Consider the following 113689-nt stretch of genomic DNA (forward strand, 5'->3'; position numbering starts at 1 on the left):
CAGGTGCCACGCGATGCGAGGAGTCTTGTAATCATGACGGTGACCGACCCAGCGGTGGTCCCTGAAGTTGTGCTGGAGGCCGACGGCCTCACCAAACACTTCCCGGTACGGCGTGGTCTCCGGGACCTGTTGACCCGCGACCGCAAAGTCGTGCACGCGGTCGACGACCTGACCCTGACGCTGCGCCGCGGCCGGGTGACCGCGCTGGTCGGCGAGTCCGGTTCGGGCAAGTCCACGGTGGCCCGGCTGCTCGCCCAGCTCTACCGCCGCACCGACGGAGACGTCCGCCTGCACGGCCGGTCCGTCGAGGTCCACGGCGGTCGCGCCTTCCGGGCGTACTGCCGCCAGGTGCAGATGATCTTCCAGGACCCGTTCGCGTCGCTGAACCCGACGCACACGATCCGGTACCACCTGACCCGCGCACTGAAGATCCACGGCCGGGCCGGCAAGAACTCCGCCGAGCTCGAGGAGAACCTGCGCAACCTGCTGGAGCGCGTCCAGCTCGTTCCGCCGGAGCGGTACCTGGACAAGTTCCCGCACGAGCTGTCCGGTGGTCAGCGGCAGCGCGTCTCGATCGCCCGCGCCCTCGGCGCCGATCCCGAGGTGCTGCTGGCCGACGAGCCGGTCTCGATGCTCGACGTATCGATCCGCCTCGGCATCCTGAACCTGCTGCGTGATCTGAAGGAGCGGCTGAACCTGGCCATCCTCTACATCACCCACGACATCGCCTCGGCCCGCTACTTCGCCGACGAGACCATGGTCATGTACGCCGGCCGCATGGTCGAAGGCGGTGACTCCGAGACCGTCACCCAGAACCCGGCACACCCGTACACGCGGTTGCTGATCGAGAGCGCGCCCGACCCCGACCGCCTCGACCGGGTCGGCGATCTCCGCGCCCCGGAGGAGCGGGGCACCGGCGAACCGCCGAGCCTGATCGCTCCGCCGACCGGTTGCCGGTTCCACCCGCGCTGCGTGCACGCGATGCCGAAGTGCTCGACGGAGCTGCCGCCCAGGTTCGAGCTGCCGATCGTCGACAGCGGACAGAGTCACTGGGCCGCGTGCTGGCTCTACGAGGAAGGAGCTGCCAAGTGAAGTTCCTTCTGCAACGCATCGCGTTCTACCTGTTCACCGCATGGGCAGCACTGACGATCAACTTCTTCATCCCGCGCCTGATCCCCGGTGACCCGGTCACCTCGCTGATCAACAAGTACCAGGGCCAGATCAGTACCGAGGCGATCCAGTCGCTCTACGTCCTGTTCGGCCTCGACAAGAACGCCAGCATGTGGAGCCAGTACGTCGACTACTGGGGCCAGGTGTTCCGCGGCGACCTCGGGTTGTCGTTCACCTTCTTCCCGACCCCGGTCATCGACATCCTGCAGCAGAGCCTGCCGTGGACGATCGCCCTGGTCGGCCTGACCACGCTGGCCAGCTTCGCGATCGGCACCGGACTCGGCGTCCTCGCCGGCTGGCGGCGCGGTTCCTGGCTCGATGGTCTGCTGCCGGTGACGACGTTCCTCTCGTCGATCCCGTACTTCTGGCTCGGTCTGCTGGCGATCACGCTGCTGGCCGGTCCGGACAGCATCTTCCCGTCGTCCGGCGGTTACGAGCCCGGCCTGGTCCCGGGCTGGACTCCCGAGTTCATGGGCAGCGCGATCCAGCACAGCCTGCTGCCGGCGATCACGATCCTGATCTCCTCGGTCAGCGGCTGGATCCTCAGCATGCGGAACATGATGGTGACGGTCGCCTCCGAGGACTACATCACCGTCGCGCACGCCAAGGGCCTGCCGGAGAAGCGCGTGATGATGAGCTACGCCGCACGCAACGCGCTGCTGCCGAACGTCTCCGGTTTCGCGCTGTCGCTCGGCTTCATCGTCGGCGGCACGCTGCTGGTCGAGATCGTCTTCTCCTACCCCGGTATCGGCTACAACCTGTTCCAGGCCGTCGGTTCCAAGGACTACCCGCTGATGCAGGGTGTCTTCCTGGTCATCACGCTGTCGGTCCTGGTCGCGAACCTGATCGCCGACGTCGCCTACCTGATGCTCGATCCCCGCACCCGGAAGGAGGGCTGAGATGTCCGCACCCACCAGCACCGTCACCGCGGTCAGCCCGGAAGGCCCGGTCGTCGAGGCCAAGCCGGCCAAGCGCCGCCGGTTGCGGTTCGTCGCCAACGGCAAGGCCGCGACCGGCCTGATCACGCTCGGCTTCTTCTGCCTGATCGCGATCATCGGCCCCTGGATCGCGCCGTACGACCCGTCGGCGCGGAGCAACGACCTGATCCAGCCGCCGTCGTCCGAGCACTGGTTCGGTACGACGCACCTCGGTCAGGACATCTTCAGCCAGATGCTCGTCGGCACCCGGGGCGTGATGTTCGTCGGCCTGCTGGCCGGTCTGGTCGCGACCGCACTGTCGATCCTGATCGGGGTCAGCTCGGGCTTCCTCGGCGGCGCGGCCGACGAGGGTCTGTCCGCCCTGTCGAACGTCTTCCTGGTCATCCCGGCCCTGCCGCTCATCATCATCGTCGCCTCGACAATCCCGGGCGCGGGTGACCTGATGGTTGCCCTGGTCATCGGTTTCACGTCGTGGGCCTGGGGTGCTCGGGTGCTCCGCGCCCAGACGCTGTCGCTGCGCCGGCGGGACTACGTCGAGGCCGCGCGCGCCACCGGTGAGAGCACCTGGCGGATCATCACCGCCGAGATCATGCCGAACCTGACCGCGATCATCGCCTCCAGCTTCGTCGGTACCGTGATCTTCGCGATCATGTCCGAGATCACCCTGGCCTTCATCGGGATCTCGACCATCTCCGAGTGGAACTGGGGCACCATCCTGTTCTGGGCGCAGAGCCAGCAGGCGCTCGCCCAGGGGGCCTGGTGGTGGTTCGTCCCGGCCGGTCTCGCGATCGCGATCCTCGGCACGGCGCTGTCGCTGATCAACTTCGGGATCGACGAGTTCGTCAGCCCGCGGCTGCGCAGCAGCGGTCACACCCGGCTCAAGACCAAGGACGGTCACTCGGTCCGGATGCGCGTCGGCTTCACCCCGGTTCTCGGCACCAAGGCGGTTCCGCCGACTCCCGTCGTACGGAAGAAGGTGGATGCAGCATGAGCGGCAAAGAGCCTGTACTGGAGATCAAGGACTTCAGCGTCGACTACGGCCTGGGCGACCAGGGCGTGCAGGCGGTCCGCGATGTCACGCTGACGCTGCATCGTGGTGAGGTGCTCGGGCTCGCCGGTGAGAGCGGGAGTGGCAAGTCCACGCTCGCGTACGGCGTCACCCGGCTGCTTCCGCCACCCGGGGTGATCAGCGGTGGTTCGGTCATCTACCACCCGCCGGGCGGCGACCCGTACGACGTGATGACGCTGACCGACCACGAGTTGCGGGCGTTCCGCTGGGCTGAGACGTCGATCGTGTTCCAGGGGGCGATGAACTCGCTCAACCCGGTGCACAAGGTCTCCACCCAGATGCTCGACGTGATCAAGGCCCACGAGCCGGACCTGACTCCGCAGGCGCGGATCGCCCGCGCGCAGGAGATGCTCAAGCTGGTCGGCATCTCCGCGGACCGGATGGACGCCTACCCACATCAGCTGTCCGGCGGTATGCGGCAGCGCGTGATGATCGGTATGGCGCTCGTACTGCAACCGCAGGTCGTGATCATGGATGAGCCGACCACCGCGCTCGACGTAGTGATGCAGCGGCAGATCCTGGCCCAGCTGGTCGAGTTGCGTGAGCGGCTCGGGTTCTCGGTGCTGTTCATCACGCACGACCTGTCGCTGCTGGTCGAGTTCTCCGACCGGATCGCGATCATGTACGGCGGGCGGATCGTCGAGGAAGCCAAGTCAGCCGACCTGTACAAGGACTCGCTGCACCCGTACAGCGAAGGACTGCTGAAGTCCTTCCCGGCGTTGCGTGGCCCGCGCCGGGAGCTGTCCGGGATCCCCGGCTCACCGCCCGACCTGCGCGGGATGCCGTCGGGATGCTCGTTCCATCCGCGCTGCCCGCACGCGTTCGACCGTTGCTCCGACGAGGTCCCGCTGCTCGGGATCCCCTCGGCCCGCAACGACCCCAGCCGGTCCGTGGCCTGCTGGCTCCCCGGCCGGGTCCCGGTCGGTTAAGTCCCTCCTAACCTTCGTGAAAGGCCACACTTTATGAGTACAACGTCCGTGTCGGGGGCGGCCGCAGATCTGATCGCGGGTCTGCCGGCCGACTTCCGCTGGGGTGTCGCGACCTCGTCGTACCAGATCGAGGGTGCGATCGCCGAGGACGGCCGGACGCCGTCGATCTGGGACACCTTCTGCCAGGTGCCCGGCGCGATCGACAACGGCGACGTCGGCGACATCGCCTGCGACCACTACCACCGGATGCCCGAAGACGTTGCCCTGATCAAGAGTCTCGGCTTCGACACCTACCGGTTCTCGGTGGCGTGGCCGCGGGTCCAGCCGCGCGGCAAGGGTCCGGTGAACCCGGCCGGGCTGGGCTTCTACGACAAGCTGGTCGACGAGCTGCTTGCCCAGGGCATCGACCCGTGGGTGACGCTCTACCACTGGGACCTGCCGCAGGAGCTCGAGGACGCGGGCGGCTGGCCGAACCGGGACACGGCGTACCGGTTCGCGGAGTACTCGATGCTGGTGTTCGACGCACTGAAGGACCGCGTCAACACCTGGACCACGCTGAACGAGCCGTGGTGCTCCGCGATGCTCGGTTACGCGTACGGTCTGCACGCGCCGGGCCGCAAGGAGTACCCGGCCGCGATCGCCGCCGTCCACCACCTGCTGCTCGGGCACGGCCTGGCCACGACCGCCATGCGCGAGGCCTCACCGCGCAAGCTGGACATCGGCATCACGCTGAACGTGGCCACGGCGTACCCAGCCAGTGACGCCGAGCCGGACACCGAGGCCGCCCGCCGCGCCGACGGCATGGGCCGCCGGATCTACCTGGACCCGCTGGTGCACGGCCGCTACCCGGCCGACATCGTCGCGGACCTGGCCCTGGAAGGCGTCGAGATCCCCGTCCAGGACGGCGACCTCGAGCTGATCTCGGCGCCGATCGACGTACTGGGCGTGAACTACTACTTCAGCCAGAAGTTCAGCGGGTACGCCGAGGACGGCAGCACGGCCGACGAGAAGGGCCTGCCGATCAGCCGGACCATCCCGCTGGGCCGGCCGAAGACCGCGATGGACTGGGAGATCGTCCCCGAGGGCTTCACCGACCTCCTGCTCAGCATCGCCCGGGACTACCCGAACCTCCCGATGGTGATCACCGAGAACGGCTCAGCCTTCGAGGACACCCCCGACGAGAACGGGTACGTCGCCGACGACGGCCGGACCGAGTACTTCACCACCCACCTGGCCGCCGTCGCCGAGGCGATCAACCAGGGCGCCGACATCCGCGGCTACCTGGCCTGGTCGCTGCTGGACAACTTCGAGTGGGCCTACGGCTACGTCAAGCGGTTCGGCATCGTCCGCGTCGACTACGACACCCAGGCCCGCATCCCCAAGCAAAGCGCCCTCTACCTGAAGGAACTAGCCGAAGCTCACCGCGCCAGGTAGTCGTTGACCGTCGTGCTCATGAACTCGTAAACCCCATGAGCACGACGGTCTACCGTCTTCAAGGTGGAGTTCGGCAGCTTCGCATGGAGCTCCTGAGCCCACCGCAGCGGAATGTTGTCCCGCTCGGCCTGCACGATCAGCATCGGCACCTCGTTGCCGATGACAAGCTCCGGCTCACTCGTGTGGTACCTCCAAAACGCACACGCCAGAAACGTCGCGTGAAACAGCGGCTCGGTCGCCCGAGTCCGCTGCACATCCCGCCAGTACGGCGCCGGCCCTTTCGGCCACCCGTTGTCATTGCACGTGAACGCCACGGACGCGGCGGCGAAGCGGCTGTAGATCGGCGCCGTAGTCAAGTACTGCTGCATCCACCCGTCCAGCTCCGGGGTTGACTTCCCGTCGATCAAGGCACGAACGTTGCGTGCCATCAACTCACGGTCCTTCTCGTCTCCCAGTGCAGACTGCAATGCCCATGGCAGCGTTGCACTATTCACACTCTTGATTCTCTCCACAGCTGCACGGACCTGCATTCCGGTTCGGCCTAGGTGATACTTGTCGTCCCTCCACGCCACCCACGCGGCCCACTCGTCGAACGCCGCCTCCGCGCGCTCGCCGGTCGCGAGGTGGTGGTACTCCGATCCCTCGACATCCGTCACGCTGTCGACGACCATCCGGTCCACCCGCTGCGGGAACAACTGGCTGTAGACGACACCGAGATCCGCTCCCCACGAGACCCCGTAGTACGAGATCTTCTGCTCTCCCAACGCAACCCGGATCGCATCCATGTCCCGGGCAACGTTCCGGATACTTGCGTACGGCAACCGGTCGTCCTTGCATCCGGCCACATACGTCGCCGCCAACTTGCTTGCTCTGTTGAAGTCTTTGCGCGTCAGCGACGATCGGAAGAGATCGCTCAGCCGGACCGGACCACAGTCGACCGGATCACTCGCGCCCATGAACCGCGGGTCGATCCCGATCACGTCGTACTGCTGCGCCACCGCACCCAGCAGCGGCTTCAGATCGAGCGGGTACGTCGTTCCTGGTCCGCCCGGACCACCTGGATTCGTCAGCAGGACCCCGCGCCGCTTGGCCGGGTCCGCCTTCAGACGCGAGATCGCGAGCTGCACCATCCGTCCATCCGGATGCAGGTGATCGAGCGGCACACGCACCGTCGTACAGTCCGCTCCCGCGGCTCGTAATGCCTCGTCGTCACACGGGCCCCAGCGAAGGCCACCGGCGACGGCCGGTGTCAGTCCACCGGCCGTTACTGCGATGGCCACGGCAACCGCTGCTGTTTTCCACATCCTTCGACGGTAGGAACGCGCGCGGTCCGTGTCGGCCGCCGAGGCGCCCGTTCCGGGGTAGCGGCTGCGCTACCGCAGCGGCGGCAGGCTCAGCGCCGGATCGGTCGCGAACGCGAACAGCTGCGCGTCGGTGATCGCCATCTGCTTGGACGAGATCGTCGTGTTGTTGCGGAACACCGGGTCCACCGCGACGTACAGGAACTCCCCGTCCGGCTGCACGTAACTGAACTCGATCATCCGGCCTTGCCGGCCGATCATCCCCGGCCGGCGGTTGGGCAACGTCACCTGCCGGCAGATGACCGGCCGCGATTCGCTCTGGAAGTACGAACCACATGTGTTGCCCGCGGGCTCCGCCGAACGCTCGAGCCCGATCAGGAACATGCCCTGCCCCTTCTCCCCCTTCGCGTTCCAGCCGACCTTGCGCAGGGTTCCGCGGTAGCCCGGCTCGGTGTTGACCTTGAACGGGCCGGTGGCGAAGTTCAAGTGCTTCTTCGACGGATCGAAGTGCTTGTACATCAGTCTCTTCATCAGCCCGTCGAAGCTCTCGGGCTTCGCGGCGGCCGACGGGGTGCTGACCGGCGCCTGCTGGGTGGCGACCGGCGGCTCGAGCTGCGCGGTGTCTTTGAGTACGTCGCTCATCCCGATCGTGGCGACGGCCACCGCGCCGGCCGCGATCAACGCCGTACCACCGGCCAGGAACCGGCGTCGGCGGAGGCGGCGACGACCGGCCGCCAGGTCGTCGGCGACTGCGCGCGGAAGCAGGTCGTCCTGTGCGGCGGCGGCATCGGTCAGTCGCTCCATGAGCAGCTGCTCGTCGATCATCGGTGTCCTCCTACAGCCCGAAACTGGGCACTCAGCAAGTCGTTCAGTCGGGCGAGGGCACGCGCGCTCTGGCTCTTCACGGTTCCGGTGCCGCAGTTGAGGTCGGTGGCGGTCTCGTCGACGGACAGACCGACGAAGTACCGCAGGATCACCACCCGACGCTGACCGAGCGGCAGACTCGCCAGCGCCTCGATCAACGCCCGGCGATCCTCGACCGCGAGCCCTTCCTCCATGACGGGATCGAGCCCGTCCAGCCCGGACTCTTCCCGGCGCCACGGCCGGCGGCTCTCGTCGATCCCCGAGTTCACCAGGATCCGCCGTACATAGGCGTCGAGGTTGCCGTCGCGGTGCACCCGGTGCCAGCCGACGTACAGCTTCATCAACGCCGTCTGGACCAGGTCCTCCGCCTTGTGCACGTCACCACAGAGCAGGTAGGCGATCCGGCGCAGCTGAGTACGCCGCTGAGCGACGTACTCGCTGAACTCCTCGTCCCGTGTTCCTCGCGCCATCCGTTGTCCCCTCACTCATTCCGTCACCGATGAGTACGGAGCGGCCGGGGCAACGGTTGTCAGCCCTTCTGCGTGACCCGATCGAGCGGTGCCGGGGTGAGCGTCTTGTGCGCCCGGAGGTAGGACGCGAAGGTCTCGTGATCAGTGTCGGTGCGGACGGGGTCGGTGTAGTAACTCTTGAACGCTGTGTAACCGTCGGCGCCGATCACCGTGTAGGCGAGCGCGGCGATGCGGTAGGTCTTGGCCGGATCCAGTGACACTCCGTTGATTTGGACGTCCTTGGGATCTACCCGGTCGCCCACTGGCCGGCTTGCGTCGAAGCTGTATTTGACGTTCTTCGACGCCGCGAGTGGCGCGAACTTCACCGTGCCGTTCGGCTGCGTCTGCCATTGCTGCTCGAGTACGGCGTCCAGTTCCGCGCCGGTCAGGCTCACCGTCAGCACCGGGTTGCCGTAGCCGTAGGCATCCCACGATTCGCCCAGCAGCACTCGTCCGTCCGCGTCGCCCGGCTTGTTGCTGCTGGCAACCAGAAGATCACCGCGGAGGGCAGTCGAACCGGTCGCCGGCTTCGCTGCGATCAGCCCGAGGTCGGCCTTGCCGTACCGCTGAGCGGTCCAGAGGTGTACGTCGGCCGCCAGGTCGGCCATCGTGCTCTCGCCGACCGCGTTCGGGGTGCGGGTGAAGTCGCCGGTCACGGTCGCGACCGGTTCGGCGTACTTGCGATCGCCCGCGGCCGACCAGTAGTCGACGATCTTCTGGAGCTGCGGGTCCGGGGTGACATCACGCGTCACCGCGTGGTTGGTCGAGGTGGTCCGGTCGCGCAGCACCTCACCGGTCCGGGGGTCGAGCTGCAGGTTGATCTCGTTGATCAGCCGGCCGTGGTTCGCCGCCTCGACGACCGGGCGCGGGTTGCCGGCCGGGTCGGGGATGCTGCAGTTGAACGCCGCATGCCAGTGCCCGGTGACGATCGCGTCGATCTGCGGAGTCACCCTGCGGGCCAGCTCGATCGCCGGACCACTCGGGTTGACGCAGTTGTCGTACGTCGCCGACGCGTCGGTCCCGCCCTCATGCATGTTCAGCACGATCGCCTTCACCCCACGCCGGGTCAGCTCGGCGGCGGCCCGGTTCGTGGACTCGACCGGGTCAAGTGCCTTCAGATCCGGCTGGTACGACGTACTGCCGACCGGCGCGTCCGGGACGGTCAGCCCGATGAAGCCGACCGGGTAGCTGCGGCCGTGGTCGCGCACCCACCGGATCGTGTACGGCGCGACGATCGGCCGGCCCTTCTGGTCGACGATGTTCGCGGTCTGGAAGTCGAAGTCGGCCCCGTGGAAGCGGCGACCGGTCGAGTCCTTGAAGCAGCTGTCCACGCCGGGCGTCCCGAAGCACTTGCCCTTGGCCATGTGGTCGACCAGGAAGCTCTTCGACACGTCCAGCTCGTGGTTACCGACGCTGGAGAACTCGACCCCGAGCGCGTTCAGCGCCTCGATCGTCGGCTCGTCCGCGTGCGCGTCCACCTCGAACGGCCAGCCGGCGAAGCTGTCACCGTCGGCGAACATGATCGAGTTCCGGTGCCCGGCGCGAATGGTCTTCAGATGCGTCGCCAGGTACGCCGCGCCGCCGACCACCTGGGCCTTCCCGTCCGGCCCCGCGATCGTCCCGCCGTCCGCAGGTGACGGCGGCCGGAGATACCCGTGGAAGTCGGTGATCGAGACCAGCTGAACCGGCACCGGCGCCGGCACCTGCCCGGCACCTCCGGCGGCCGCGGTCCCGCCGCCGAGCCCCACCCCGATCACCACCACAGTCGCGAGCAACCTTGGCATTCTGCGCATTCCTGCCTCCAACGCGGCCTAAGCAAGCGGTTTCCGACAAAGAGGAGACTGCCTCATCATGAACGAGATGTCACTACCAAACGGCTGATCAGCAAACCTGGAAAGAATCCACCGCCGACAGCGCTCTCCCCACCGGCACTCCTGATCTGGTCCAATGTCTGCGTGGTGGCCGGTGGTCCCGCGAAGCCTCCGGCCATCACCCCGCCCGGGCACGCACTATCGTGCGAACCTGATCCTCGGCACCTGCGTTCGCCCCGACGCGCCCCACCACCTCAACCGCCGGAGCAGGCATGATCCCCAGCCCCACCTCCATCACCCCCGACCAGGGCACCTTCACCCTCACCCCGGAAACCCCCATCACCACCGGCTCCCCCGAGCTGACCACTGTCGTCACCCAGTTCCTCGCCGACACCCAGCTCGACTCCCCACACGTGCACCTGACAGTCAGTTCGGAGGGGTTGGACGGCGTACCGGCGGGGGTTCGGGTGATGTTCGGCTCGGAGGGGTTGGCCGACGTACCGGCGGCGGCTGGGATTCGGGCTGATGGTGCGGAGGTGGATGAGCGGTACGGGGTGGAGGTTCGTGCGGATGGGATTCGGGTGTGGGGCGCTTCGGCGGAAGGTGTGTATCGCGGGCTCACCACGCTCCGTCAGCTGATCGCCGTCCACGGGCAGGACATCCCGTGTCAGCGCATCGTCGACGGGCCGCGGTTTGCGTGGCGCGGGCTTTCGTTCGATGTGGTGCGGACGTTCCACCCGCCGGAGACGGTACGGCGGGTGATCGACATGTGCGCGCTGTACAAGCTCAACGTCCTGCACCTGCACCTCACCGACGATCAGGGCTGGCGGTTCGAAGTCGCATCCCGCCCGGAGCTGATCAAGTTCGGCTCACTCGGTGCGATGGCCGATCGCCCGGGCGGTTACTACACCCCGCTCGAGCTCGCCGAGCTCAACCGGTACGCCGAGGAGCGGTTCGTCACGCTCGTTCCGGAGATCGACTTCCCCGGGCACACCGGCGCGGCCTCCCGCGCGTACCCCGAACTCACCACCGAGCTCCCCGGCATCCCGCTGCCGAACGGTGCCACCCTCGAGTTCCACTCACTCGACCCGGCCGACCCCGAGGTCTGGACGTTCGTCGAGGATGTCGTGGACGCGGTCATCCCGCAGTTCCCGCGGTCGGCGTACCTGCATATCGGCGGTGACGAAGCGTGGGGCATGTCCGACGACGCCCACGCCGCGTTCGTCCAACGGGCCGCGGAGCTCGTCCGGGACAAGGGCAAGCGGGTCGTCGGGTGGCAGGAGATCGCCCGGGCCGACGTGGACCAGGCCGACCTCACGCAGTACTGGCTGGACATCCAGGACATCGACGCGATCTCCGAGCGCCCCGAGGTCCCGGAGTTCCTGATCGAGCACCTGGCCAAGGCCAGGCACGACGTACCGAAGGCGCTGGAACGCGGCGGCAAACTGCTCGTCTCCGCCACCACCTACCTGTACTTCGACCGCCCGCACGCCGCTCCGTCCACGGATCCGGAGCAAGAGGAGACCCGAGCCCGGGTCGGCCTCCGCGCCTACCCGCCGGCCACGATCCAGGACGGCATCGACTGGGACCCGGTCGGCAACACCCCCGGTGTCACTTCCGACGATCAGCTCGCCGGCGTCGAAGCCGCCGTCTGGTGTGAGACCGTCACCAGTCGCGACGACCTCGAGTTCCTGCTGCTCCCCCGCCTCCCCGGCGCCGCCGAGAAAGCCTGGTCCCACACCACCCCCACCAACTGGCCCACCTACGCCGCCGCCCTCGCGCGCCAAGCACCCATCTGGCGCACCCGCGGCTGGACCTGGTTCCAGTCCTCCGAAGTCGACTGGGATGTACAGAAGGACTGGTAGTAGGCATCTACGTATACCCGTCCCCACGCCTGAGCCCAGGGCCGGCGACCGCGATTCAGCCACTACTACCCGTTCTTATGTACACAACGAAGGGGCGGACCATCACGGCCCGCCCCTTCACCAAGGCCTCAGCAGGTAGCGGTGGGGGCTGCCCAGTCGGCGCGGTCGTTGTAGCCGCCGTCGCCGGCGTCGCCGACCACGAGGTCGAGGACGCGGACGTTGGTGAGGTCGACGTCGAACGGCTTCGGCGAGAAGCGGTCGACGACCCCGCTGTCGAACAGCACCTTGCCGTCACCGACGACCTGGAACGTCGCCGTGCCACCATCCGGCCCGACGTTGCCCACGACGTCGTCGATCCCGACGGTTCCGCTCAGCCGCGTGCACGCCTTACCCAGGTAGTAGCGAACCAGCGAAGGCGACGCGACACCGATACCGGTCGAGTACGTCGTTCCGGTCAGCTTGATGGGGTTGCCACCACCGACGCTCTCGTCGATGGCCGGTGACATCCAGCCGCTGGTCGCGGTGATCCACTGGTGGTGCGACAGCGGCACGGTCCCATCCGGCGGTACCGGCGCAACCACGACCGGTGACAACGAGGTCGTGAGCCGCTGCACGCCATGCCCAAGAGCCTCGTACGACGTTGTCGCCGTCAAGCTCGCCGTACCAGGCGCGGCATTCGCCGGAAGCTTCACCGTGAAGCCGAACGTCGCCTGCTTGCCGCTAGCAATCAACACTGGGGCCGTCGTCAACGACTTCACCGTCCACCCGGTACCACCGGCGAGAGTCACCGTCGGCTGAAGCACCGGAAGCAGGCCGTCGTTGCGAACGGCAACCTGCACGGTCAGTTCGTCGCCACCGGCAACCACCGGCGCCACGCCCTCAGGCTGGACGTCCGTCCCGACCTTCGTGACCTGCGGAATCCCGGCCGTCACATGCGACGCACCCGGCAGACCCAACGCCGGTGAGACCCGGAAGAGCGCCGTACCGTGTGCCGGTACTGCCGCACTGATCGTGCCCGCACTCTCGGTGACCTTGTTCGTCCACGCGTTCTTCAGCGTGAACCGTGCGCCGGACAGCCCAACCGCCTGGGCGGTCGTGGTGATCGTCTTGGCGCTGTCCCCACGGTTCAGAAGCACGACGGCACGGCTGCCATCGGCCAACCGCTTCACCCAGGTCTCCGTCGTACCCGCTGCGCCGACCCGAACCGCCTGCACCGCAGCCTTGTCCTGGTTGATCGCCAGTACGTCGGGATCGGTCAGCATGGAGACCGTGGTCGCGCTCAGCTTCCGCACGTCGCTCCCGATCACCAGCGGCGCAGCGGCGACTGCCCACAGCGTCAGCTGGGAACGGAACTCCTCGTCCGTCATCCCCAGCTCCGGGGCCAGGTAGTCCGGGTCGCTGAACGCGCCCGGCTTCACAACCTCCGGGTGCCGCGCGTTCGCGTCGTAGTTCCGCAGCACGTCCTTGAACTTGATGTCGCCCTGGAAGCCGACGTCGGTGTAGGTCCGCCAGGACTGAGCGATCCCCGGTGCGTACGACCAGGAGTTGATCGACTGCTGCGACTCGGGGTAGTTGCCCCAGTCCGGCGAGGTCACCGGGTTGCAGAGGTTGAAGATCATCGGCCGGCCACTCGCGTTGTTCCGCAGTGCCTGGGCAAACTCGGTGAAGACCGTCTTCGGATCGAGGTCCGCCGCGATCCCGCACAGGTAGTCGACCTTCACGGCGTCGAACCCCCACGCGGCGAACTGGTCGGCGTCGCGCTGGTAGTACCCGCCGCTGCCGAGCCCGCACTTGCCCGGGATGAACGGACCGGCGTCGGTGTAGATGCCGGCCTTGAGACCCTTGCTGTGGATGTAGTCGACCAGCGGCTTCAACCCGTTCGGGAACTTCGCCGGGTTCGCGACCAGGTCACCGGCCGCGCTCCGCGACTGGTCGGCCTGCCAGCCGCCGTCCAGCCAGACGATGTCGTAGCCGGCCTTGGCCAGGCCGCGGCTGACCAGCGAGTCGGCGACCGACTTGATCGTGTCCTCGGTGAAGTCGCCGCCGAGGCCGTAGTAGGTGTTCCAGCCCTGGTACGGCGTCGGGCTGAGAACCGGGGCAGCTGTGGCCTGAGCCGCCACAGCTGCGGTCGTGGTGGTGGCGAGCGCGGCGGCCACCAGGGCAGCCGCGATCACCCCACCCAAAAGTCGCTTCATGTGTCTTCCTTTGCCGTTGAGCGGAACGGGGTCAGTCGAGAACCTCGACGACCAGACAGTGCGAGTCGGCGGTGCCGTCGAGCAGGACACCGACCTGCAGCAGGTAGCTGCCCGGGAGGGTCTCGTCACCCACCCGGTAGTTCTTCGCCGGGTCGAGCCCGGCCAGTGGGACCCTCAGTGGCCGGGTCGGCAGCGTGCCACGCACATTGCCGTCGCCGGTCTCCCACAGAAACACCACGGACCGCCGCGGACCGACGTACTGGACGCCGCTCCGCAATCCGTAGACCTTGCCCTCCGCAACGATGTCGCGGATGTCCTTGTACTGCTCGATGTTGCGCGTCGCCGTCTTCAGCTGCTCGTCGGTCCAGCGGGAAAGGTCCGCACCGATTCCCAGTACGCCGGCCATCGCGACGTGGAAGCGGAAGTCGAGGGACCGTTCGCGGCCGTCGTGGGTGCCTTCGGCATCGGTCACCCAGGAGCTCATCAGATGCGGCGCGAACCCGGTCCGAAAGCCCTGCTGGATCCTGAGCCGATCCAGCGGGGCCGTGTTGTCACTCGGCCAGAGCGTGTCGACGCGTGCGGCCATCCCGAGGTCGACGCGTGCACCGCCGCCGGCGCATCCTTCGACGAGTACGTCGGGATGCTCGACCCGGAGCCGGTCGAGGATCGCGTACAGGTTGGTCACCACTCGGCCGTCGAGGTCGCGACGTTGGTCGCCGCTGTCCAGTCGCGGCCGGTTCGCATCCCACTTCAGATACTTGACGTCATACGTTGACAACAGTTGATCAAGTGTTGACCACACGAATGCAGTTACGTCATCACGACTCAAGTCCAGTAATAGCTGGTTCCGGATCAGCACGGGCTCCCGATCGGGCGTCCTGAGAATCCACTCCGGATGCTCCGCAGCCAGCCGCGACCGTGGGTTGACCGACTCGGGTTCGACCCACAGCCCGAAGTCGAGGCCGAGCTCCTTCAACTGGTCGATGAATCCGTCCAGCCCGTTGGGGAACTTGCCCGGATCAACCTCCCAGTCACCCAGCCCGCCCGCATCATCGGTCCTGCCGACGAACCATCCGTCGTCGACCACGAACGTCTCGACGCCGATCCCGGCCGCCTTCCTGGCCAGCTCCAACTGGTGCTCGGCCCGGATGTCGAACTCGGTCGCGAACCACGAGTTGTACAAAACCTTCGGCGTACGCCGCCGCGACCGCGCCCGCTCGTACTCGTGGTACACCCGCGCGAGCCCGTCCGTACCCTCGCCACTACAAGCCCCCACCGCCTTCGGCGACGTCCAAGTCTCCCCCGGCCGCAACTGCAACCCCTGACTGGACGAGACCCGCCCAGCCTGGATCCTCACGGTGCCCGTGGTGTCCGCATCCGCAGTCATCTCCCACGAACCACTCCAAGCCAACTGCACGCCATACGCCACGTCCCCGTCAACCACCAGGTACGGCGAGTACGAGTGCCCCGTGATCCCCTGCGCACTCCCCACCGAAAACCGCCCACGCTCCAACGTGACAGCCGACTGCTGGAACTCGCTGTTCCACTCACCCCACAAGTACTTCACCGTGTTCCCACCAGGCACGGTGAACCCAGCCGACTCATGCCGATGCAACGTAAGCACGTCATCCCCACCGTTGCCGACGGAAACCCACCGCTCCACCGCATCACCCTCGATGCGGTAGTGCAGAGTCAAACGCACTCCTCGCACAACGTCGGCGAACACCAGCTCCAGGCCGCTGCCATCAACCTCGCCACCGGCTCCCCCCATCGAAAGACGGGAGTCGCCCTCATGCCCCGCACCCACCCCCACCCCGGCACCGGCACCGGCTCCCGCCGCGCCCTCACCCCCAGCACCCGCCGCGGCTGCACCTCGCTCGCCACTTACTGCGATTGCTTCCACGAACACCGGTCGGAGCTCGTCGACCCCGTCGGGGCCGCTCACCACGAGGTCGACGGGAGCGGCGTACCGGACCCCGCGGACGGCGTACTCGAGTGGCTCCACATCGGCTCGTGGGAGGAAGTGTTCGGTTCCCACCGGCGCGACTGTCGACGGGCCGTCGGCCACTCCGTGTGGGCCCCAGGCAACTAGTTGGGCCCACTCGCCGTGCGCCGGGACACCGACGACGTACGAGGTGGTTGCCCCACGCAACGTCCAGGTCTTCACTTGACGGCTCCGATCGCCAATCCACCGACGAAGTGCTTCTGGAACCGCAGGAACACCGCCACCGTCGGTACGGCAGCGATCACGGTGCCGGCAGCAATCACGTTCCACGATGACACGAACAGGCCCTGCAGACCCAGCAACGCGGGCGTCACCGGCATCTTCTCGCCGGAGCGGATGACCGTGATCGACCACAGCAGGTCGTTGAAGATCCAGGTGAACGACAGGGCACCAAGCGCCGCGAGAGCCGGCCGGGTCAGCGGCAGGATCACACTCGCGTAGATCTTCCCCGGCCCCGCCCCGTCGATCGTCGCGGCCTCCTGGATCTCCCGCGGCAGATCCCGCATGAACCCGTGCAGCACGAACGTGTAGAACCCGAGCCCGAACCCGACATGAACAGCGATCAACGCAATCAACGTGTCGTAGTACCCGATCAACTCCACGAACCGCGAGATCGGGATCAGCAGAATCTGAGGCGGCAGCAGGTTGCCCATCAGCATCAGCAGCAACACTGTCCGCCGGAACGGGATGTTGTACCGCGCCAGCCCGTACGCCGCGATCGACGCCAGCCCGAGACTCAGCAGCACCGCCGGAATCGTCACCAGCAGACTGTTGACCAGCGCCCGGAACTCGTCCGCGTCCTCCCAGGCCTGCTTGTACGTCGACAACGTGAACGAATGCGGCAGCGAACCGAGCCCGTTCGCCGCGACATCGTCGAAGCTCCGGAACGAGATCACGATCACCCACAGGATCGGCGCGATCCACAGGAACGACACCAGCCCCATCGACACGTGATAGCCGGCCGTCTTCAGGCGGTTCACGATTCCTCCTTGAAGGCGCGGATCAGGTAGCCGAGGATCACGGCCAGAGCGAGGAAGAAGATCACCACGGCGATCGCGGACGCATACCCGAGCTGGGTGGACTGGAACGCGGTCGAGTACATGTAGGTGCTCAGCAACTCGCTGGAGTGATACGGACCGCCCTTGGTCATCGACCACACGATGTCGAAGGAGCGAAGCGAGTCGATCACGATCACCGACAACACGACCGAGTTGACGCCCTTCAACTGCGGGATCGTCACGTAGAGCGTCCGCTGCCAAGCCGACGCACCGTCGACCTTGGCCGCCTCATACAGCGCGGGGTCAACAGCCTTCAGCCCAGCCAGATACAGCACCATGACATAGCCGATCTGACGCCACAGTGCCGGCAGGATCACGGCGTACAAGGCGGTATCGGGATCAGCCAGCCAGGGCCGGATGAAGTCGCCGAGACCGACCCCACGCAGGATCGAGTCGACCAGTCCGTCCGGCTGGTAGAACACGCGCCAGATGAGCGCGGTCACCACCAGCGAGAACACGACCGGCGTGAACAGAGCGGCCCGGTAGATCCCCACCCCACGGCGTTCCCGCTGCAACAGCAACGCCATCCCGAATCCACCGGCCACGCTCAGTCCACCGAACAGCACCAGCCAGATGGCTGTGTTCTTCAATGCCGTCCGGAAGATCGGGTCCGACACCATGTCCCGGAAGTTGCCCAGTCCAACAAATGTCGGCGCCGACAACCCGTCCCACCGAGTCAGCGCCAACCAGAAACCTTGCAACGCCGGCCAGAATACCCACACCGCTTCGATCACAAACGGCACGAAGACGAACACCAGGATGAGCGGCGAGACCTTCCACGGTTTCCTCGCCACTGTTCCCGTCGCTGTGGAAGTCACGCCTTGAAGACCTTCTCGGCCGCGGCCTGCCAGTCCTTGAGGATCTTGTCGATCTGGTCCGGCTTGTCGAGGAACTTGGTCAGCGCGGCGTCGGCCGTGGGCTGTAGTGCGTCGCTCGAGTCCCGGTTGAAGAACTGGGTGAGCTCGGCGGCACCCTCGATCATCGCCTTACCCTTCTTCACCAGCGGCGTGTCCGCGGACTTGCCGTCCGGGTTCGCCGGGATCGCCGTACCGGAAGAGCTCTGGACGTAGATCTCCTGCGCCTCGGCGGTGGCCAGCCAGGTCATGAACTTCTTCACGCCTTCGGGGTCCTTGGCCTTCTTGGACGCGAAGTAGCCGTCCGTCGGCGCCTCTTCGGCGACCGGGACCGCGGGGTCGATGATCGGGAACTGGAAGAAGTCGATGTCGTCCAGGGCGTCCTTCGGCGCGGAGTCCGCGAAGAAGGTGCCGATCAGGAACATGCCGGTCTTGCCGCCGAGCAGCGCGGAGGTCGCCTCCTGGAAGGGGAACGACTTGCCCTTCGGGTCGAAGTACGGCAGCGCCTCCTGCCACTTGGTGAAGACGGCCTTCACCTTCGGGTCGTCGAAGCGGCCGCGGCCGGCCAGTAGGTCGCGGTGGAACGGTGCGCCGTTGATCCGGATGTTCAGGTAGTCGAACCAGGCCGAGGCCACCCACGGGGTGTCGCCCAGGCCGATACCGATCGGCGGAACACCCTTGCTCTGAATGGTCTTGCAGACCTCGAGGAACTCCTCCCAGGTCTTCGGCGGGGTGACACCCCACTTCGCGAAGTTCGACTTGCGGTAGAACATGCCCCACCAGTAGTAGCTGGTCGGCACGAAGATCTTCTCGCCGGAGCTGCTGGTCGACAGCGTCTGCATCGCCTTCGGGTAGTTGCCGAGGCCCTCCCACACACTCGACACGTCGAGCAGCAGGCCCTTCTTCGCATACGAGTCCGCGACCGATCCGGCGTACCAGGTGTAGACGTCCGGTGGGTTCGCGCTCGTCAGGTACGTCGGAAGCTGGGTCCGGTAGATCTCGGACGCGACCGTGTTGAGCTTGACCTGGGCGCCGCCGGTCTTGTTGTACGCGGCAACGAGTTTCTCCATCGCCCCCTTGGCCTGCTCGGCCGACAGGTTGGACTGCAGCGAGAGCTCACCAGTTGCCCCGCTGCTCGCGCCGCCGCCAGGACTGGGTGCCGTGGTGGCACATCCGGGCACGAGAGCGGCCGCGCCGAGCACGCCGAGTCCCTTGAGGAAAGTACGTCGATCTGCTGCCAGACCCGTCATGCCTGAACTCCTGAGATCTGCTCGACCAGCGTGCCAGTCGAGGGAGTGGTGTGTTGCCGACGATCTTGCGGCGAGCGATCCCAAGTGTCAATATTAATTCGTAAATTACGAGCAAATAGCTTGACGTGATCACCTGATCACGATCAACTGATGCCTCGTTCATCGTTGGAGGAGCGCTGCCCACGTGCTTGGGTAGAGCTGACTTCGGAGGAGGCACACGCGTGCGGCTGGCTGGGCGGGTGATCGTGGTGACCGGAGCCGCGTCGGGAATCGGCGCGGCGTGTGCCGAACGTGCCCTGAGCGAGGGCGCTTCGGTGGTGCAGGTCGACATCCACCCGTCGAAGGAAGTGCCGGGCAAAGCGCTCAGCGTGGTCGGTGACGTCACGTCGCCTGACACCTGGGCCGAGGTGGTGAGCCGCGGCCGCGACGAACTCGGGCCGATCGACGGGTTCGTCAGCAACGCCTACATCTCCGACGTACGACCGGCCCACGAGATGACGCCGGTGTCCTGGCAACGGCAGCTCGACGTGAACCTCAGCGCCGCGTTCCTCGGCTTCCGCGCCCTGTACGACGATCTCGCGGCGCGCCAGGGTTCCGTCGTACTGGTGTCGTCGGTGCACGCGTTGGCCGGGATCCCGGGGCACGCGGCGTATGCGGCGAGCAAGGGCGCGTTGGTGGCGCTCGCTCGGCAACTGGGAGTCGAGTACGGCGGTTCGATCCGGGTGAACTCGGTGTTGCCGGGGCCGATCCAGACCGCCGCGTGGGATCGGTACGGGCCTGAGGACCTGGAGCGGAGCGCTCGTGCGACCGCAGCTGGGCGGCTCGGACAGCCCGACGAAGTGGCGCAGGTGGTTGCGTTCCTGCTGTCGGCGGAGGCGTCCTACGTCACCGCCGCGAGCATTGTGGTCGACGGCGGCTGGTCAGCCGCCAAGGATTCGGCATGAGGGAGAGCTCTGTGGCGGGGATTCAGCGGGGACTGCACGGGCAGATCGTGGAGGTGATGGCGCAGCGCATTCTGTCGGGGACGATCCCGGAGGGCGCGACCATCAACGTGCCTGATCTGCAGGCCGACCTGGGGGTCAGCCTGACCGCGGTCCGCGAGGCGCTGAAGGTGCTGACCGCCAAAGGGCTGGTGGACGCGCGGCAGAAGCGCGGGACGTTCGTCCGCCCGCGAACGGACTGGAACCTGCTCGACCCCGACATGATCCGCTGGCACTTCTCCGACTCCGATGTGCGGCCGGAGCTGCTGGAGGAGCTGCACGAAGTACGCGGGATCGTCGAACCGGCGGCCGCACGGTTGGCCGCCGTACGGGCTCAGGACTCGCATCTGGAGGCTCTTGACACCGCGATGGCGGCGATGGAGTCGGCCACCGACGACCACGCCGCCGTGGCCGCGGACCTCGCCTTCCACCGAGCGTTGCTGGCGGCAACGGGTAACGAGCTGCTGACCAAGATGGAAGTGATCATGGAGACCGGCCTGGCCGACCGAGACCGCCTTGTCCACAAGGTGAAACCGTCGGACGACCCGGTGCCGAGCCATCGTCGCGTCCTGGAAGCGATTCGCGCGCACGACCCGGTCGCAGCCGAGCAGGCGATGCGCGAGCTGCTGGCCAAGGCCGCTGAAGACCTCCACGAGGTGCGCGGCTCATGAAGGTCGAACGCATCGAGACGTTCCTTGTTCCGCCACGCTGGTTGTTCTGCCGGATCGAGACCAGCGACGGCGTCGTCGGCTGGGGCGAGCCCGTGGTCGAGGGCCGCGCCGAAGTCGTCCGTACGGCGATCGACGTACTGTCGGAGTACCTGATCGGCCAGGACCCGCTGCAGATCGAGCGGCACTGGCAGATCCTCACCAAGGGCGGCTTCTACCGCGGCGGCCCCGTTCTGAGCAGTGCCGTCGCAGGGCTCGACCACGCGCTGTGGGACATCGCCGGCAAGGTGTACGGCGCTCCCGTGTCGTCCCTGCTCGGCGGCCGGGTCCGCGACCGGGCACGCGTCTACGCCTGGGTCGGCGGCGACGAACCATCCGCCGTAGCCGACCAGGTCGCCGAACAGGTCGCAGCCGGGATGACCGCCGTCAAGATGAACGGCAGCGGCCGCATCTCCCCGTCACCATCAGTTGCCGAGATCAACGACATCGTCGCGCGACTCTCCGCAGCCCGCACTGCACTGGGCGACACCCGAGACGTAGCCATCGACCTCCACGGCCGAGTCGGCGTCGCCGGCGCCCGCCGCATCCTGCACGCAGTCGAAGACCTACAACCAATGTTCGTCGAGGAACCAGTCCTCCCCGAACACATGCTGCACCTAGCCGAGGTAGTCAGCAGCTCAACCGTCCCAGTCGCCCTGGGCGAGCGCCTCTACCACCGCTCCGAGTTCGCAGCCCCCCTGAACGCCGGCATCGCCGTAGTCCAACCAGACGTCTCCCACGCCGGCGGCATCTCCGAACTCCGCCGCATCGCCTCCCTGGCCGACACCCACGGCGCCATGCTCGCCCCACACTGCCCCTTGGGCCCCATCTCCCTGGCCGCCAGCCTCCAGGTCTCCTTCGCCACCCCCAACTTCCTCATCCAGGAACAAAGCCGAGGCATCCACTACAACCTCGCCAACGACCTCACCTCCTACGTCGTAGACCCCACCCCCTTCACCTGGACCAACGGCCACGCCGAATACAATCCCCTCCCCGGCCTAGGCATCACCGTCGACGAGAACGCCGTCCGCGAAGCCGACAAATCCGGCCACACCTGGCGCAACCCCCTCTGGACCCAACAAGACGGCACCTTCGCCGAATGGTGAGCACCCCCGGCGACGCCCCCCACTCCCCCGGGCCCCAGCCCCCGCCCCCGCCCCAGCCATCGGTCGACGGACTCGACGCCAGCCCCACCCCACCTCAGCCACCGGTCGACGGGCTCTGCGTCACAACCCCACGGCCGCAGCGGCGAGAACCACAGGCTGCTGAGTCGGCCGCATCCGTGGCGACCGTGACCATCGACCCGGCCGACGGTGGTAGGTGGACCTCACTCCACCTCGCCGACCGGGAGTGGTTGTGGATCGGCCCGGGACTACTCGACGGACCGCGGACCGGCCACACCACGTTCACGGATGCCGGCGGGCTGGACGAGTGCTTCCCCACGGTCCGCGGCACACCAGACCACGGCGGGCTGTGGAACCAACCTTGGTCCGATTCGGTTGCCTACGAGGATGCCGTTCTCACACGTGCATTCACCGCTGGTGCGAACAGCTTGACCGTCGACTACCACCTGACCGCACCACCCGGCTATCACTTCATCTGGGCCGCGCACGCCTTGCTGGACTGCGCAGTGGACTCCACCATCACCGCCCAACCAGCCGAATGCCGCCTCTACCCCGAAGCGGCTCCACTCCTCGGCAGTTGGCCGACCAACGCACCCTGGGTTGCCACCTCTTGGCCGGCCCTCGGCCTCGACACCTACGGCGAGGCCGACGGTACGGCGGTTGGTGCGGTCCTCGTCGATTGCCCGTCCACCGTCATCCGCGACCGCGGCACCGAGCTCGCCACGAACCTCAGTTGCCCCGGGCAACCAGTCTCCACGGCACTCTGGCGCAACCTCGCCGGCTTCCCGGCCGAGGCGCCGTACCGGAGTCTCGGTGTCGAGCCGATGCTAGGCCGCGTCTTCGATCTGGCCGAGGCCGGTCCGGGCGACGCGGCCGTCGTACCGGCAACCGGTGAGCTGGCCTGGCGGCTGACCTTCTCCGCCAGGCCGGTGTGATGTCAGCCGAGCGGCAGGTCCAGTACGACGTTCGGCACCGTCGTGCTGTTGCTCGTGCGGATGCTGCCGATCTCGGCCGCGGTCAGCGCCCGCTTGTAGATCCGGACCTCGTCCATCGCGCCGTTGAAGTGATGCGCGCCGTCGATCCGCTGCCCGACGAACATCTTGAACGGCCGCCCCGGACTGACCGACCCCGCAGGCGAGGCAACGGACGCGACCTGCGCACCGTCGACCCAGATCGCCAACGTCAGGCCCTTCCGCTGCAGCGCGACGTGATGCCACGCATTGTCGTTGTAGGCCCTGGTAGTTGCCACCGCCGCAGTCTTGCCGCCGGTGGTGATCAGCCCGCGGATCCGGCTGTCCCCCGGCTCGGCCCGCAGCCAGAACTGCGAGAACTCGTTGATGTTGTAGCCCCAGAAGATCGCGTGGTTTCCAGTCGTGGCGTTGTACTTGACCCATGCCATCGCGGTGAAGTCACCGGCACCGACCGCCAGCGATTCGGCGAACGGCAGCTGGATCGCGTCATCGGTCCCATCGAGGTCCCGCGCCTGACCGAACTTCCCCGCGACCGACGTCGTACCGCCGCGCAGGTAGCTGTGGTTACCCAGCCCGGACACATCCGGAGTCGTCGTCCCGAGCGGTGCGTCCGGGTGACCGATGTCGTTCTCGGTGAACCGCGCGAACCGGATCTGATCCCGCGCATCGACCGTACCGCCCTCGTACAGCAGGCCGATCTCACCGGTGTCGAGGATCGCCATGTCGGAGTACCCGGACCAGTCACTGGTGATTCGGGTGCCGTCGGCAACGGACTGCCAGGTGTTCCCCTCGTCGAAACTCGACCGGATCGTCATGTACCGGCGCCGCGCCGGGTCGGCCGGCCCGGCGTGCAGGAGCCGGTTGTACTTGTGACCTTCGTCGACCGCCCGCAGCCGCTGCACCGAGGTCTGCACGACCGGCGTGACCAGTCCGGCGATCGTCTTGTACGGCGCCTCGTAGGTCTGACCGCCGTCGTTGCTGACCGCACTCATCCGGTTCGCGCCGTCCGGTCCGGCGTTGTTGCGAGCCACCGCCAGGATGCCGCCGTCGACCTTCTCGACGACGCTGATCTCCTGCGGGACCGCGCCGTCGCTGCGCAGATCGTTCGCACCCTTGTGCCAGGTCTCGCCCTTGTCGTCGCTGTAGACGAGCTGGGCCCCACCCTGGCCGTCGACGTCGTAGTTCGTCCCAGCGACCATCCGGCCGGCGTGCGCGCCACGGGTCAACTGGATACCGTGCATCGGCCCGGTCGCGTACCAGCTCCACTTCGGGTCGTCGATCTGCGCCCCGATGTTGGTGGCCTTGCTCCACGTGTGCCCGTCATCGACGCTGCTCTGCACGTACGGCGTCCGCGGGCGACTCGTCGTACCGGGGTCCATGGTGGTCAGCAGCACGATCTTGCCGGTCTCCTGGTCGACGATCGGCACCGGGTTACCGCGGGTGGCCACCGCGTTCGGGTCGGCATCCGTCCCGGACAGCACGGTCTTGGCCGCCGACCACGTCCGGCCGTCGTCGTCCGACCGCTTCACGACCAGGTCGATCTCCTGCGAGTCGCCGCAATACGTGCGCCGCGCCTCGGCGAACGCGAGCAGCGCGCCCGTCTTGGTCTTCACGATGGCGGGGATGCGGTAGCAGCCGTAGCCGGCGTCTCCCTTGTTGAACAGCACCGTCTGCGTGATCGCAGCGGGCTGGTTGTCGGCCTCGGCGTACATCGGCACGGTCGGCAGGAGCAGACTGAGCGCGATGAGCAGTGGAAGGCGTTTGGGCATGGGCGGATGCCTCCAAATGAACGGAAAGTAAACAACCTCACAGGTTGCTCAGGCAGTAATTTAGCTTCTTTCAGCGCTCGGAACCAGAGCACATCAGACGTCCTATGTCTTCAGGAGTCCTCATGGACCTGCTAGCCGAACTGCGCCGGCGCACCATCCTCGCAATCATCCGCGCCGACTCCCCCGACCGCGCCCTCGCCTGCGTCGACACCCTCGTCGAAGCCGGCATCACCGCGCTCGAGATCTCCCTCACCACTCCGGGCGCCGTCCAGGCCATCCAGCAGGCCCGGGCCGCCCACAATCCCACCATCCTGATCGGCGCCGGCACCGTCCTCACTCCCGCCCAGGCCGACGAGGTAGCCGCCGCCGGCGCCACCTTCGTCGTCACCCCCGCCATCACCAAAGGCGCCCACCGAGCCGTCGACCTCGGCCTCCCCCTGCTCTGCGGCGCCCTCACCCCCACCGAGGTGGTAGCAGCCCTCGACCTCGGCGCGACCGCCATCAAGATCTTCCCCGCCAAAGTCCACGGCCCCTCCTACCTCCGCGAACTGGCCGCTCCCCTCCCCCACGCCCCGCTGATCGCAGTAGGCGGCGTCGACGCCAAGTCCGCCCCCGAATACCTAGCCGCCGGCGCCCTGGCAGTAGGCGTCGGTTCCCCGCTACTAGGCGACGCCGGCACCGGCGGCTCGTTGGCCGACCTCACCACCCGAGCCCAAGCCTTCCTCGCCACACTCGCCGCCTAGGCGCAGGCACCTCCCCAACCTCCCCGCCCCACCAGCCCACCACGTCAGCTCCACCGCCCCAGCCCCACCACCCCATCACCCCCAGCCTCACCAGCCTCACCACCTCACCACCTCAGCCCCACCACCCCATCACCCCAGCCCCACCACCCCATCACCCCCAGCCCCACCACCCCATCACCCCCAGCCCCACCAGCCTCACCACCACCAGCCTCACCACCTCACCACCTCAGCCCCACCACCCCATCACCCCAGCCTCACCACCCCGCCAGCCTCCCCGCCCCGCCGCCCCGCCCAGCTCAACCACAATTGCGTGCACTGGGGTACACAACATCTCGGCCGCAGCGATCCGCACCACAGCCCACCTCGCCGGCCGCATGCGAACAACCTCACCACTGACCTCGGAGTACAGCGATGACCGACCTGCTCACGATCGGCGAGACGATGGTCTCCCTGCGCACCCCGCGCGCCCTGCGCCTCGGCGGTGACGCCCACCTGTCCATCGCCGGCTCCGAAACGAACGTCGCGATCGGCCTAGCCCGACTCGGTCACACCGCAACCTGGTTAGGTGCCGTAGGCAACGACGAACCCGGCCACCTGATCCAGCGCACCCTCCGAGCCGAAGCCGTCGACACCTCCCGAATGCGCTTCTCCGACACGGACTTCACCGGCTTCATCGCCTTCGACCAACCGTCCCACGACATCACCCGCGTCAGCTACCACCGCCGCGGTTCCGCCGGTTCCACCCTCACCGCCGACGAATGCGTCGCCGCTCTGGAAGCAGTCCAGCCGAGGCTCCTCCACGTCACCGGCATCACCCCCGCCCTCTCGGAGTCGACCCGCGCCGCGACACTGGCCGCCGTACAAGCTGCTGCGGCGAACGGCGTACAGGTCTCGCTGGATGTGAACTACCGAGCCCGCCTCTGGTCCCGCGCGGAAGCCACCGCCCTCCGCGAACTCCTGCCCCACGTCCACACCGTGTTCGCCTCGGACGACGAACTCGACATCCTCACCACCGCCGAAGACCCCATCGCCGACCTTCTCACCACCGCTACCGAGGTCGTAGTCACCGCCGGCGGCAAAGGCGCCTGGTCCCACACGGCAGCCGGCACCCTGCACAGCGCAGCCCTCCCCGTCACCGTCGTCGACAGCATCGGCGCCGGCGACGCCTTCGTCTCCGGCTACCTCTCCGCCACCCTCGACAACCTCCCCGCAGAAGCCCGCCTAACCCGAGCCACCACCTCAGGCGCCTTCTGCGTCACCGCCCTCGGCGACTGGGAATCCCTCCCCACCCGCCAAGACCTGACCCTCCTGACCCAGACCCAAGGCACCGCCCTCCGCTAACCAGGACCCCCACCACCCACCAACCCGCTCCGCCGCCGCCCCACGCTCACCACCAACCCGCCCCGCACACTTACTGGGTGATGGAAGTCCGGACCCCCACGCCATCACAATTGCTCCCTTCACCCGCGCCCCACGCTCAAGCCACGCCAGATCACCCACTTGTGATGGCCTGGCGGTCCGCCTCATCGCCGCGCCACGGCAACGAGGTCGCCCAGGCGATCCACACGGGCCAACGCACCAGCACCGTTTCATGGGTGAACCCACGAGATTGCGGGTTCTGTACTCGCAGGCGGCGGAGAATCCACAACCTGATGGGTGGACCCATCCGATGGCTGCATCCCGCGTGCCGGGTCTAGCTGGTGTGGCTGAAGGCTTGGGCGGGGGTTTGGGCGGCGCCGGTCGCGTAGGACGTCTGGTAGGCGGACTCGCCCAGTACGGCGATCGCGGCGTCGCGGGCCGCGGCGAGTTCGAGGGCGTCGTCGGGGTCGGGGATCTGACCGATCGCGGCGTAGGCGCTGTCGGTGAGGCCGACCATGCGAGCCGCGAGGGCGTGATCCCCCTCGGCGGTTGCGAGTGCGGCGGCGGCAACGCAGACGTAGGGGACGAACGAGTCGTACCCCTCACGGAACACCCGTTCGCGCCCGGCCAGGAACAGTTCGCGGGCCACAGCGAGGTTGCCCAGATGGAGCTCGGTAAATGCAAGATTGTGGTACTCCGAGTTGACCATCTCCGGCTGCCCGAGCGCTTCGTTCAGCTCGATACTCGCCAGATACAACTCGCGCGCCCGCACAAAGTCGCCGGTCATCCGTGTCACCCCGGCAAGCACATGCCGGGGCCGCTCCTCCAACCGCTTGTCCCCCGAACGCTCAGCCACCGCCAGCGCCTCGCGCGCCAGCTTCATCGCGCCCGGCAAATCCTCCCCACGAATCGACACCCGCGACATCGCATAGAGCGCCTCGACCTCTCCAGCAGGATCCCCAACAGCCCGCGCCCGTTCGAGCTCAGTCGTCGCCATCCGCAGTACCTCGGCACTGTCGCCCCGCCGAAACGCCGACCGTACGTCTACCTCGAAGCCCATCCCCCCACGGTATCCGCGAACGCAGCGATCGTTGCGGGCGACGGCGGCAGCACCTGCGTCATCAGTACGGCGCCAATTCCGGCCTCGGGATATGAGTACCAAAGGGTCCCCAGCCCACCACCCCATCCGTACCGCGTTCCAACGACCTGTACGCCGTACCCCCATCCCCCGCCGTCGAGGAAGATCTGCGCCGACGCCCCGGAGCACTGCTCAGCAGTCAGCTGATCGGAGACCATCGCCGCCGCGAGGTCCGGCCGCAGCAGCTCGCCGTTCAACAGCGCGGACACGAAGCGAAGGTAGTCACCAGCAGTCGAGACCAGCCCACCACCGGCGTGCGGGAAGTCCGGCGGCGTCAACCAGTCACTGCTCGCCGCATCGTCAAACACCTCAGTCCCCACGAAACTCTGCACCAGTCGATCCCGCGCATGCTCCGGCACCACAAACCCGGAGTCACGCATCCCCAGCGGCTCGAACAACCGCTGATGGAACAGCTCCGGCAACTCGATCCCGCTGGCCCGAGACAGCAGCACCCCGAGTACGCCGTACGCCAGCTCGTACCGCCAATGCCGCCCCGGCTGTTCCATCAGCGGCAGCTCACCGAACCGCGCGATCCATCGATCCGGATCAAGCGCGACCGTCGAAGGCTTGGGCGGTCCGAGACCCAATCCACCAGCCGCCTCAGCGACCGGACACGACTCCACCTCGAAGGCGAACCCGAACCCGAGCCGCATCACCAGCAGATCCTCAACAGTCGGCGCATGCTCCGCCGGTACCGTGTCATCGAGTGGACCGTCGAGCCGCCGTACGACGCGCTGCCCAGCGAGCTCCGGTAACCACCGCTCGATCGGATCCTGCAGCCCCAGCACCCCAGCCTCAACCAGCTGCAACGTCAGCACCGCAGCCAGCGGTTTGGTCATCGAGCTGATCCGAAACACCGCGTCGGCAGTCAGTTCACCCCCACCCGGCCCATCGGTCCCAGCCGCCACCACCCGGTGCTCGCGACCATCAGTAACACCCACAACTGCCCCGGGCACCTCACCGGAAGCAACCAGCCGATCCGCCAACCCCTGCAGGTCCCCCAGCTCGATCACACTGACTCCGACAGCAGCACGGTCCCCGCCCGGTCGTAGTACGTGATCGTCAGCTCCATGGTGTCGAACGTCCACTTCTCCACCCCGGCCTCGGCCAGTCCGCGCGACATCTCGACGTACGAGGTCACTCCCGTCTCATGCAAGCGGAGATGCTCCACGAACGCTTCCTTGTCGCTGGTCGCGGCGACCTCGAACACCTCATGGGCCGGCTCAGTCACGACCTCGTAGCCGTCCGCACCGCGATGCACCGTGTGCCCATCAGTCAGATACGAATCGCTCGCCAGCACGCCGATCGCGCGAAGCGCCAGCAGATAGTCCTTCAGCGTCGACGCATTCCCGAGCCGGTCATGAATCTCGTTGGTCTGCTCCAAGGTGAACATGCCGACATCATGTCGCGAAGGACAGGTAGTAGTCGTCCGGCTGAGCGTGACTGTCGGCCGCAGGGCCTCCAAATCGGCCACACCTCCTGTCCTTAGCGTCGCGACACGCCGGGTGGCAAGGTCCCAGAGGCGAGCGCGGCCCCAGAGTGGGTGGATGCGTAGCTCACGGCGGGGTTTTCTGGGGATGGCTGTGGTTGCGGCCGCGGGTTCGCGAATGCTGACGGCGTCGGCCGTTGCCGACAAGTACCCGTCGAACACAGCCCTGTACGCCGATCCCGGGCTGGCCGAAGGAGTCGACTACGCACGGCGGTTCCGGCGGCATGGATGGTTCGACGACGACCTGACCCAGCGGATCGGCGTACAGCGGACGGTGATCCTGGCTCCGCACGGCGGTGGGATCGAGACTGGTACGTCGGAGTTGTGCCTGGCGATCGCCGGCTACCACCCCGCGGACCTAGCGACCAGCGGCCAAGTGCACGACTACTGGATGTTCGAAGGTCTGCGCAGCACCGGCAACGGCGAGCTACACGTCACGTCCGCGAACTGCGACGACCACGTCGCGCGTTCCCTGGCAGCCGGCTCACTCAACGCGATCGGCCTGCACGGCTGCAAGGAGTCCCAGGCCGGACTCCCCGACGGCACCCAGGCCGTGCTCGTCGGCGGCCGCAACGCCACGCTCAAGTCGCGGCTCATCACGAGATTCACGGCTGCCGGCGTACGGGCGATCGATGCGGTCAACGTTCCCGATCTGAACGGCGACGACCCGGACAACATCGCCAACCGCACCCTGCTCGGCAAAGGGGCGCAGCTCGAGATCACGACAGCCCTGCGGCTGGCGATGTTCGGCACCAACACCCGGGCCGAGCGCAAGAACACCACGAAGCCGATCTTCTGGAGCTTCGTCAACGCCACCCGCGCAGCGATCGCGGACCTCGAGGCCACTCAGCCGATCACTTGACCGGTAGCTCGAAGAGCAGCTCCAGCCCGTCCTCGTCGTCCCACTGATCGCCGACCTGCACGAACCCGAACTTCGCCACCGTCTCCAACGACCCGACGTTGTCCGGACTGATCGACGCCCGCACCACCCGTACGGCGGGCTCAACCGCAGCCCGATCGAGCAGAGCCTGGAGCATCGCGGTCGCATAACCCTGCCGCTGGTACGCCGGATCGACCGTGTACCCGACCTCCACCATGCCGACGTCATCCGGCGGCCCGTGGAAGCCGGTGTACCCGACCACCTCATCCCCCGGCACAGCGACCACCACCCGCGCAATCCACGCCAGCGCCTCGGGCTCACTCTCGAGCTGTTTCAGGCGGTAGCCCCACAGCCACTTCGCGCGGTCCTCGACGAACAACGCGCCGAGCTCAACCCCGGTCAAGGCCCGGGCCGTCACCAGATCTCCCGCGAGCAGGGCCTCCATCGCCGCGGGCGGCAACTCCACCAACCGAATCTTCTGAGAACTCAAGAGATCAGGTCCCCCTGGGCCTGGATCTCGGCTTCGGGGTCGACCGGGAGGACGATCTTGAACCAGGTCTCCCCGGGCTTGGAGTCCACCCGGAGGTCACCGTGGTGCTTCTTCACGACGATGCGCCAGGAGATGTCGAGCCCGAGGCCGGTGCCTTCGCCGATCGGCTTGGTGGTGAAGAACGGCTCGAAGATCCGGGTCTTGATCTCGGCCGGGATCCCCGGTCCGGTGTCACCGATCTCGACGACGACGTACTGGCCGTCGCGCCGGGTCCGGAGTGTCAACGTGCCCGACCCGTTCATCGCCTGGACCGCGTTGTCGATGATGTTCGTCCAGACCTGGTTCAGCTCCGCGGCGTACGCCGGAATCTGCGGCAGCTCCGGGTCGAACTCCTTCACGACCGTCAGGCCCTCGAGCTTGCCCGACATCATCACCAGCGTCGACTTCAGCAGCTCCCGCAGATCAACGATCTGGTACGGCGCTCTGTCGATCTGCGAGTACTGCTTGGCCGCCCCGACCAGCGTCGAGATCCGCGTGACCGAGTCATCGATCTCATTCATCAGGGACTCGGTGTCGATCGTGTACATCAGCCAGCGGACCGCACCTTCGAGGTACTCGTCGCCGACGGCGGAACGCACGCCCTCCATCCAAGCTGTATCCAGACCGACCGCGGCAAGCACCGGTGCGACATCCCAGCTGTCACGTACACCGTGGTCGTCGAGCCAGTCCGACAGCTCGTCCTCGGCGTCGCTCTGCTCCATCACAGACATGTCGCGCGCCTTGGCCACGCGCTCGACCGCGTCCTCCTGGATCGCGACGATCTTGTGCAGCTTGGTCGCGTCGAGTGTCCCGTCGGCGAGCATCGCCAGCTTGTGCCGCATGCCGGCCACACGCTGCCGCAGGGTCGCCGCAGCGCGGACCGCAGCCGCGGCCGGGTTGTTCAGCTCGTGCGTCAGCCCCGCGGACAGCGATCCGAGAGCCAGCAGCCGCTCACGCTGGCCGATCGTCTCGTTGCTGCGGCGCGTACCCATCACGAAGCCCTCGATCAGGTGCATCGCCATCGGGAACCACGTGCTGATCATGGTGGCCATCGCCTGGGCGTCGATCACGTAGAAGTCCGACGGCTCCAGGACGTACATCGAGGCGTTGTAGGTGTTGCTCTCGTTGTCGCCGAAGAAGGCGTTGAAGGCGCCGGCGTAGACACCGCGCTGGGAGGTGCGGTTGGTCTCCACCTCTTCACCCTGGATCAGCTTGCACATCCGCAACGAGCCGGACAGCAACATGAAGCAGCAGGTGGCCTCGGCACCCTCCTGGAAGACCTGGCCCTCCTCGACGTGGGTGACATAGCCCTCGCGGGCGATCCAGTCGAGCTGCTCGTCGGACAGCGCCTCGAACAGGAACAGCGTGCGCAGCTCGTCCCGCGTCATCCGGCGGAGTTCGCCGGCTTCGGTGTCGGCAGCAGTCATCAGAGCATCTCCAGGTATCGGTGCACCAAGGTCACGGCCATCGCGCCGTCACCGACCGCCGAGGCGACCCGCTTCACGGACTCGGCCCGCACGTCCCCGGCCGCGAAGACGCCGGGCATGCTCGTCTCCAGGTGGTAGGGGTCGCGCTCCAGCGCCCAGCCCGGCGGCCGGCCGCGCAGGTCCGGACCGGTCAGCACGAAGCCGCGCTCGTCGCGCAGCAGGTCGCCGGGCAGCCAGTCCGTCCGTGGGGCCGCCCCGATGAACACGAACATCCACTCCGTGTCCACCTCGCGGCTCTCACCGGTCGCACTGTTGACCAGCGTCACGCGTTCCAAATGATCCGAACCCTTGCAGGAGACCACCTGCGTGCAGGTGTGCACCTCGATGTTGTCGATGCCGGCGATCTGATCGATCAGGTACGACGACATGGTCGCCTCGAGCGAGGGACCTCTGACCAGCATATGCACGCGGGAAGCGTGTTTCGAGAAATAGACCGCAGCCTGACCGGCGGAGTTCGCCCCGCCGATGATGTAGACGTCCTGGCCGGCGCAGCTCGGCCCCTCGGTGGTGGCCGCGCCGTAGTAGATGCCCCGGCCGCACAGGTCGTTCATACCGGGCGCATCGAGCTGCCGGTACGCCACACCGGTGGCCAGGATGACGGAGTGCGCGGAGATCTCACTCCCGTCGGAGAACTTGAGCCGCCGGGCCGAACCGATCGTCTCCAGCCCCACCACCTGGCGGGCCGTCAGCAGCTCGGCGCCGAACCGGACTGCCTGTCGCCGCGCCCGGTCCGTCAGCTGAGCACCGGACACTCCGTCCGGGAAGCCCAGGTAGTTCTCGATGCGGCTCGACTGACCAGCCTGACCACCAGTGGCGACCTGCTCGACCAGAACGGTCCGCAGCCCCTCACTAGCGCCGTACACGGCCGCACCGAGGCCGGCCGGTCCACCACCGACCACTACGAGGTCGTAGAACTCCTTTGCCGGGTTGGTCGCCAGACCGACCTTGTCGGCCAGCTCCGCCTCTGTCGGTGCGACCAGCACCGACCCGTCCGGCGTGATGACCACCGGCAGGGTGGAACCGTCGAGACCTGCGGCCTCAAGCAGCCGCTGGCTCTCGTCGTCGTCCACACCGAGCCACTGGTACGGCACGGCGTTGCGGGCCAGGAAGTCGCGGGCCGCGAAGGACGGAGCGGACCAGCGGTGACCGATCACCCGGGTCTCGTCGGACGACACCGCCGGTGTCGACTTCCAGAGCTCCAGCATCGAGTCGACCACCGGGTAGAGCTTCTCCTCCGGCGGGTTCCACGGTTTGAGCAGGTAGTGGTCGAGATCGACCACGTTGATCGCCTGGATCGCGGCGTCCGTGTCGGCATACGCCGTCAGCAGGACCCGGCGGGCGAGCGGGTAGAGATCCATCGCGGCTTCGAGGAACTCGATGCCGGACATCTGGGGCATCCGGTAATCGGCCAGCAGCAGCGCCACCTGTTCACCCCGGAGCTTGAGCTCCTTCAGGGCGTCCATGGCCTGGGCCGGTGTCTCTGCCCGGACGATGCGGTTTTCCTCGGCATACCGCCGACGGAGGTCACGGGCGATGGACCGGGAAACGCCCGGGTCGTCGTCCACGGTGAGGATCACCGGGCGGGAAGTCGACGCTGTCATGCCTCATTGATACCAGCGAAAACCCACAAATGAGGATCGGTTGTCCACAGGCCCTGGTTCGGTCCACGGGGGCGGGGCGCGGACCGAACCGGGGCATGGGCCTACAGCCGCCGTTACGGGAGGGCTGCGAGGAACGGGGCGTGGTTGTTCCGGAACTCCCAGTTGTAGTACTTGTCCCAGTTGATCGACCAGGTCATCAGCCCACGGAACGCAGGTGAGGTCCCGCCGCGCAGCGTGTAGCCACCGCAGCTCTGCCCCTTGACCAGGCAGTTCACCGCCGCCTGCACGTCCGCGGGAGAGGTGTAGCCGTTGCCTGCGCTGGTCGCGGCCGGTACGCCGAATGCGATCTGATCCGCACGTAGCCCCGGGAAGGTCTGTCCGGTGGTCCCGACCGGGAAGCCGGCCTTGATCATGTCGGTCATCGCGATGTGGAAGTCTGCGCCGCCCATGGTGTGGTACTGGTTGTCCAGCCCCATCACCGGCCCCGAGTTGTAGTCCTGGACGTGCAGGACGGTCAGTGCGTCCCGCATCGCGTGGATCACCGGCAGGTAGGAGCCTCTGCGGTTGTCGCCACCGTTCGTGCCGGGACCGTAGAACTGGTAGCCGATCTGCACGAAGAACGTCTCCGGCGCCATCGTCAGCACGAACTTGGCGCCGTACTTGGCCTTGAGCGTCTTGAGCGCGGAGATCAGGTTCACCACGACCGGTGTGGTCGGGTTGCGGAAGTCGGTGTCGTTCGCATTGAGATAGAGCGAGTGGCCCTCGAAGTCGACGTCCAGCCCGTCCAGACCCCAGCGGTCGATGATCGCGCTCACCGAGTTCACGAACGCGTCCCGGGCACCTGCGGTGGTCAGCTGGACCTGTCCGTTCTGTCCGCCGATCGACAGCAGCACCTTCTTACCTGCGGACTGTTTGGCCTTGATAGCGGCCAGGAAGTCCGCATCGCTCTCGACGTTAGGGCACTCGCTCGCAGGGCAGCGGTTGAACCGGATGTCGCCGGAGGTGACCGAGGTCGGCTCCCCGAAGGACAGGTTGATGATGTTCCACTCACTCGGTACGTCGGCCATCCGCACGTACCCGGAGCCGTTGGCGAAACTCGCATGCAGGTAGCCGATCAGCGCATGCTTCGGCAGCCCGGTGTTGGTGCACCCTGTGGTGGTGGCCGAGGCACCTGCCGTTTTCGCCGACTCCCCCGCACTGTTGTACGCGGCAACGGTGTAGGTGTGGCTGGTGCACGCACCGAGCCCGCTGATGGTGGCCGTTGTACCAGTGACCGTCTGGACCACAGTCGAGCCTTCATAGACCCGATAGCCCGTGACAGTGCCGGTCGAGGCGCCCCAACTCAGCCCGATCGCGCTGTTCGTCGTACTGGTCACCGACGGCGTCCCGGGGACACCCGGTCCACTCGGGTTCGGGTTGCCGCCCGGCCCGTCCAGGTTGATGTCATCGGCCTGGTACGCCGGTTGGCCGTACCAGCCGTGCACGTAGATCTGAGCGGATGTCTGGCTCGCGCCGGTGGTGAACGAGAGGCTCAGCTGGGTGTAGCTCGTGGCCGATGGTGTCCACGTGGAGGAGCCCCCGGTGACTCCCAGATAGACGTAGGAGCCGCGCACCCACCCGGACAGCGAGTACGTCGTACTCGGGAGGACCGTGACTGTCTGGCTGCACTGGGCGAAGTCCGAACTGGACACCGCACCGTTGAGCGCGAAGCCCCCGCTGCGCACCGGACTGCTGACGACCGAGCCACCCGAACAGCTCCAGCCGCTCAGTGAGCCGCTCTCGAAACCCGGATTGGTCAAGATGTTCGCCGCCTGCGCGGTTCGGGCGCCGCCGACGAGCACTAACAGCAATCCGATGACGACAGCGAGGAACCGTGAACGCCAGGAACGCATGGTGGACCTCCCGGGGGCGGATGGGGTGCATTTAGTAGAGAGGCTTAATAACTCCGGGGTCAATGCGCGGACGGTGACGGATTGCCGCCCGTGTCCGATCTCCGCCACGACTACGGTGTCTGCATGAGTGATATCGACTGGGGACAGGGCACATATGAGTCGACTGCTGCGGACCTGGCGCCGGCCGCGCGTGAGCTGGTTGCGGCGGCCCGGATCCAACCGGGGGAACATGTGGTCGACGTCGGCGCCGGCACGGGCAACGCCGCACTACTGGCCGCGGACCTCGGCGCGCGGGTGACGGCTGTCGAGCCGGCGGATCGGCTGAGGGCGGTGATCCAGGCGAACACCGGCGACCGCGACGTCACGTCCGTGAACGGCAACGCCGCAGCCATCCCACTGCCTGATGCGTCGGTGGACGTCCTGCTGTCGAACTTCGCCGTCATCTTCGCTCCCGACCCACAAGCAGCCGCAGCCGAGTTCGCCCGGGTCGCCACGCCGACTGGCCGGGTCCTGCTGACCAGCTGGGTGCCAGGTGGTTTCGACGAGGTGATCGGCATCCTGGTGCGCACCGTGCGCGAGGTCACCGGCTCCGGCGAGGCCATGGAAGGCCGCATCGACTGGCACGACCCCAAGGCCTTGTCAGAGCTCTTTGCCCCGTTCGGCTTCGAGGTCTCCGCCACCGTGCACGAGCTGACCTTCCGCGCCCCCTCCGCAGCGGAGTACTGGACCACTCGGATCGCCCAGCACCCACTCGGAGTCGTGACCTTCCCCTTGCTGGAGAAGGCCGGCCGGTTGGAGGAGGTCCGCGGCCTCGTCCTGGAGAAGATCGCCGAGAAGTGGACCCGCCCAGGAGGTGAGATCGAGCTCCCGGCTCGCTACCTCCTGGCTGTGGCCGCTCGCTGAGGCACTACGGCCCGCAGCTGAGGCAAGGCCACACCTGACCACATCGCGCACAGAGTCCGTCGAGGCCAGGCGCCGGCAACCACACCACGGCCGGCGGCTGGTCACCTGGGCGCGCCACGCTTCGGGACCTGGCACCGGGCTGCGCAGTGCCGCCCTCCGCGCGCGGCGCCTCCGCGTCGGACGACCAGTGCAGCAGAGTCCGGCCGTCGGTGACGTGCACGGCGAGCAGCGCTTCCATGCGATCCCAGCTGGAGGTGCTCGCCCAGGGACCACGCCACCGCAACGCGACGGAGCCGTCGGACCACTCCACCCCCTCGGCCAGCGTGCCTGTCCCCCGGAGCCCGGATGCGTCGGCATGCCGCACCAGCCGAAAGAGCCGAGCCTGCCGCCGCATCGTGTCCATGCCCAAAGACTGCCCACCTGCGACCTGCCCCACCAGGTGTGAGCAGTGGGCTCCCCGAACAGCCCACACCCCAGCAAAACAAGCAGAAGCCGCCCACCGGCCCAGCACCACCGCTTTTGTCGGAGGGGCCTTGTAGGTTCACGACACGCACCGCAACCACCAGGCGTACCAGTGAGCGGGCCGGAGGGCCCGCACCACGAACGGGGGCGATCCTGTGACCGAGACCCGAACCGAAACCGAAAGCCAAGCCGAAACCCGGGCAGCACCCGGCGGGGCGGCGTTCGGCCCGCAGTTGCGGCAGTGCAGGCAGGCGGCCGGCTTGAGCCTGCGCCAACTCGCCGGCCGCGTCGGATACGACCACAGCTATCTGTCCCAGGTGGAGCGCGGCCAACGCCCGGGATCGGCCGATCTGGCGCGCCGCTGCGACGGCGAGCTCGGCACCGGCGGCCAACTCGCCGAAGCCTGGACGCCCACCAAGGCCCGCACCGGCACCTCCGCAGGCCGGCCGGATTCTCTGGACACCGCCTGGCAGCAGCTGGCGTCCGCATTTCCAAGTGCCCTCCGCACTGCGCCTTCGGCTGTGCTTTCGGAAGGGCCCAGTGCCCTCCAGTCCCTCCCCGCGGCGCGGCGGCTGCCGGCGCTGGTGAGCGAGCTGAGCGCACCACCGACCGGCGATCGCTCGGCGCACGACGCCCGGCAGGTGGAGCTCAGCCTGTCGATCGCGGAGACCCTCACCGCATGCGCGCGCGCCGGCGAGGCCAGGCGCTGGTGGTGGGCCGCCCGCCAGCTGGCAGACGCGCTCGGCGAGCCCAGGCTTCGCAGTCTCGCCCGCAGCCGTGAGGCCATCAGCGGGCTGGCTGAGGGATGCGCACCAGCGCACCTTCTGGAGCTGGCCGACGAAGCCCTGGCGCTTGCCCTGCAAGAGCCGGTTCACCCCGGCGAGGTGCTCAGGGCCCGGGCGGCGCGCGCACGCGTCCTCGCCCAGCTCGGTCGAGTCGTCGAGGCTCACGAGCTTCTGCCGGAGGTGCTCAGCCACGCCAATGAGTTGCCCTCGGCAAGCACCGGCGGCGGCCCCACGCCGTACGAGGTGCATGTCGTGGAGGGCAGTGTCTGCGCGAGCCTCGGCTATTGGACGGCGGGCTGTTTGATGTTCGCTCGGGCGCTGGAGCTCTGCCCGGACGAGCGATTGGAGGAGCGCGCTCTGCTCGAGCTGGCCATGGCCGAATGCTTTGCCGGGAGCGGCCAGGGCGCAGCGGCGCTGGCGACCGCACTGCGGGTGCTGATCGAGCTACCGGACGAGTGGCATACGACGTACTTGTATGTCGCTGCGGAGCGAGTTCTGACCGGCGTTCGCCGGTGCGCACCGGCGCTGACCGGCCTGCACGACCTGGAGCTTCTGGTGGCTCGACGCGGGCGGGTCGGCCGCACTGTGGGCAGCGAGTCGTCCTGGGGCCGCCGTCGGGAGTAGCGTGCCGGGGGTGACTGCACAAACGACGGCGAGTGACGTGTGGGACTTCGCAGTGGAGCTGCGGAGTGATCCGGCCAGCGCTGAAGCACGGGAGGCCATCTTGGCCTCCCCGACCTTCGGTCTGACGTTCACCGACCACATGGTGATGGCGAACTGGACGGTCGACCGCGGTTGGCACGACCCGAAGGTGACTGCGTATGCACCACTGCGCGTGAGCCCGGCTGCCGCCGTACTGCACTATTCACAGGAGATCTTCGAGGGCCTGAAGGCTTACCGGCACGCCGACGGATCGGTGTGGGCGTTCCGGCCGGATCGCAACGCCGCCCGGTTCACCGCGAGCGCTCAGCGGCTCGCGCTGCCGCAGGTGCCTGAGGACGCGTTCGTGGCAGCACTCCGCGCGCTGGTGACTGTGGACGAGGTGTGGGTGCCATCGGCCACCGATGGTGAGACCAGCCTGTACCTGCGGCCCTACATGATCGCCACCGAGGCCGCTCTGAGCGTGCGACCGGCTCACGAGGTGCTGTTCGGTGTCATCGCGTCCCCGGCCGGCCCGTACTTCGACACCGGCCCCCGGCCCGTCTCGATCTGGCTGACCACCTCCACCGTCCGTGCGACACCGGGCGGCACAGGAGCGGCCAAGACTGGCAGCAACTACGCAGCCAGCCTCGTCGGCCTGGCCGAAGCCACTGCGAACGGCTGCGAGCAGGTCGCCTTCGTGGAGGCCATCGAGCGCAAGTGGCTCGAGGAGATCGGCAGCATGAACATGTTCTTCGTGTACGCCGACGGCCGGATCGTCACCCCGGAGTTGTCCGGCTCGATCCTGGCCGGCGTCACCCGCGCCTCCGTTCTCGAGCTGGCAGCCGATCTCGGGCACGCGGTCGAGGAGCGCCGGATCTCCGCCGACGAGTGGAAGGACGGTGTCCGCTCCGGCGAGATCACCGAGGTCTTCGCCTCCGGCACGGCCGCCGTCATCACCCCGATCGGCCGCCTGGCCTGGCCCGACGGCGACCTCACCATCAGCGAGGAGACCGGCCCGGTCACGCAGAAGATCCGCGCCGCGCTGCTGGACGTCCAGTACGGGCGGGTGCCCGACACGCGCGGTTGGCTGACACGACTGGCGTAGTACGTCGCCGTTTGTCCGTGGGTGCGGTTAGGTTGATCGCATGGCCAAGGAGAAGTCTCCGGCGATCGAGCTGGAGGTCGGCGAGCGGACGGTCCGGGTCTCGAACCCGGACCGGGTGTACTTCCCGGCGCGCGGCGAGACCAAGCTCGACCTGGTCAAGTACTACCTGTCCGTCGGTGACGGCATCGTCCGGGCGCTGCGGGAGCGGCCGTGCATGATGCATCGGTTCCCGTCCGGAGTGTCCGGTGACAAGGTGCATCAGAAGCGGCTGCCGCATGGTGCACCACCGTGGATGGAGACCGTGCAGGTCAAGTTCCCGCGGTACAACCGGACTGCCGACGAGCTGTGCGTCACCGAGATCGCCCACGTCGCCTGGGCCGTGCAGATGTCGACCGTCGAGTTCCACCCGTGGAACTCCCGCCGCGCCGACACCGAGAAGCCCGACGAGTGGCGGATCGACCTCGACCCGATGCCGGACTGCCCGTTCGACCGGGTCCGCAGTGTCGCCCACATCGTCCACGCAGTGCTGGACGAGCTCGACATGGAGGGCTACCCGAAGACGTCCGGCGGTTCCGGGATCCACATCTACGTGCGGGTCGAGCCGGAGTACGGATTCTCCGACGTACGACGAGCTGCGCTGGCATTCGCGCGCGAGGTCGAGCGGCGAGTGCCCGACGACGTGACCACCACCTGGTGGCGCAAGGACCGCGACCCGAAGAAGCTCTTCGTCGACTACAACCAGAACGCCCGCGACCACACCATCGCCAGCGCCTACTCAGTCCGCGGCAACCCCGAAGGCACCGTCTCGACCCCCATCACCTGGGACGAGATCGACACCGTCGACCCCAAGTCCTTCACCATCGCCACCGTCCCCGCCCGCTTCGCCGACCTCGGCGACCTCCACGCCTCGATCGACGACAAGTCCCACTCCCTCGCCCCTCTGCTGGAGTGGGCCGACCGCGACGAACGCGAGGGCGCGGAAGAACCACCCCCGCCGGAGGAGTAGCCACCCCGTTTCGCTCCCCTGCGGCCGGTAGCGACGAGGCCTCGAAGGTGACTCATCGTGGCGGGTTAGGGCGACCAGCTCGTTATGAGTGACTTTTTCGGCGTATAGGCCCTAAAAAGCCACTCACAACGCAAGCAGGCCGGGTTCCGGTCGTTAATCGGTAACTTTTTCTCAAATAGCGACCAAAAGTTACCGGCCGCAGCGGCGCGCAACCACACCACGCCGTACCAAACAAAGTCAGCGGTCCGCTGATCCCGCCAGTCCGTGGTGCAGGAGGTCGGTCAAGAGATCGACAGCGGTGTCCGGCTCGATAGTTTGGCCGTTGGCTGGGTTGACGACGAGCCAGGTGTAGGCGAAGCCCTCCATCAGGGCGTTCATCGCGGTGATGACTGCGGCGGGGTCGGCCGGTGGGTTGGGGAGCCGGTCCAGGTGGCCGACCATGTGGGCGTCGTCGTCGGCCATGATCGTCTGCAGGCGGCGACCCAGTTCGGGGTCGAGCATGGCGGCCTGTTTCACCGCGATCATCTCCGGCAGATGGTCCTGGTAGAACTGCCAGTACATCGCGACGTGCCAGCGGATCGCCGACCGCTTGCTGAAGTCCTCGTCGTGCGCCGAGTTGTCCAGCACCCGCTGATCCGCGGCCGCGAGCATGTCCTTCAGCAGCGCCTCGAGCAGCTCTTCCTTGCTCGCGAAATGGTTGTAGAACGACCCCGTCGCACGCCCGGCGGCCGCGGTGATGTCGGTGATCTTCGTGTTCAGGTATCCGCGCGCGGCGAACACCTCCCGGGCCGCCTGCTTCAGCGCAGCCTCGGTCCCTGCCGCCCGTTCCCGGCGGCTCGCGGTCTCCGTCACGCCCACCTCCTTGACACCGCACCTTAGCCAGGTTCATAGTGAATCCAGATTCAGTGAATCACAATTCATCCAAGGAGACCACCATGACCGTACTCATCGCAGGCGCCGGCCCGACCGGCCTGACGCTGGCGATCGACCTCGCCCGCCGCGGCCTCGCCGTGCGCATCATCGACAAGGCCACCGAGTTCTTCGAGGGATCCCGCGGCGACGGTCTGCAGCCGCGCACCCTGGAGGTGTTCGACGACCTCGGCGTCGTCGACGAAGTCATCCGGCAGGGAATCGACGGGCCGACGCTCCACATCCATCTCGACGGCATCGAGGTCGACCAGCGCCGGATGCGTGAGCCCGTCGAACCCACACCGGACATCCCCTACCCGAACGGGCGCATGCTCGCGCAGTCCCGCACCGAGGAGATCCTCCGCGCCAAACTCGCCGAGTACGGCGTACTGGTCGAACTGGACACGGCCATCGTCGGGTTCACCCAGGACACGACCGGGGTCCTCGCCGAACTGTCGACCGGGGAGACCGTAGCGGCGACGTACCTGGTCGGGGCCGACGGCGGCGGTAGCTTCGTCCGCAAGCACCTCGGGATTGCCTTCGAGGGGACGACCGACGATTCGATCAAGGTGCTGATCGGCGATGTGGCAGCCGACGGACTTGATCACGAGAAGGGGTACTGGTTCGCCGGTCGGGAGAACCCGATGCAGGGCATCGTGCTGATGCCGCTGGCCGGCGGCGACCAGTTCCAGCTCGCGTCACCGATCGTCGAGGAGGACCGGGAGCCGACTCTCGAGGTTCTGCAGGACCTGATGGACACGTACGCCGGCCCCGGTTTCGCCAAGCTGCGCGACCTGACCTGGGTCACCGTCTGGCGCCCGAACGTCCGGCTCGCCGAACGCTTCCGCGTCGGCCGGGTCTTCATCGCCGGCGACGCCGCCCACGTGCACCCGCCGACCGGCGGTCAGGGGCTGAACACCGGCGTCCAGGACGCGTACAACCTCGGCTGGAAACTCGCCGACGGCCGCGAGGAGATCCTGGCGACCTATGAGACCGAGCGCCGGACCAACGCGGCCCGTGTCCTCGGTATCAGCGCGGACCTGATGCAGAAGCACCTCGACGGCGACGAGTCCGCGTTGGAGCGCGGGGAGAACACCCGCCAGCTCGACATCTCCTACCGCGACCCCGCCGACACCCGCCCGATCACCTCCGGCGACCGCGCCCCCGACGCGGCGCTAACCGATGCCAACGGCAACCACCTCCGCTTGTTCGACCTCTTCCGCGGCCCCCACGAAACCCTCCTCCGCTTCTCCCCCACCACTCCAGCCACTCACCCCCACACCGTCGACCTCGGGCTTGGCGCCTATACCTCCCCCAGCGCTTTCGCCGCCTACCACGCAGCCGACGGCGACGAAATCCTCATCCGCCCCGACGGCTACCTCGCCTGACAGCGTCGGCAAGGACACGTAGTAGTCCCCAGATCGACTGACTTTGGCACCGCCGCACGCTCACTGCCGGATGTACGTAGACACCTACTACGTGTCGTTACCGTCAGGCGATGGTGGTGATCTGGTCCTGGATCGTGAACTGGAGGCCGTCGGCGGCGGCGAGGTAGACGTCCTGGTCGACCAGGTTCCCGTCGAGCCGCATCAGCCCGCGCGGGCTGTCGTAGAAGTGACCGCTGGGCAGGGCAGCGACTGAGCCGATGTCGATCGAACCCGCCACTTCGCCCAGACGCGCCAGGAACCGGATCGCCTCGTAGCAGGACTCGCCCACCGCATTCAGCGCGGGCGCGAACGGCCCGAACCGGGCGTAGTAGGTCCGCGCGAACTCACCGCTTTCCACGGTGTGCGTCCCGTCGAAGTACGCCGCCGCTGCGAACAACCCGTCATTGGCCCCGGCACCAGCGCCGAGGAGCGTGTTCTCCTCGATCGCCGGACTGAGCCGGAGCAGCCGATCACTCAATCCGGCCCGAGCGAACTGGCGGTTGAAGTGCACCGCATCCTGCCCCATCAGCAGCATGATCACGCCGTCGGCCGGCGTCCTTCGCAGCTCATCCAGTACGCCGCGAAAGTCCGACGTACCTAGGGGCACGTACGCCGAGTGGATGATCTCGGAACCCTTGTCCCGCAACGCTTCCTGGGCCACCGCACCAGTCACCCGCGGGTAGATGTAATCGTTGCCCACGACAACCCAGCGCCGCGCGCCGTGGTGCTCGCGCAACCAGGCCGCGGCCGGCAGCAACTGGTTCACCGGGCGCTCCCCCAGCAGGAAGACCCCGGGCGTATCGTCACCGCCTTCGTGCATCGCGGCGAACGCATACACCACCCGCCCACCGATCCGCCGCGCGAGCGCGACTCGGACTGCCGAAATGTGCCAGCCCGCGACGGCGTCAACCCGGCCGCTGTCCACCAGCCGGCCGACCTCCTCCGCAACCACCCCGGCCGGGCGACCGGCATCGACGTACACGAGCTCGACCCGGCGCCCGGCGATGCCGTTGCGGGCGTTCAGCTGCTCGACGGCGAGCTGGCCGCAGGCCAGGCAGGAGGGTCCGTAGAGACCGGTCGGTCCTTGCTGCGGTACGACGAAGGCGATCGAGACCACGTCGGTGCGTCGCACTGTCGCCTCCTCCGCTCGTGGTCAGCCCAGTGTTACCGAATCGGAGGCGGATCTGCGACCGACCGGCTATATTTCCCACCACGTAGACCGGAGGGGGTGCCGTGCCGACCAGCTTGCTACTCCTACTCAAGCGCGCCGAGCGCCGGATCGAGCTCGGTCTGCAGGAGCTCCTCGACGAGTTCGAACTGACCATCGAGCAGTGGCGGATCATGGCCGCTCTGCACGAGGAGCCGGGCCAGCCGATGTCGGTACTGGCGGAGGCCGCCGTACTGCCTGCTGCCAGTCTGACGCGGCATGTGGACAAGCTCGTCGAGCGCGGGCTGATCCTGCGCCGGGTCCACGCGACCGACAAACGCCGGATCGTGGCCGCGCTGTCGCCGGTCGGATCCACGGTCGCGACCCGGGTGAGCGCCGTACAGCGAGAGCTTGAAGCCGACCTCGCGGATTACTTCCAGATGGAAATACACGAACGTAGCGGATCGGCAACACGCCGGTAACACGCGCTTCCTAGGTTCCTTCCATTCGGGTGCATCGCCCGCCGGCAGCGTCGCCGGCCCGCCGGAGCACCACTCGCCCGAAGGTGCCGCCAGGAGTTCCGCCATGTCTGTTGACCCCTCGCTCGACCACCGCACGACCGCTGAACCGACCCAGTCCGCCGCGACCCGCGAGACGCTCGAGGACTACACGCTGCGGTTCGCGCCGCGCAGCTACCGCCGCTGGTCGACCGGCGTCGTCGGCGTCTCCGCGCTCGGCGGTATCGCCTACCTGGCCGACTTCGCGATCGGTGCGAACATCGGTATCGCGTACGGGACCACCAACGCGCTGTGGGGTATCGGCATCTTCGCGGTGGTGATCTTCGCGACCGGTCTGCCCCTCGCGTACTACGCCGCCCGGTACAACATCGACCTCGACCTGATCACCCGCGGCAGCGGCTTCGGGTACTACGGCTCGGTCGTCACCAACGTGATCTTCGCGTCGTTCACGTTCATCTTCTTCGCGCTCGAAGGCTCGATCATGGCGCAGGGGCTGCAACTGGGGCTCGGGATACCGTTGTGGCTCGGGTACGCCGTGTCCACGCTGGTGATCTTCCCGCTGGTCATCTACGGGATGAAGGTGCTGTCGACGCTGCAGGTCTGGACCACGCCGCTCTGGCTGGTCCTGATGGTGCTGCCGTTCGTGTACCTCCTGGTCTCGCACCCGGAGTCGGTGTCGAACTTCCTCGACTACGGTCCGGACGCGAACTTCGGCTCGATGCTGCTCGCGGCCGGTGTCTGCCTGTCGCTGATCGCACAGATCGCCGAGCAGATCGACTACCTGCGCTTCATGCCGCCGAAGACCCCCGAGAACTCACGCCGCTGGTGGACCGCCATGCTGCTCGCCGGACCGGGCTGGGTGATCTTCGGTGCGCTGAAGCAGGTCATCGGGTTGTTCCTGGCCGTCTATGTCATCGCACAGGTCTCCGATGGGGCTGCGATCGCGAACCAGCCGGTGCATCAGTTCCTGGAGATCTACCGCGGCTTCCTGCCCGGGTGGCTCGCGATGACGCTGGCCGTCGTACTGGTCGTGATCAGCCAGGTGAAGATCAACGTGACGAATGCGTACTCAGGTTCACTCGCATGGACGAACTCGTACACAAGGTTGACTCGTCATTACCCAGGTCGACTGGTGTTCCTCGCGATCAACCTGTTGATCGCGCTGGTGCTGATGGAGGCGAACATGTTCGACTTCCTCAACACCATCCTCGGCTTCTACGCGAACTGCGGAATCGCCTGGATCGTGGTCGTTGCCTCCGACATCGTCTTCAACAAGTACCTGCTGAAACTGTCCCCGCTGCACCCCGAATTCCGCCGCGGCATGCTGTACGCCGTCAACCCGGTCGGCTTCGTCTCGATGGGAGTCGCGGCCGGGGTGTCGATCCTGGTCTTCTTCGGTGGACTCGGCGACGGCATCAAGCCGTACTCCCCGCTGGTCGCGATCGGGCTCGCGCTCGTCCTACCGCCGGCGCTCGCCGTACTGACGCGCGGAAAGTACTACCTGCGCCGTACCGACGACGGCCTCGACCTCCCCATGTACGACGAGCACGGCAACCCGTCAGGCGACGTACTGACGTGTCACGTGTGCCGCCAGGACTACGAGCGCCCGGACATGGCCGCCTGCCAGACCCACGACGCCGCGGTTTGCTCACTCTGCCTGAGCACCGACAAGGTCGCCGACCACGTCCTACCATCGCAACCATGAACTTCAGCCCGTCCGACGTCGAGAAGCTGCTGCTCTCCGTGGCCGGCATGGTCGCCCGCGACCGGCTGGCCCGGGGAGTGCTCCTCAACCACCCCGAAGCCGTGGCGCTACTGAGTACCTGGGTCATCGAACGAGCCCGCGAAGGCGCCACCGTCGCCGACCTCATGCACACCGGCCGCGAAGTCCTCACCCGCGACCAGGTCATGCCCGGCGTGGCCGACCTCCTCCACGACGTCCAGATCGAAGCCACCTTCCCCGACGGCCGCAAACTCGTCACTATCCACAACCCCATCATTTAAGGCGGCCGCGATGACAGAGCCGAGTAGACTTAGTCAGGAAGAGCAGGGGACGCACACAGCCGCAGCCGCCCCGATCGACCCCACCACAACACCCGATCCGACCCCACCGGCCGACACCACAGCAACACCCGGCCCGAGCCCAACGGCCGACGGCACCGCAACACCCGATCCGGGCCTAACGGCGGACGCCAGTGCGCCGGGCGCGATCCGCACCCGCCCAGGCACGATGGTGCTGAACGCCGACCGCACTCCCGACGAGCGCTTGCGACTGGTGATCGTGAACACCGGCGACCGCCCCGTCCAGATCGGCTCACACCTGCACCTCCCCGACGCCAACACCGCCCTCGCCTTCGACCGCGAGGCCGCCGCCGGGTTCCGCCTCGACATCCCGTCGGGCACGTCGCAACGCTTCGAGCCCGGCGCCTCGCGTGAGGTGGACCTTGTCGCGCTCAGGGGCGCCCGCCTCGTTCCCGGAATCCAGGTGAAGCGGCATGGTTGAGATCTCTCGGGCTGCCTATGCGGCTCTGTACGGGCCGACTGTGGGGGATCAGGTTCGGTTGGCTGATACCGACCTGTGGATCGCGGTGGAGGAGGACCGGACTGCCGGGGGTGAGGAGGTTGTGTTCGGGGGTGGAAAGTCCATCCGCGAGTCGATGGCTCAGGGGACGGCTACTCGGGCTGAGGGGGCGCCGGACACCGTCATCACGAACGTGGTGGTGCTGGATTGGTGGGGGATCGTTCGGGCTGATGTGGGGATTCGGGATGGGCGGATCGTTGCGTTGGGGCGGGCGGGGAACCCGGATATTGCGGACGGGGTGCACCCGGCGCTCCGGATCGGGCCGTCGACGGATGTGATCGCGGGTGAGGGACGGATCCTGACCGCGGGTGCTATCGACTCGCACGTGCACCTGTTGTCGCCGTCGCAACTGCATGAGGCGTTGGCGACCGGGATCACGACCGTGGCGGGTGGTGGGACCGGGCCTAGCGAGGGTTCGAAGGCTACGACCGTGACCCCGGGTGCGTGGCATCTCGAGCAGATGCATCGGAGCCTGGATGCGTTCCCGCTGAACGTTCTCCTGCTGGGCAAGGGGAACACGGTCAGCGCGGAGGCCCTTGCCGAGCAGGCGCTTACGGGGGCGGCCGGGTACAAGGTGCATGAGGACTGGGGTTCGACGCCGGCCGCGATCGATACGGCCTTGCGCGCGGCCGACGACTGGGGGTTGCAGGTCGCCCTGCATGCGGACAGTTTGAACGAGGCCGGGTTCGTCGAATCGACGCTCGGTGCGATCGCGGGGCGGTCGATCCACGCGTTCCACGTCGAGGGTGCGGGCGGTGGGCATGCGCCGGACATTCTGTCGATCGCGGCGTACCCGCATGTCATCCCGGGCTCGACCAACCCCACCCTGCCGCACACGGTGAACACGGTCGCCGAACACCTCGACATGTTGATGGTCTGCCATCACCTGAGTCCCGACGTACCGGAGGATCTGGCGTTCGCGGAGTCGCGGATCCGCGCGACCACGATTGCGGCCGAGGACATCCTGCACGACCTGGGGGCGTTGTCGGTCACGTCGTCGGACGCGCAGGCGATGGGCCGGATCGGCGAGGTGATCACGCGGACCTGGCAGGTCGCGCACGTGATGAAGCACCGGCGTGGTGCGCTCGATGGTGGGCTGCCGGCCGACAACGAGCGGGCCCGCCGGTACGTCGCGAAGTACACGATCAACCCGGCGATTGCCCACGGCATCGATCATGAGATCGGTTCGGTGGAGGTTGGGAAGCTGGCGGATCTGGTGTTGTGGGATCCCCAGTACTTCGGGGTTCGGCCGCGGGTGGTGATCAAGGGTGGGGCGATCGCGTGGGCCGCGCTGGGTGATCCGAACGCGTCGATCCCGACACCGCAGCCGGTGCTGATGCGGCCGTCGTTCGGGGATGCGATCGGGGCGGAGCTGTCGGTGACGTTCGTGTCGCCCGCCGCGCTGGACGACGGGCTGGCCGGGCGGCTGGGGTTGCGTCGGCGACTCCTCGGCGTACGGCCGACGCGCTCGATCGGGAAGGCGGACATGAAGAACAACTCCGCGCTCCCGACGATCGACATCGACCCCGAGACGTTCGCGATCGCGGTCGACGGCGAGCTGGTCGAGCCCTCCCCCGCGACGGTTCTCCCGCTCGCCCAGCTCTACGCGATGTTCTGATGAGCGTGGTCGCGTTGTGCGGTGATTTTTGGGCGCTATATGACCAAAAATTACCAACTAACGAGCTACCAGCCGCGGGACGGCGACGGCGAGACGGGTTGGTGGGCTCCTGCGCGAAGGAAGACGGCGGTACGGCGGAGGTCGGCCGACTCACCGGTATGGACAGCACGCCCCGCATGTCCGACATGTGCGGTTGTGGGGTGGTTGGGTGAGCTCGGCTGAGGTGGTTGCGTTGATGTTGGCGGATGGGCGGTTGCCGACTGGGGGGCATACGCAGTCGGCGGGGTTGGAGCCTGCGGTTCGGGCTGGGTTGGGGGCTGAGGGCAAGCAGTTGGGGGATGTCGGCGAGTACGCGCGTGACCGGTTGCGGACCGTTGCCCGGGTTGAGGCTGCGGTGGCTGTTCTTGCGTGGTACCGGGCGCAGCCGGACCGCCAGGCCATCACAAGTGGCGAGGGCGGGCCGGCGCAGGCGGGGGCGGGCGGGGAGAGCGCAATTGTGATGGCCCCCAGGTTCGGGCAGCTTGAGTCGGCGTGGGCTGCGCGGACGCCGAGCCGGGCGTTGCGGATTGCGTCGCGGCGGCAGGGGCGTGCGTATCTGCGGCTGGCTGAGCGGGTTTGGCCCGAGACGCTGCGGTACTTGCCGAGGGACGGGGAGATCGCGCGGCCGGTCGTGATCGGCGTGATCGGTGCGGTGACCGGGTTGTCGGCGGAGCAGGTTGCGCGGCTGGTGGCGTACGACGACGCGCAGACAGTGGTCGCCGCGTCGCTCAAACTGCTGCCGGTCGATCCAGCCGGAGCGGTCACCTGGCTGGCCGCGTTGCACGACGACATCGAACGGCTCGTCAACGACGTCGCGCCGCTGACCGACATCGAGAAGATTCCCGCCGGCGGTGCACCACTGATCGACCAGTTCGCCGAGCAGCACGCCATCGAGAGAATGAGGTTGTTCCATGCCTGAGACCACCACGACCCGCTCGTTCCGGCTCGGCGTCGCCGGGCCGGTCGGGACCGGGAAGAGTTCGCTGATCGCGACGGTCTGCCGCGAACTCGCCGACGAACTCCGCCTCGGCGTGATCACCAACGACATCTACACCGACGAGGACGCGCGCCTGCTCCGGTCGGCCGGTGTGCTCGACCCCGAGCGGATCCGGGCCGTCGAGACCGGCGCCTGCCCGCACACCGCGATCCGTGACGACGTCACGCCGAACCTGATCGCGGTCGAGGATCTCGAACGCGACTTCGCACCCCTGGACGTCGTACTGGTCGAGTCCGGCGGTGACAACCTGACCGCGACCTTCTCCCCCGCACTCGTCGACGCGCAGATCTTCGTGCTCGACGTGGCCGGCGGTGGTGACGTCGCGCGCAAGGGTGGACCGGGCATCGCGCGGGCGGACCTGCTGGTGGTCAACAAGACCGACCTCGCCCAGTACGTCGGAGTCGACGTGCCGCAGATGGTCAAGGACGCCGAGGCTGCCCGCAACGGTAAGCCGGTGCTCGCACTCTCCCGGCACGACCCGGAATCCGTGGCGGGTCTGAAGGCATGGGTGCTGGCGATGACCAAGATCGTCCGGGACGGCGGTCACACACCGGTCGACCCCGGTCCGATGGCACCGCATTCACACGTCGACGAGAACGGCGTACTGATCTCGCACACCCATGCCCACTCGCATTGAGGTCGTCGCCGACCCGGTTCGCGACCGCTGTGTGCTGATCACGGATCACCTGTCACCGCGGCGGCTCCCCGGATCGGACGGCGTCGTACGGGTCGCTCTGGTGGCGGCCGGTGCGTTGTTGCTTGCCGGGGATCAGGTTCGGATCGAGGTCGTGGTGTCGGGACCGATCCGCCTCGAGATCGTCGAGACGGCCGGGACGGTCGCGTACGCGATGCGCGGTTCGTCGGCGCGCTGGGATGTGGCGATCGAGCTGACCGACGGCGCGAGTCTGCACTGGTACGGCGAACCGTTCGTGGTCGCCGCGGATGCCAACGTCACGCGATCCACAACCGTGCGCCTGCAACCGGGGTGCACGGCCGAGATCCGGGAGTCGCTCGTCCTCGGCCGGTACGGCGAGATCGGCGGCACGTTGCATACCCAGACCCGTGCGTGGATGGGGCCGGAGCTGTTGCTGGCCGAGGACCTCGACCTCAGCCCGGAGAACCGCACCGGCTGGGCGATCCTCGGTCAGGCCCGCTGCCTCGACACCGTGACCGCCCTCGGCCACCGCCTGCCCGAGGCCCCACACACCCTCCAGTTGGAGGGCACCGGCTCCATCGCCCGCCGCCTCGTCGCTCAGCAGCACGAGAGCGACCTCGGCGCATCGGGCGCGGTGGAGCGGACGTCCATCACCCACTAAGTCGCCGGAACGCCGGCTCGCGTGCCACCGCTGAGCGTGAAGAGCTGCCACGACCGCCGGTTGGTGGGTGGTGGCGGTCCGCCTCCGTGCGCAAAGCGGGCGACGGCAGACCGGGGCGCTCTAGGATCGGCGGGTGCGCACACTTGATTCGGAGGCCGCGTTCGACCTTGCGGTTGAGCTGGCGACCAGTGGTGAACGGCGGATCCTCGGGATCTGTGGGGCGCCGGCGGCCGGGAAGTCGACGTTCGCGGAGCAGCTCGCGGAACGGCTGACCAAGGCGGGGCACGGGGTCGCGTTGGTACCGATGGACGGGTACCACCTGGCGCAGTCCGTGCTCGAGGAACTCGGGCTGGCGGCGGTGAAGGGCGCGCCGCACACCTTCGACGGCGACGGGTTCGTTGCCTTGCTCAAAAGGTTGAAAGAGGCACCCACCGAGCAGATCTGGGCGCCGCGTTTCGACCGCGGGCTTGAGGATTCGATTGCCGCGAGCATCGGTGTTGCTCCCGATGTCAGCCTGGTCGTGACCGAAGGCAACTATCTGCTGCTCGACGAGATGCCGTGGGCAACCATCCGTACGGTGCTCGATCAGTGCTGGTACGTCGAGGTGCCCGAGGAGCTGCGGCACCAGCGACTCGAAGCCCGGCACATGCAGTTCGGCCGCACGCAGGCGGAAGCGCACGAGCGTACCTTCGGCAGCGACGAACGCAACGCCCAGCTGATCGCCGCGACCGCCAAGTCAGCAGACGCAATCGTCGAACTCAGCTGACTCGTTCGATGAAGGCAGCGACGCCGTCCAGGTAGAGCTGCAGACCGAAGTCGAAGTCCTGGTCGCTCTCCTGCTCGAAGTCGCCCACCTCATCGAACACCCCCGCGTCCAGCACCCGCGCCAGCGCAGGCATCTGCCGCGGATCGATCACCCGGGACAGCGTCGCGCCGTACCGGCGGAAGGCGTCCGGGTTGTCGGCGAACCCGGCGGCCAGGTCCATCGCCATCCGGATCTCGCCCTGGACGTACGTGATCAGGCCCATTGCGATGCCGACTTTGGCCTCCTCGGGCAGGCCGGTGCCAGCCAGCGCGCCGAGCGCGGAATCGAACCAGGCCAGGTTGTTCGGCCCGGCCGGCGGCCCGGAGATCGGCAGCTTCGAGTACCAGCGATGCTTGCCGATCGCGGTCAGCACGCCGTCGGCCCAGAACGTCAGCCCGGTCCGCCAATCGACATCGGCCGGTAGCGGCTGGGGGCGCTCGAGCGCCGCGTCCGACATCAGCACGAGCAGCTCGTCCTTGCTCTTCACGTGCCGGTAGAGCGCCATCGTCGAGTTGCCGAGCCGCTCGGCAACCCGCGCCATCGAGACGGCGGCCAGGTCGTTCTCCTCGTCGGCGATCTCGATCGCGGCCCGGACGATGTCGTCGAGGCTCAGCGTCGGCTTCGGCCCGCGCCGCGGGGTCTCCCGCAGTCTCCACATCAGGGCCACGTCGGGCGGCAGCTCGTCCACGGCCTCATTCTAGGGCTTGCGCGACCCCACTGCGTACCTGCTACGCTAATTAGCGTATTCAATACGCAGTAAGGAGGGGATCATGATCGTCGAAGCCACCGGGATCCGGAAGTCGTACGGCGGGACCGAGGTGCTGAGCGGGATCGACCTGGGGGTGCCGGAAGGTTCCGTGCTCGCCCTGCTCGGCCCCAACGGCGCCGGCAAGACCACCGTCGTGCGGATGCTGAGCACGCTGATCCGCCCGGACGGTGGCCGCGCGACCATCGCCGGGTACGACGTCGTCCGGCAAGCGGCCGCGGTGCGCAGCGTCATCAGCCTGACCGGCCAGTACGCCGCGGTCGACGAGAACCAGACCGGCCGGGAGAACCTGGTGATGGTCGGCCGGCTGATGCACCTCGGCCGGGCCGGGGCACACCGGCGTACCGGTGAGCTGCTGGAGCGGTTCGGGCTGACCGACGCGATGGACCGGCGGGTGAAGACGTACTCCGGTGGCATGCGGCGCCGACTCGATCTCGCGATGAGCCTGGTCGGGCGGCCGCGGGTGATCTTCCTCGACGAGCCGACCACCGGGCTCGACCCGGGCAGCCGCTCGACGATGTGGGAGGCGATCGGCGAGCTGGTCCGGGACGGGACCACGATCCTGCTCACCACCCAGTACCTCGAAGAAGCGGATCGGCTGGCCGACCGGATCGTGCTGCTCGACCACGGCCGGATCGTGGCCGCCGGTACTGCCGATGCACTCAAGGCACGGATCGGCGGTGAGCGAGTCGAACTGCGGTTCGCCACCGAACCGGAGCTGCTGAAGGCGATCGCCGTACTGGGAGCAGTGCACGCGGGTGACGTGCTGAGCGTTCCGTCGGACGGTACGGCGAAGCACCTGCACCATCTGTTGGACCTGCTGCGCGACAACGGTCTCCAGCCGGAGCGCGTGTCTGCACACCGCCCCACTCTCGACGACGTCTTCCTCGCACTGACCGCCTAGGAGCTGCACATGTCACACCAGAGTGTTGCCGCCGCACTGTCGGACACGGCGACGATGATCGACCGCAGTGTGCGACTCGCACGCCGCAACGCGGACACGCTGTTCGCAGCGATCCTGCTCCCGCTACTGATGATGGCGCTGTTCGTGTACGTGTTCGGCGGCGCCATCAGCACCGGCACGCAGTACGTGAACTACGTCGTCCCCGGCATCCTGTTGCTCACCACCGGGTACGGCGCCGCGTCGACTGCCATGGCGGTTGCGGACGACATGAGCACCGGCATGATCGACCGTCTGCGCTCACTGCCGATCCGCAGCGTCGCAGTGCTCACCGGCCACGTCGCAGCGAGCGTGGCGCGCAATGCGACGGCGACCGCGATCGTCGTACTGGCTGCACTCGCCATGGGTTTCCGGCCGAACGCCGGCGTCGGTGAATGGTTCGCTGCGATCGGACTGCTGCTTTTGTACGTCGTTGCGCTGTCATGGCTCGCCGCTGGACTCGGGGTGATCGCACGGTCGGTGGAGTCGGCCAGCACGTTGAGTTTCTTCATGCTGTTCCTGCCCTACCTCAGTAGCGCGTTCGTACCGCCGGACACGATGCCTGCCTGGTTGCGGCCGGTCAGTACACACCAGCCGATCACTCCGGTGATCGAAACGGTAAGAGGGTTTCTGACCGGCACACCGGTTGGAAACAACGGCATCCGTGCTCTCGTCTGGTGCTGTGGTCTACTCCTGTTCTCGGTCGTGCTCGCGACTTCGCTGTACCGGAAGCGGACCCGCCGTTGAGCGCACGAAACGCACCGCTCAGCGGACAGCCTTTGGAGAAGCAGCGAAATGGTTCGGACATGACCCTGCCGGATTGTTAATGTCCAAGTCCCCCCCAACGTGTGGAGGTCCCACTCCCCCCGGGACCCACACGGACAAGCGCCCCGGTCATCGACCGGGGCGCTTCGTTTTACCCAACCTTCACAGGCAGTCCGGTGAGACCGCGGGTGCGGATGGTGTCCCGCCAGCGCAGCTCCGGCCGCGGTACGGCGAGAGTGAGACCCGGTGCGTGGTCGAGTAGCGCGTCGATCGCAATCGCCACCTCCACCCGAGCGAGTGGTGCGCCGAGGCAGTAGTGGATGCCGTGTCCCAGTGCGAGCTGTCCACCGGCCGCCCGGGCGAGGTCGAACCGGTCCGCGTCCGGGAAGCGTTCGGCGTCCCGGTTGGCCGAGGCGAGCCCCAGCAGCACGGTCTCCCCTGCTGGGATGACCACCCCGCCGATCTCGAGGTCCTCGAGCGGGAAGCGGCGGATGGCGAGCGGCGCAGGACCGTCGTACCGCATCACCTCCTCGATCGCAGCCGGGAGCAGTGAGCGGTCTGCACGCACGCGCTCCCAGCGACTGCGGTCGTCCAGCAGCGTCAGAGTGGTGTTGCCGATCAGATGCACCACGTTCTCGTAGCCGGCGAACAGGATGAGGAAGATCAGCGACGTCAGCTCGTCGTCGCTCAGCCGGTCCTCCTGGTCGCGTGCTGCGATCAGGTCACTGACCAGGTCGTCTGCCGGCGCCGACCGCTTCGCCTCGATCAGTCCGGCGAAGAAGCGCAGCATCGCCCCGATTGCGGCGCGTGCCTCGTCCGGTCCGGGCGGTGTCAGCATGGTGTCGGTCCAGGACCGGAAGTCGGGTCGCGCCTCGACCGGTACGCCGAGCAGGTCGCAGATGACCGTGATCGGCAGCGGTGCGGCGTACTCCGGGATCAGGTCGGCCGCACCGCGCGCAGTGATCGGTTCCAGCAGGACATCCGCCGTACGACGGATCGGGTCGCGCAGTGCGTCGATCCGGCCGGCGGTGAACGCCTTGGTGACCAGTGTGCGGATCCGGGTGTGGTCAGGCGGGTCCATGTTGAGCAGGTTGGCGTCCAGTGCCGGTGGGAGGCTCAGACCCCGGTAGTTGCCGGGGAGTGCGTGGCGCTTGTCCACGGACAGCCGCGGGTCCGCGAGCGCGCGGCGGACGTCGTCGTACCGGGTGACGAGCCAGGACGGGCTCCCGTCCGGTCCGGCGATGCGGTGCACCGGTCCGGCGGTCCGGAGTGCGGCGTAGGCGGCGTACGGGTCGGCGGTGTCGATCACTGTTTCAAATTATCTGAGGGGTGGTGTCAATTTCCGGGGTGCTGATCCGACGTACCAGTAAGAGCAACCAGAGGAGAGGGTCAGGATGAACGCCACCACCACCATGATCATCACCATGCTGGCCGAGGGAAACCCGGTCTGGTACGTCGCAGCGATGGTGAACATGCGCAGTCACGACGTGTACGAGATCGGCCACGCCGCTGGCTACCCGGACAAGACCAAGCTGCGGTGCGCACTGCTGGCCGCACGACAGGCCGCTTAGGCTGCCTCTGTGGAGCCTGTGAGCGTTGTCGACTATCACACCGCTGGAGAGCCGTTCCGCATCGTCACTGATGGCGGTCCGGTGGTTCCAGGCTCCACAGTCGCGGAGCGGCGACTGACAGCGCAGTCCAGCGCGGCGATCGACGCCGTACGGCTGCTGCTGGTGAATGAGCCGCGTGGACACGCGGACATGTACGGGTGCTTCGTCGTACCGCCGGATGACGCAGGTGCTCATTTCGGGGTGCTGTTCTGGCACAAAGACGGCTACTCGACCGCATGTGGACACGGGACGATCGCCTTGGGCGTCTGGGCAGTCGAGAGCGGACTGGTACCCGCTGCGCGGGATGGCGTGACCGAGGTGGTGATCGACGTACCGTCTGGGCGAGTAGCGGCGCAGGTGACGTGTGCCGGCGGCAGAGTAGTCGGTGTTGCGTTCCAGAACGTGGAGTCGTTCGTGCTGGCTCGTGCGGTGCCGGTAGCGGGCGTCGTCGCGGACATCAGCTTCGGTGGCGCCTTCTACGCGTCGCTGCCAGCGTCGTCCGTCGGACTGACCGTCACACCGGACTGCTACGCCGAACTGATCAAGATCGGCCGCCAGATCAAGTGGGACCTGAACGATGTCGCCGTCCACCCGACCGACCCGCGCCTCAACGGCCTCTACGGCACCATCCTGTACGACGACCTGGGCCCACTGCACCAGCGCAACGTAGCCATCTTCGCCGACGGCCAAGCCGACCGCTCCCCCTGCGGCTCCGGCACCTCCGCCCGCCTCGCCCTCCTCCACGCCGACGGCCTGCTGCCACCCGGCGCTGCCCTACTGCACGAATCAATCGTCGGTACGACGTTCCGCGGCCGCGTGCTGTCCGAAACCCCCACCGGCATCCTCACCGAGGTCTCCGGCACCGCCCACCGCACCGGCACGGCCACCTTCACCCTCGACCCACACGACCCCCTCGGCACCGGATTCACCCTGCGCTAACGTCGGTCCCATGATCTTCATCACCGCGAAGTTCCGCGTGAAGCCCGAGCACGCCGAGGACTGGCCCGCCATCACCGCCGACTTCACCGCAGCCACCCGCGCCGAGCCCGGCTGCCTCTGGTACGACTGGTCCCGCTCCCTCGACGACGCCAACGAGTACGTCCTGGTCGAAGCCTTCGCCGACGACGAAGCCGCCACCGCCCACGTCACCTCAGACCACTTCAAAACCGCCCAGCGCGACCTCCCGCCCCACCTGGTCGAAACACCCCGCATCGTCAACTTCAAAGTGCCACAGAACGACTGGTCAGAACTAGGCGAACTCGCCGTCAAATAGATGTCGGTCGCAGGCACGCAGAGCTACGCCGGAGCCGACGTCCCGAACCTGGTCGCTGCCGCTGTGGAGCTGGCTGTCGAGCTCGGATTCAGTTCGTCTTGCCGCGTCGAGCAGGGGCAGTTGCTGATGGCGCTGGCCGCTGGAGCGAGCGGGGTGATCGGTGAGACCGGTACGGGGTGCGGAGTCGGCCTTGCCTGGTTGGTATCCGGTCGACGTCCCGGCGCACGCATTGTCAGCATCGAACGCGACGCAGAGCGAGCGGAGCGGGTCCGGCAACTCTTCCACGGTGTTGACGACGTGGAGATCGTGACCGGCGACTGGTCTGCCATCGTCGAGCACGCTCCCTTCGACCTGCTGGTGCTCGACGGCGGCGGAAGCCTCACCGACGGATCTGACGTGGACCCGTCACTCCTGCTGCACCCGGGAGGCACCGTGGTGAACGACGACTTCACTCCGATCACGCAGTGGCCGCCCGTCCACGCCGGCGCCGTCGACGCAGAACGCCTCGCCTGGCTGACTCACCCCGGGCTGCTCGCCGCTGAGCTCCGCCTGGCGCCGGACCTCTCCACCATCGTCGCTACTCGCCGGCCCTAGCCGCGGCTTGCTCGATGCGGTCGTAGTTGGCTTTCCACCAGGTGGCGTCGTGGTCGGGGAGGTTGGAGTTGCCGGGGAGCAGGCCGGTTGCGCCGTCCAGGCCCTCGCGGAGGATGTCGGCGTGGCCTGCGTGGCGGCTGGTTTCGGCGAGGACGTGGACGAGGATCGAGTGCAGGGTGACGTCTTGGCGGGACCACCATGGCACGTGGCCTGGGGCGTCGAGGGGTAGGGCGGCTACGGTCGCGTCGGCGTGTGCGCAGACCTGGTGGTAGCGGTCGACGATCTCGGCGCGGGATTCGGCTGAGGTGACCCAGCTGTCGGCGTTGGGCTCCGCGTCGTCGTCCCACCAGGGCAGGTGCTCGGGGAACGGGCGGCCGAAGGTGTCGCCGAGGTAGCGGGCCTCGACGATCGAGAGGTGTTTGACGAGGCCAAGCAGGTTGGTACCGGTCGGGGTCAGTGGGCGGCGGATCTGGTACTCCGTCAGCCCGTCGAGCTTCCAGACCAGTGCGCCACGCGCATCACGGAGGTACTCGTGCAGCATCGCCTTGGGATCAGTCACAGGTACACCTTCTACGATGAGGGCGACATCCCCTCGGTGGAGGTACCCCTTGGTTCGGCTGATTGTTGCCTCACTCAACACGCGTGGCATCCCGCTGCGCGGTTCGCGGCTCGGTGAGCGGTATGCCGCGATCGGTGGGGTGTTCGAAGCGTCCGAGGTCGACGTCGTGAACTTTCAGGAGGTGCTGACGTACTACCACCTCCGCCAGTTGAGGCGGGCGATGCCGGCGTACCGGTTTGCTGCATTCCGGAGGTCGCTGGCGGGCCCGGCGGGCGGACTGCTGACGTTGTCCCGTACGCCGATCGCCCGGACCGGGTACCGGCGTTTGCCGATGCCGGGCGCAGCGGATGCGGTTGGCCTGCCCAGACTGTCGCGGCTGAAGGCATCTCTGAAGGGAGTGTTGCTGACGAGCCTCTCGGGTGTCACTGTCGCCAACACTCACCTGCTGGCCAACTTCGACGGCGACTGGTCCGAGGCGAACCGCTACTACCGACTGCACCAAGGGCAACTCGCAGCACTCGGCCGGACTGTCGCAGCCATCCACGGTCCAGTGATCCTGTCCGGTGACTTCAACATCGCGCGGGACAGCAGCCTGTACGGCGACTTCATCCGCGACACCGGTCTGGTCGATGCGTTCGGGGCCGACTGTCCACCGACGTTCCACGCGTCGTACCTGCACTCGAACCAGACAGCGCACTGCATCGACTTCCTGCTGCTGTCCGATCCGTCGATCACCGTCGAGGCCGCGCAGCTCACGTTCACCGAGCAACTGCCGATGCCGGGCGGCCCTGACTACCTGACCGACCATCTCGGTCTGCAGGTCAGCCTGGTGCTCTAGCGGCTTCGGTCGTCGCCTCGGTCGCGGTTGAGCTTCGCCATCGTCTGGTGCGCGGCCGGCAGGATGTGGTGCTTGATCGCTTGGGCGGCCTTCTTCGGCATCGCTTCCAGCGCGCCTTCCCAGGCTTGCTTCGTCGCGATGAAGACCGGGTACTGACGCTTGCGCGCGACCATGTACTGGCTGAAGACCTCGCAGTCTCGCTCCGTGAAGCGGCTCTCCGCCCGGCCGTCCTTGATCGCCTCGGCCAGCGCGACCATCTTCGGCACGTCCTTCTTCCGGATCACGCCGCCCACCGTTCCGAAGGTGTGCAGCATCGTGCGCGGGTCGAGCGTCGTGAGCTCCTGCCCGAGCAGCGTCGCCTGCCGTGGCTCGAACAGCTCACTCCGCACCGGGAACTGCAACTGCCGGTGCGTCAGGTAGGACCGCTCCGACTCCGGCCGGTAGTCGATGTACGCGTTGATGGTCTCGATGGTGACCGGGAACGGCTGTTGCTTGAGAGACTCGGCATACGCACCGACCTTCGCAGCCTGGTCGCGTGGGATGAGCAGGTCGACGTCCGGCATCCGCTGGGCCGGGTCGTAGGCACCCGGCCGGTTGAAGTCGATCGACGCACCCCCATCGGTGTACGCCGAGACCGCCAGGCTCCCGACGACCGCGAACGGCACACGCTCGTTCTTCAGCCAGGTCTGGATCCGGTCCAGCTCGATGAGGAACTTCTCGCGGGTCTCCTGCGGGTCGACCGTCACCGGTCGGCCTCACCGAGCACATCCCACCAGTGCTGCGACGAGCTCCACCAGCCGTCCGGCGGCGGGCTCACTGCCAGCACCTGCGGCCGGACGTGCTGCTCCGGAGTACAGGCCGCGAAGGGCCCATTGGCACCGAACAACACACTCAGGTTGGGATCAAGGTGCTCACGAATCCACCCCGCCATTCCCCGCACCGGATCGAGCGCCGCAACCTCCCAGGTCCGCCACAGCGCCTCCAGCCGCAGCATGGCCTCGGCGTGATCCCACCAGGCAGCACACCACCGCTGCTCCCCCGACCGAGCGAACGTCAGCACGAAGAACCCATTCACCCAGGACTCCAGATCAGCGAACTGCGGCCGGAACTCAGCCGCCTGCACCGGCGGCTGCCACCCGGACCCCTGCAGCCCCTGCATGGCCATCCGAAGCGCCTTCACATCCTCAGCATCGAGGTCGCCGTCCACCGTCACACTCCCCCTGTCGACATGCCCACACCCTAAGCCGCCAACAGTCCAGGCCGACTACGGTCTCCGGATGGACGTTGACTGGAACGCCGAGGTAGTCGACCAGCTCGAGTCACACTGGCAGGAGCGCCTCCGGCCGCGTCTGGACGGGCTGACCGACGACGAGTACTTCTGGAAGCCGGTCCCGAACTGCTGGACCCTCAGCCGCCGCGGTGAGAGCACCGCCCCGATCTCCTTCGGCGCAGGCGAATTCACCATGGACTACGCCCAGCCCCCGCCCCAGCCGGAGCCGGTGACGACGATCGCCTGGCGGCTGGCGCACTTGTGCGTCGTCTTCGCGTCGACAGGCGGCCTCGGGCGCGCACCCGTCACCGAGTCGACCTACACGTACGCCGGTACGGCGCGGGAGGCGTTGCGCCAGCTCGACGCGGAGTACGACGACTGGATCACCGCCGTACGCGGTCTGGGCACAGCTGGACTCTCCCAGCCGCAGGGGCATCCACCTGCCTTCGCACACGCGCCGCTGGCGAAGAAGATGCTGTACACGAACGTCGAGGTCATCCACCACGGTGCCGAGATCTGTCTGCTCCGGGACCTCTACCTGCAGCAGGTGTGACTGCGCGCGCTACTCGCCCCAACACACAGCCGCGCCACGAGTACGCACTGTGGGGCTACCTCGGCTTTCTGCTGGCGTTCGCGGCAGCAAGGGCGCAAGACCTTCCCTTGACAACAATTATGAGGCTACTCATAATTGAGCGTAGTCGGAATTCCCTTCGCGGGAGCAGCCAAGGAAGGTCATCATGAGCAGCAGCCACGCACAGAACGGCATCATCACCTCGTACGCGAAGGCGCCGGCGCGCACTGTCCAGGCAGGCGGCGTCACCTACACCTACCGCGAGCTGGGACCGAAGGGTCAAACACCCCGACCTCGTCCGCAAGCTCGTCCTGACCGGCACCGGACCCCGGGGTGGCAAGGACATCGACAAGGTCGTCGCCACCACCTACTACGACATCCTGCGCGCGACCCTGACCCGGCAGGACCCGAAGGAATTCCTGTTCTTCAACCGCAACGCCACCGGCAAGCCCGCCGCCCGCGCCTTCGTGCAACGCCTGCAGGAGCGCACCACCGACCGCGACACGGACATCTCGGTGAAGGCGTTCCGCACGCAACTCAAGGCGATCCAGAAGTACGGCCGCTCCCCGACTCCGGCCACGGCGGCATCTTCCAGTACCACGACAAGTTCGCCCCGGTCGCCGTTGACTTCCTCTCCCGCTGACCGCCCAGCACCGCAACCGCACGTTCCCGACCAGGAAAAGAAGGGCACCACCATGAGTACGTCCGCGCAACTTGGCGTGCAGAAGCACCTCACCTCCTCGATTCCACTCTGGGTCCGCACCGACCAACCGCGCCGGACCGGCATGGACTACTGGAAGGGCCCGCACTCGAAGATCATCTCCGCCACCCCCGGCTTGGAGGAGTACCGGCAGATCCACCTGGCCGAGGAGAACCCGGGCCGGTGGCCGGTGACCGACGGAGTGGAGACCTCGATCCCCGTCGACCGCAAGATCGACGGCGTCGCGGAAGTCACCTTCCACTCGGCGCTCTCCCCCCTGCTAGGGCGCAAACAGACGCAGTTGGCCTACCAGGACGAGATCAACGTGTTCCGCCGTACTCTCCTCTACACCGGCCCGCCGAACTCGTCCCGCTGGTACGACGTCGCGGGCCCAGGAGAGACAGTCGGTGCCCGCGCCATGGTCTACCTCCGCCGCAGAGACGGGGCCGGCGCCGGCGAGTTCCGGAAGTTCATCAAGAACCAGCTCGTTCCCGCACTCGCCGACACCGGAGTGCTCAAGGAGCTTCGTACGCAGACGTTCCTGCCCTGGATCGAAAAGCTCTGGGACACCCCGAACGTCGCACACGACAACCCCCACGACCAGCAGTTCCACGCCTCCCTCGTCCTCGGGTTCACCGACGCCGGAACACGCGATGCCTTCTTCACCGGCAACGTGATCGAGGAACTGTCCAACCAGCTCGCACCGCTCGCCTCCGCGATCCATGCGTACGACGTCGACGCCGCCCTCACCTATGTCAAGAACGGCACCATCCTGCCGCACTACGAGCAATAGCCACATCGCGCATCCCTGACAGAAAGAGCGCCACCATGCCTTCCCTCAACGGAGCAGTTGTCCTGGTCACCGGGGCAAACGGCGAGGTCATCGCCAGGGAACTGACCGCCAAGGTCAAGGCCGCACCGAGCGGTCCCATCGAGGGGCTCTACCCGGAACTCCACGACACGAAGGCTCCGCTCGTCACCCGGGAAGAATGAGCGCGGCACCTTGGAGCCCACACGGCCCGAGCCCGCCCACCAGCGGACGGCAGCCATGCCCCTCGCCTCCCGGCGAATCGGACGGCGCGAGCGGAACAAACAAGACAAGCTCCAGCGCATCACTGCCGCCGCCCGAGAACTCTTCGCCGAGCACGGCGTCGACGAGGTCACCACCCAGGAGATCGCCGACAAGGCCGACATCGGCGCCGGCACACTCTTCCTCTACGCCAAGACCAAAGGCGAGCTCCTCCTGCTCGTGCAGAACTCCATCTATGCCGATGCGCTCGCCGAAGGCAGGACAGCGGCCGAGAGCATCGCCGACGTACTCGACGCGGTGATGGCGACCGTCCGCCCGGTCGTCGAATGCAACCGCCAACAGATCGACAACGGGCGGACCTACCTCAGAGAGCTCCTCTTCGGCGACCCCGAAGAACCCCACCACCGCAACGCACTCGGCCTGACCGTCCAGACCGAGAAGGCGATCGCCGACGTCCTCCAGCGGGACGACCGCATCACCTCCGACGACGCCGCGACGCTCGCGCACATCGTCTCCGCGGTCATGTTCATCAGCATGGCGGCGACGATCAACATCGCCAATCCGGTCGACGACGTCGTACAGGAGATCGAAGACCAGGTCCGGCTGCTGCTACCGCGATGACGCCGACGTACCGGCCGCACCGCTTCTTACGAGCTTGCGTTCGAGCGCGCTCAAACTTCTACGTTCGTTGCATGACGAATACAGAGCAAGATCCGACCGCCAGCCGCCGCGCTGTGCTCGCCAAGAGCGCGGCGGTGGGTGCCGCGGCCATCGGTACTGCGGTAGGTACGGCGGCACCGGCGTCGGCGCACTCCGACCGCTACGCCCGAGGTATGGCGGCCCTGCGCCGGATCGGCGGGGAGCGGGCCACCGAGGTGATCGAGTCGCTGCGCGACGTGGCCCCGGACCTCAGCCGTTACGTCGTCGAGTTCGCCTTCGGTGACATCTACGTTCGGCCGGGGTTGACTGCCCCGCAACGGCAACTGGTGACCATCGGCGCCCTGGCCGCCCAGGGCGACACCGCCCCCCAACTCAACTTCCACATCGACGCGGCCTTGCGGGTGGGGGTCAGCCCGGTCCAGATCATGGAGGCCTTGTTCCAGCTCGTCCCGTTCGTCGGCTTCGCCAGAGCACTCAACGCGGTGCGCGTCGCCAGAGAGGTGTTCACCCAGCGCGATATCACCTTCCAGCCGCCGGTACAGACCGATAGGCGTGACCGGTACGAGCGGGGCAAGGAGAAGCTCGTCGAGGTCGACGGCCAGCACGGCCTGGACGTGATCGAGTCGCTGCGTGACATCGCGCCGGACCTCGGCCGTTACATTGTCGAGTTCGCCTTCGGTGACGTCTACTACCGGCCGTGGCTGAGCATGCCGCAGCGTCAACTGGTGACCATCGGCGCGTTGACTGCCTTCGGTGACACCGCCCCTCAGCTCCGGGTGCACCTGGGCGCCGCACTGAACGTCGGACTGAGCCGGGCCCAGGTGATCGAGACCCTGATACACGTTGTGTCCTACGCCGGCTTCCCTCGCGTGCTGAACGCCGTAGCTGTGGCCAGGCAGGTGTTCGAAGAGCGGCCGGATCGACCTTGAGCGCCCGCACTTACAGTCGACCTATGAACGACACGCGCACGCGCACGCGCTCCATCGCGGAAACGGCGGACATGACGGGGCTGACCGCCCACACCTTGCGGTACTACGAACGGATCGGCCTGCTGGACCCGGTCGACCGCGGGCCGGACGGCAGGCGCCGCTTCCGGGAGGCCGATCTGGCGTGGCTGAGTTTCCTGACCCGTTTGCGCATTACCGCCATGCCCATTCGGCAGATGCGGAAGTTTGCCGACCTGCGCCGACTCGGCGAGGTGACCGTCCCGGCGCGGCTTGAACTGCTGTGTCGCCACCGGGAAACCGTTCGGAACCGGATCACCGAACTCACCGCCTGCCTGGCTTCACTGGACGCCAAGATCGACCACTACCGATCGGTGTCGACCTCTGGGTCCACTGAATCTGCAACGTCCTGATTCAGCGCGCATGACGAAGGCCCCCCGACCGGCATACCGCCTGGTCAGAGGGCCTTCCATGGTAGCGGGGGCAGGATTTGAACCTGCGACCTCTGGGTTATGAGCCCAGCGAGCTACCGAGCTGCTCCACCCCGCGCCGCTTTCTTACGTTCGTAAGTCTAGGGGATGGCCGGTGCGCAACCAAATCGGGGGTTCACTGCGCCAGGTAGCGCTGGGTGACCCACTGGGCGACGTGGACGCGCGACGGCATCCCGAGTTTGCGCATCACGTGCCGTACGTGGTTCGTTGCCGTCCACTCGGCGATGTTCAGCCGGTTCGCGATCTGCCGGTTGGTCAGTCCGTTCGCGACCAGTACGACGACCTCCCGTTCGCGCGCGGTGAGCGACGTACCGTGGAACACATCGGCCGGAGTGCGGTTCGAGTCTGTCCGTGTGGCTGCTTCGGTCCAGGCGGGTTGTTCGACCAATCCGGCGTCCTCGTCCAGCAAGGTCGGCAGTGGGAGCGTCTTGCCCGCGATGCAGGCGTTGTCGAAGGCAACTGTTCCCAGTCGTTGCCGCAGGTGCTGCAGCGCGCGGTCGACGTACGTCAGGATCTCCGCGCACGCGTAGCTGTGCGTCTCGGCCCGGATCGAGCCGGCGGCCGCGATCAAGCGAACGGCCGACAGATCTGTCGTCGGACTGCGATGGCCGGCGAGCACCAGGGCCAGCGACTCCAGGGCGAACGGCGTCCCTGGATGGGTCTCCATCTCGACCGCCTCCGACGCCACGGACCAGCAGATCTGTTCGGCCTTCTGCTGGTCACCGCGCCGGAAGGCCATCAGTCCGGCCAGCGCACGGACGCAGAGGGCGTTCCAGTCGTCGCCGTCTTCCTCCAGCAGCGGTAACGCGAAGCTGATCGCGTCATCGATCGCCGAGACATCGCCACGGCGCATCGAAATCATGGCCAGGTCGATGAGCACCAGAGCTGCTGCCCTCGGAGCCTCTACTGCGCGCCACAGCGACAGGCTCTGCTCGCACAACCTCCTGGCCGCCTGCAGATCGCCGCGGAGCCGGGCAAGGTTCCCCTGGCAGTTCAAGGCTGCTGCCTCGCCGGCAACCTCGCCGAGGTCGTGGAAGGCCGCAATCGCACGACGCTGGTAGTCCTCGGCGCAGCCGTACCTCCCGAGCGCAGTCGCCAGTACGCCGGCCGCGTGGAACGCGTCAGCGTTGAGCCTGCCATCCGTGGAGACCGAGCCGTCCCCCAGCGTCTCCTCCAGCATCTGCAGGCCTTCACTCCAGTGGCCCTGGCTGAACATGAACCGCCAGATCCCTGTCGCCAGCGCGAGTGCAGCAGCGGCGTCACCGCGGACACGCAGATGCTGGTACGCCGCTCTGGCGTCGCCCAGGTCTGCCGTCAGCCGGCGAACATACGCAGCGAGTCGTCCGCCATAGAGATCCCGTCCCGCATCGGCGACCAGCCGCAGGACGTATTCCGCATGCCGGTCGCGCACCTCTTGCTCGTCATCGGCGCCCCGGAGCCGCTCGACGCAGAACGCCCTGGTTGTGTGCAACTGATCGAACCGCGGCTCACCATCAGCACCGACCGACGAGGTCAGCATCCCCTTGTCCAGCAGAGCTTCCAGCAACTCGTCGCCGCGAGCCTGAGTCACCTGTACGACGTCCGCCGCGGCCGCCGCGGTGAACTCGCCCGCAAAGACGCCCAGCCTGATCAGTAGGTGGCGCTCCTCCTCGGTCAGCAACTGGTAGCCCCAGAGGATCGCTGCCCGCATGGACTGCTGGCGACGCGGTACGTCGGTCAGTTCGAGGCGCAGGATGTCGATTCCGTCATGCAGTCTGGCCAGCAGAGCAGGTGGACCGAACAGCCGGAGCTTCGTGGCAGCGAGTTCGATGGCCAGTGGCAGTCCGTCGACGAGTCGACAGATCTCCACCACGTCGCCCACGTTGTCGTCAGTCAGGGCGAAGTCCGGTGCGACGGCCCGGGCTCGCTGCACGAAGAGTGCGATTGAGGGGATCGCCGCAATCTCCGCCAGCGGGGCGCGCAAGGAGTGCACCAGTGGCAGCGGCCGGACCGGGTACAGCCGCTCACCGTAGATCTGCAGCGGCTGACGACTCGTGGTCAGCACCCGCAGACCGCGGCAGTGCGACAGCAGGCTGGCCAGCAGATCGGCAACACCATCCGCCACGTGCTCGCAGTTGTCGAGCACCAACAGCAGTTCACGATCCCGCAAGCCGTCATGGAGGTTGGAGCTACTGCCGAACACGGCCCGGCAGGCAGCCGTGACCGCACCGGTGACTTGGCTCGCCTCGGACAGTGATGCGAGCTCGACAGGCCAGGCGCCGTCCCGGAAGCCGGCCCGCACATCGCCGACCACCGCCTGAGCCAGCCGGGTCTTGCCGGTACCGCCCGGCCCGGTCAGGGTCACCAGCTGCGCCGCGCCCTGGACGATCTGCCGCAGTGCGGCGCGGTCGTCGTCACGGCCGACCAGCTGGTTGGCCGGGTGCACACCGGCCGCCCAGGCGGCAGCCGCCGGGCCGATCCGCTCCGAGGAACCACGGCCGACGGTCTGCGGGTCGCCTGGTAGTCCCAAGCCTGCTATGTCACGTTGCCTGGCCACCGGTGCCTCCTAGTCCGAACCCCCGTGCCGGGAAACTCCAACGACCGTTTCATCACACTCGGTGAGGCTAACCCCACGCTCGGTGTGTTGACGAAGTGGACAACCCCCTCTCCAGCAGGCCGTTTTAGGTCATTTCGCCGCGTAGCCGCCGTCGACCAACAGGTCTGTACCAGTGACGAACGAGGCGTCGTCGGACAGCAGGAACAGCACAGCAGCAGCGACCTCCCGCGGTACCGCCATCCGGCGCATCGGCGTCGCCGCCACGAAGTCGGCCACGAACTGCGCCGGCAGGTCCACCGTCATCGGTGTTTCGACCAGGCCGGGTGAGACGGCGTTCACCCGGATCCCCGCGGCCGCGAGCTCGACAGCCGCGGCGCGGGTCATCGCGGCCACAGCGCCCTTGGCCCCGTGATACGCGAACGCAGCGCCGGAGCCGACCAGACCGAACACCGAGGACACGTTGACGATCGAGCCGCCCCCGGCCAGGTGCATGCACGGTACGACGGTCTGCATTCCGAGCCAGGTACCGCGCTGGCTGACATCGACGACCCGATCCCATTCGTCAGCTGTGACACCGGCGAGGCCATGACTCCCGAGGACACCGGCGTTGTTCACCAGCAGCGTGGGATAGCCGAAACACCGACGGGCAGTCCTGGTGAGCATCGACCACTCGCCGGGGTCGGTGACGTCTGCCTTGGCTGCCACGACCCGGCCGGGGAGCCCGGCCGCCTCGATCTCCGCGGCTGCCGCCTCGCACCGACCACCGTCGACGTCAGCAAGCACCACTCCGGCTCCAGCCGCGGCCAAACCCGCAGCCACCGCACGGCCGATGCCGCTGGCCGCACCGGTGACCAGAGCGCTGCGGCCGGCCAGCCCTGCGCCCGCCGTCACGCTGGGGCCTCGTCTGGCAGCCAGGCCAGCGCTACGGCGTACCCGGCGGCATGGCTGAGCGACACCCGCGGCACCACGAGTTTCGCTTGCCGACACCACCGCTCGATCGCACCGGCCAGCGATACCACCGGCGCCGAGGGCGGCGTACGGAGAATCTCGATGCCCTGCCAGGGCACCGGCCCGGGCCATTGCAGTGCTTCGGCGACTGCGTGCTTCGCTGCCACCCGCGCGGCCAGGTGCTCGCCGGCGCGGGCGAACCCTGCGCAGTAGGCCAGCTCTGCGGGGCTCAGGAATTGATGCCACGCATAAGCATCGGTGGGTACCTGGAGGACATAGACAGCTGACATCATTGCCACGGCGTCAATACGACGGATGCGTACGTACCGCCCCAGTTGGCCGCCGTGACCAGTGCGGCACGTCCGGCGGGATCGTGGTCCGAGCTGACATACGGCTCCAGCCCCGGCAACGGGTCTCGCAGTCCCACGATCGGTGGGACCCAGCTGGTGCTCACACTCTCAGCCGCGGCGAGTACTGACATCAACGCAGTAGTGGCGTGGATGTGACCCACCTGGCCGGAGAGGTTCGCCAGTCGAGTCGAACCGGCCGGGAACACGGCAGCCACGGCCCGGGACTCCGCCAGGTCGATCGCGGCGGTTCCCCGGGCGTCGCCGTACACGACTCCGACATCGGACGGCGTCAGTCCCGCGGCGTCCAGCGCGTTGCGGTGACACCGCGCCCAGGCTTCCCCGGATGCGTCGTTACCCGCCACCCGATAGGCGTCCCCGGTACTGGCGTGCCCGCGGACCTCGGCGAGGATCGTCGCCCCGCGCTGTTGCGCGTGCTCCAACGACTCGAGTACCAGAGCGACCGAGCCGGCACCGATTGCGCAGCCGCTGGATTCGCGGTCGTAGGGACGCACGGCATCCGAGGCGAGGATGCCGAGGTGGTCGTAGCCGAGGTGGAGCAGCCCGGTCAGCTCGTCTGCGCTCACCGCGGCCATCACCTCGGCCTCACCTCGCCGGATCAGGTCTGACGCATAGCCGAGACCAGCAACGCCAGAGGCGCATCCGATGGCCAGTGTGGACAGCGGACCCTTGATCTGCAGCGAAAGGCACGCGTGACCGGGCGCCGCATTCATGACCGAGTTCGGGAACAGCCGTGGGTTGACCCGGTGCGGCCCCTCCGTACCGATCGTCTCGGTCAGCTGCGCCACCGTTTCCAGCGGGCCGGTGCACGTGCCGAACACCATCCCGACCTCGGTCGCGTTCTGCCGGGTGATTTGGTACGCCGCGTCGGAGAAGGCGTCCCGCGTCGCAGCCAGCACCAGCGCGCCGAGCTGGTCGAGCCGACGGGCGTACGCGGGATTGATCCAGCGCCGGTAGCCCTGGTCGGAGATCTCCGCCGCTAGCCGGTTTGCGGACTGGCTGGTGTCGATCCGGGTCGCCGGAGCGATCCCGACCGTGCCTGTCCGCAGACCGGTGATCAGGCCCTCACGTCCCAGACCTACCGAAGAAACGACGCCGGCACCGGTGATCACCACCCGGCGGTCCGGCCGCTGCGGTCCTGACTTGAGGGTCCGGCCGAGTACCAGCGAGCAGTTGTTCCCACCGAACGCGAACGAGTTCGAGACCACCACACCGATGTCGGCCGGACGCGATGCGTTCGCCACGATGTCGTACGGCGGGCTGTCGGCCGAGGTGTCGACGTTCACTGTGGGCGGCAGGATCTGTTCGCGCATTGCCAGTGCACAGACCGCAGCCTCCACTGCCCCCGCGGCGCCGAGCGTGTGGCCGACCTGCGACTTGGTGCTGCTCATCGGCGGCACCTTCTCGCCACCGAACAGCGCGGTCACTGCCTTGGGCTCGGAGCTGTCGTTCGCCGGGGTGCCGGTGCCGTGGCCGTTCACGTAGTCGACGTCCGCCGGGGTGTACCCGGCCTGCTCCAGCGCGCGTCGCATCGATCGCAACGCTCCGCCGCCCACTGGATCCGGAGCAGTCGCATGGTGCGCGTCACTGCTCAGCGCATAGCCCAGTACGTAACCCAGCACCCGCGCACCACGTGCTTGAGCCACCTGCGCGGACTCGAGCACCAGGAAGGCGGCGCCCTCCCCGATGTTGAGACCGCTGCTGCGTGAGTACGGCGCGCACGGCTGATCGTCGAGCGCCTTCAGACTGTCGAACCCAGCCAGCGAGAGCATGTCGAGCACGTCCACGCCACCGGCCAGCATCACATCGGCCCGGCCTTCCCGGATCGCGTCCAACGCCCAGCCGATCGAGTTCGCGCCGGCCGCACAGGCGTTGGAGATCACCACCTTCGGACCCTTCAGTCCGAAGGCCGCGCTGACCGCATCGGTCGACGTGTACAGCGGATACACCAGCAGGTGCGACTTCGAGGCGCCGGCGACGCCGTCCCGGAGCAGTTGCCAGTGGTACTGCTCACCGGCGTCGAGGCCGCCGACCGACGTACCCATCGCGATCCCGACCCGGTACGGATCGAACGCCGCGATGTCCAGCTTGGCGTCCTCGATCGCCTCGGCCGCGGTACTCAACGCCAGGCGGATCGCACGATCGGTCCGGCCCCGGCCCTTGACCGGTGGGACCGGGACCTCCGCGACCTCGCCGGAGTACTGGCAGCTCAGCGGCGAGGTGTCCAGCCGCTGGGTCCGGCCGATTCCGCTCGCCGCGTCGCGTACGCCGGCCCAGACCGACTCAGCCCCGGTCCCCAGCGCGCAGGTCATCCCAATGCCGGTAATGGCTACACCTGTGGCGTTCATGTGCTCTCCTCACGCGGGCGGGTTGCGGTCATTCGAGCGGTACGCCGAAGCTGGTGGCGACCAGGAACGGTGCTGCAGTGGTCCGGATCGGCCGGGTGAGCTGCTCAAGGGTGAGCTTGAGACCGGCCGCCGCCACATCGGCGTCGACCCGGGCCGTGCCGATCACCCGGCCGAGCCGGGGTGAGTACACCGCGTGGGCGACGGCACCCACCGATTCGTCCTCCACCACCAGCCAGCTGCCAGGGTCCGGGATCGCCTGCAACCGATCGGAGGCGATCCAGCAGACCGGGCGGCGCGGCGGACCGGCCTCCCAGTGCGCGACAAGAGCATCCTTACCGATGAAGTCGTGACCGAAGTCGACCATCCACTGCAGGCCGACCTCGAACGGCGTCACGCCGGCCGCTTCCTGTTCCAGGTTCGCGAACCGCATCTCCATCCGGCAGACGTTCACGGCTGCCAGACCGACCTGCCGCGCACCGAGATCGACCAGATGCTCGCGCAACTCGTTGCCTGCAGCAACCGGTACGTGCAGTTTGTAGCCGTATTCGCCGGTGACTCCGGTGCGGCTCACCAGGAGCTCCAGTTCGTCGCGCCAGGGCGCCGTGACGAAGCCGGCGTACGAGAGTGAGGTGATCGGGAACGGCAGGAACTTCTGCGCGATGGCAGGCGCCTGTGGGCCCTCGATGCCGAAGACGCAGTACTCGTCAGCGACATCCTGCACGGTCACGTCGTGCGCACCGGTGTTGCCAGCGGCAACCAGGTACTCGGTCGCGGCGGCTGCCTGGGCCGGCCAGATCTCGATCAGGTAGTCGGTGCCGTGGCAGTGGATCAACACCTCGGCCAGCACTGAACCGTCCGAGTTCAGCAGCAGCGCCGAGGAGATCTGCCCCTCGAGCAGGAAATCGACGCTGCGGGTCGACACCTGACTGAGGAAGGCCGAGGCCCCGCTACCGGCGATCCGGAGCAGACCGAGGCCGGTGTAGTCGATCAGCCCGCACGCACTGCGCAGCACTTCGTATTCGGCCACGGTGTCGGAGTAGACGCTCTGCATGGTTCTCCCCTTCATTCGCTGTCACTTCGTTCGGTCACGACGAGCCGGGTCGTCATCACCACGTCACGGCCGACAGACGCCTGGCCGGTCACCGACATGAGGCTGCCCATCCTGGGACCGGTCTGGGCCCGGATGAGCAGCTGGTCGCCGGGCACCACCGTGCGCAGGAACTTGGCCTGCTTGATCTCGGCGAGGTACCCGACCCGCTCCGCGACGTCGGCCACCAGGTCGCCGGTGGCCTGGGTCGCCGCCGCGCTGCCGTAGATCACTGCGGCGAGCTGTGCGACACATTCGACGAGCAGTACACCGGGGTACAGCATCCGGCCGGGAAAGTGGCCGGCCAGCACCGCGTCGGAGGCGGTGACGTTCTTGATCGCCTCCGCCCGTACGCCGGGCTCGACCGAGGTGACCCGGTCCAGCAGGAAGAACGGGTACCGGTGCGGGAGCAACCGTGCGATCTCGTCGGCCGACAGCCCTCCCGGTCGCACGGACGGTGCCGCGGTCACCGATTGCCTGCCACGTAGTCGACGAGACGGTTGAGCGAGAGCAGGCTCTCGGTGTCGTCGTCGGTGATCATCACACCGAACTTCTCCTCCACGGCCATCGCCAGTTCGAGGGTGTCGATGGAGTCGAGCTCGAGTCCTCTGCCGAACAGCGGCTGGTCGTCGCCGATCAGCTCCGGATCCACCGAGAGGCCGAGCCGGTCCACCAGCAGGTGTTTGACCTCACCGCACAGGACCTGCCGAGCCTTTGCGGCTGTCTTCGTCTCTTCCAGCGTTGCCACCATGTGGGCCACTCCTGTCGCGTTGTTGGGTGGGGCGTTCAGCAGGTCAAGCCGCCGTCGATGACGACAGAGGCTCCGGTCACATAGGCCGACTCGGCACCGAGCAGGAACCGGACCACCGGCGCCACGTCCGCCGGCGTACCGATGCGGCCGAGTGGCACTCGTTCCATGAAGGCGCTCAGCTGGTCCTTCGGCATCGAGCGCGTCATCGCGGTGTCGACGAAGCCTGGAACCACCGCGTTGACCCGGATGCCGTAGCTGCCGAGTTCCTTTGCCAGCACCCGGACCATGGCCAGCACACCTGCCTTGGAAGCGGCATAGTTCACCTGTCCGGCAGGCGCGGCCAGGCCGCTGGTGGAGGCGACCGCGACGATCGCGCCAGTACGCCGTACTGCCATCAACCGCGCTGCCGCACGGCAGACCAGGAACGACCCGGTGAGGTTCGTGTCGAGGACGGACCGCCATTTCTGCTCGCCCATCATCAGCGCGTAGCCGTCACTCGCGATGCCGGCGTTGCTGACCAGGCCGTCCAGCCTGCCGTGGTCGGCGCGGATCCGCCGGAACATCCGGTCCACGTCGGTGGGCTCGGCGACGTCGGCCTGGACCAGCTCCGCGTCCGGCTGCAGCTCGCGGACCTGATCGAGTGCTTGCTTGGCCTGCTCTATGTCGCGCCGATAGTTCAGTAGCACCCGGCTGCCGGCGGCGGCCAGGTCCATGGCGACGCCGAGACCGATGCCCTTGGTAGCGCCGGTCACCAGGACCACCTGTCCGGACAGGCTCATGACTGGCTCACCGCCAGCGCACCCAGTGCTTCGCAGCCGGTCAGATGCCTGGCGGTCCGGATCATGTTGCGTCCCAACCCGGTCAGCACCCGGCCGGGGCCGACCTCGACGAACGTGCGCGGGCCGCTCCGGGTCAGTGACGCGACGGTGTCGGTCCAGCGCACCGGCCGGGTGATCTGCCCGCCGAGGAGCTTCCGGTACTTCTCGATGTCATGGACCACACCACCGGTCAGGCTGGAGACGAAGGGCACCCGCGGTGCTCGCAGGTCAGCCGCCGCCAGTAGCGGCGCAAGCTCACGCTCGGCCTCGGACATCAGCGGTGAGTGGTAGGCGCCACCGACCGGCAGCCGCTTCACCCGCAGGGCGCCAGCCGACTGGGCGGCCTCGATCAACCCGCAGACCTCATCGGTTGTCCCCGACACAACCACCTGCCGGGGTGCGTTCAGGTTCGCCATGACCACGATGCCGCCGCCGACGGAGAACCGCGCGCACAGATCGGTCACCTGGTCATCCGACAGCCCTGCGATGGCGGCCATCGCGCCTGGCTGACAGCGTGCGGCATCTGCCATCGCTCGCCCTCGCCGGGCCACGATTGCCAGCGCAGCTTCCCAGCTGAGGCAGCCCGCCGCGACAAGTGCGGCGTACTCGCCCAGGCTGTGCCCGGCGACCGCAACCGGCCGGCAACCGGCAGCGGCGAGCTCGGCTGCCAGCACGCTGGACCAGACGAAGATCGTGAGCTGAGCGGCCTCGGGATCGGCCAGTGTCCGCTCGTCCGCCCGGGTCATCAGCTCGCCGATGGCGACTCCGGTCAGCTGCTCTGCCTGGACGATCAGCTCGCGCGCTTCGACGCCGCAGCGGGCGAGCTCGCGGCCCATCCCGGGCCGCTGACTGCCCTGACCGGGAAAGACGAACGCCGTGGCGATCATCGCGCCACCTCGGCTTCGGTGGCGACCGCCCAGCACAGGGCGAGTTCGGGACCGAGCGCATCGCCGGCGGGCAGGACGCCGCCGGTCAGAACGACCCGGTCGTTGGCCAGCTCTCCCCGGAGGCCGATGGGCCGGACGCCATCGATATCGGCCCTGCCGACGATGATGTCGCGGTAGCACGCGCCGGCCGGCAGACCGCCGACCACCTTGACCACGCACTCCTTGATCCCGAACAGACGGGCCAGACGCGTCAGCTCCGCCGTACCAGGCAGTTGCTCGGCGTCCCATTCGGTGGTGTCGAAAATTCGTCGCAACCACGCCGGACCGGTACGCCGTGCGGCCAGCGCGAACCGTTGCTGGTCCAGCAGGTCGACACCGGCACCGCGCAACCGGCCTGCGGGCACCCGGCAGGCATCGATGGCAGAAATCATGAATTGCTCCCAACACGCGCTAGATCGGGGGGCGGGGCTCGGCTATTTACCTTCCGAGCAGTTGCTGGCGCGGGACAGGATGGAATGCTAGGAATCGCTTCGGCGCACTGTCAAGGAATACACCTATGGCTGATTCCTGTCAGCTGGAAAATGCCCGCCAGGAGATAGCAGGGATCAGCCATGGCGGGTTCGATTGCTTGACACCCCGACAACCCGGACACCAATCTTGGCGCAGCCGCCACGGCCGGCAAATTGTTGAGAGTCGCACCACACGAGATTTATGGAACTTCTTTCATTTTCTCACAATCGAGCGGAAGGAAACGGCCTATGCCGCGCTGGGTCGAGACTGCGCCCCGGATCATGCGCCAGGCATTCGTGGAGACGAGTGTCCGGGTGCGCTGGTCCGAGTGCGACTTGCAGCGCCATGCCTACTACGGCAACTACATGACCTGGTGCGACCTGGGCCGCGAGGCGTTCGCCCTGGCCGCCGGCGTCGACTACCGGGACTACCTGGTCACCACCACCGAATTCCACATCCGATTCCACACACCCGCCCACTACCTCGACGACCTGCTGATCCGGACCTGGACCGCGCCGCTCACCATCCGCCTGGACTGTCATTACGAGATCTACCGCAAAACCGGTGGGCAACTGATCGCCGAGGCGAAGTCACAACACGCACTGGTGGACCCGCAGAAAGGACTTCGCCTGACCGGCCCGGCGTCCTGGCACGAGAAATTCGAGGCATTTCTCGAAAATAGGAAGGCTTCGTTATGAATGAGCTCCCGACCGATCAACTGGCCGCGCAATTGCGCGGTGAAATCGTCATCCCGGGTGATCCCGGCTACGAGCACGCCCGGCACGTCTACAACGGCATGATCGATCGCCGGCCCGCCGTGATCGCACACTGCCGCGGCGTCGCCGACGTGGTGCACTCGGTGCGCTTCGCGGTGGCGCACGATCTTCCGGTCGCCATCCGCGGCGGCGGCCACAGCGTCGCCGGCCACGGGACCTGCGACGACGGTCTACTGGTCGACCTGTCCGGCATGCGCGACGTCCGCGTCGATCCGGTGGCGCGGACCGTGCGGGTCTCGGGTGGCGCCACTCTGGCTGACCTGGATGCCAACACGCAGCTGTTCGGTCTGGCGACACCCAGCGGCCAGGTTTCGATGACCGGCATCGGGGGGCTGGCGCTGACGGGTGGCATGGGGATGCTGCAGCGTCGCTACGGCCTGACCTGCGACAACCTGCTATCCGCCGACGTGGTCACCGCCGACGGCACGGTCGTCACCGCCAGCGCCGACAGCCACCCGGAGCTGTTCTGGGCGTTGCGTGGCGGCGGCGGCAACTTCGGCGTGGTGACCTCGTTCGAGTTCCGCTGCCATCCGGTCGGCCCGACCATCCTCGCGGGCATGGTTGCCTGGCCGGTCGAACAGGCACCCGAGGTGCTGGCCTTCCTGCGGGACTTCATCGTGGACACCCCCGAGGAGCTGAGCGCGGATGCGGTCATCCAGTTCGCCCCACCGCTCGACGTCATCCCAGAGGAGCACCGCGGCCGACGACTGATCGGGATCTTTCTGCGGTACTTCGGCACCGACCTCGACCCCGAGGTGGTGCGGCCGGTCCAGGAGTTCGGCTCACCGGTGCTCGACTTCATCTACCCGATGCCGTACGTCGCGGTGCAGCAACTGCTCGACCCGCTGAACCCGAACGGCAACCTGCACTACTGGACCGGCGAATACCTCCCCGAACTGGGCACCAAACAGATCGAAACCCTGGCCTCGTACGGCGCCACCCTGCCGACCGACCACTCGATCATGCAGGTGATCCCGTTCGACTGCGCCGTGACGAGGGTCGAGCCGGACGCCACCGCGTTCAGCCACCGGGAGGACAGCTGGCTGATCCACGTCATGGCCCAGTGGACAGACCCCACCGACACCGACCGCTGCCAGACCTGGGCCAAACAGGTAGGCGCGGACCTACGCGCAGTCGGCTCTGGAGACAGCTACCTCAACCTCGTCACCGACGAGGAGGACGTAGACCGAGTCAGCGCCTTCTGGAACGAGGACCGGCTGGCCCGCCTCGCGAAGGTCAAGGCGCAGTACGACCCGAACAACACCTTCCGCTTCAACCACAACATCTCACCGGCAAGTTAGTTTGTACTCGCGGGAATCGTCGACGGAGTTCGGTTCGTCAACCACCAGTTTCTGAGTGAAGGTGAACTCCTCACCGGCCTCCGCGTCGGGCTGGAAGTCGGTCTGGACGGTCTGAGTGCCGGCGGATGCGAAGTCGCCGGTCGCCGGCCTCGAGTCCCCCGCCGGCTTCGACTCCCAGTGGTATGTGACGGTTGCGGCGGCGTCCGTCGTGATCCTGGCCTGCACGGTGACCGGCTGACTGCAGTCGACTGTTGTCGACTCGAGTTCGACCAGCTCGACGTCGGTCACCGGTCCGCCACGCCCGCGGAGAAGCAGCGACCAGACGGCTACCGACAACGCGATGGCTATCACGGCCACCACGACAAGGAGCCGGCGGGCGATCGGGGACGGACTGGCGGCGGCGACCACCGGTTCACGCGCGCCTGCTCCCGGATCGACGATGTGAGCAGGGGCCGTCGAGAGCGCCGGCTCGGGGACCGACCGCAGGACGAACGGCTTGGAGATCTCCCGCTCGAACGCCGATTCGGCGGCCAGGAAGCGCCGGTAGGTCGCGATCACCTCCGCCCGTGCGGTGGCGAGGTCGGCGTCGTCCACCTCGCTGACCCCGCCTCCGGCGAGTACGAACCCGTAGAGCAACTCCAGCGGCCGGCCGAACTGGTCGGTCACCGGCCCGGACAACCACCCGAGGTCACCGTCCCCGAGCCGTTCGCTTCGATACACGAGTACGACGTCACCCGCGGCCAGCCCGTGGACCGGGGTGATCTCCACGGCCGACTCACCACCGGCGGCCCGGTCGAGGACGCCGTACTCGTTGCTCTCGGCAAGGAAGTCCGGAACCAGCAGCGCCTGGTACCCCAGCTGACGGCCACGGGCGACCAGGAAGGCCCAGCCGTGCGGCGGTGAATCCGGCACCTTGGTCACCGTCCACCGAGTCGCGAAGCAGGCAACCGTTCCTCGAGCTGGTGCAACTCCGCGGCGAACTCGCCCAGCACGCGCGCACGGGCCGCTCCGACGGTCACAAGCTGGCGCCGGGCGTCGCGTCGCTGCTCGCCGGTGGCCCTCGCTTCCTCCGTCGGCACGCCTGCCATCCAGTCGAGAAACATACCGATCACCTCACGCCCGGCCGATCCGCCGACGACGTCCTGGAGCCTCCGGCCGAGCGCCGCACCAGCTGGACGATTCAGGAATGACGTCATCGAGAACCGTGACTCCACCCGGGATCTGGCGTCCGCGGCCAGCTGCCGGCGGACGGCCGGATCGAGGGATTGCTCCACTTGCCGGAAGAGATCCGGAAGGATGGCGGTGAGTGGCACCTCGACGTTGGCCGGGTGGATCTCACCGTTCGGGAGTTTCCGGACCCGGCCGTCGGTGTCCATCTGGGCGAAGTCCGGACCGACCGCGCTGACCGGGATCAACCGGATGATCCGGCCCTCCCAGCTGTGCGTCTCGACGAGCGCCTGCAGCTGAGCGGTCCGCAGCAGGGCTTCGCGGACGAGGCTGAGCCGGAGGTTGTCATCCGCATCGGCCGGCTCACCGAATCCGCGGATCAGGTCCCACTTGGTCAGGACGAAGTGGATCGGGCAGGTCGCGCCGGCCATCATCCCGGTCATCGGCTGGATCGAGCTGCGGAAGTACCGCAGCCCGGCGGGCTCGCCACGGAGAAACTGCAGGACGCGATAGCCGTCCAGCATTCCGAGCAGTCCGTGGGCGTTCCGGATCCGCGCCTCCAGATCGCTGAGGCCGGTCGAACCCGGCGCCTGCTGCGACTCCAGCAGTTCGCCCGCGTAGTCGAGATAGCTGATCGTGAACAGCTGATGCTTGGTGCCCTGGTGGAACGACATGCAGTCGAAGACGAGCTCCCGGGTCTCGCCCGTGCGCGTGCCCCGCGGCCACGGCTCGGTCGTGTCGCTCACCTCGTCGAACACTTTGCTGAGATAGATCCGCTGCGCGGCCGCGGTCTCCAGGAAGTACGAGCGAGTCGCCGTCGGCACATTCACGGTGTGGAACATGCTCGACAGATAGACCGTTTTCCCCGACCCTGCGATGCCCAGGGCAACAACCCGGAAATGCGGTACCGGGACCGGGTGATCGGCGGCCGCGGCAGCAGGTACGCGGACCGGTGCTGCCACCGTCACCGCGAAGACACGCTCCCGGAGCACAAAGGCGTGGATGGTGGCGGCGCCGATCAACAGGATCAGGATCACCGAGATGTTCAGCGAGAGGAAGGCGACAAGGAGCGCGACGTAGCCTGCCGCGGCCAGCCAGAGGGCGTTGTTCCTCAAGCGCACGGCGGCGTGAATGAAGGGCACGAAGGCCAGCAAGCCCAACGACAGAAGGGGAATCAGCGCCCACAGGATCGAGCCGATCCCACGTCCGACACTCGGCTGCGCGGCGACCGGCTCGGTAGGCGCTGGAGGTGAAGCGGGCTTGGCAGTTGTAGGCGCTGTCTCGGCATTGGCTGCCGGCTCGACGGCCGCCGGAGGGGCCTCGTGTACCGGGACCGGCTGGAGTGGTTCGTCCGGGGGATCGGTCTCGACGTCGCCCGGAGGCGCGACAGCCTCGGCCGGTGCCTCCGCGACCGGCACATCCTCCGGTACGGATGGCTCCTCGGCCGCGAGGACGGTCACGGTGACCGGGAGGTCGACTTCGCCGGTCGGGCCTTTGAGATTGAGGGTTCCGGTCCGGGTGCCCCCGGTGTCGACGGAGATGTCGAGGCCGTCGGGTATCTCTTCGACGTGGATCCAGTCGTCCGAGGCGTGCGGCGTACAGATCCTCGCGACCGGCGGGCCGAGCAGGCTGAGGACGAGGTGCGGCGGTTCCGCGCCTGGACGGACCTGCTCGAACCGCAGTTCCGTTTCGCTGGGACGCAAGGTCGCTTCCTGGATGGCCGCTTGCGCGGGGCCGGCGACGTACTGGATGTCCGTCCGCGCGATCTCCACCAGCGCCTCGTGCGCCCCGACTGCGGCTGGGAGATTGTCGCCGAGTAGCCGCGACCGCAGCTCACTGACCGCGCCCAGACGCGAGAACATGTTGACATCGGTCATCGCGGCCTGCAGATCCGCCGGAATGGGCTGTGGCTTGATCCGCCGTCGGCGGCTTCTGGCCAGGTACAACTCCCCCTGCATCTCCACGTCCCGGCTGGGCGTCTGGTGCGGGGTCTGCGCACGCACCCGGTCGAAGACGTAGTCGTACAGTTCGTTCAACGAGACCCAACCGTCCTCGTCCCGGTCGGCGTCACCGGTGGCCAGCCCCTCCACCAATGCGGTCGTGAACACCGACGGACGGCTGCTGTGGTCGTCGGCCAGTTCGTCACCTTCGAACGCGTACTCGATCGAGTTCGACGCGGTGATGACCGCCCGCCCCCGGCCGCCACCGACCCGATTACCCGGGAAGCTGTCCAGGACGTTGGCATCTCCGGACGACCGGACCGCGACCCCCTTGCCGAACGCCCCGCCGTAGCAGCAGTCCAGGAGCAGTACGACGCTGCGCGACCGGCTCGCCTGCATACACCGCCGGACGAAATCCGCCGGGATCGCAGTAGAGCTGAGCCGGTTCGGCCGGGTGTTCCGGGCGGCGAAGAAGAGTTCGCCCGACTCGCTCTTCAGGCCGTGGCACGAGAAGTGCAGCAACAGCACGTCGTCCGGCTGACTCTCCGCCAGCAAGTCCTCGATCCGCGTCTGGATGACGTACGACGGTTCGTTGCGAACCGTCTGTACGTCGAAGGCCCCGATCTGGCCGTCGCCCAGAACCCGACCGAGCGCCTCGGCATCGGCGGCCGGCGACCTCAGATGCCGGAGACCCTCATGGTCGTAGTCGTCGTTCGCGACGATCAGAGCTCTGCGCCGGCCGTCCACTATTCGTCCCCGGGGCGGGCGTGCCTGCTCACGAACAACTCGATCAGCCGCGTCTGCTCGGGGGCACTGACCTCCGACAGTTCCAGGATGTCGCCGTCGAGCTCCAGCCGCACAGTTCGTTTGACGCCGTCGCCTCGCGCCAGCCAGTTCCTGATGACAGCCACCACCTTGCGCACACCCTCAGTGGCTTCGCTGAAGGTGACCAGCAGCCCGCCGATCGCCAAGAACTCGAGGGCTCGCGTCCCCGGTGGTGGCTCGCCCGCCGGCAGCGCTGTGACGTCCTCGACGTCCAGCTCCAGCAACTCCCGCCGAAGATAACCGGTCAGTTGATCCAGTCGCTCGGCATCCGCACCTGACTCGGCAAGCTGAACTCGCAGCTCCCCCACGATCGCCCCCTTGATTCACTGGCGACGACCGCGCGGCGAAGCCCCTCCCCTACACGCGATGTCACCTATATGTCACCCAGAATAGACCTCCACCCGCACGGGCCGCTACGAATATGGCGGGCTGACCGGAGTCATGTTCCGGTCAGCCCTACGAACCGTCGTGGCTACGGATTGACTGTGACCACCGTGCCCCCGATCTCGGCGGAGCCGTTGGAGTAGCTGACCCGGCCGAGATACTTCGTCGCCGGGGTGAGGCCGGTCCACGACACCGTGATGTCCGCCGAGCCGCCGATGGTGGCGGTCGCCGTACTGGACGTCGCCGTCATGTTGCCTGTGGCGGTGCTCGGAACGAGCCAGCGGAACAGGGTGTAGACGGCGTCCGCACCATCGGTCTCGAAGCCGTGCGCGTAGAGGCGATAGGTGCCCGCGCCGGGCTTGGCGACGTCGATGAGTTCGGCGCTGGTGGTGGTGAAGCTGGCCCCGACGAGGGTCAGCACACCTCCCGCGCCGACCCGGTACAAGAACAGGTCGATGTCGTCGTTGCCGTCGGTGAACTCGTCGAACAGCTGCACCCGCAGCAGCGGCGTGCCGCTGGGCACCGCGAACTCGTGCACCTGGATGCCCTGGTTGGTGTCCGGAGCATTCGCGTTGAAGTCGTTCGCCGGGTCGTCGACGATCGTCCTCGTCTCGGTCGTCGCGGCTACGAGACCTTGCGGCGCGACGTTGAAGCTGCCCGAGTAGCCGAACTTGACGGCGTACTGGAGCGATCCGGTCGCACCCGTGCCCGCCGCGGAGGCCGGCGCGGCGATGATGACCGGACGGATCACCAGCGGGCTTCGCACACTGTGACCGGCGCCGTCCGACCAGGTCAGCGCCCCGAAGCTGTACTCGTCGAAATCAGCGTCGGCGGTCGACGTGAACGTGACCTGGTACGACGCCGTGGCGCCGGGACCGAGGGTCAGCACGCTCGGGTTGACCACGACGTCAACCCCTGGCGGTGCGGCGACGGAGACCGTGTAGGTCCCGGCCGGGCCGACGTTGCGCACCGTACGCGTCACCGTCCGGACGCCCGCGAGCGCGCGGACAGTGATCGTCGCAGCGTTGAAGTCGGTCGCAGCGATGACCGGCGCCGGGGTGGTGCCGAAGCAGAGCGTGCACAACCCCTGGCTTCGCAGGAACGCCCGGTAGTCGTCGAACCCGGCCGGGTAGACGAGACCGGGATCCGCCGCGCTGTTGGGCACGATGTGACCCGCACCGAAGTCGAACGGGTCGGCCGGCGTACTGCCGTCCTCCTTCAGGACGTCCTGCCGGGCACTCGTCATGAGCGCCGACTGCATCATGTCGGGCGTCCAGCCGGGATGCCGATCCCGCAGCAGTGCGCCGATGCCGGCGACGTGCGGGCTGGACATCGACGTACCGGCGATCGCCTGGAACAGCTGGCCCGGCGCGCCGACGAACGCGGTCGGGGTGTTGCCGGCCAGGATCTGAACGCCGGGCGCGGTGACGTCCGGCTTCAGCAGGTCACCCGTGCTCCGCGCGCTGTCGACCAGCGGTCCGCGGGACGAGAACGCCGCCATGGTGTTGCCGCCACCGAAGGCCTTCGCGCCACCCGACAGCGCTGCCGTCGGAGCACTGGTCGCCGCGATGTACGCCTTGATCGCGAGGCCGTCGGAGTTGCGGATGTGGACAGCCGGCACATAGTGGTTGTCACTCAGCAGCGCGTCGCTCTGGTCCACCGTGTAGAGGATCATCCCGACGCCACCGGCGTTCTTGACCCCCAGGCTCCGTGCGGCTCGGGAGAAGCTCCCCTTGCACAGCACGATCTTGCCCGTCACAACCGCCGGGGAGAGGCCGGACAGGCAGCCCTCGTTGCCCGCCGCTGCACCGTCGACCAGCGGGGTCGCCGCGAGCCCCGGTGTGACGGAGGCACCTTGGAAGGTCGCGCCGCTGCCGAGCGTCGCCGTACCGACGAAGGAGCGGTTCTGGGTGCTCGCACCGACCGTCGTCAGCCACGGGCCGCCGTGGTCGACCGTGCTGGGACCAGGTCCGGAGTTGCCGGCCGAGGCCGCGACGAAGACACCGGCCTGCCGCGCGAACAGGAAGGCGACGTCATCGGCGTCAAGGAAGTCCGGGTCGTCGTCGCCGATCGAGTAGTTGATGACGTCGACACCGTCACCGACCGCCGAGTCGATCGCGCTGACGAGGTCGGTCGTGGCGCAGCCGCCCGGCCAGCAGGCCTTGTAGGCCGCGACCCGGGCGCGGGGAGCCATCCCGCTGACCGTGCCGAAGCTGCGTCCGAAGATCGACGCGTTCACGCCTCCGTTGCCGCCCGCGGTCGATGTGGTGTGCGTGCCGTGGCCGTCGTGGTCGCGCGCCGAGATGTAGTCGTCCTTCAGCGAGCCGCCGAAGTGGCCGAAGCCCTTGTGGAAGTAGCGGGCGCCGATCAGCTTGTTGGTGCAGTGCTGCTGGCTCCACAGCTGGCCGGACTGGCACGTCCCGTTCCAGCCGGCCGGCACGGGGCCGTAGCCGGCGGCAGCGAAGCTCGGGTGCTCCGGCCAGATGCCGGTGTCCACCACACCGATGATCACGCCGTCCCCGGCGCTGCCCTGCCCGCCGAGCTGGCTCCAGAGACCGCCGGCGGCGTTCAGTCCGAGAAAGGTCGGCGTGTTGTCGGTCTTGACCTGCGACAGCTTGTCCCGCTGGATCGAGACCACGCCGGGCGTCGTGCGCAGCTTCGCCAGCTGCGCCTTGGTGAGCGTCGCCGCAAACGCGTTCAGCGAGTACTCGTAGTCGTATTCCCGCGTCGCGCCGACGCTGTTCGCCACCTGGGCGTGCCGGGAGCGCAGGTAGTTGACGTACCGCTGGACCTTCGCGTCCTTCTTGTTGAACCGCTTTCCGGCAGCCGGCTTCGTCGCCGGGTAGCCGGCAATCCCGCCTGCGTATGCACCTGCGGGTGCCTCATCGAGCAGCACCAGGTAGACGTCGCTGGCGCCCGCCTTGCCGCTGTCTGCGGGCGCTGCGCCCGGACTCTCCCCCTGGGCCCCGGCCGCACCAGTGGTGGCCGTGGCAACGATCAGGCACGAAACGAGGACGACGATCCATCCCCCCATGAGTCGCTTCATCACTCTCCCCTTCAGACGACGAGCATCCGGCCGCAGAGCACGGCGGAGTCTGGCGAGGTCGCGATGGTGCCCCCGGCGTCATCGCGGTGGCCCCCTGAATCCACCATGCACCCGGCCGGGCTGCTGCGCCAGATGGCAAATCGGGTGAAAGGGTGCCGTCGTGACTTGCGCTACGAGGCTTCCGAAGTACCTGGCATCTGCTGGTCAGGAGGCCTGATCCAGCGCGCATGACGAAGGCCCCCCGACCGGCATACCGCCTGGTCAGAGGGCCTTCCGTAGTAGCGGGGGCAGGATTTGAACCTGCGACCTCTGGGTTATGAGCCCAGCGAGCTACCGAGCTGCTCCACCCCGCGCCGCTGGGTTTAGATTAGTGGATCCGCGCCAGGCAACCAAATCAGTTATTGGTCTGCCCGGAAATCCATGTCCCGCGGGGAGGCGCGCGGCGTACCGTCGCGGGTATGTCTCGACTCGACATCCGGCCGTTCGAAGCGACGGATCTGCCCGCGGCGGCAGCACTACTGGCCGAGCGGCACCGGGAGCATCGCAAGCGGCATCCGCTGTTACCGGCCGGCTACGAGGAAGAACGGCGTGCGCTGGTTGAGGTGACGGCTGTCTGGGACTCGGCCGATGCCTCCGGCACCGTACTGCGGGACGGCGAGGAGGTGACCGGGTACTTGCTCGGGGCACCGAAGAAGTCTCCGGTGTGGGGACCCAACATCTGGGTGGAAGCTGCCGGGCACGCGGTGCGTGAGGCAGAGCACATCAGAGACCTGTACGGCGCGGCCGCGACCACGTGGGTCGACGCCGGACGGATCGCGCACTACACGCTGGTCCCGGACGACACCGCGCTTCTCGACGCGTGGTTCCGGCTGGCGTTCGGTTCGCAACAGGCACACGCGATCCGGCCTGTGCCTGAGACCCCGATTCCTGCGCCGGCGGGGCTGACCGTGCGGCCTGCCGTTCGGGACGACATTCCGGTCCTCGCGCAACTGGATCTCACGCTCCCACAGCACCAGGGACTGTCGCCGGTCTTCTCCGCCGGCACCCTGCCGACGTTGCAGGAGGCGCTGGACGAGTGGGAAGAGGACTTCGATGATCCGGAGTACGTGACTTTTGTGGCCGAGAGCAACGGCCAGGTGATCGGGTCGTCGATCGGTTCGTCGATCGAGAAGGGCTCGACACACAGCGGGCTGGCGCAGCCGGACAACGGGGGTTTCCTGGGGTTCGCCGCGGTGCTGCCGGAGGCGCGTGGTCTGGGTGCCGGGCGGGCATTGGGTGAAGCGGTCTTGAACTGGTCCGCCGAGATGGGCTACGACTCCGTCGTCACCGACTGGCGGGTGACGAACCTGTTGTCGTCGCGCGCCTGGCCGGCGCTCGGCTTCCGGCAGACCTTCCATCGCCTGCACCGCTTGATCGGGCACTGATTGTCCACAGATTCGGAAATCGGCGGTGCGGGAGGGCAACGATCGCTGCATCTTCTTGGGCAAGAGGCGCCACGCGAAGGAGTGCGGCGCCGAGGTAACCCCTTGGAGGCAGCCATGTTGCGATCGTCCCGTCCTTCCCGAACCGTGCCACGCCTGAGCCGTATCGTGAGGACCAGCAGTGCGGTCGTCCTGGCCTCCTTGGGTGTCTGGACGGCTACCACCGCGGCAGCCGCCGGAGCCTCGGCGCCGTACGCCGCGTCCTCCCCGTCGATCGAGCAAAGGGCACGCACCGTGGACGGCTTCGTGATCGAGCATCTCCCCGGCGGCATCGGGACACCGAGCGACTTCGAGTACGAATGGGAGGACGTCGTCTTCCACAGCCGGGTCTGGGAGACCGGACCGGATCCGGAGGGCGCCTTCAAGGTCGACCTGACCGTCAAAACCCTGCGCGGCGCCAAGCTCACCGACCTCGAAGCACTCAAGGCCTTCCTCGCCGAATACGAGGAGAAGGATCCCGGCGCATGGCAGTTGCGCCCGGTCAAGATCGGCCCGTACGACGGTCTCGCGGCCGACGACGAGGTGTTCTACTTCGTCTCCCCCGGCCTGGCCGCCGAGGTCTCCCTCGACCGCACCCGCTTCACCGAAGACGACCTCATCAACACCGCCACCGGCTTCCACCCGGAAACCTGAGGGACGATGCTCGACGGTTCAGCGGCCGAACGAGCGCTCAGCACCGTCCCACAATGGCGCGCACCAACCACCCCGTGACGACGACAACGCGCCGCCGTCCATCGCGGCACAGCCGCCCAACCCGATCCGACTCAAGCGCCTTCAGAAAACACGCCTTGTCAGGTGTACCAGTGAACCCAGTCGGCGGTGATGGTCTCGACACTGCCCAGACTGGTGAGTGGTCCGCGGCGAAACGGGGAGTCGTCGCGGATGCATTCGGTTTTGTCGAGCCCGATCGTGGTCTGGGCCAGAGCGTTGTCGTAAGCGTCGCCGACCGTCCCGATCGACAGGTTCAGGCCGTGCAGTTGCAGGATCTCGGCCAGGTGCAGTGATGTGTACTACGGTCCCGCGTCGGACTGGTGAATCGTCTTGTCCTGCAGGGGATTGCCCTGTCTGTCACGCGACGCCGCGGCCCGGGCGATGGCCCGTTTCGGCGGACGCGGTGTGCTTGCTGGTGGACGATTCCCAGCCGACGATCCGTCCGGCGAAGGCGTCGATCACGAACGCGGCACAGGCGAACGTCGCGGTCGTCAGGCGGACGTAGGTGAAGTCACGGTTGAGCAGGCCTAGTACCCGGGTCGCGGCCGGCTCCGCGATCGTGGTGCGGATCTTCTTGGTCCTGGTCACGCCGTGCCAGCCGTTGGCCTTCATCAGCCGCTCGACCGTGCAGCGTGCGACCCGGCCGGTACCTCGGTCACCGTGATGTCCCACAACGCCCGCTTCGACGGCGCCCGAACCGTGGCACAGTCATGCGGAGGAGTCTGGCAGCTACCTCCCAGACGTAATAGGTTCTCGGAGCGATCCTGCAGCCCTGCGCGATCAGCGCACGGCACATCGAAGCGACCCCGAACCGAACCTTGTGCTCGGCAACGAACCAGCAAATCAGTGCTGTCGCGAGTCACTCTCCCGCGCGAAGCACTCGTCGCCGACTCCAAGATCTCGGCCGTGCGCCCCAGTTCGGCGTTCTTCCGCTTCAACTCCCGGATCTCGCGCGCCGACTCCGACGACACTCCATCGGCCTGTCCCGCATAGACCTGATGCCTGCCGAACCGACCGGCGCAGCGACTGGTTCAACACGCCTTGGCAGGCGGCGTGTGTGGGCAAGTTGAGCGGGCAACCAGCCCACAAACAGCCCACACATCCTTTGTATATAAGGCGATCTGAGCTCGAAAACTGTCGGTGGCCATGTCTAAGCGTTGAGGCATGGAGATCTTGGCGATGCCCCCGGTGTACACCCAGAGCGGCAGCGAACTGCTGACCGCTCTGGACACCGTGCATGCCGCCAAGGCCCTATTGGCGACCTATGAGCTGCAGATCCTGGGCCGCCTCGACGAGATGGGCACCGCGCAGGAGTTGGGTGCCCGTGACACCATCGAGCTGGTCTCGGAGCGCTACCGACTCGACCGTGCCGAGGTCCGCAAAGACCTCGCCTTCACCACCGCCCTACGCAAGTACCCGCTCGTGGCCGCCGCCATGCCCGACCCGACTGATCCGACGAAGCCGTCGACCGTGTCGCTGGACCTGGCCAAGATCATCGTCAGGACACTGGACAACGCACCCTCGTCGGTCTCGGTCGAGGCTTTGGCTGTCGCCGAGGAGCAACTGATCAACGTGGCCCGGGTCAGTAATCCTCGCGAGCTCACCAAATTCGGGCAAGACGTACTGGCCAGGCTGGACACCGACGGCCCCGAACCCGCCGAGGACGACGCGGTCGCGAAGGAGTTCCTGCGGTTGCGGCAGACCGAGGGTGGTGTGAAGTTCACCGGGTTCCTGGCCGGTGCCAGCGGTGAACAACTCAAGACCCAGATACACCAAGGGTCCGAACCCCACAAAACCATCGACGGCGAACGCGACCCGCGCACCCAGGACCAGCGACAAGCCGACGCGTTGAAAGCGACCATGGACGCCGCCGCCGGCAACCGCGACCACCCCGGCGTCCCCCACATCACCATCACAATCGACTTCAACGACCTCAAAGCCGCCACCCTGGCCGCCGCCCCCGAGGCTCTCGGTGGCGGGACCGGTGCCGGTACGACGGGCGGCGGTGCGGTAGCTGAGCTGGTCTTCGGTGACAACTTGTCCGCCGGCGCCGTCCGCCTCCTCGCCTGCGACGCCGCCGTCCTACCCATCGTCCTGGGCGGCGACTCCCAACCCCTCGACGTCGGCACCGAGCAACGCTTCGTGAACCGCTACATCCGCCGCGCCCTGAACAAACGCGACAAGGGCTGCGTTGTCTGCCAGGCGCCGCCGTGGATGTGTCACGCCCACCACATCATCCACTGGGCCGAAGGAGGCCCCACCAGCCTCCAAAACCTCGCCCTCCTGTGTGCCGCCCACCACCGCGCCGTTCACAACGGCCAGTGGGCGATCTCCATCACCACACAAGGCGTCCAGGTCACCCGCCCCTCCTGGGCCAGCCCGCCACCCGAACCCGACCGCGCAGCACTCACCGCCCTGATCGGCTGGGTCACCCCTGCCCCCAGCGCCAGCGACAGCAGCTCCAGCATGGCCAGCGCCGATGCGACCAACGCAGGTGCCAGCGCCTCCAGCGCAGGCAGCGCGAACGCCGATTACTGGGGTGCGAGCACGGCCGGCGTCGGTGTCAGCCTCAGTGACTCCAGCACGGCCACCGCCGATGCAAGCAGCGCCAATGCCAACTGTTGGGGTGCGAGCACGGCCAGTGCCAGCAGCAACTCCGGCGCCACCAGAGACGGTGGTGCGAGCAGAGCCGGCGCCAGCAGCAACCCGGCTCACGAGCAGCCGACCCGGCTTCCCGCAGCCAGCAAGCTTCCCAACCCGGCACTGGCCGCTATCCGCGAAGCCTTCCGAACCCGCATGGCCTCCCTGGCCCCCAACTACACCGACCCCTGGTCCACCAACGCCACCCCAACAGCCGGACCGTAGACCCCCACTGCCCCCTGCCCACCAACACCACCGCGGCAGCCGGCCCACAAGCCGGCCCGCGGACCTACCCATGCCCAGGACACCCCCCAGCCACCGCCACCCAGATCGAATGCCATGCCCCGCACAGTCACGACCCGCACCCCCGACCGGTGCAGCATGGTCTCGCGGATGATTCGCATCGCTCCAACCCGGCACGACCAGGCTCCCCAGACCTACGCGGCGAGCCTGTCCGAATGATCCGCATCGCGCCGCTCCCGCGCGCGATGGCTCCCCACACCAGCTTCGAGAACATTCGGCCACCGCGATGCCGCAGCGGGCTCGGACCACCAGCAGTGCCGGTGGATGACCAGCAACCCCGCCGACGAGCCGCGCAATTCCAGGGCAGCACCTACAGCGGCGGGTCAGCCACAGGCCGCGTCGTCCCGGGGCAGCAACCACAGCCCGTCAGCCCCAAGTAACCGAGACTCGACCGCGCACAGCAACCATCCCCCTCAACCATCGAACCCCCCAGCCACCCCGCCTTTGATCGGCCGCAGCGGCGACCAACCACCACGGGCATCGGCGGCCGAGTCCACACCCCCGGCTGTTGCCATTCGGCCGCGACGGCGGCCCACGGGATCGGGTCGAGTCGGTGGCTGAGGGGGTGGCGAGATCGGCGAGCGAGTTCCAGGCTGCCGGGCCGAGGGGCTGTAGTTGCTGCCGGCAAGGTTCGGTTGTCGGACAGGCTGCCGTTGCCCGGCGCGGACGGATAGCCATGAGAGCAATCGGCGGAGATGATCCAGATGGCTGTGCTCCTGCTGATCGCCGCGCACACGACCACCACCAACATGATCACGCTCGCTCTGTTGGAACACCCGGACCAACGGGCACTGCTGCATGCGACCGACGACCTGAGACGGATCGCCGGGGCGGTCGGGGCGGTCGGGGAACTGCTGCGCTAGCTGACCATCGCGTACAACGGGGGCCGGGTCGCGGTCGAGAACATCGAGGTCGGCGGCCAGATCGTCCGCGCGGGCGAGGCCGTGGTCATGGCCAGTGCGTCTGCGGCGTCCACGAGCTGCCTGTCATCTGGTAGCTGATGCCTTCGAACCTGTACTAGGCAACGAAAAGGGCGGTGACCCCGGTCGTTGCCGGTGTCACCGCCCTTGCGAACTGCTGTTGGTCGCCGGGGTTAGCCGGTGGGGGAGCTCGGTGGGTTGGTCGGCGTTGGTGCTCCCGTGGGAGGCGGAGTCGGTGCGGCGCCTGCGGAGGCGGCGCGGTCGACTGCGGCTTTCATCTTGTCGATCTCGCGCGCGTAGCCGGCCAGGTCGCCGGCCTTCAGGGCAGTCTGCGCGGCTGTGTAGGCCGCCTGTGCCTCGGCGAGTGCCTGTTTGATCGTTTGGTTCGCCGGTGGCTGGTTGGCGGGCGGCTTCGGGTCTTCGCCGGTGTCGACGCTGGTGTTGAAGACCTTGGTCAGCGCCTCTTGCAGCGTCGAGCCGAAGGCGACCCGATCACCGAAGGAGACCAGGACGTAGCGCAGCACGGGATAGCTACCGGCTCCACCGGTCCGGACCGAGTAGACGGGCTGCACGTAGAGCAGGCCGCCACCCAGCGGAAGGGTGAGCAGGTTTCCGAATTGTGCCTTCGTTCCACTGGACGGCTGGTTGATCGGCAGCAGCGCCGATCTGATCAGGTCGTCGGTCTGGAACTTGGTGAAGACCTGGCCAGGACCGGGGATCTGCACGTTGCCGGGCAATCGGAGGATCCGGAACTTGCCGTAGTCCTTCGAGGTCGCCTCGGCGTCGACCGCCATGAACGCGGTGAGGTTCTCCCGCTCCGCGTTCGGTACGTACACCGAGGTCAGCGAGAACTTGGGGTCCGTCTGACCGGGCATCCGCAGGGAGAGATAGAACGGAGGCTGGTTGTTCTGCACCGACGAGTCCGTGTTCGCCGTGACCGCCGCGGTCGGGTCGGCCGGGACACGCCACAGGTCGCTGTTCTGGTACCAGGTGGTCGAGTCCGTGACGTGGTACTTGGCCAGCAGATCGCGCTGGACCTTGAACATGTCCTCCGGGTAGCGCAGGTGCGACATCAGGTCGGGCGAGATGTCGGAGCGCGGCTTGACGGTGTTCGGGAAGGCCTTCATCCAGGTCTTCAGGACCGGGTCGCCCTCGTCCCACGCGTACAGCTCGACCGAGCCGTCGTAGGCGTTCACGACTGCCTTGACCGAGTTGCGGATGTAGTTGATCTCCTCGCTCGGCTGCTGCGCGATCGTGCCGCGGCCCGTGGTGGTGTCCCGGGTGCTGTCGTCCAGGGCGACCTTCTGGGCGTACGGGTAGTTCGCGGAGGTGGTGTAGCCGTCGACGATCCAGACGACCTGGCCGTCGACGATCGCCGGGTACGGGTCACCGTCCGGTGTCAGCCACGGCGCGGCCTTCTCGACCCGCTCGCGCGGGCTGCGGTCGTAGAGGATCTTCGAGTCCGGGTTCACCCGGCTGGACAGCAGCAGGTTCGCGTCGCGGAACTTGGTGGCGTAGAGCAACCGGTTCCCGAAGCTGCCGATCCCGACGCCGCCCTTGCCGTCGTAGGTGTTCAGCGTCGGGCTACCGCCCTTCGTCCCCTCCGGCGTGTCCAGCTCGACGGCCTGGCCGCCCTTCGGGCCACCGACGATCGAGTAGTCCGGCGACTTCTCACCGAAGTAGATGCGGGGTTCGTAGTCACCGAGCTGGCCGGTCGGCGGCAGGTCCCTCTCCGTCCAGACCGGCGTACCGTCGTCGGCGCGCTGGTTACCGTTCGCGGCGACCACGCCGTAGCCGTGGGTGTAGACGGTGTGGTCGTTGTTCCAGTTGCGCTGGCCGGCCGGCAGTTTGTCGATCTGCACCTCGCGGACGGCGATCACGGTGTCGGCGGTCTTGTTGCCGATCTTGTAGCGGTCGACGTCCAGGTCGGTCGGGAACGAGTAGAAGCCTCGCACCTGCTGCAGCTGCTCGAAGGTCGGGCCGACGACGCTGGGGTCGATCAGCCGGATACCGGGCAGCACCTCGGCGTCCTGGGTCAGCTCCGACGGAGTGGCCGTGGTCTTCGCCTTGTAGTCGATGACCTCGGCGCCCTGCAGACCGTAGGCCTGCCGGGTCGCGGCGATGTTCTTGTCGATGTACGGCGCTTCCTTCACGGGCTCGCTCGGGCGCACGCGCAACTGCTGGAGCGCGGCCGGCCAGAGGGCACCGAGGAGGATCGCCGACAGGATCAGCACGACCGTGCCCACTCCGGGCAGCAGCCAGGTCCGGCGGACCACGTTCGCGAAGAACAGGACTGCGCACAGGACCGCGATGACGGCCAGGATCTCCTTGCTGGGTAGGACGGCGTTGTCGCCGGTGTAGGAGATACCGGTGAACAATCGCGCCTTGCCGGTGGTGAGGCCGTAGCGGTCGAGCCAGTAGCTGAAGGCCTTCAGCAGGACGAGCAGACCCAGCAACACCGAGAACTGCACCTGCGCCGCCCCCGAGGCCTTCTGCCCCTTGGCCGACGGGCGGAAGCCGCCGTACAGGTAGTGGGTGATGATGGCGGCGACCAGCGACAGCAGCACGATCGAGTAGCCGAAGCCGAGCAGCACGCGCAGCCACGGGTAGTCGAAGACGAAGAACGCGATGTCCTTGTTGAAGTGCTGGTCGGTGACACCGAACGGGGTCCGGTTCCGCCAGGCGAGGAAGACCTTCCACTCACTCGAGGCGGCCGAACCACCGAAGGTCAGCATCAGCACCGCGACCACGCCGATCGCGATCTTGCCGCGCTGCTGGAGCAGGTCGCCGTACCGCTCGAAGCCCGGGCTCGGCGACGGTGCGAGGGCCACCCGCGGCCGGGTCCGGAAGGCCACCACGATGTTCGCCACGACCGCGGCGGCCATCAGCAGACCGACCGCGACGAACAGCAGCACCCGGGTGCCCAGGACGGTGCTGAACACCGAGCCGAGGTCGACCGAGCGGTACCACAGGCGCTGGGTCCAGACGTCGGTGAAGACGCTGAACAGGATCAGCAGCACGATCAGGGTCGCGATCGTCGGCAGCAACGCCCGCGGGCGTCGCCCGGGATTTCGTCCCGGCCGCCGCGGCTCGTCCGGCATGTCGTAGACGCCGTCACTCATGGTCGGTTCTCCTCGTCGTCACTGCTGCCGTCGACCCCAGGACCCGCACCCGGCAGCTCGCCGGTCGAGGGTTCGAATGTCAATGACAGTACTTCGCACAGCGTGGGGACCAAGTCGGTGCCGGTGAGTACGGCGCTGTCCTCGTCGTGGGAGCGCAGCCGGACCGCGCCGAAGCGGTCGCCTTCGCGCAGGACGGCCGCGACCATCCGGACCTCGTGGCGGCGTGGATCACTGCCGGCCATCCGGGCGAGCTCTTCGTCGGTTTCGGTGGCGGACAGGCCCGCCTCGGCCGCGGCGGGGAGCACGATGCGCTCGATGGCGAGGGCGCAACCGCTGACGCCGTCGGGCCACTCGATCCGGGCCAGCGCGTCGGCCAGGTGCTCGTCCTCGAGCACACCGGGCAGCTCGCCCTGGGCCACCGGAGTGAGCGGCTGGGACAGATCTTCGGCCCCGAGCTCGGCGGCCAGCTGGGGCTCGGCCCGCAGCAGGTCCTCGGTGGGGACCAGCGCGAACAGCTGCGCGGGCTGGTCCCAGCCCGCGCTGCTCACGTGCTTCTCGATCTCGACCACCGCTCGGCTGAGCGCGTCAGGAGGCAGGATGCCTACGGATTCCATACCGCCAGATCTCTCCTTCGGCCGGCAGATTCTTCTCGATGACTCAAGGCGTACATCCGGGAACGTCACCCTTCCCGCTGGCGACCGCCTTCAGTCCGGCGATCGCGTCGTCCAGGGTGCTCATCTTCACCAGCTGGATGCCCTTCACTCCGGCATGCAGCGCGGCCGCACAGTTCGCGGCCGGCACCAGGAACACCGTGGCGCCGTCGTCCTTGGCACCGGCGATCTTCTGCTGGATGCCGCCGATCGCGCCGACCTGGCCGAGCGCGTCGATCGTGCCGGTGCCGGCGACGTGCTTGCCGGCCAGCAGCGGACCGGGGGTCAGCTTGTCGTAGATGGCCAGGGCGAAGGCCGTCCCGGCGCTCGGGCCGCCGATGTCCTGCCCGAGGTTGACCGTCACCTTGACCTGGGAGTCGACCCCGATCGTGATGCCGACCATCGGCCGGGTCTCTTCACCCGGGGTGCCCGCGGTCTTCACCTGCACGGTCTGTTCCTTCTTGTCCCGGCGGATCAGGAAGGTGACGGTCTCGCCGACCTTGTGCTTGCGTACCGCGTCACCGACCTGCGGGATCTGGGTCATCGGCTGACCGTCGACCTGCAGGACGACGTCACCGGCCTTCAGCTTGCCGTCCGCGGGCGATCCCTTCGCCACCGTCGCGACCTTCGTGTGGAAGGGGACCTTCGCGGCCTGCAATGCGGCCGCGACCGCGCTGTCCTGCGAGCCGGTCATCTCCGCGGTGTTCTGCTCCTCGACCTCGTCGGCGCTCTGGTCCGGCGGGTAGATGATGTCGCGCGGGAACAGGTCGTGGTGCGGGTCGAGCCAGTTCCGCATCGCCTGCGGCAGGGTCAGCTCGCGGTCCGGCGAGGTGACCGACACCGTGGTCAGGTCGAGCTGGCCGGTGGTCGGGAAGGTGTCGTAGCCGGTGATCTCGATGACCGGCTTGTTCTTCGCCGTCCCGAGCGTGTCCTTGACCGGCCCCGGGCTGAACGAGACGAACGGCACCGGGAACGCGGTGAGCAGCCCGAGCGAGAGGACGAGCACGACGATCGAAGTGACCAGCGTTGCGGTACGACGTGTCACGAACCCTGCCCTGCGGTCTTGGTGGAATCCAACGTCTCGGCCGAACCGAGCTTCTTGCCGGTCTGGCCGTCTACCGGGCTCAACGACCGGGCCGCGGCAACTGTCCCCGCCGTGTCCGAAGCGTTGCCCGACGCACGCCGGGATCCGAAGACGCGGCGGCGCGGAGTCGCCTGTGGGCCAGGAGCTGCCAGGGCAGCACTGAAACGGCGGAACTCCTCGACCGAGTCGAAGGCACCGGCGGACCGGCGCGGTCCACGGTTGCGTCCGCGCCACGCGGCCCAGCACATGGCCAGGACTGTGGCGGCCAGCGGGAACGCCAGCCACGCCAAAACCTTCATCCGGCCACCTTCATGCGCCCAGCGTACGGGTCAGTGTGCGCCGACCCACTCGCTGGCACCGTCCGCGAAGTGCTGGTGTTTCCAAATCGGAACCTCGGACTTGAGATCGTCGATCAGCTGCCGGCAGGCAGCGAACGCGACCTCCCGGTGCGAGGCGGCGACCGCGACGATCACCGCGGCGTCCCCGATCTTCAGGTCACCGATCCGGTGAACGGCCGCCAGCGCCGTCACCGCCGGGTCCGCACAGATCCGCTCGGCCACCAGTTGCAGCTGCTTCAGCGCGTCCGGATGGGCCTCGTAGCTGAGCCGATCCACGGGCTTCGACTGGTCGTGATTGCGTACGGTCCCGATGAAAAGAGCGGTTCCGCCCGCCGTGGGATCGGACACAGCGGCCAGCACCTCGTCGCTGGACAACGCATCCGCACGGATGTCCAGCAGCCTGATCGCGTCGCTCATGTCCCTATTCTCCCTTGGTACTCCAGTTCCGAACACCACACCCCCGTTCGCCGGGGGCGGAACCGGCCGGGGGAACCAGTACGTTGGAGTTGTACGCCGTACCCGCACAGGAAGGCCACTCCGATGAGCGACGAACCGGACAACCCGTTCAAGGGAACTCCGTTCGAGGCCATGTTCCAGCAGTTCTCCGGTGCGGCCGGCGCGGGTGGCACGCCGGACCTGAACGCGATCTTCGCGCAGGTCCAGCAGCTGCTGAGCGGCTCGACCGACGGCAGGCCGGTGAACTGGGACCTGGCCAAGGACATCGCCCGCAAGACGGTGTCGGCCGCCGGTGACCGGTCGATCACCCCGACCGACTCCGACCGGGTCGCCGACGCCGTCCGGCTGGCCGAGCACTGGCTGGACGAGGCAACCACGCTCCCCGAGGTCTCCACGACGTCCGCGGCCTGGAGCCGCGCCGAGTGGGTCGAGAACACCCTGCCGGTGTGGCAGACGGTCGTCGACCCGGTCGCCGAGCACGTCGCCGGTGCGATGGGCGGCGCACTGCCCGCCGAGGCCCAGCAGCTCGCGGGGCCGATGGCAGGGATGCTGCGTCAGCTGGGTGGTTCGATCTTCGGTGCTCAGGTCGGGCAGGCCCTCGGCGAGCTCGCCGGTGAAGTGGTGAGCTCGTCCGACATCGGGCTGCCGCTCGGGCCGACGGGTCAGGCGGTTCTGCTGCCGGACAACATCGTGAAGTTCGCCGAGGGGCTGGAGCTGGCGGACGAGGACGTCCGGCTGTACCTCGCGCTGCGTGAGGTGGCCCACCAGCGGTTGTTCGCCGGTGTGCCGTGGCTGCGGCAGCACCTGTTCGCCGCTGTTGCCGACTACGCGGCCGGTATCGAGGTCGACCGCGGCAAGATCGAGCGCGCGATGGCCGACATCGACCCGCAGAACCCCGAAGCCATGCAGGAGGCGCTCGCCGGCGGCCTGTTCGAGCCCGAGGACTCCGAGCAGCAGAAGGCGGCACTCGCCCGGCTGGAGACCGCGCTCGCACTCGTCGAGGGCTGGGTGGACGACGTCGTACGGCAGGCGACCAAGGACAGGATGCCGGCCGCCATCCAGCTCGCCGAGACAGTACGCCGCCGCCGCGCGGCCGGTGGACCCGCGGAGCAGACATTCGCCACCCTGGTCGGTCTGCAACTGCGGCCCCGCCGCCTCCGCGACGCCGCGAACCTCTGGGCCGCCGTCCGCGACGCGCGAGGTATCGACGGCCGCGACAACCTCTGGTCGCACCCCGACCTTCTCCCCAGCACCTCCGACCTGGACGACCCCATCGGCTTCGCGCAGCTCACCAGCGAACTCTCCGACCTCGACATCACCAACTTCCTCGACAACCCCCCAGCCAACGACGAAAACCCCGACAAGAAGTAACCCGGGTGTTGCTTGCGGATGCAGTTCGGGTTCTGACGGGATGGGACGCACCGGATGCAGAACAGGAAGGGCTGCGGCAGCACTACTTAGGGCATCTGGCGCGGCATGCGGACGGGATGTGGCGGGAGTGCCGTCCTGAGCATGTGACGGCTAGTGCGTTGGTGGTGGATGGGGCTGGTGAGCGGGTGCTGCTAACGCTGCACCGGACCATCGGTCTCTGGTTGCAGTTGGGTGGGCATTGCGAGCGCGGCGACCGCACGTTGGCAGGAGCTGCGCTTCGGGAGGCTACGGAGGAGTCGGGGCTGACCGGGCTCTCCATTGATCCGCTGCCGGTGCGGCTTTCGCGGCACGAGATTCTGGCGGGTGGTTGTGCAGGGGCCTATCACCTGGATGTGCAGTTCCTGGTGACGGCGGCTGCTGGTACGGCGTACGTGGTGAGCGAGGAGTCGCACGACCTGGCGTGGTTCGGTCTGGATGAGCTGCCGGCCGGGCTGGACGAGTCGGTTCGCCAGTTGGTGGCCAGCGGAGTGCGCTGAGAACCCCTTGCCTGACAAAGGCAAGAGGTTCTCAGCTCCACAATCCCCGTGTCCCCCACTCCCCCGTGAGATCCCCCGCTTGCTCCCCGTGTCCGGTGCACCGGTGTCGATCTCCGCCCCTGAACGGCATCGGCGGTCGGTGCGAGCCTCCCCCGAAGCTCCCGCTGCATGGTGAACGAGCCACTCGTGAGAAGGTGACGGGTCAGGGACGACGAAGTAGAGATCTTGTCGCATCCCAGCCCTCGAGGCCGGGATCCAGTTGCGCTAGGTCAGCGGCCGATCGCAGCCGGTGCCATCCAGGGCCGATCGCGACCGCGTGCCGGCGTGGCTTCACAGCCTCGAGTTCGGCGAGGGTGCTGTCGAAGGTCGGAGCCGCGTCCTGGACCCAGGATGCGATGGGCAGATTCACCCCGATCGCAGCCAGCGAGCCGTCGGTCGCGGGCGTGACCGCGATGTCGGCCGAGCCGAGCGCCCGGAACAGCTTGCCGATCAGCAGCCCCGGAAGATCCGGTACGTCGTAGCTCACCGCAACGACTGCCGCGGCCGGGCCGGCGAGCTCAATCGCCTCGAGCACGGGGTTGGCACCCGACACCGCATACACCGGAGTACCCGGCCAGGTCAGGTCACGGATCGCAGCCAACGAAGACTCATCACCGGCCGCTACTGCGACTGCCACGTCTACCTGCGCCAGGTCGGCCAGGAGTTCGTAGGTGTCTTCGGTGAGGGCGTGGTGCCAGGCGGTGGGAGTGCGACCGGGCGGCGCCCAGCTCGGAGTGCCGGGGACCACGAGGACGACCACGCGGCGGTCGTTGGAAGCGGCCATGGTGCAAGAGCCTAGCCCGTTGCTTATCCCCTGATCGCCTGGTGGAGCCGGAGGGCCACCTGGAGGTTCAGGCTGTGCTCCGGTGACTGCCAGTCGGCACCGAGGAGTGCGCTGACTCGATCCAGTCGTTGCTGGACGGTGTTGGGATGGATGTGCAGTTCGGTGGCGGCTCTGGTCGGACTCTGACCGGCTGCGAAGTAGGCGTGCAGTGTTCCGACCAGATCGGTCCCCCGCTGGGCGTCATACTCGATCACTGCACCGAGGACGTGCTGAACATGAGCCTGTACGTCGACCTCCGATGCACCGACCAGACCCGCCACACCCAGGTCGTCCGGTGTCGCGGATTCGTTGCACCGGCCGAGTCGAACCATGGTCGTTGCCAACCGAGCGGCCTGGCGGTGTGCGTCCACGAGTGCATCCCAGGGAGCCGGACCGACCACTGCGATTGTGACGCCGGCACGCTTCGCGACCTCGGCCAGATCCCGAGCTACTGCCACCGCGTCGGTTCGACTCAGCAGGAGCACCAGGTCCCCGCCGTACGGACCGGACAGCACCAGCTTGTCCTCAACCGGAGCAGACAACCGAGCCCGTACGGCGGTGTGGTCGCCTCGGCAGACGGCCACCACGAACCGGTCGTGCACGCGCTTCGGCGCCAGCAACCGAAGTCGTTCGAAGTCACCGCCCCCGCTGAGCACATCCGTCAGCAGATCGGCCTGTGCACGCTGGGACTGTTCTGCGGCCTGGCGACGGAACAGCAGGACGAGTGCCGTGACTACAGCGGCACGCTCGACGATGCGCTGGTCTGCACCCGACAGGTCGTCGACACCGCCGATCACCAGAGCACCGAGCCGCTCCCCCTTGGCGGTTGCCGCAACGACCCAGCACCCGTCTGCCCGGGTCAGTCGGCCGGATGACGACTCCTGCCACGGCACCGCCGTACCAGGAGCGCGGCCGGCCACAGCGAGCTCGTTGCCGACAGCATCGACCAGTACGACCCACACCCCGAGCAGCTCGGCCAGTGCGGCAGCGACCGCGTCCACATCACCACCGGACAGCACGATGTCGGCAAACCGGTCATGCGCCGCCGCTGCGTGCTCGGCACCGGCATGGGCTTCCGACAGTTGTTCGAGCGCCACGGCAGTCTCAGCGGCCGCGCGAACCTGCACGATCGTGACTGCCGCCAGCGCTGCCAGTGAACCGAGTAGCAGCACCTCTTCCCGGCTGAACGGGCGCGCAGTCCGGTTCGACGCGAACAGCACTCCGACAAACGCCTCGTCCACGATCAACGGCGTACCGCAGATGGCGACGAGCCCTTCGTCACCGACGGCATGGTCGATCTGGCCGGTGTGCCGGAAGCGCCGGTCGGATGGATAGTCCGTGGTCCAGTAAGGCCTGCGCGTGGACGCGACCAGTCCGCCCAGGCCGGCTCCCAGCGGCAGCCTGAGCTGTTGGAAGTCGGCCGACAGCGATCCGTCGGTAGCCCGCATGTACGTGTCGCCGCGAGCCTCGTCGTACAGAGTCAGGTAGGCAACGTCCGCACCGACCAGCGTGCGCGCCCGGTGCACGATGGTGTCCAGTACGCCGCCAGGATCGCTGGCTGAGGCCAGCTCACGAGCTACCTCGACCAACGCGGTCAGTTCGGTCTCACGCTTCTTGCTGGCATCGATACCGGCCCGGATGCGCAGGGCGAGGTCCCGGGCGACCGCATCCTCACCTGCCACCCGGGCCAGCTCGCTACCGGACGCGTCCTCGGCCAGTAGCCGCAGAAGCTCCCTCATCCTCGCGATGATGCCACCTACAACGCTGTCAGGTCCCGCTCACGGGTTTCGGAGTACAGGGTGACCGCCAGGATCGAGATCACCGCACAGACCGCGACGTACACCGAGATCGCGTAGCCGGAGTCATAGGCCTTCAGAAGTGCGACTGCGATGAACGGCGCCAGGCCTCCGGCGATGATCGACGCCAACTGGTAGCCGACGGACACACCTGAGTAGCGCACCCGAGTCCCGAAGAGCTCTGTGAAGAAGGCCGCCTGTGGTCCGTACATGGCGCCGTGCAGCACCAGTCCGACGGTCACAGCGAGCGTGGCCAGGCCGAAGTTCTTCGTATCCACCAGAGCGATGAAGACGAAGGCCCAGACGCCCACTCCGACCGCACCGATCAGATAGACCGGCTTCCGGCCGATGCGGTCCGACAGCGCACCCCAGAGCGGGATGGCGCAGAAGTGGATCGCTGCGGCGATCAGAACTGCGTTCAGCGCAAAGGACCTGCCCAGACCGAGCTGCTCTTTGGCGTAGGTCGCAATGACGATGGTGAAGATGTAGTAGCTGACGTTCTCTGCCATCCGTGCGCCCATCGCGGTCAGCACCTCGCGCGGGTAGCGCGTGAGCACCTCCAGCAACGGCATCCGGTCAGCCGGCTCCTGCTTCGCCCGAGCTGCGACAAAGACCGGCGACTCCTCGATCTTCAACCGCACCCACAGTCCGACCAGCACGAGCACTGCCGACAGCAGGAACGGGATGCGCCAGCCCCACGAGTCGAACGCGGCCTCGGACTGAAACGCCGCCAGCCCAGCCAGTACGCCGTTCGCCAGCAACTGCCCCGCCGGCGCACCCGCCTGCGGCCAGGAGGCCCAGAAACCACGCCGTGCCGGATCACCATGCTCCGACACGATCAGTACGGCGCCTCCCCACTCACCGCCGAGCGCGAAGCCCTGGATGAGCCGCAGGACGGTCAGCAGGATCGGTGCGAGCGCCCCCACCTGCGCGTACGTCGGCAGCAACCCGATGGCGAAGGTGGCGACCCCCATCATCAGCAGGGACAGCACCAGCAGGTTCTTGCGGCCCAGGCGGTCACCGAAGTGCCCGAAGATCACTCCGCCGATCGGACGGGCGAAGAACCCGACCGCGAAGGTGGCGAAGCTCAGCAGCGTCCCGGTCAGCTGCTCGCCCTTCGGGAAGAACAGGTCGCCGAACACGACCGACGCTGCCACGCCGTAGAGGAAGAAGTCGTACCACTCCACCGTCGTACCGACGAGACTCGCACCGACCACCCGGACGATGGATGGCTTGGTGCGGGCGGGATCTGTTGCTGTCATGGAGAGACCTCCTAGTGGGCGGTCCAGCCGCCGTCGAGTACGAATGAGCTCCCCGTGATGGAGGCGGACGCCGGACCGCACAGCAGTGCGACCAGCTCCGCGACTTCAGCCGGCTCGATCAGTCGTTTCACTGCGACTGGTTCGAGCATGACGTTGTCGAGTACCTCGGGCTCGGTCAGCCCGTGTGCCTTGGCCTGGTCCGCGAGCTGGGCCGTGACGAGCGGCGTACGGACGTAGGCGGGGTTGACGCAGTTGCTGGTCACACCGCGGGCTGCGCCTTCCAGTGCGACGACTTTGCTGAGTCCTTCGAGACCGTGCTTGGCAGCGACGTACGCCGACTTGTACGGGCTGGCCCGGAGTCCGTGGACCGAGCTGATGTTGATCACGCGCCCCCAGCCGGCGCCGTACATATGAGGAAGGGTCTGGCGGATCAGCCGGAACGGGGTCTCCAGCATCAGCCGCAGCAGGTAACTGAAACGCTCCGGTGGGAAGTCCTCGACCGGTGCGACGTGCTGAACCCCGGCGTTGTTCACCAGAATGTCCACGTCGGTGGGCAGCCCGGCCAGGCAGTCCAGGTCGGACAGGTCCGCCACGAGCGGCTCCACCCGCGCTGACGCGCGCACCGCGACACGGTCGACGGCTACGACGTGGACGCCGTCCGCGACGAGCCGTTCGACACAGGCAGCACCGATGCCGGAAGCAGCTCCGGTGACAAGTGCGCGGCGGGTCTCCATGGCGGACGACTGTAGGAATCCCAGCCGTTCCGCACTATGGGATCGGAGCACACACCGGGACCGTAGGAGATGGTGGCCGACGCCACCTGCCCAGGGCTACCGAGCGGAGAGACCGAAGCGAGCGGCGAAGGCAGCCAGTTCTTCGGCCTGCTGTCCAGGGTCGGTGACCGTGCTACTCACGACCAGGCGGGTCACGCCTTGCGCCGCGTAGCTGTCGACCCGCTCGGCCGACAGGTCGATGGGCGCCCAGCGGGTGTACTCCAGCGCATCGGGATCACGACCGGCCTCGACAGCACTTGCCCGGGCGAGTTCGAACTGGATCCGGCGCTCCTCGTCGCCGAGCGCTCCGCCCGGGAAGTACCCGTCGCCACGTCGGCCGGCCCGGCGAGCCGCCGCCCTGCTGGACCCGCCGACATGGATCGGCAGGTGCACCACCTCGAGCGGCTTCGGATAACTGCAGATGCTCTCGAAGCGGTAGAACTCGCCGTCGAAGCTCACCCCGTCCGCACCGCCCTCCCACAGCAGGCGCAGTACATCGATCGCCTCATCGGTACGACGTCCTCGCGTGCTGAAGTCGACCCCCACGGCCTGGGCTTCCGTCGGCAGGCTGCCGACGCCGACCGTCAGCAGGCGCATCCGGCCCTTCGAAAGGTGGTCGATCGTCGCCAACCGCTTCGCCAGGCCGACCGGATGGTGGTACGGCAGGAGCAGCACCCCGGTTCCGAGCAGGATCCGCTCGGTGGCCGCTGCCACGAAGGTGAGGCAGTCCAGCGGATCCGGGTACGGCAGAGTCGGCGGGAGCTCCATCCCGCCGAACTTCACGCCGGGAGACAGCGCCACGTGCTCCGGCACGTAGATCGCCTCGAAGCCCACCTCCTCGGCAAGCCGCGCGAATCCGGTCAACCGGTCCGGGTCCGCCCCGAAGAACGGCAGGCTGTAGCTGATCGCGAACTTCATGGGCGACACCGTAAAACCTTGCCCCTGGGGGCAAGGCAAGTACGAGTTCAGCTATCAAAGCGGTTTCCGCTGATAGGGAGAACTATCGTGGAGACATGGTCGATATCGAACAGCCGAAGAAGAAGGCCGCGGGCGTCCCTGCGGTGCTGTCGTCGTTCAAGTTCGGCTTCCGGGAGATGGGAGCGGCCCGGACCGGCAAGGTGTTCCTGAAGATGAACCAGGACGGCGGGTTCGACTGCCCGTCCTGCGCCTGGCCGGATCCCGACCACAAACGCAAGCACGCCGCCGAGTTCTGCGAGAACGGCGCCAAGGCGGTGGCCTGGGAGGCGACCCGCAAACGGGTGCCGCGTGCGTTCTTCGCCGAGAACTCGGTCGAACAGATCCACGCGATCTCCGAGTTCGATCTCGGCAAGCTCGGCCGGATCACCGAGCCGATGCTGCTGCGGGCCGGCGCCACGCACTACGAACCGGTCGGCTGGGAAGAGGCGTTCCAGGTGGTCGCCCGGCACCTCAAGGCGCTGCCCGACCCCAACGACGCCGTCTTCTACACCTCCGGCCGGACCAGCAACGAGGCCGCGTTCCTCTACCAGCTGTTCGTCCGGGCCTACGGCACCAACAACCTGCCCGACTGCTCGAACATGTGCCACGAGTCGTCCGGTACGGCGCTGTCCCGGGTGATCGGCAGCGGTAAGGGCGCGGTCACCCTGGAGATGCTCGAGGAGTCCGAGCTGATCGTGGTCGTCGGCCAGAACCCGGGGACCAACGCGCCCCGGATGCTCAGCCACCTCGAGATCGCCAAACGCAACGGCGGCGAGATCGTGTCGGTGAACCCGCTGCCCGAGCCCGGCCTGATGAACTTCAAGAACCCGCAGAAGGCCCGCGGCTGGGTCGGCAAGGGCACCGAGCTCGCCGATCAGCACCTGCAGATCCGGATCGGTGGCGACCAGGCACTGTTCCTTGCCATCGGCCACCTCTTGCTCGAGGCCGAGGCGGAGAACCCGGGCACCGTGCTGGACAAGTCTTTCGTCGAGACGTACACCAGCGGTTTCGAGCTCTACGCGAAGCACAACGCGGAGCTGGACTGGGACGCGGTCGAGCTGGCCACCGGCCTGCGCCGCGCCGAGATCGAGGAGTTGGCCCAGCGGTTCCTCAAGTCCAAGGCGACCGTGATCTGCTGGGCGATGGGCCTGACCCAGCACCGCGAGGCGGTCGCGACGATCAGCGAGATCGTCAACGTGCTGCTCCTGCAGGGCAATATCGGCAAGCCGGGCGCCGGGCCGTGCCCGGTCCGCGGGCACTCGAATGTCCAGGGCGACCGCAGCATGGGCATCTGGGAGAAGATGCCAGAGGCGTTCCTCGACAGGCTGGATGCCGAGTTCGCCTTCACATCGCCGCGGGAGCACGGGATCGACGCGGCCGACACGGTGAAGCGGCTGCGGGACGGATCCGTGCGGGTCTTCTTCGCGATGGGCGGCAACTTCGCCTCCGCGACCCCCGACACCGAGGTGGTGCATCGCGGGCTGCGTGAGTGCGATCTGACCGTGCACGTGTCCACCAAGCTGAACCGTTCGCACACGGTCACCGGGCGCGAGGCGCTGATCCTGCCGACGCTCGGCCGGACCGACCACGACCGCACCGCCAAGGGTCCGCAGTCCGTGACCGTCGAGGACTCCCAGGGCGCCGTCCACCTCTCCACCGGGAACCTGACACCGCCCGCGCCGGAGCTGAAGTCCGAGATCGGCATCGTCGCCGGGATCGCGCAGGCCGTCGTACCGGACGTCGGCGAGATCCCGTGGGCGGACTTCGCCGACGACTACAGCCTGATCCGGCAGCGGATCGGCCGGGTCGCCGACGGGTACGAGGACTTCGAGGAGCGCCTCCGGGCGAACGAGGGCGGCTTCCTGCTGGCGCATGCGGCGCGGGACAAACGGGAGTTCAAGACCTCGGACGCGAAGGCTCAGTTCACCGCGAACGATCTGAGTTGGTTGCCGACGGCACCGGGCAAGCTGCTGCTGCAGACGCTGCGCAGCCATGACCAGTTCAACACCACGATCTACGGTCTCGAGGACCGCTACCGCGGTATCCACGGAGGTCGCGAGGTGGTCTTCGTGAATCCGGAGGACCTGGCCGAGCTCGGGCTGACCGACGGCGCGTCCGTCGACATCGTCAGCGAGTTCCAAGGCGTCGAACGGCGTGCCTCCGGCTTCCGCCTGGTCTCGTACCCGACCGCGCGCGGCTGCGTCGCGGCGTACTACCCGGAGACCAATGTGCTGATGTCGGCCGACGACCTGGCCAAGGGCAGCAACACCCCGGTCGCGAAGGGGCTGACGGTCAGACTCGAGCCAGTCGCGTCCTGAGCAACGGTTGCGCGGCGGCCAGCGCGATGGCCGCCGCTGCGTTGACGAGCCACAACCCTTCGGGGCCTACGGTCTCGAGGAGCTGCGTCACGATCAGCGGCGCGACGGTGGTGGCTACGCCCCAGCACAGGCCGAAGACGGCGAGGTAGCGCGCCCGTCCGTCATCGGGCGCAAGTCCTGCGGCCTGCGTCAGATAGCGAGTCAGGAGGAACGTCTCACCGACACTCCAGAACGCAGTGGCGAGCAGGAAGACCGGCAGACTGGTGGCGAACGCACAGACGACCAGACCGGCAGCCAGCAACACATAGCCGACGCGCATCGCCTGGAAGTCGTCGAGCTGCACCCGCAGCAGCCGCTGCGCGAGGATCATCGTCACCGCGGAGACCGCCAGGATGATGCCGGTCCCTGATGCCGGCAGGCCCTGCTCGAGCAGCGTGAGCGGTACGCCGACGATCAGCTGCATGTAGATCGTGGCGAACACCGTGCCGCTGGCGAGCAACAACAGCAGCCGGTGATCACGCCAGACCGTGACTCCCGCGGCTCGCACGCGCTCCCGCCGTACGTCGCGAGGAAGCGCTCGGGCAACCAGTACGGCGCAGGCCAGGCAGGTGATCGCGTCGGCGACGAACAGCCAGCGCAGATCCCAGTGGCTGACGGCCGCGGCCAGCAAACCGGCAAGGACACCGGCCACTGCCATTGCCGAGCCCTGCAACCCGTACGCCGCGGGGCGGTCGCGTGGCTCGGTGACGTCGGCAATGGTCGCCTGGCTGGGTGGCTCATAGATCTCGAAGGCCAGACCGAGCACGATCGCGGCGACCATCGCGGACCAGAGCGTCGTACTCGCGGCGATCCACAGCTGCGCGGCCGCGCAGCCGGTCAGACCGAGGACGATCGTGCGGCGCCGGCCGATCCGGTCAGCCAGGAAACCGCCGAGCAGCCGGGACGGGATGGTGGCGAAACCGAACAGCGCGACCACCAGACCGGTCCGGCTCAGCGAGGCCCCGAACTCCACGGTCAGCACGATCGCCAGGAACGACAGCGAGAACGCGCCGATCCGGTTCACGGCGCGGGCGGCGACGAGCACCCAGACCGTCCTGGGCAGGCCGCGCCACGGCGCGATCAGGGTCGCCGCTGCACTCATTACCCACCTCATGACTGTCTAAATGGCTATGATCGGTCACGCAGAGCCTACGAAGGAGAGTTGTGACTGGTCAAGTGTCTTTTGATAGTCACGCCCGGAGTGTGCTGGCGGCGTCGGTCGAGTACGTGAACCGGCTGACCCCCGGCTTCTCCGGCGGTTCGCCGTACGCCGGTCCTGTCGACGAGGCGCAGGCGGTGGCGGATTCGCTGGTGGCGATCGGCTACCCGCAGCCGACCGTGCGGCCGGAGGATGCGCGGCGGCTGACGGAGCTGGCCAGGCGGATGCGGATCGTGTTCGAGGCGGCGCATACGGGCGACCTCGACCGGGCCGCGGACGAGATCAACGCACTGCTCGTCGACACGAACGCCCGTCCGAAGCTCGACCGGCGGGAGAAGGGCTGGGGGCTGCACTTCCACGGACCCGACGACACTCTCGTCAACGGCTGGGCGGCCGGCTGCGCGGCCGGCCTCGCGCTCGCGGTCGGCAGCGACCTGGCCGGTCGGCTCGGTGTCTGCGCCGCGCCGCAGTGCGACCGCGTCTTCGTCGACACCTCGAAGAACGGCCAGCGCCGCTTCTGCTCACCCCAATGCCAGAGCCGCGTCAAAGCCGCCGCCCATCGAGCCCGCCACGCGACCTAGGTTTGAGACCATGCGAACCACACTGCGCACCTACGTTCCAGCAGACGCTGTTCCGACCTGGCAGGTCTACTACGCCGCGATCCGGCGGACGGCGATTCGCGACTACAACGAAGAGCAGGTGCGAGCCTGGGCGCCGGACGAGGCGGACGTCGACGCCCAGGCCTGGGCGGATCGTCGCGCGGCGGCCCACACGTTCGTGGCCTGCGTCGATGATGTCGTCGTCGGCTTCAGCGACTTCACCGACGACGGCTTGCTGGACATGCTCTTCGTCCACCCGGACCACTCAGGCCAGGGCGTCGCCCGGCTGCTGGTCGAGAAGGTGCAAGAGGAAGCCGGCAGGCGTGGCCTGAGCCGCCTGGTCACGCATGCGAGTCGCACGGCCCGTCCGGCCTTCGAGGCGTTGGGGTTCGTCGTGGACCGGGAGAACCCGACGAACCAGGCCGGCGGCGTGATCGTCCCGAACTACGACATGCACTACGACCTGCCCTGACGAAGGACCGGGTTCGCGAAGTCCGAGTTGTCCACCACCAGGTCAGCCAGCGATGCCGGGTCCACCTGGTCGACGTACAGGCGCTCGCCGGGGATGTAACGCGTCCGATACCGCTCCTCCGCAGCAGCGGCGGAGTCCATCCACGCCTGGTCGCGAGCAGTCCCACGCCGCAGTACGACGTCGAAGCCGACATGCACGTAAACCCGCAGATCCCAGTGCTGGCTGAGCTCCGGCCGCTGCAGGAACACCCCGTCCGCAACGAGAACCGCATCGGCAGCGGCAGTCTCGGCGATCGGCTCGAGCGCTGACTGCGCATTGACGGATCGCGTCCCCGCGACGTACCGGCGGTCGCCGTCGGGTCCCAGCGGGAGCAGGAGCTGCGAGCGGATCGCCTCGACGTCCCACGAATCGAAGTAGTAGCTCTCGGGTGACTCGATCGGGTACGCCGTCCGTAGCGCGGGATCCTTCTTGAAGTAGTCGAGACCGACCCGGATCACCTCCCGGTTGGTTCGGCTGCGCAGTACGTCGGCCAGTTCGTCGGCCAGGGTGGTCTTGCCGGCCGCGGACGGACCGTCGATCGCGACCCGCACCGGATGCGGACGCTCGACGGCGAGCACCAAGGCGGCGAGTTCGGAGAGAAGGTCGATGGATGGCACACCACAAGTGTGGCGCCCACCCATTCGGAGAGGGCTGGTCACCCTGATCGGCGGAACCTAGACTGACCTGCTCGGCTGGGGGCGTCGGAACCTGAGCCATGGGCTCGGAAAGGTTGCGGCAGAGATGGCCAGGATCCCTGTTGCGACGTCCACGGCTCCGCCCGATCCCGGGCAGATCGGCACTGTCGAGGAGCTCGTCGAAGCACTGCGGGCCTTGAAGATCTGGGCCGGCGCGCCGTCGTACGAGCTGATCACCCAGCGGATCAACCAGGCGTGGCGGGCTGCGGGGCGGCCGGCGGCCGAGCTCGCGCGGCGGACGACGGTCGCCGACACTTTCCGGTCCGGCCGTCGGCGACTGAACACCGAGCTGACACTGGCAGTGGTCGGGGCGCTGCACGACGATCCGGCGTACGTCGCGCACTGGCGTCAGGTGTTCCGGGTCATCTCCGGCGAGGCTCAGGCGGCCGCTCAGGTCCAGGTGTTCGGTGAGTTGCCCCAGCAACTGCCGGAGTTCACCGGACGCGCGACCGAGTGGGAGCGGCTGCGGGTCGCGGTCGAGTCCGGGCGGCGGACCAGCGCGGCCGTGGTCATCACGGCGATCGAGGGGATGGCCGGGGTCGGCAAGACCCAGTTCGCCATCCATGCCGGCCACCTGCTGCAGCGAACTGAGCCGTTCGACCGAGTGCTGTTCGTCAATCTGCGTGGATTCCATCCCGATCCGGCTCAGCCGCCGGCGGATCCGGCCGCCGTCCTGGAAGGGTTCCTCCGGCTGCTCGGCACCGCCGGGCGGCGGATTCCGCACACCCTCGCGGCCCGCGCGACGGCGTACCGGGAACTGCTCCGGGAGACGAAAACCTTGATCCTGCTGGACAACGCGGCCGACGAGCAGCAGATCGAAGCGTTGCTGCCGCAGGCTCCCGGATGCCTCGCGATCGTCACCAGCCGCCGCCGGCTGACCGGCCTGCACGGCTCGACCCACTTGGCCATGGACGTGTTCCGGCCGGAGGAAGCCCGCACCTTCCTCGTCCAGACCTTGGGCGACATCCCCACCGGATCCGATCCGCGCGCGGCCGACCGGATCGCCGCCCGCTGCGGTCACCTTCCGCTCGCCCTCGGCCTGGTGGCCGGGTCGATCCGCGCGACCGCCGGCTGGACCTTGACCGACCATGCCGAGCGCCTCGACGAACGCTGTCGCACCGACCGCCTCGACAGTGGTGTCGAACTCGCCCTTGATGTCTCCTACCGGCAACTGCCTGCTGACCGGCAACGGCTCCTGCGACTCCTCGCACAGCATCCAGGTGAGGACTTCGATGCGTGTGCGGCCGCCGCGATGTGCGACACCAGCCTCAAGACAGCCGAGACCGCTGTCCGTCAACTGCACGGCGACCACATGCTCGAGCTGACGGCGCCCGGCCGCTACACCTTCCACGACCTGGTCCGCGCGTACGCCGGAATCCGCGCCACCGACGAAGAACGTCCTACCGATCGCCGTGCCGCGCTGGGCCGGCTGCTGGATCACTACCTGGCCGTCGCCGCGGCCGCGATGAACACCCTGCATCCCGCCGAAGCAGAGAACCGGCCGCGCGTTCCCCCGCCCGCTGGTCCGAGCCCTCGCGTGAACGACCCGGCCGCCGCTCGCAACTGGCTGGACACCGAGCGGCTGAACCTGGTGGCCGCGGCCACCAAGGCGGCCGATCACGGCTGGCCGGGTCACACCATCCGGCTGGCCGCAACCTTGTCCCGCTACCTTGCCGGGGGCTACGCCACGGACGCGCTGCCGATCCACACTCGGGCCTACGACGCCGCCGTACAGAGTGGAGAGCTGGATCACCAGGCGCTGGCCCTGACCAGCCTGGGCGCGACTCATTCACAGCTGGGCAGGTACAAGTCGGCGGCTGAGCATCTTCAGCACGCGCTGCGGTTGTACGAGCAGGCCGGGAACGACGCCGGGCAGGCACATGCCTTGCACAACCTCGGTATCGCCAACGTCCGGTTGGGTCGGTACGAGGCAGCCACCGGCCACCACGAGCTGGCACTGGCCCTCTACCGGCAGACCGGCGACGGCAGCGGAGAGGCCAACACCTTGACGAACCTCGGACTGGTCGAGAAGCGCCTGGGCCGCAACGAGCAGGCCGCCGGGCATTTCCGTCAGGCTCTGGTGCTGGCGCGCGCAACAGGGCACCGGACCAGCGAGGCTCATGCCTTGAGCAGTCTGGGCGGAGTGGAAGGCCGGCTCGGCCGGTATCAGCCGGCCCGGGAACACCTGCACCAGGCCCTGGCCCTGTACCGGCAGCTCGGTCACCGCAACGGCGAGGCAACGACCCTGGACAACCTCGGCGAGATCTCGCACCACGTCGGCGACATCAACGAAGCTGTCAGGCTCTTCCGCGAAGCCCTGACGATCTGCTGCGAGACGGGCGAACGAGCCGGCGAGGCGTCGGTTCTGAACGGCCTCGGTGCCACTGAGCTGGCCGCCGGCCGGACGACCTCGGCCATCGACCAGCACAGCGCAGCCAACTTGATCGCCGTCGACATCGGAGATCCCTGCCAGCAGGCCCGCGCGCAGGCAGGACTTGGTGCGGCCCATCGTGCCCTCGGCCGCTCGGCCCGGGCACTCCGCCACTATCAGCGTGCCATCGCGCTCTACACCCAGCTCGGCCAGCCGGAGGCCGAGCTGCTGCGCACCGAACTCAGCAACCCGGCGGTCACCGGCGTCCGCGGGCAGACCACCCGGGTCGAGTGATCTGCCCGCTGCGACAACCCGTCAGCCGACCGGGGTGAGCTCGCGCTCGGGCTCCGGGGCCGGTGGGGTGGCGTGCTTGGCGCGGGGGCGTAGCCAGCGCGGGGCCCACCAGTTGGCGTCGCCGAGCAGGATCATGATGCTCGGGAGGACGACGGCGCGGATGATCGTGGCGTCGATCAGGATCGCCACCGCGAGGCCGACACCGAGTTGCTTCATGTCCAGCGTGCTGAGCGTTGCGAAGACCGCGAAGACTCCGATCATCACAGCGGCCGCGCTGGTGACGACGCCGGCCGAGCCGGTGATGCCTTCGGCAACGGCCTGCTTGGTGGGCACGCCGCGCAGGACGGCTTCGCGGATCCGGCTGACCACGAACACGTGGTAGTCCATCGACAGCCCGAACAGCACCACGAAGAGGAACAGTGGCAGCCAGGACACGACTGCGCCGTTCGACCGGAAGTCGAGAATCCCTTCGGCCCAGGTGTTCTGGAAGACCGCCGTGACCACCCCGTACGCCGCGCCTGCGCTCAGCAGGTTGAGCAGGATCGCGGTCACCGCGACCACGACCGACCGGAACGTCACCATCATCACGATCATCGTCAGCAGCAGCACGAACCCGATCACCAGTGGCAGCTTCGCCTTGGTGTGCGCGGCATAGTCGACGTCCGCGGCCACGAAGCCACCGACCGCGTACTCCGCGCCCGGCACCTTGCCGACGGTCTGCGGCATCAGCTCCTTGCGCAGCTTGGTCAGCGAGTCACGCGCCTGCTGACTGCCACCCTCGAACGGCGTGGCGACCTCAAGCACCGTCACCGTGCCGTCCTTGGAAACCCGCGGCTCCTCCAGACCGTCCTGCGCGAACAGCTTGTCAGTCTTCGTGCGCTGCACGAGATCAGCGACCGCCGCCTGTACGGCGGATGACTGGGCGACCGGCGCCTTGATGGCAACCTCGTGGCTGGTCCCGGTGCTCGGGAAGGCCGCGGTGAGCCGGTCGTACGCCTGCATCACCGGCGTGGTCCGGGGCAGATCCTCCGTGCCGGGGAACTTCAGTGTCATCCCCAACGCGGGTGCGGCGGCGGCGAGCAGTGCGATCACCGCGACGAGCAGGGTGGCCATCGGGTACTTCAGGGCCGGCTTGAGCACCATCGGCCAGAAGCGCGGCTTCGCCTTGCTCGCGGTCAGCCGCCAGACGAGCGGGATCCGCGGCTTGTCCACCCACCGGCCGAGCTTCGCCAGTACGGCGGGCAGCACGGTCAGCGAGCCGATGACGGCCATCGCCACCACCAGGATCGAGCCGACTGCGAACGACGAGAACACCGAGTCCCGCGCCAGGAACAACCCGGCCATCGAGATGATCACCGCCGTACCGGAGACGACGACCGCGTGCCCGGAGGTGGCCGCGGCGATCTCGACCGCGTCGACGTGGCCGCGGCCCTTCGCGCGCTCCTCGCGTTCGCGGCGGAGGTAGAACAGCGAGTAGTCGACACCGACCGCCATCCCGATCAGCAGGATGACGCTGTTGGCCGCGTCGACCGCGGGCACCAGCTGTGATGCGGCCGC

General features: G+C 67.7%; 104 protein-coding genes, 2 tRNA genes and 1 pseudogene (1 of these 107 cut by a window edge). 52 read left to right on the forward strand and 55 right to left on the reverse strand.

Translation table 11 applies throughout. The features are described 5' to 3' along the window. The first annotated feature begins 33 nt into the window (after positions 1 to 33). From ACFCV3_RS26620 to ACFCV3_RS26640, 5 genes are read left to right on the forward strand one after another with little or no spacing between them, the layout of a single operon-like run. Positions 34 to 1092, forward strand: coding sequence for an ABC transporter ATP-binding protein (locus ACFCV3_RS26620; RefSeq protein ID WP_376034241.1), 1059 nt, complete (start codon positions 34 to 36; stop codon positions 1090 to 1092). Continuing rightward, positions 1089 to 2069, forward strand: coding sequence for an ABC transporter permease (locus ACFCV3_RS26625; protein WP_132410390.1), 981 nt, complete (start codon positions 1089 to 1091; stop codon positions 2067 to 2069). The genes ACFCV3_RS26620 and ACFCV3_RS26625 overlap by 4 nt, the downstream gene beginning before the upstream one ends. A gap of 1 nt (position 2070) precedes the next feature. Further along, positions 2071 to 3099: an ABC transporter permease gene (locus ACFCV3_RS26630; RefSeq protein ID WP_376034243.1), complete on the forward strand. Its 1029-nt coding sequence runs from the start codon at positions 2071 to 2073 to the stop codon at positions 3097 to 3099. Further along, on the forward strand, positions 3096 to 4106 hold the full coding sequence (locus ACFCV3_RS26635) for an ABC transporter ATP-binding protein (protein WP_376034244.1): 1011 nt from the start codon (positions 3096 to 3098) through the stop codon (positions 4104 to 4106). The genes ACFCV3_RS26630 and ACFCV3_RS26635 overlap by 4 nt, the downstream gene beginning before the upstream one ends. Positions 4107 to 4139: 33 nt before the next feature. After that, positions 4140 to 5540 carry a GH1 family beta-glucosidase gene (locus ACFCV3_RS26640; protein ID WP_376034246.1) on the forward strand — a complete coding sequence of 467 codons (1401 nt, stop codon included), beginning with the start codon at positions 4140 to 4142 and terminating at the stop codon, positions 5538 to 5540. On the opposite strand, the gene ACFCV3_RS26645 is transcribed toward ACFCV3_RS26640, so the two are convergent. The 4 genes from ACFCV3_RS26645 to ACFCV3_RS26660 form a co-directional block, all read right to left on the reverse strand. Then, positions 5525 to 6844, reverse strand: coding sequence for an alpha/beta fold hydrolase (locus ACFCV3_RS26645; protein ID WP_376034248.1), 1320 nt, complete (start codon positions 6842 to 6844; stop codon positions 5525 to 5527). The two genes, ACFCV3_RS26640 and ACFCV3_RS26645, sit on opposite strands and share 16 nt — an antisense overlap. A gap of 69 nt (positions 6845 to 6913) precedes the next feature. Continuing rightward, complete coding sequence (locus ACFCV3_RS26650; RefSeq protein ID WP_376034250.1) at positions 6914 to 7666, reverse strand: hypothetical protein; 753 nt, start codon at positions 7664 to 7666, stop codon at positions 6914 to 6916. After that, positions 7663 to 8175: a SigE family RNA polymerase sigma factor gene (locus tag ACFCV3_RS26655; protein WP_376034252.1), complete on the reverse strand. Its 513-nt coding sequence runs from the start codon at positions 8173 to 8175 to the stop codon at positions 7663 to 7665. Before ACFCV3_RS26655 ends, ACFCV3_RS26650 begins: the two co-directional genes overlap by 4 nt. Positions 8176 to 8234: 59 nt before the next feature. Then, positions 8235 to 10007 carry a bifunctional metallophosphatase/5'-nucleotidase gene (locus tag ACFCV3_RS26660; RefSeq protein WP_376034253.1) on the reverse strand — a complete coding sequence of 591 codons (1773 nt, stop codon included), beginning with the start codon at positions 10005 to 10007 and terminating at the stop codon, positions 8235 to 8237. Between the two features lie 290 nt (positions 10008 to 10297). Between ACFCV3_RS26660 and ACFCV3_RS26665 the strand changes: the two genes are divergently transcribed. Next, positions 10298 to 11890 carry a family 20 glycosylhydrolase gene (locus tag ACFCV3_RS26665; protein WP_376034255.1) on the forward strand — a complete coding sequence of 531 codons (1593 nt, stop codon included), beginning with the start codon at positions 10298 to 10300 and terminating at the stop codon, positions 11888 to 11890. A gap of 128 nt (positions 11891 to 12018) precedes the next feature. Here the strand turns inward: ACFCV3_RS26665 and ACFCV3_RS26670 are convergent, their stop codons facing one another. The 5 genes from ACFCV3_RS26670 to ACFCV3_RS26690 are packed head-to-tail and all read right to left on the reverse strand — an operon-like array spanning position 12019 to position 19252. Then, positions 12019 to 14085, reverse strand: a complete 2067-nt coding sequence (locus tag ACFCV3_RS26670; RefSeq protein ID WP_376034257.1) for an NPCBM/NEW2 domain-containing protein — start codon at positions 14083 to 14085, stop codon at positions 12019 to 12021. A gap of 31 nt (positions 14086 to 14116) precedes the next feature. Further along, the gene (locus ACFCV3_RS26675; RefSeq protein ID WP_376034259.1) at positions 14117 to 16252 is read right to left on the reverse strand and encodes an alpha-galactosidase; all 2136 of its coding nucleotides are present in this window, start codon (positions 16250 to 16252) and stop codon (positions 14117 to 14119) included. Next, positions 16249 to 17070 carry a carbohydrate ABC transporter permease gene (locus tag ACFCV3_RS26680; RefSeq protein ID WP_376034261.1) on the reverse strand — a complete coding sequence of 274 codons (822 nt, stop codon included), beginning with the start codon at positions 17068 to 17070 and terminating at the stop codon, positions 16249 to 16251. The genes ACFCV3_RS26675 and ACFCV3_RS26680 overlap by 4 nt, the downstream gene beginning before the upstream one ends. Then, positions 17067 to 17966, reverse strand: a complete 900-nt coding sequence (locus tag ACFCV3_RS26685; protein ID WP_376034263.1) for a carbohydrate ABC transporter permease — start codon at positions 17964 to 17966, stop codon at positions 17067 to 17069. Before ACFCV3_RS26685 ends, ACFCV3_RS26680 begins: the two co-directional genes overlap by 4 nt. Then, a complete protein-coding gene (locus tag ACFCV3_RS26690; protein WP_376034265.1) occupies positions 17963 to 19252 on the reverse strand; it encodes an ABC transporter substrate-binding protein in 1290 nt (429 codons plus the stop codon). Before ACFCV3_RS26690 ends, ACFCV3_RS26685 begins: the two co-directional genes overlap by 4 nt. Before the next feature lie 221 nt (positions 19253 to 19473). Here ACFCV3_RS26690 and ACFCV3_RS26695 point away from each other — a divergent pair, with 221 nt between their 5' ends. From ACFCV3_RS26695 to ACFCV3_RS26710, 4 genes are all read left to right on the forward strand, one after another. Beyond that, complete coding sequence (locus ACFCV3_RS26695; RefSeq protein WP_376034267.1) at positions 19474 to 20196, forward strand: SDR family NAD(P)-dependent oxidoreductase; 723 nt, start codon at positions 19474 to 19476, stop codon at positions 20194 to 20196. After that, positions 20193 to 20903, forward strand: a complete 711-nt coding sequence (locus tag ACFCV3_RS26700; protein WP_376034269.1) for a FadR/GntR family transcriptional regulator — start codon at positions 20193 to 20195, stop codon at positions 20901 to 20903. Before ACFCV3_RS26695 ends, ACFCV3_RS26700 begins: the two co-directional genes overlap by 4 nt. Continuing rightward, positions 20900 to 22045 carry a galactonate dehydratase gene (gene dgoD, locus ACFCV3_RS26705; protein WP_376034271.1) on the forward strand — a complete coding sequence of 382 codons (1146 nt, stop codon included), beginning with the start codon at positions 20900 to 20902 and terminating at the stop codon, positions 22043 to 22045. Before ACFCV3_RS26700 ends, dgoD begins: the two co-directional genes overlap by 4 nt. A 176-nt stretch (positions 22046 to 22221) precedes the next feature. Beyond that, positions 22222 to 22998, forward strand: a complete 777-nt coding sequence (locus tag ACFCV3_RS26710; RefSeq protein WP_376034273.1) for a hypothetical protein — start codon at positions 22222 to 22224, stop codon at positions 22996 to 22998. 2 nt (positions 22999 to 23000) lie between these two features. Here the strand turns inward: ACFCV3_RS26710 and ACFCV3_RS26715 are convergent, their stop codons facing one another. Beyond that, positions 23001 to 24803: an exo-alpha-sialidase gene (locus ACFCV3_RS26715; RefSeq protein WP_376034275.1), complete on the reverse strand. Its 1803-nt coding sequence runs from the start codon at positions 24801 to 24803 to the stop codon at positions 23001 to 23003. 122 nt (positions 24804 to 24925) lie between these two features. On the opposite strand from ACFCV3_RS26715, the gene ACFCV3_RS26720 reads away from it, so the two are divergent. Next, entirely contained in the window at positions 24926 to 25546 is a 621-nt protein-coding gene (locus ACFCV3_RS26720; RefSeq protein ID WP_376034277.1) for a bifunctional 4-hydroxy-2-oxoglutarate aldolase/2-dehydro-3-deoxy-phosphogluconate aldolase, read from the forward strand. A gap of 411 nt (positions 25547 to 25957) precedes the next feature. Beyond that, on the forward strand, positions 25958 to 26887 hold the full coding sequence (locus tag ACFCV3_RS26725; protein WP_376034279.1) for a sugar kinase: 930 nt from the start codon (positions 25958 to 25960) through the stop codon (positions 26885 to 26887). A gap of 352 nt (positions 26888 to 27239) precedes the next feature. Here the strand turns inward: ACFCV3_RS26725 and ACFCV3_RS26730 are convergent, their stop codons facing one another. From ACFCV3_RS26730 to ACFCV3_RS26740, 3 genes are read right to left on the reverse strand one after another with little or no spacing between them, the layout of a single operon-like run. After that, positions 27240 to 27965, reverse strand: coding sequence for a hypothetical protein (locus ACFCV3_RS26730; protein WP_376034281.1), 726 nt, complete (start codon positions 27963 to 27965; stop codon positions 27240 to 27242). Continuing rightward, positions 27950 to 29056: a serine hydrolase domain-containing protein gene (locus tag ACFCV3_RS26735; RefSeq protein WP_376034283.1), complete on the reverse strand. Its 1107-nt coding sequence runs from the start codon at positions 29054 to 29056 to the stop codon at positions 27950 to 27952. The genes ACFCV3_RS26730 and ACFCV3_RS26735 overlap by 16 nt, the downstream gene beginning before the upstream one ends. Continuing rightward, positions 29053 to 29436, reverse strand: coding sequence for a DUF1398 family protein (locus tag ACFCV3_RS26740; RefSeq protein WP_376034285.1), 384 nt, complete (start codon positions 29434 to 29436; stop codon positions 29053 to 29055). The genes ACFCV3_RS26735 and ACFCV3_RS26740 overlap by 4 nt, the downstream gene beginning before the upstream one ends. A gap of 154 nt (positions 29437 to 29590) precedes the next feature. On the opposite strand from ACFCV3_RS26740, the gene ACFCV3_RS26745 reads away from it, so the two are divergent. Then, complete coding sequence (locus ACFCV3_RS26745; RefSeq protein ID WP_376034287.1) at positions 29591 to 30394, forward strand: poly-gamma-glutamate hydrolase family protein; 804 nt, start codon at positions 29591 to 29593, stop codon at positions 30392 to 30394. Here ACFCV3_RS26745 and ACFCV3_RS26750 read toward each other — a convergent pair. From ACFCV3_RS26750 to ACFCV3_RS26765, 4 genes are all read right to left on the reverse strand, one after another. Further along, positions 30387 to 30878, reverse strand: a complete 492-nt coding sequence (locus ACFCV3_RS26750) for a GNAT family N-acetyltransferase (RefSeq protein WP_376034289.1) — start codon at positions 30876 to 30878, stop codon at positions 30387 to 30389. The genes ACFCV3_RS26745 and ACFCV3_RS26750 overlap by 8 nt on opposite strands. A 20-nt stretch (positions 30879 to 30898) precedes the next feature. Next, the gene (locus ACFCV3_RS26755) at positions 30899 to 32368 is read right to left on the reverse strand and encodes an ATP-binding protein (RefSeq protein ID WP_376034291.1); all 1470 of its coding nucleotides are present in this window, start codon (positions 32366 to 32368) and stop codon (positions 30899 to 30901) included. After that, positions 32368 to 34029, reverse strand: a complete 1662-nt coding sequence (locus tag ACFCV3_RS26760) for an FAD-dependent oxidoreductase (RefSeq protein WP_376034293.1) — start codon at positions 34027 to 34029, stop codon at positions 32368 to 32370. The genes ACFCV3_RS26755 and ACFCV3_RS26760 overlap by 1 nt, the downstream gene beginning before the upstream one ends. Positions 34030 to 34142: 113 nt before the next feature. Continuing rightward, complete coding sequence (locus ACFCV3_RS26765) at positions 34143 to 35921, reverse strand: chitinase (protein WP_376034295.1); 1779 nt, start codon at positions 35919 to 35921, stop codon at positions 34143 to 34145. A gap of 123 nt (positions 35922 to 36044) precedes the next feature. Between ACFCV3_RS26765 and ACFCV3_RS26770 the strand changes: the two genes are divergently transcribed. After that, positions 36045 to 36824, forward strand: a complete 780-nt coding sequence (locus tag ACFCV3_RS26770; RefSeq protein ID WP_376034297.1) for a class I SAM-dependent methyltransferase — start codon at positions 36045 to 36047, stop codon at positions 36822 to 36824. Between the two features lie 4 nt (positions 36825 to 36828). On the opposite strand, the gene ACFCV3_RS26775 is transcribed toward ACFCV3_RS26770, so the two are convergent. After that, positions 36829 to 37227, reverse strand: coding sequence for a hypothetical protein (locus tag ACFCV3_RS26775; RefSeq protein WP_376034299.1), 399 nt, complete (start codon positions 37225 to 37227; stop codon positions 36829 to 36831). A gap of 214 nt (positions 37228 to 37441) precedes the next feature. Between ACFCV3_RS26775 and ACFCV3_RS26780 the strand changes: the two genes are divergently transcribed. From ACFCV3_RS26780 to ligD, 3 genes are read left to right on the forward strand one after another with little or no spacing between them, the layout of a single operon-like run. Next, positions 37442 to 38695, forward strand: a complete 1254-nt coding sequence (locus tag ACFCV3_RS26780; RefSeq protein WP_376034301.1) for a multiprotein-bridging factor 1 family protein — start codon at positions 37442 to 37444, stop codon at positions 38693 to 38695. A gap of 1 nt (position 38696) precedes the next feature. After that, complete coding sequence (locus tag ACFCV3_RS26785; protein WP_376034303.1) at positions 38697 to 39818, forward strand: branched-chain amino acid aminotransferase; 1122 nt, start codon at positions 38697 to 38699, stop codon at positions 39816 to 39818. 40 nt (positions 39819 to 39858) lie between these two features. After that, a complete protein-coding gene (gene ligD, locus ACFCV3_RS26790) occupies positions 39859 to 40824 on the forward strand; it encodes a non-homologous end-joining DNA ligase (protein ID WP_376034305.1) in 966 nt (321 codons plus the stop codon). A 237-nt stretch (positions 40825 to 41061) separates the two neighbouring features. On the opposite strand, the gene ACFCV3_RS26795 is transcribed toward ligD, so the two are convergent. Continuing rightward, complete coding sequence (locus ACFCV3_RS26795) at positions 41062 to 41676, reverse strand: TetR/AcrR family transcriptional regulator (RefSeq protein ID WP_376034307.1); 615 nt, start codon at positions 41674 to 41676, stop codon at positions 41062 to 41064. An 83-nt stretch (positions 41677 to 41759) separates the two neighbouring features. Here ACFCV3_RS26795 and ACFCV3_RS26800 point away from each other — a divergent pair, with 83 nt between their 5' ends. Next, positions 41760 to 43121 (forward strand): FAD-dependent monooxygenase, encoded by a 1362-nt coding sequence (locus ACFCV3_RS26800; protein WP_376034309.1) that lies wholly within the window; start codon positions 41760 to 41762, stop codon positions 43119 to 43121. Positions 43122 to 43224: 103 nt separating this feature from the next. On the opposite strand, the gene ACFCV3_RS26805 is transcribed toward ACFCV3_RS26800, so the two are convergent. Then, a complete protein-coding gene (locus ACFCV3_RS26805) occupies positions 43225 to 44292 on the reverse strand; it encodes a substrate-binding domain-containing protein (protein ID WP_376034311.1) in 1068 nt (355 codons plus the stop codon). 101 nt (positions 44293 to 44393) lie between these two features. On the opposite strand from ACFCV3_RS26805, the gene ACFCV3_RS26810 reads away from it, so the two are divergent. From ACFCV3_RS26810 to ACFCV3_RS26850, 9 genes are all read left to right on the forward strand, one after another. After that, complete coding sequence (locus ACFCV3_RS26810; protein ID WP_376034313.1) at positions 44394 to 44789, forward strand: MarR family winged helix-turn-helix transcriptional regulator; 396 nt, start codon at positions 44394 to 44396, stop codon at positions 44787 to 44789. A gap of 103 nt (positions 44790 to 44892) precedes the next feature. Next, entirely contained in the window at positions 44893 to 46530 is a 1638-nt protein-coding gene (locus tag ACFCV3_RS26815) for a purine-cytosine permease family protein (RefSeq protein WP_376034315.1), read from the forward strand. Further along, the gene (locus ACFCV3_RS26820) at positions 46527 to 46829 is read left to right on the forward strand and encodes an urease subunit gamma (RefSeq protein WP_376034317.1); all 303 of its coding nucleotides are present in this window, start codon (positions 46527 to 46529) and stop codon (positions 46827 to 46829) included. Before ACFCV3_RS26815 ends, ACFCV3_RS26820 begins: the two co-directional genes overlap by 4 nt. 205 nt (positions 46830 to 47034) lie before the next feature. Further along, entirely contained in the window at positions 47035 to 47328 is a 294-nt protein-coding gene (gene ureB, locus ACFCV3_RS26825; protein ID WP_376035119.1) for an urease subunit beta, read from the forward strand. Further along, on the forward strand, positions 47321 to 49024 hold the full coding sequence (locus ACFCV3_RS26830) for an urease subunit alpha (RefSeq protein ID WP_376034319.1): 1704 nt from the start codon (positions 47321 to 47323) through the stop codon (positions 49022 to 49024). The genes ureB and ACFCV3_RS26830 overlap by 8 nt, the downstream gene beginning before the upstream one ends. Positions 49025 to 49232: 208 nt before the next feature. Next, positions 49233 to 49982, forward strand: coding sequence for an urease accessory protein UreF (locus ACFCV3_RS26835; protein WP_376034322.1), 750 nt, complete (start codon positions 49233 to 49235; stop codon positions 49980 to 49982). Beyond that, the gene (gene ureG, locus ACFCV3_RS26840) at positions 49975 to 50697 is read left to right on the forward strand and encodes an urease accessory protein UreG (protein ID WP_376034324.1); all 723 of its coding nucleotides are present in this window, start codon (positions 49975 to 49977) and stop codon (positions 50695 to 50697) included. The genes ACFCV3_RS26835 and ureG overlap by 8 nt, the downstream gene beginning before the upstream one ends. Next, positions 50681 to 51376, forward strand: a complete 696-nt coding sequence (locus ACFCV3_RS26845) for an urease accessory protein UreD (RefSeq protein WP_376034326.1) — start codon at positions 50681 to 50683, stop codon at positions 51374 to 51376. The genes ureG and ACFCV3_RS26845 overlap by 17 nt, the downstream gene beginning before the upstream one ends. Before the next feature lie 133 nt (positions 51377 to 51509). Then, entirely contained in the window at positions 51510 to 52142 is a 633-nt protein-coding gene (locus ACFCV3_RS26850; protein WP_376034328.1) for a nucleoside/nucleotide kinase family protein, read from the forward strand. On the opposite strand, the gene ACFCV3_RS26855 is transcribed toward ACFCV3_RS26850, so the two are convergent. Continuing rightward, entirely contained in the window at positions 52135 to 52869 is a 735-nt protein-coding gene (locus ACFCV3_RS26855) for a TetR/AcrR family transcriptional regulator (protein ID WP_376034330.1), read from the reverse strand. The genes ACFCV3_RS26850 and ACFCV3_RS26855 overlap by 8 nt on opposite strands. A gap of 82 nt (positions 52870 to 52951) precedes the next feature. On the opposite strand from ACFCV3_RS26855, the gene ACFCV3_RS26860 reads away from it, so the two are divergent. Beyond that, the gene (locus tag ACFCV3_RS26860; RefSeq protein WP_376034332.1) at positions 52952 to 53851 is read left to right on the forward strand and encodes an ATP-binding cassette domain-containing protein; all 900 of its coding nucleotides are present in this window, start codon (positions 52952 to 52954) and stop codon (positions 53849 to 53851) included. A gap of 9 nt (positions 53852 to 53860) precedes the next feature. Continuing rightward, on the forward strand, positions 53861 to 54634 hold the full coding sequence (locus ACFCV3_RS26865) for an ABC transporter permease (protein WP_376034334.1): 774 nt from the start codon (positions 53861 to 53863) through the stop codon (positions 54632 to 54634). Positions 54635 to 54803: 169 nt separating this feature from the next. Here ACFCV3_RS26865 and ACFCV3_RS26870 read toward each other — a convergent pair whose 3' ends face one another. Next, positions 54804 to 55961 (reverse strand): cytochrome P450, encoded by a 1158-nt coding sequence (locus ACFCV3_RS26870; RefSeq protein ID WP_376034336.1) that lies wholly within the window; start codon positions 55959 to 55961, stop codon positions 54804 to 54806. 85 nt (positions 55962 to 56046) lie between these two features. Between ACFCV3_RS26870 and ACFCV3_RS26875 the strand changes: the two genes are divergently transcribed. Genes ACFCV3_RS26875 through ACFCV3_RS26890 form a run of 4 tightly spaced genes read left to right on the forward strand, consistent with a single transcriptional unit; the run spans position 56047 to position 58129 of the window. After that, positions 56047 to 56223 carry a hypothetical protein gene (locus tag ACFCV3_RS26875; RefSeq protein ID WP_376034338.1) on the forward strand — a complete coding sequence of 59 codons (177 nt, stop codon included), beginning with the start codon at positions 56047 to 56049 and terminating at the stop codon, positions 56221 to 56223. 9 nt (positions 56224 to 56232) lie between these two features. Beyond that, positions 56233 to 57201 carry a proline racemase family protein gene (locus ACFCV3_RS26880; RefSeq protein ID WP_376034340.1) on the forward strand — a complete coding sequence of 323 codons (969 nt, stop codon included), beginning with the start codon at positions 56233 to 56235 and terminating at the stop codon, positions 57199 to 57201. Between the two features lie 10 nt (positions 57202 to 57211). Next, positions 57212 to 57535 (forward strand): putative quinol monooxygenase, encoded by a 324-nt coding sequence (locus ACFCV3_RS26885; protein ID WP_376034342.1) that lies wholly within the window; start codon positions 57212 to 57214, stop codon positions 57533 to 57535. Next, positions 57536 to 58129 (forward strand): O-methyltransferase, encoded by a 594-nt coding sequence (locus ACFCV3_RS26890; RefSeq protein WP_376034344.1) that lies wholly within the window; start codon positions 57536 to 57538, stop codon positions 58127 to 58129. On the opposite strand, the gene ACFCV3_RS26895 is transcribed toward ACFCV3_RS26890, so the two are convergent. Beyond that, positions 58113 to 58688 carry a DinB family protein gene (locus ACFCV3_RS26895; protein ID WP_376034346.1) on the reverse strand — a complete coding sequence of 192 codons (576 nt, stop codon included), beginning with the start codon at positions 58686 to 58688 and terminating at the stop codon, positions 58113 to 58115. The genes ACFCV3_RS26890 and ACFCV3_RS26895 overlap by 17 nt on opposite strands. A 49-nt stretch (positions 58689 to 58737) precedes the next feature. Between ACFCV3_RS26895 and ACFCV3_RS26900 the strand changes: the two genes are divergently transcribed. Beyond that, the gene (locus ACFCV3_RS26900) at positions 58738 to 59526 is read left to right on the forward strand and encodes an endonuclease/exonuclease/phosphatase family protein (RefSeq protein WP_376034348.1); all 789 of its coding nucleotides are present in this window, start codon (positions 58738 to 58740) and stop codon (positions 59524 to 59526) included. Here ACFCV3_RS26900 and ACFCV3_RS26905 read toward each other — a convergent pair. Then, entirely contained in the window at positions 59523 to 60272 is a 750-nt protein-coding gene (locus ACFCV3_RS26905) for a hypothetical protein (RefSeq protein ID WP_376034350.1), read from the reverse strand. The genes ACFCV3_RS26900 and ACFCV3_RS26905 overlap by 4 nt on opposite strands. Then, positions 60269 to 60733 (reverse strand): DUF4913 domain-containing protein, encoded by a 465-nt coding sequence (locus ACFCV3_RS26910; RefSeq protein WP_376034352.1) that lies wholly within the window; start codon positions 60731 to 60733, stop codon positions 60269 to 60271. Before ACFCV3_RS26910 ends, ACFCV3_RS26905 begins: the two co-directional genes overlap by 4 nt. A gap of 70 nt (positions 60734 to 60803) precedes the next feature. On the opposite strand from ACFCV3_RS26910, the gene ACFCV3_RS26915 reads away from it, so the two are divergent. From ACFCV3_RS26915 to ACFCV3_RS26940, 6 genes are all read left to right on the forward strand, one after another. Further along, positions 60804 to 61349, forward strand: a complete 546-nt coding sequence (locus tag ACFCV3_RS26915) for a DinB family protein (RefSeq protein ID WP_376034354.1) — start codon at positions 60804 to 60806, stop codon at positions 61347 to 61349. Between the two features lie 713 nt (positions 61350 to 62062). Continuing rightward, positions 62063 to 62860 (forward strand): hypothetical protein, encoded by a 798-nt coding sequence (locus tag ACFCV3_RS26920; protein ID WP_376034355.1) that lies wholly within the window; start codon positions 62063 to 62065, stop codon positions 62858 to 62860. Between the two features lie 35 nt (positions 62861 to 62895). After that, positions 62896 to 63060, forward strand: coding sequence for a hypothetical protein (locus ACFCV3_RS26925; RefSeq protein WP_376034357.1), 165 nt, complete (start codon positions 62896 to 62898; stop codon positions 63058 to 63060). A gap of 55 nt (positions 63061 to 63115) precedes the next feature. Beyond that, on the forward strand, positions 63116 to 63718 hold the full coding sequence (locus ACFCV3_RS26930; protein WP_376034359.1) for a TetR/AcrR family transcriptional regulator: 603 nt from the start codon (positions 63116 to 63118) through the stop codon (positions 63716 to 63718). Positions 63719 to 63789: 71 nt separating this feature from the next. Next, positions 63790 to 64686, forward strand: coding sequence for a carboxymuconolactone decarboxylase family protein (locus tag ACFCV3_RS26935; protein ID WP_376034361.1), 897 nt, complete (start codon positions 63790 to 63792; stop codon positions 64684 to 64686). Positions 64687 to 64709: 23 nt separating this feature from the next. Continuing rightward, entirely contained in the window at positions 64710 to 65114 is a 405-nt protein-coding gene (locus tag ACFCV3_RS26940; protein ID WP_376034362.1) for a MerR family transcriptional regulator, read from the forward strand. A 59-nt stretch (positions 65115 to 65173) separates the two neighbouring features. Here ACFCV3_RS26940 and ACFCV3_RS26945 read toward each other — a convergent pair. The 11 genes from ACFCV3_RS26945 to ACFCV3_RS26995 form a co-directional block, all read right to left on the reverse strand. After that, positions 65174 to 65250: transfer RNA gene (locus ACFCV3_RS26945), tRNA-Met, on the reverse strand. Between the two features lie 57 nt (positions 65251 to 65307). Continuing rightward, a complete protein-coding gene (locus ACFCV3_RS26950; RefSeq protein WP_376034364.1) occupies positions 65308 to 67728 on the reverse strand; it encodes a LuxR C-terminal-related transcriptional regulator in 2421 nt (806 codons plus the stop codon). A gap of 129 nt (positions 67729 to 67857) precedes the next feature. After that, positions 67858 to 68619, reverse strand: a complete 762-nt coding sequence (locus ACFCV3_RS26955) for an SDR family NAD(P)-dependent oxidoreductase (protein WP_376034366.1) — start codon at positions 68617 to 68619, stop codon at positions 67858 to 67860. Further along, the gene (locus tag ACFCV3_RS26960) at positions 68616 to 68966 is read right to left on the reverse strand and encodes a holo-ACP synthase (RefSeq protein ID WP_376034368.1); all 351 of its coding nucleotides are present in this window, start codon (positions 68964 to 68966) and stop codon (positions 68616 to 68618) included. Before ACFCV3_RS26960 ends, ACFCV3_RS26955 begins: the two co-directional genes overlap by 4 nt. Continuing rightward, positions 68966 to 71392, reverse strand: a complete 2427-nt coding sequence (locus tag ACFCV3_RS26965; protein WP_376034370.1) for a beta-ketoacyl-[acyl-carrier-protein] synthase family protein — start codon at positions 71390 to 71392, stop codon at positions 68966 to 68968. The genes ACFCV3_RS26960 and ACFCV3_RS26965 overlap by 1 nt, the downstream gene beginning before the upstream one ends. Before the next feature lie 28 nt (positions 71393 to 71420). Continuing rightward, positions 71421 to 72443: a glycine cleavage T C-terminal barrel domain-containing protein gene (locus ACFCV3_RS26970; RefSeq protein WP_376034372.1), complete on the reverse strand. Its 1023-nt coding sequence runs from the start codon at positions 72441 to 72443 to the stop codon at positions 71421 to 71423. Positions 72444 to 72454: 11 nt separating this feature from the next. Continuing rightward, entirely contained in the window at positions 72455 to 72949 is a 495-nt protein-coding gene (fabZ, locus tag ACFCV3_RS26975) for a 3-hydroxyacyl-ACP dehydratase FabZ (protein ID WP_376034374.1), read from the reverse strand. Continuing rightward, positions 72946 to 73230: a phosphopantetheine-binding protein gene (locus ACFCV3_RS26980; protein WP_376034376.1), complete on the reverse strand. Its 285-nt coding sequence runs from the start codon at positions 73228 to 73230 to the stop codon at positions 72946 to 72948. The genes fabZ and ACFCV3_RS26980 overlap by 4 nt, the downstream gene beginning before the upstream one ends. Positions 73231 to 73265: 35 nt before the next feature. Then, the gene (fabG, locus tag ACFCV3_RS26985; protein ID WP_376034377.1) at positions 73266 to 74009 is read right to left on the reverse strand and encodes a 3-oxoacyl-ACP reductase FabG; all 744 of its coding nucleotides are present in this window, start codon (positions 74007 to 74009) and stop codon (positions 73266 to 73268) included. After that, positions 74006 to 74935, reverse strand: a complete 930-nt coding sequence (locus ACFCV3_RS26990) for an ACP S-malonyltransferase (RefSeq protein ID WP_376034379.1) — start codon at positions 74933 to 74935, stop codon at positions 74006 to 74008. Before ACFCV3_RS26990 ends, fabG begins: the two co-directional genes overlap by 4 nt. Continuing rightward, entirely contained in the window at positions 74932 to 75366 is a 435-nt protein-coding gene (locus tag ACFCV3_RS26995; protein ID WP_376034381.1) for a 4'-phosphopantetheinyl transferase superfamily protein, read from the reverse strand. Before ACFCV3_RS26995 ends, ACFCV3_RS26990 begins: the two co-directional genes overlap by 4 nt. 327 nt (positions 75367 to 75693) lie before the next feature. Between ACFCV3_RS26995 and ACFCV3_RS27000 the strand changes: the two genes are divergently transcribed. Together ACFCV3_RS27000 and ACFCV3_RS27005 are read left to right on the forward strand one after the other, a co-directional pair. Continuing rightward, positions 75694 to 76143 carry an acyl-CoA thioesterase gene (locus ACFCV3_RS27000; protein WP_376034383.1) on the forward strand — a complete coding sequence of 150 codons (450 nt, stop codon included), beginning with the start codon at positions 75694 to 75696 and terminating at the stop codon, positions 76141 to 76143. After that, the gene (locus tag ACFCV3_RS27005; protein WP_376034385.1) at positions 76140 to 77522 is read left to right on the forward strand and encodes an FAD-binding oxidoreductase; all 1383 of its coding nucleotides are present in this window, start codon (positions 76140 to 76142) and stop codon (positions 77520 to 77522) included. The genes ACFCV3_RS27000 and ACFCV3_RS27005 overlap by 4 nt, the downstream gene beginning before the upstream one ends. Here ACFCV3_RS27005 and ACFCV3_RS27010 read toward each other — a convergent pair. The 5 genes from ACFCV3_RS27010 to ACFCV3_RS27030 all read right to left on the reverse strand — a co-directional run bounded on the left by ACFCV3_RS27010 (position 77508) and on the right by ACFCV3_RS27030 (position 85237). Further along, the gene (locus ACFCV3_RS27010) at positions 77508 to 78434 is read right to left on the reverse strand and encodes a hypothetical protein (RefSeq protein ID WP_376034387.1); all 927 of its coding nucleotides are present in this window, start codon (positions 78432 to 78434) and stop codon (positions 77508 to 77510) included. The two genes, ACFCV3_RS27005 and ACFCV3_RS27010, sit on opposite strands and share 15 nt — an antisense overlap. Before the next feature lie 5 nt (positions 78435 to 78439). Continuing rightward, positions 78440 to 81376 (reverse strand): caspase domain-containing protein, encoded by a 2937-nt coding sequence (locus ACFCV3_RS27015; protein WP_376034389.1) that lies wholly within the window; start codon positions 81374 to 81376, stop codon positions 78440 to 78442. Beyond that, on the reverse strand, positions 81376 to 81762 hold the full coding sequence (locus ACFCV3_RS27020; protein ID WP_376034391.1) for a hypothetical protein: 387 nt from the start codon (positions 81760 to 81762) through the stop codon (positions 81376 to 81378). The genes ACFCV3_RS27015 and ACFCV3_RS27020 overlap by 1 nt, the downstream gene beginning before the upstream one ends. A 164-nt stretch (positions 81763 to 81926) precedes the next feature. Continuing rightward, positions 81927 to 84884 (reverse strand): S8 family serine peptidase, encoded by a 2958-nt coding sequence (locus tag ACFCV3_RS27025; protein ID WP_376034393.1) that lies wholly within the window; start codon positions 84882 to 84884, stop codon positions 81927 to 81929. A 279-nt stretch (positions 84885 to 85163) separates the two neighbouring features. Then, positions 85164 to 85237: transfer RNA gene (locus tag ACFCV3_RS27030), tRNA-Met, on the reverse strand. A 105-nt stretch (positions 85238 to 85342) separates the two neighbouring features. On the opposite strand from ACFCV3_RS27030, the gene ACFCV3_RS27035 reads away from it, so the two are divergent. Together ACFCV3_RS27035 and ACFCV3_RS27040 are read left to right on the forward strand one after the other, a co-directional pair. Next, positions 85343 to 86308 carry a GNAT family N-acetyltransferase gene (locus ACFCV3_RS27035; RefSeq protein ID WP_376034395.1) on the forward strand — a complete coding sequence of 322 codons (966 nt, stop codon included), beginning with the start codon at positions 85343 to 85345 and terminating at the stop codon, positions 86306 to 86308. 165 nt (positions 86309 to 86473) lie between these two features. After that, positions 86474 to 86998: a hypothetical protein gene (locus tag ACFCV3_RS27040; RefSeq protein WP_376034397.1), complete on the forward strand. Its 525-nt coding sequence runs from the start codon at positions 86474 to 86476 to the stop codon at positions 86996 to 86998. A 164-nt stretch (positions 86999 to 87162) separates the two neighbouring features. Here ACFCV3_RS27040 and ACFCV3_RS27045 read toward each other — a convergent pair. Next, positions 87163 to 88080: pseudogene (locus ACFCV3_RS27045) on the reverse strand (DDE-type integrase/transposase/recombinase); the annotation flags it as partial. A 160-nt stretch (positions 88081 to 88240) separates the two neighbouring features. On the opposite strand from ACFCV3_RS27045, the gene ACFCV3_RS27050 reads away from it, so the two are divergent. Both ACFCV3_RS27050 and ACFCV3_RS27055 read left to right on the forward strand, forming a co-directional pair. Further along, positions 88241 to 89941, forward strand: a complete 1701-nt coding sequence (locus tag ACFCV3_RS27050; RefSeq protein ID WP_376034399.1) for a DUF222 domain-containing protein — start codon at positions 88241 to 88243, stop codon at positions 89939 to 89941. A 782-nt stretch (positions 89942 to 90723) separates the two neighbouring features. Next, positions 90724 to 90882 (forward strand): hypothetical protein, encoded by a 159-nt coding sequence (locus tag ACFCV3_RS27055; protein ID WP_376034401.1) that lies wholly within the window; start codon positions 90724 to 90726, stop codon positions 90880 to 90882. A 230-nt stretch (positions 90883 to 91112) separates the two neighbouring features. On the opposite strand, the gene ACFCV3_RS27060 is transcribed toward ACFCV3_RS27055, so the two are convergent. Genes ACFCV3_RS27060 through ACFCV3_RS27080 form a run of 5 tightly spaced genes read right to left on the reverse strand, consistent with a single transcriptional unit; the run spans position 91113 to position 96550 of the window. After that, positions 91113 to 94061, reverse strand: coding sequence for a UPF0182 family protein (locus ACFCV3_RS27060; protein WP_376034403.1), 2949 nt, complete (start codon positions 94059 to 94061; stop codon positions 91113 to 91115). Continuing rightward, positions 94058 to 94675, reverse strand: a complete 618-nt coding sequence (locus tag ACFCV3_RS27065) for a PPA1309 family protein (RefSeq protein ID WP_376034405.1) — start codon at positions 94673 to 94675, stop codon at positions 94058 to 94060. Before ACFCV3_RS27065 ends, ACFCV3_RS27060 begins: the two co-directional genes overlap by 4 nt. Before the next feature lie 43 nt (positions 94676 to 94718). Then, complete coding sequence (locus ACFCV3_RS27070) at positions 94719 to 95756, reverse strand: PDZ domain-containing protein (RefSeq protein WP_376034407.1); 1038 nt, start codon at positions 95754 to 95756, stop codon at positions 94719 to 94721. Further along, positions 95753 to 96094: a hypothetical protein gene (locus ACFCV3_RS27075; protein ID WP_376034409.1), complete on the reverse strand. Its 342-nt coding sequence runs from the start codon at positions 96092 to 96094 to the stop codon at positions 95753 to 95755. The genes ACFCV3_RS27070 and ACFCV3_RS27075 overlap by 4 nt, the downstream gene beginning before the upstream one ends. Before the next feature lie 30 nt (positions 96095 to 96124). After that, positions 96125 to 96550 (reverse strand): molybdenum cofactor biosynthesis protein MoaE, encoded by a 426-nt coding sequence (locus ACFCV3_RS27080; protein WP_376034411.1) that lies wholly within the window; start codon positions 96548 to 96550, stop codon positions 96125 to 96127. Positions 96551 to 96673: 123 nt separating this feature from the next. Here ACFCV3_RS27080 and ACFCV3_RS27085 point away from each other — a divergent pair, with 123 nt between their 5' ends. Both ACFCV3_RS27085 and ACFCV3_RS27090 read left to right on the forward strand, forming a co-directional pair. Then, positions 96674 to 97960 (forward strand): zinc-dependent metalloprotease, encoded by a 1287-nt coding sequence (locus ACFCV3_RS27085; protein ID WP_376034413.1) that lies wholly within the window; start codon positions 96674 to 96676, stop codon positions 97958 to 97960. Positions 97961 to 97965: 5 nt separating this feature from the next. After that, on the forward strand, positions 97966 to 98496 hold the full coding sequence (locus ACFCV3_RS27090; protein ID WP_376034414.1) for an NUDIX hydrolase: 531 nt from the start codon (positions 97966 to 97968) through the stop codon (positions 98494 to 98496). 202 nt (positions 98497 to 98698) lie between these two features. Here ACFCV3_RS27090 and ACFCV3_RS27095 read toward each other — a convergent pair whose 3' ends face one another. From ACFCV3_RS27095 to ACFCV3_RS27115, 5 genes are all read right to left on the reverse strand, one after another. Further along, positions 98699 to 99319: a hypothetical protein gene (locus ACFCV3_RS27095; RefSeq protein ID WP_376034415.1), complete on the reverse strand. Its 621-nt coding sequence runs from the start codon at positions 99317 to 99319 to the stop codon at positions 98699 to 98701. A gap of 23 nt (positions 99320 to 99342) precedes the next feature. After that, on the reverse strand, positions 99343 to 101097 hold the full coding sequence (locus ACFCV3_RS27100) for a helix-turn-helix domain-containing protein (protein ID WP_376034417.1): 1755 nt from the start codon (positions 101095 to 101097) through the stop codon (positions 99343 to 99345). Between the two features lie 17 nt (positions 101098 to 101114). Next, positions 101115 to 102416: an MFS transporter gene (locus ACFCV3_RS27105; protein WP_376034419.1), complete on the reverse strand. Its 1302-nt coding sequence runs from the start codon at positions 102414 to 102416 to the stop codon at positions 101115 to 101117. 11 nt (positions 102417 to 102427) lie between these two features. Next, the gene (locus ACFCV3_RS27110) at positions 102428 to 103150 is read right to left on the reverse strand and encodes an SDR family NAD(P)-dependent oxidoreductase (protein ID WP_376034421.1); all 723 of its coding nucleotides are present in this window, start codon (positions 103148 to 103150) and stop codon (positions 102428 to 102430) included. Between the two features lie 96 nt (positions 103151 to 103246). Beyond that, on the reverse strand, positions 103247 to 104107 hold the full coding sequence (locus ACFCV3_RS27115; RefSeq protein ID WP_376034423.1) for a TIGR03619 family F420-dependent LLM class oxidoreductase: 861 nt from the start codon (positions 104105 to 104107) through the stop codon (positions 103247 to 103249). Between the two features lie 95 nt (positions 104108 to 104202). Here ACFCV3_RS27115 and ACFCV3_RS27120 point away from each other — a divergent pair, with 95 nt between their 5' ends. Further along, a complete protein-coding gene (locus tag ACFCV3_RS27120) occupies positions 104203 to 106464 on the forward strand; it encodes an FdhF/YdeP family oxidoreductase (RefSeq protein ID WP_376034425.1) in 2262 nt (753 codons plus the stop codon). Here ACFCV3_RS27120 and ACFCV3_RS27125 read toward each other — a convergent pair. After that, positions 106439 to 107605, reverse strand: coding sequence for an MFS transporter (locus ACFCV3_RS27125; protein WP_376034427.1), 1167 nt, complete (start codon positions 107603 to 107605; stop codon positions 106439 to 106441). The two genes, ACFCV3_RS27120 and ACFCV3_RS27125, sit on opposite strands and share 26 nt — an antisense overlap. A 62-nt stretch (positions 107606 to 107667) precedes the next feature. Here ACFCV3_RS27125 and ACFCV3_RS27130 point away from each other — a divergent pair, with 62 nt between their 5' ends. Continuing rightward, complete coding sequence (locus ACFCV3_RS27130) at positions 107668 to 108243, forward strand: CGNR zinc finger domain-containing protein (protein WP_376034429.1); 576 nt, start codon at positions 107668 to 107670, stop codon at positions 108241 to 108243. Between the two features lie 10 nt (positions 108244 to 108253). After that, the gene (locus ACFCV3_RS27135; protein ID WP_376034431.1) at positions 108254 to 108733 is read left to right on the forward strand and encodes a GNAT family N-acetyltransferase; all 480 of its coding nucleotides are present in this window, start codon (positions 108254 to 108256) and stop codon (positions 108731 to 108733) included. Here the strand turns inward: ACFCV3_RS27135 and ACFCV3_RS27140 are convergent. After that, positions 108718 to 109389, reverse strand: coding sequence for a uridine kinase (locus ACFCV3_RS27140; RefSeq protein WP_376034432.1), 672 nt, complete (start codon positions 109387 to 109389; stop codon positions 108718 to 108720). The genes ACFCV3_RS27135 and ACFCV3_RS27140 overlap by 16 nt on opposite strands. Positions 109390 to 109513: 124 nt before the next feature. On the opposite strand from ACFCV3_RS27140, the gene ACFCV3_RS27145 reads away from it, so the two are divergent. After that, positions 109514 to 112132 (forward strand): tetratricopeptide repeat protein, encoded by a 2619-nt coding sequence (locus ACFCV3_RS27145; RefSeq protein WP_376034434.1) that lies wholly within the window; start codon positions 109514 to 109516, stop codon positions 112130 to 112132. Positions 112133 to 112153: 21 nt separating this feature from the next. Here ACFCV3_RS27145 and ACFCV3_RS27150 read toward each other — a convergent pair whose 3' ends face one another. After that, on the reverse strand, positions 112154 to 113689 hold the 3' portion of the coding sequence (locus ACFCV3_RS27150) for an MMPL family transporter (RefSeq protein WP_376034436.1). It continues 648 nt past the right edge of the window; only the last 1536 of its 2184 coding nucleotides appear in the window; its start codon lies off the right edge, out of view; it ends in the stop codon at positions 112154 to 112156.

Source organism: Kribbella sp. NPDC056345 (assembly GCF_042262745.1).
Taxonomy (GTDB): Bacteria; Actinomycetota; Actinomycetes; order Propionibacteriales; family Kribbellaceae; genus Kribbella.

What these genes read in the sequence shown, in the direction of transcription:
- ACFCV3_RS26620 (WP_376034241.1), top strand. Translation starts at nt 34, where the DNA reads ATGACGGTGACCGACCCAGCGGTGGTCCCTGAAGTTGTGCTGGAGGCC.
- ACFCV3_RS26630 (WP_376034243.1), top strand. Translation starts at nt 2,071, where the DNA reads ATGTCCGCACCCACCAGCACCGTCACCGCGGTCAGCCCGGAAGGCCCG.
- ACFCV3_RS26635 (WP_376034244.1), top strand. Translation starts at nt 3,096, where the DNA reads ATGAGCGGCAAAGAGCCTGTACTGGAGATCAAGGACTTCAGCGTCGAC.
- ACFCV3_RS26640 (WP_376034246.1), top strand. Translation starts at nt 4,140, where the DNA reads ATGAGTACAACGTCCGTGTCGGGGGCGGCCGCAGATCTGATCGCGGGT.
- ACFCV3_RS26645 (WP_376034248.1), bottom strand. Translation starts at nt 6,844, where the DNA reads ATGTGGAAAACAGCAGCGGTTGCCGTGGCCATCGCAGTAACGGCCGGT.
- ACFCV3_RS26650 (WP_376034250.1), bottom strand. Translation starts at nt 7,666, where the DNA reads ATGATCGACGAGCAGCTGCTCATGGAGCGACTGACCGATGCCGCCGCC.
- ACFCV3_RS26655 (WP_376034252.1), bottom strand. Translation starts at nt 8,175, where the DNA reads ATGGCGCGAGGAACACGGGACGAGGAGTTCAGCGAGTACGTCGCTCAG.
- ACFCV3_RS26660 (WP_376034253.1), bottom strand. Translation starts at nt 10,007, where the DNA reads ATGCGCAGAATGCCAAGGTTGCTCGCGACTGTGGTGGTGATCGGGGTG.
- ACFCV3_RS26665 (WP_376034255.1), top strand. Translation starts at nt 10,298, where the DNA reads ATGATCCCCAGCCCCACCTCCATCACCCCCGACCAGGGCACCTTCACC.
- ACFCV3_RS26670 (WP_376034257.1), bottom strand. Translation starts at nt 14,085, where the DNA reads ATGAAGCGACTTTTGGGTGGGGTGATCGCGGCTGCCCTGGTGGCCGCC.
- ACFCV3_RS26690 (WP_376034265.1), bottom strand. Translation starts at nt 19,252, where the DNA reads ATGACGGGTCTGGCAGCAGATCGACGTACTTTCCTCAAGGGACTCGGC.
- ACFCV3_RS26700 (WP_376034269.1), top strand. Translation starts at nt 20,193, where the DNA reads ATGAGGGAGAGCTCTGTGGCGGGGATTCAGCGGGGACTGCACGGGCAG.
- dgoD (WP_376034271.1), top strand. Translation starts at nt 20,900, where the DNA reads ATGAAGGTCGAACGCATCGAGACGTTCCTTGTTCCGCCACGCTGGTTG.
- ACFCV3_RS26715 (WP_376034275.1), bottom strand. Translation starts at nt 24,803, where the DNA reads ATGCCCAAACGCCTTCCACTGCTCATCGCGCTCAGTCTGCTCCTGCCG.
- ACFCV3_RS26720 (WP_376034277.1), top strand. Translation starts at nt 24,926, where the DNA reads ATGGACCTGCTAGCCGAACTGCGCCGGCGCACCATCCTCGCAATCATC.
- ACFCV3_RS26725 (WP_376034279.1), top strand. Translation starts at nt 25,958, where the DNA reads ATGACCGACCTGCTCACGATCGGCGAGACGATGGTCTCCCTGCGCACC.
- ACFCV3_RS26730 (WP_376034281.1), bottom strand. Translation starts at nt 27,965, where the DNA reads ATGGGCTTCGAGGTAGACGTACGGTCGGCGTTTCGGCGGGGCGACAGT.
- ACFCV3_RS26740 (WP_376034285.1), bottom strand. Translation starts at nt 29,436, where the DNA reads ATGTTCACCTTGGAGCAGACCAACGAGATTCATGACCGGCTCGGGAAT.
- ACFCV3_RS26745 (WP_376034287.1), top strand. Translation starts at nt 29,591, where the DNA reads ATGCGTAGCTCACGGCGGGGTTTTCTGGGGATGGCTGTGGTTGCGGCC.
- ACFCV3_RS26755 (WP_376034291.1), bottom strand. Translation starts at nt 32,368, where the DNA reads ATGACTGCTGCCGACACCGAAGCCGGCGAACTCCGCCGGATGACGCGG.
- ACFCV3_RS26760 (WP_376034293.1), bottom strand. Translation starts at nt 34,029, where the DNA reads ATGACAGCGTCGACTTCCCGCCCGGTGATCCTCACCGTGGACGACGAC.
- ACFCV3_RS26765 (WP_376034295.1), bottom strand. Translation starts at nt 35,921, where the DNA reads ATGCGTTCCTGGCGTTCACGGTTCCTCGCTGTCGTCATCGGATTGCTG.
- ACFCV3_RS26770 (WP_376034297.1), top strand. Translation starts at nt 36,045, where the DNA reads ATGAGTGATATCGACTGGGGACAGGGCACATATGAGTCGACTGCTGCG.
- ACFCV3_RS26775 (WP_376034299.1), bottom strand. Translation starts at nt 37,227, where the DNA reads ATGGACACGATGCGGCGGCAGGCTCGGCTCTTTCGGCTGGTGCGGCAT.
- ligD (WP_376034305.1), top strand. Translation starts at nt 39,859, where the DNA reads ATGGCCAAGGAGAAGTCTCCGGCGATCGAGCTGGAGGTCGGCGAGCGG.
- ACFCV3_RS26800 (WP_376034309.1), top strand. Translation starts at nt 41,760, where the DNA reads ATGACCGTACTCATCGCAGGCGCCGGCCCGACCGGCCTGACGCTGGCG.
- ACFCV3_RS26815 (WP_376034315.1), top strand. Translation starts at nt 44,893, where the DNA reads ATGTCTGTTGACCCCTCGCTCGACCACCGCACGACCGCTGAACCGACC.
- ACFCV3_RS26820 (WP_376034317.1), top strand. Translation starts at nt 46,527, where the DNA reads ATGAACTTCAGCCCGTCCGACGTCGAGAAGCTGCTGCTCTCCGTGGCC.
- ACFCV3_RS26830 (WP_376034319.1), top strand. Translation starts at nt 47,321, where the DNA reads ATGGTTGAGATCTCTCGGGCTGCCTATGCGGCTCTGTACGGGCCGACT.
- ureG (WP_376034324.1), top strand. Translation starts at nt 49,975, where the DNA reads ATGCCTGAGACCACCACGACCCGCTCGTTCCGGCTCGGCGTCGCCGGG.
- ACFCV3_RS26845 (WP_376034326.1), top strand. Translation starts at nt 50,681, where the DNA reads ATGCCCACTCGCATTGAGGTCGTCGCCGACCCGGTTCGCGACCGCTGT.
- ACFCV3_RS26860 (WP_376034332.1), top strand. Translation starts at nt 52,952, where the DNA reads ATGATCGTCGAAGCCACCGGGATCCGGAAGTCGTACGGCGGGACCGAG.
- ACFCV3_RS26865 (WP_376034334.1), top strand. Translation starts at nt 53,861, where the DNA reads ATGTCACACCAGAGTGTTGCCGCCGCACTGTCGGACACGGCGACGATG.
- ACFCV3_RS26875 (WP_376034338.1), top strand. Translation starts at nt 56,047, where the DNA reads ATGAACGCCACCACCACCATGATCATCACCATGCTGGCCGAGGGAAAC.
- ACFCV3_RS26885 (WP_376034342.1), top strand. Translation starts at nt 57,212, where the DNA reads ATGATCTTCATCACCGCGAAGTTCCGCGTGAAGCCCGAGCACGCCGAG.
- ACFCV3_RS26890 (WP_376034344.1), top strand. Translation starts at nt 57,536, where the DNA reads ATGTCGGTCGCAGGCACGCAGAGCTACGCCGGAGCCGACGTCCCGAAC.
- ACFCV3_RS26915 (WP_376034354.1), top strand. Translation starts at nt 60,804, where the DNA reads ATGGACGTTGACTGGAACGCCGAGGTAGTCGACCAGCTCGAGTCACAC.
- ACFCV3_RS26920 (WP_376034355.1), top strand. Translation starts at nt 62,063, where the DNA reads ATGAGTACGTCCGCGCAACTTGGCGTGCAGAAGCACCTCACCTCCTCG.
- ACFCV3_RS26925 (WP_376034357.1), top strand. Translation starts at nt 62,896, where the DNA reads ATGCCTTCCCTCAACGGAGCAGTTGTCCTGGTCACCGGGGCAAACGGC.
- ACFCV3_RS26930 (WP_376034359.1), top strand. Translation starts at nt 63,116, where the DNA reads ATGCCCCTCGCCTCCCGGCGAATCGGACGGCGCGAGCGGAACAAACAA.
- ACFCV3_RS26935 (WP_376034361.1), top strand. Translation starts at nt 63,790, where the DNA reads ATGACGAATACAGAGCAAGATCCGACCGCCAGCCGCCGCGCTGTGCTC.
- ACFCV3_RS26940 (WP_376034362.1), top strand. Translation starts at nt 64,710, where the DNA reads ATGAACGACACGCGCACGCGCACGCGCTCCATCGCGGAAACGGCGGAC.
- ACFCV3_RS26960 (WP_376034368.1), bottom strand. Translation starts at nt 68,966, where the DNA reads ATGTCAGCTGTCTATGTCCTCCAGGTACCCACCGATGCTTATGCGTGG.
- ACFCV3_RS26965 (WP_376034370.1), bottom strand. Translation starts at nt 71,392, where the DNA reads ATGAACGCCACAGGTGTAGCCATTACCGGCATTGGGATGACCTGCGCG.
- ACFCV3_RS26970 (WP_376034372.1), bottom strand. Translation starts at nt 72,443, where the DNA reads ATGCAGAGCGTCTACTCCGACACCGTGGCCGAATACGAAGTGCTGCGC.
- ACFCV3_RS26980 (WP_376034376.1), bottom strand. Translation starts at nt 73,230, where the DNA reads ATGGTGGCAACGCTGGAAGAGACGAAGACAGCCGCAAAGGCTCGGCAG.
- fabG (WP_376034377.1), bottom strand. Translation starts at nt 74,009, where the DNA reads ATGAGCCTGTCCGGACAGGTGGTCCTGGTGACCGGCGCTACCAAGGGC.
- ACFCV3_RS26990 (WP_376034379.1), bottom strand. Translation starts at nt 74,935, where the DNA reads ATGATCGCCACGGCGTTCGTCTTTCCCGGTCAGGGCAGTCAGCGGCCC.
- ACFCV3_RS26995 (WP_376034381.1), bottom strand. Translation starts at nt 75,366, where the DNA reads ATGATTTCTGCCATCGATGCCTGCCGGGTGCCCGCAGGCCGGTTGCGC.
- ACFCV3_RS27000 (WP_376034383.1), top strand. Translation starts at nt 75,694, where the DNA reads ATGCCGCGCTGGGTCGAGACTGCGCCCCGGATCATGCGCCAGGCATTC.
- ACFCV3_RS27005 (WP_376034385.1), top strand. Translation starts at nt 76,140, where the DNA reads ATGAATGAGCTCCCGACCGATCAACTGGCCGCGCAATTGCGCGGTGAA.
- ACFCV3_RS27025 (WP_376034393.1), bottom strand. Translation starts at nt 84,884, where the DNA reads ATGAAGCGACTCATGGGGGGATGGATCGTCGTCCTCGTTTCGTGCCTG.
- ACFCV3_RS27035 (WP_376034395.1), top strand. Translation starts at nt 85,343, where the DNA reads ATGTCTCGACTCGACATCCGGCCGTTCGAAGCGACGGATCTGCCCGCG.
- ACFCV3_RS27050 (WP_376034399.1), top strand. Translation starts at nt 88,241, where the DNA reads ATGGAGATCTTGGCGATGCCCCCGGTGTACACCCAGAGCGGCAGCGAA.
- ACFCV3_RS27055 (WP_376034401.1), top strand. Translation starts at nt 90,724, where the DNA reads ATGGCTGTGCTCCTGCTGATCGCCGCGCACACGACCACCACCAACATG.
- ACFCV3_RS27060 (WP_376034403.1), bottom strand. Translation starts at nt 94,061, where the DNA reads ATGAGTGACGGCGTCTACGACATGCCGGACGAGCCGCGGCGGCCGGGA.
- ACFCV3_RS27065 (WP_376034405.1), bottom strand. Translation starts at nt 94,675, where the DNA reads ATGGAATCCGTAGGCATCCTGCCTCCTGACGCGCTCAGCCGAGCGGTG.
- ACFCV3_RS27075 (WP_376034409.1), bottom strand. Translation starts at nt 96,094, where the DNA reads ATGAAGGTTTTGGCGTGGCTGGCGTTCCCGCTGGCCGCCACAGTCCTG.
- ACFCV3_RS27080 (WP_376034411.1), bottom strand. Translation starts at nt 96,550, where the DNA reads ATGAGCGACGCGATCAGGCTGCTGGACATCCGTGCGGATGCGTTGTCC.
- ACFCV3_RS27085 (WP_376034413.1), top strand. Translation starts at nt 96,674, where the DNA reads ATGAGCGACGAACCGGACAACCCGTTCAAGGGAACTCCGTTCGAGGCC.
- ACFCV3_RS27095 (WP_376034415.1), bottom strand. Translation starts at nt 99,319, where the DNA reads ATGGCCGCTTCCAACGACCGCCGCGTGGTCGTCCTCGTGGTCCCCGGC.
- ACFCV3_RS27100 (WP_376034417.1), bottom strand. Translation starts at nt 101,097, where the DNA reads ATGAGGGAGCTTCTGCGGCTACTGGCCGAGGACGCGTCCGGTAGCGAG.
- ACFCV3_RS27105 (WP_376034419.1), bottom strand. Translation starts at nt 102,416, where the DNA reads ATGACAGCAACAGATCCCGCCCGCACCAAGCCATCCATCGTCCGGGTG.
- ACFCV3_RS27110 (WP_376034421.1), bottom strand. Translation starts at nt 103,150, where the DNA reads ATGGAGACCCGCCGCGCACTTGTCACCGGAGCTGCTTCCGGCATCGGT.
- ACFCV3_RS27115 (WP_376034423.1), bottom strand. Translation starts at nt 104,107, where the DNA reads ATGAAGTTCGCGATCAGCTACAGCCTGCCGTTCTTCGGGGCGGACCCG.
- ACFCV3_RS27120 (WP_376034425.1), top strand. Translation starts at nt 104,203, where the DNA reads ATGGTCGATATCGAACAGCCGAAGAAGAAGGCCGCGGGCGTCCCTGCG.
- ACFCV3_RS27125 (WP_376034427.1), bottom strand. Translation starts at nt 107,605, where the DNA reads ATGAGTGCAGCGGCGACCCTGATCGCGCCGTGGCGCGGCCTGCCCAGG.
- ACFCV3_RS27135 (WP_376034431.1), top strand. Translation starts at nt 108,254, where the DNA reads ATGCGAACCACACTGCGCACCTACGTTCCAGCAGACGCTGTTCCGACC.
- ACFCV3_RS27145 (WP_376034434.1), top strand. Translation starts at nt 109,514, where the DNA reads ATGGCCAGGATCCCTGTTGCGACGTCCACGGCTCCGCCCGATCCCGGG.